Consider the following 106,335-nt stretch of genomic DNA (forward strand, 5'->3'; position numbering starts at 1 on the left):
CGGGCGGCGTTGTGCTGGCGCCGGCCGCGGGCGCCGACGAGTCAGGGGCACTGGAGGTGGAGACGGTGACCGAACCGCCCGGGTCGCACGCGGTCAGGGCCAGCCCCGCGCTGACGAGCACGGCCGACAGGCCCCAACGGGCTGTTCTGGTACGCACGGTGTCCTACTTTCACTTTGATGTCGTCGCCTCGATCCGGTGACGACGGGTGTGGTCCTCTCGGACACACACGATCACCAGCGGCAGGAGTGATCTTGGCATGCGCATTCCCCTGGATCGGCTCCTGTTACAACCTCGTGGCACAACGCCATAGACCTCACAACATTCGACGCCGGAGTGCGGGCTCGTGCACCCAGCCCGGGGGGCATGTGCCGGCGGATTGCCGGTTCGTTTCGCCCGGCATGGGGAGGGGGAAGCCGACGCATGCCGAGTGCGTCCTGTTGGATCGCACATGCCCGTGCCGGGCTAGCCTGACGGCCGCTCAAGTGATGATCACGGAGTGATCAACTAGGTCAACTGGTGCGCATCGGGGGCCATATGTCGTGGCAGCGCGCGAAGAGACCGATGGCTGAAGAAGGGGCAACCAGTGCTGGCCGTACGGGAGACGGGAGTCACTGACGTACAGAATCAGTTCATACTGCTGCGCGACGTCAACGACTCGACCCAGGCGCTGCCGGATCTGTGCTTCGCGCTGAGCGACGAGGCATCGATCACGCCCTACTACTTCTACATGTGCGACAGGATCAAGCACGCTGAACACTGGCGGCTCTCCTTGCACAAGGCCCAGGACCTCCAGACGAGCCTGCTGGGCCGGCTCCCCGGCTTCGCCACCCCGCGCATCGTCTGCGACGTCCCGTTGGTCGGCAGGCAATGGGTGCACCAGGTCAAGGAGTACGACCGTGAACGCGGCGTCAGCTACTGGGACAAGAACTCCCGCCCCCTGCTCGACTCCAGCCACCCGCGGAACGGTTCCTACGTGTACTACGACCCCATCCACACGCTGCCCCAGGAAGGCCGCGCGTGGTGGGAGACATTCCGCTCCCACCACGACGAGTCCCTCGACACCGGCGACCTGGCCCAGACCACCACCCGCCGGCCGATTGGGCGGGTAACGGTACCCGGGTACGTACCGGTAGGGGCCTGGGGGTCCCCCGTCGAACAGCGACTCGCTACTCGCCCTTTTCCACCGGGGCGGGAGCCAGCTCGTCCGGGGGATACACCTCGGCCCCCGCAAGGGGAAACTGCACCATCACGCCACCGTTTGCGGTGATCATGACGACTTCCCCAACAACGTCTTCGGGATGATCGGTCGGCACGACCGGAGTCACCTTGTCGCCTTCAACCCACTTAAGCACTGATGTTCACCTTCCTGATTCCCCAAACCGGCCGAAGTCCCACGGTCGACTCATGCTTCGTAGGCGAGCGCCCTCCGCAGATGGAAGTCCGCGACGTCGAGCATCCACTTCCGGTTCGGGAAGTCGCCCTCGGCGATGCGAAGCGGGCCGCCGACCAGGTCCAGGTGCATGACGTACTGGTAATACTCGACGCGCCGTGGGTCGAGGCCTGGGCTGCGGAGCGCCTCGTAGTGCGGGCCGAAGCGCATCCGCATCCAGCAGTGCTCCACTTCGATGTCGGTGTACATCAACCCCTCGATGTCGATGATGACGGGCTCCCCCTCCGGCCCGACGAGCGTGTGTTCCGCGCAGAGCTCGCCATGGACCACGCCGAACTCTGTGCGCGGTTCGAGCGCGGCGTGCAGGGTGCGGAGCTTCTCCTCCAGCATCGCCTCGCCCTCGGCGGCGCGGGCGTCGCGGGGCACGGCGGTGGCGATGTTCACCAGCGCGTGCTCCAGATAGGCCTGCTCGCAGGTCGTGTCCGGCGGCGCGCCGCCGCCGTCGATCCATGCCACCCGCCCGAACGCCGGCGCGCGGTACGCGTGCATGCGCCGAAGCATGTCGGAGAGCCGCGCGAGCGTGTGCCGGCCGGCGTCCGGATCGCGTTCCAACAGCGCCTCGAGCGTTCCGCCGCGGACGTCCTCCGCGACGGCGATGTCGGCCGGGTACAGATCCTTGCTGCGATCGGCGAGCAACAGCCGCGGCGAACGAGCTCCGACCGCTTCCAGTCGACGGGTGGCGCCCTCGAAGAAGTCGATGCCGGAGGCGTGCGCGAACGGGTTCGACGGGTCGTCGTGGCCGGCGGGAAGCAGCCCGTCCCAGTAGTCCTCGTCGGCGTTCCAGACGTAGACGATCGTGCTCGCGCCGTCATCCAGGGTGACGCGGTAGACGCCCTTCTTGGTGCCGTTCAGCAGGCGGTCGACGGCGGCGACGCGGCGGTCGGTGCCGAAAACCTCCCGTATCACCGGGGTCAGTGTTTCGGCGTCGGCGAATTTACGTTCAGCGGTCATTCCCGGTCCCCCTTGAAGCGCCCGAGCCGATCCCTGGACAGCGGTTGCCAGGCTCCGCAGACGCGGACGCACCAGCATAGATGCCGGCCTGATGTCGCAATCAGGGCAAGCGGTAGGGGGCCCTCCCGGCGGCGCCGGGTCACTCCCAGCGCCTCCCGACAGCAGCCGGCCCCCGCCTTCGCACTGCTGCTGGGCCGCACATCGAGGACATGGTGAACAGTCTGAAGGACAACAAGCCCTTCAGGGATGCTCACGAAGCGGGGCCGGACAATCGACGGGTCCGCCTTGCCGGCGTGCGTACCCGAAGGAGTGAACATGGAACTGGAGCTGCTGCCGCACGCCGGCGTCGCGCTGGGTCGCGTGCGGCGAGCGGGTTAGGGCCTGTTGCGACAGTGCTGGTAGGGACCGTCTCATCGACGGTCCGAAGGAAAGTCGGTGAGGTGCGGTCCGGTTCCGTGGCAGTCGGCGGTCACTGACCTGAGAAAAGACGGTTTTCCAGCGCCCGGGGCAGTGGGTAGGGGCGCTCTGCGGGGAACAGTCGTTGGGCTTTCGCGGCATGCCCAGTCTGTATCAGGGAAGCAGCCTTGCGGATCTGTGGGGTGAGGTCGGTGAGACTGACAATCCAGTCGTAGGTGAACGTGTGAATCAGATGGCGGCCAATGCCGACCTGGATGCTGTAGTGGTTCAGCGCCGCCCCGCGCGGCGAGCGCTCCGGGTCCCATTGGACATGCACGGCAGCCTGGGCCACGGCCGCTGGGTCTGCGGTCGTGAGTGCGGCCCGGGACAGGGCCTCCTCCCAGCCCTCCCGCGTTATCCGCACCGCGAGAACACGCTCCTGACCGGGTTTGCGGGCCCAGTTGCTGCGGTGCATCAGCCACATGAACGACGGCTTGATCCACGTCATTCTGTGGAATGAGAACGGCGTAACGAAGTGGCCTGCCCGCAGTGCCGCGTCGGCGATGGCAGGCACGTACGCCTGGTAGACCACGATCGTGCGGGCGTCGTAGTCGGCACGAATCTGATATTGGGGTGCCATGCGCCGCACCCTGCCATCCGTCTCATCGGCCTCGCGAGTCGTTTTCTCACAGTGGCCGCGCAGCCGGTCGCGAAAGTGCTGTTCACAGCCACTCGTTGACAGCCGCGACGAGGACGATCGCTTCATGGCGCACTCGTACGCCTGCCTTAAGCGAGTCCCCCATAGGTCACTGTCCTTCCCGGACCGGTCTCCTGGGAGACGCGTTCGGCCAACTCCCGTCCCCAGCAGTCCAGTTCCCGCCGCCGCGCGTCATCACTGTCCTCGTCGCGGTCCCGCAGGTACAGATTCATTCCCGCGTCGAAATCCGTCGACCACTGGTACAGATCGTCCACCAGCCCGTCGGAGAGGTGGAGAGCCGCGGCCGGATCATCCGGTGCGAAGTCCCCGAATCCCTCCGCCCTGAGCGGATACCACTTGAACTCCGCTTCGACGGTGATGCGGACCGGGTGCGGAGGGGTGCCGTGTTCGTCAAGGATCCAGTGCAGCCGTCGGCACCCCCAGCACACGACTTTCAGCGTGCCGTGAGCCTCGTCCCAGTAGTGCACCACCCACTGGGGACCGAGATGCGTCGCAAGGGACTGGGCGACGGCCAGACCGTCGCGCGCATGCCGACGCCGCTCCGGCCCGGGCACGGACCCACCCTGCGGACGCGCACGGGACCATACCTCCACCTCGCCGGCCAGCGCGTCGGAAAGCCCCAGGAAAGGGTCGTCCGCAGGAAGGTTGCGAGTGAAGGCTCCCAGGTCATCACGACCTGCCTCGTCTGTCGTGTACAGAGCGGATGCCCCCGCCTGCGCGCGGAGGAGCAGGTGGCGTGGTCCATCGGTGTGATTCATGCCGTGTTCGCTCCCAATAATGAATCCGTTGTCCCCGACACTGATAACAACTCGATGGGTCGAACGGGCCGTGGACAAGGCGCTGTTGGCGGTCGACCGGCGAGTGGCGATCCGCGTCGCCCGGCCCGGATCCGGACAGGGGGACGACCGATGACTGAGCAGGACACACCGCCCGGCCCACCCGCCTGGATCATGCCGTCCTTCCCCGAGGCTGACGAGGCGCGGAAGTGGTAGGAGACCGTGCGGGTCGTGATGACCAGCGCTGCCCTCTGAGTGGCCGACAGTTCGGCATCCTGGACAACACATTCCTCCGTGTGGTCCGGCCGTGAGAGTAACCGGCTGGGGGATGGGACTCCCGGCTGGGCAGGCTCGGGTCATGAGTGGACCGGTCAGCCTCGTAGTTCACCACGCTCGCCCACGCGCCGCGGAAGAGACCTCCGCTGTCAGGCAGTTCGGCCCAGCGAGCTGATCATGAAGGTGCACGAGTCCGCCATGTGGTGCAGGACGCCCTCGTCGTCCCGGTAGGTGTAGCGGTCGACATACGAGGTGAAGGGCCGGTACCCCAGCCGCCGGTACAGCGCCGCGGCACGGATGTTGTCTGTTCTCACACCCATGCCCAGCCGTCGCATCCCGCGTTCCCGTGCCCGGTCCTCGGCCGTGCGGATGAAAGCCGTGCCGATACCCTGCGAACGCAGCGACGCCGGCCACACGAAGAGCCCGTTGATCTCCGGGCAGTTCACCACGGCTCCCCGCACTTCGGAAGCGGCGCACCCGTCCCAGCGCACCTCGCACGTACCGACCGGTCGCCCGTCCTGCCACGCGATCAGGTATGTACCGACCCCCGTGCGCTGCCTCGCGTACCGCTGGGCATGATTCGCCGTCACCGATTCGGACGGCAGGACCACGTCGAGCACTGCCACGTCCTGCTCCCGGCAGTCGGCGATACGCGTCATCTCGCCCACCTCCCCTGGGTACCTGACAACCGCAGGCAATGATCGTACGCACTCACCTTGGACACTTCACCCCCTTATGGCCCCCGAGGCTCTGTAGGTCAGTCCCCCGGCGCGGGCCAGGGGACATGGCTTCGGTTTGCGGCGGACGGATCAGGTCGCCCAGGTCGCGGGCGCACCGTGGTCCGGATGGGGAACGGCGCCGAATCGCGGTGATCGTGACGGCACCGAGCTCGCTGGCCGATGCCCAGACCACGCGCCGGGCGTGAGGCCGGTGGCGCCAGTCACGGGGGAACATTCCTAGAAGACGCCCGGGAGTTGAGCTTGTGACACTGCGTCTATGCAAAAAGACCAGGATGAGTCCCCACTGACGCTCCTTCACTGGCCGAGGTACGGCGTTGACGCTCCAGCGTTCCCGGCGGTACGCGGCGCCGTCGGCACGGTCTGCTACCTGGCCGCCGCCAAGTGGCGGCCAGGACGGAACGCGGTGGTGACCGCGGGAACGGTACTGCTTGCCCACACCGGCATTTACCTGCACACCACACTGCACGGCAAACTGCGCATTGGGAGGCGGGAGCTGGACAAGGCCGGCTTGAAGGTAACGAGCTGCTCCTGGACCTGGGCTGCGGTCGCGGCGCGGTGCTGATCGAGGCGGCCAGACGGCTGCCGACGGGACACGCCGTGGGCGTGGACCTGTGGTCCGGAACGGACCAGAGCGGCAACCGGCCCGAAGTCACCCTCGCCAACGCCGCTGCGGCAGGGGTCGCCGACCGGGTGGAAGTGCGTACGGCCGACATGGCCGCGTTGCCTTGCGCGGACGGCTCCTTCGACGTCGTGACGAGCGCGCTGGCGATCCACAACATCCCGTCGCCCGAAGGGCGATACCGCGCGGTGGACGAAGCCATGCGGGTGCTGCGCCCGGGCGGGCAGTTGCTCGTGGCCGACTTCTGGCCCATGGCCAGGAAGTACGCCGCGCACATCGGCCAGGGCACGTTACGCGGACTCGGCCCCGGGTACTGGTACGGCGGCCCGTGGCTCGGCATCACACTGCTGCACGCCGTCAAAGGTCGCTACACGGACGGCCCTTCTAGCGCTCGTGGCGACTCTGGACTTCGTACTGGTCGCCCCAGCGCGGGCGGTGTCGGCAGCCCCGAAGTCGGGGTCGACTGAGGGGTTCCCCTCCTGGGCCGCACGGCCCCTGGGGCTCACGTACGACGCACCAGCTCGTCAGTCGTCCTCCGGTTCGAGCTCGAACCGGAAGTAGATGCTCAGCACGTAGGGCGCGTCTTCGTCGTGCTGGTAATCCCACGAGACGTCCACCAGGAAGACTTCATGCGCGCCCACCCACTCCTGAGCCGTCTTGAAGGCGTCAGCGGCGGTTGTGGCGGGGAAGAACTTCCTGGCCACGGGATGCACCTGGGTATCGGCATCCGAGTCGTCGAAACCCTCCGGAACGTCCAGGCAGAGACCGGGATCGAACTCCATGGAAGCGCCCTTTCCAATCGGTCAGCGGTACTACCCGTCGGCAGAGGCCGATCCTCTGCACACGCCACCCGGTAGGACTGCCGCAACCCCCGGAACGGTTGCCTCGGGCGGACGCCGGCAAGGTGTCGCGGCCCTTGATGATCCGGCGGTGCGGAAAGGTGGAGAAAGCACGCATGCCCACAGGGGAAAAGGGTGGGGCGTCGGTAACTGTCTCTTCTTCTCTGCCAGATCGACAGTCACCGACATCTCCGGATTTCCCGGCGTCCGCTCCGCCGCCGGCTCGCCAGGACGGCTCGCGCTCCTGGGTCGCTCTGCGGACACACATTTGCCAGGCGCATGCCAGGAATGGCTGCTCGTAGCATGGCGATCGGACTGAGCGCCTCTTGTGTCACGCCGCTTCGCCTCGACGGTGGGCTGCCTCGTCCGGCTCACCGATCGGCCTTGTGATCGTGTCGTCCCCGACGGACGCCCGCTCCTCAATGAGCCCGTCTGCGAGCACGCTTTCGTGGCATGCCTCGCATTGGTAGTGCTCGTCGTCGACTTCGACCAGCGCATCGGCCGCCGCCCGTTCCCCGCAGCTCGCGCATACCCGCTCTCCACCAATGTCGCCCATGCATTTAACGGTCCGTCAACGTCTGGGTGTGCGAAAGGGTGCCGGGATGGGCGCACGAGCGCTCGGCCCCGGCTCACCGCCCGTACAGTCTCACCGGTCACGCTCGGCTCACCAGCAGTTTGCCCTTCGTGGCACCGCGGGACGGGCGCACTTCCCCGGGGCGAGGCTGTGGCCACAACATCAGAGGCAACAAGTGACCGTCCTCGCCGACTGCCACACGGTGGCGTGACCAGCCACGCTGCGCGAATGCGCGAATGACCGATAACACCGCCGCCTCTTCCCTGGCAGATCCGTCCCTCTGCACTGCCGCCGCCCGTTGGCGGCGGCGTTACGGAGAGCGGCACGGACACAGACCACCACCTCGCGGACGAAGCTGCGTCAGCAGCTCGGCTCCGCGCTGCCCCCGGATCGGCGCCGCTGATCAGGTCCAGGTCCTGATCCTCGTCGTACGCTCGGCACCATCGGATGAACCGTACTGCCCACGCCCCTGCCCGCCGGCAGCCCCATCACCTTGTCGGCCTTCCGCAGCCGCGGCCGCGAAACTTGGCCTGGAACTGCCCGACGACAGTACCGATCTACGCAACGTCCTGAACACGGACGCCCAGCAACCGCACAACCCGTGGCTCCGCCGATGACCATGCGTGGTGGCCGATCCTGATCCAGCCATCGCCACACCACCCCGCTCGCTCCAGCCCGTTGACGACCACGGGCATCGCCCGGTGATAGCCGACGGCCGTGATACCTCGTCCCGGAATCTTGATGCCATCAGACGTTCAGGCGCGCTGTGGGCTCGCGTCAACTGGCATCGGCATCGACGGTTGCCCTGACCTGCTGTGCCTGATCGGTCCGGGCCGACTTGAGCAGGAGGGCCAGGGCAGCGGTGCCTACGCTGCCCCCCGGCCACGACGTAGAAGGCGGGGCGGTAGCCGTCGACAACGGCTAAGCCACCGTCGGCCCGGCTGTGGCTGGTGCCCCCGGCTGAAATGGTAATGAGGGCGGCGAGGCCCAGCACGGCGCCGAGGTGCCGGCACATGTTGATCAGGCCGGAGGCGAGACCCGCGTTGCGTGGGGCGACACCCGTGGGGGGGATGGTCAGGAGACGAGCCAGGCCTGGTTCTGCTTGCCGTTGCACGGGGCGGTGTGGACGGTGGCGGTACCGCTCGCGTTGGCCAGGCAGTAGCCCGTCGCGTAGCCGAGCTTGATCGTGGCGTTGCGGTTGCCCGCCGCGGAGACGAGCCAGGCCTGGTTCTGCTTGCCGTTGCACGGGGCGGTGTGGACCTTGTCGGTGCCGGTGTCGTTGGTCAGGCAGTAGGCCTGCGCGTAGCCGAGGCGGATGGTGGCGTTCTTCTGGCCGGTGCCGCTCACAAGCCAGGCCTGGTTCTGCTTGCGGTTGCAGGTGGCGGTGTGGACTCTGTCCGTACTGGTGTCGTTCTGGAGGCAGTTGGCCTGGGCGTAGCCGAGCTTGATGGTTCCGTTGGGGTCGCCGGTCGCGGAAGCGGAGCCGCTCAGCGAGACGACGAGGGCCCCTGCGGCCAGGGTGGCTACGGCGGCGCTGCTGCCGAACGTACGGGCGGCAACAGTGGTGCGGGCGAAGGTGGTGAGGCAGTGGACGTGACGCATGGGGGGCCTGCGCTTCCTTCTCGGGGGGGGCGCTTTCTGGACCCGTCCGGTCCGGGCGGCGCGCCCTCGGGGGCGATGTCGCCGGTCCGGGATACGGCGTCGCAGCCGGCCAGTGACAGTGGATACGCACCATAAGCCGGGATGATCATGCTTGAAGGGTGCCATGCCAGCCCGGTAACCCGGATGCTGAGCTTGATCTTCTCCGTCCCACGTCCTCCGCGATAGCGCCGGTCGTCCGGTGTTCCATGGAAACCGTCCGCCGGGAGCCCGCGTGCGGCGGGAGAAGAACTTCTCCATCACTTTCGCCGATCGTGCGACCGGTGCCCAGGTGGCAGCCGACCCCTGATTCGTGGAGGCGTTGCTGTTTCGAACATGGTCGAGGCGATCTGCTCGGCGCACGCTGCTCCGGACACCGTGCGAGTTCGGCTATGAGATCACGTTCTACTGACTGAACCCGCCCATGAACGCGCTCCGGCTCGGGCCCAGTTCTGCGCGGATCGACCACGACGGCGAACTCCGCGTCATCAAGGGCACGTTGATCCGTACGCAGGTCCGCTTCCCACCTGTCGACCCGGATACCCGCCGCCTTCTCAGCGCGCCGGGAGCGAGACGGTGAACTCGATGTCGACCGCGTCGCGGAGTTTGAGGGCGCCGAGGAAGCCGGAGTACGGCTTTATGCCCCACCGGGACTGGACCACGCTCGTCGTGCCGGCGAGGGTGGCCTCGTCTCGCTGCTGAATCTCCAGGCGCTGCGGATGGGTCCGCCCGGCCAGGGTCAGATCACCCTCGACGGTTGCAGTGTCGTCATGGATCTCGACGGCGGTGGAGGTGAAAGCCGCGTGAGGGTGGCGATCCGTGCGCAGCATCTTGCGCATGGTTTGGTGGATCTGACGCAGGTCGCCATTACTGAGCGGTTTTACGCCACCCGTGCCCTCCAGGACCTTCAGCGCGCCCAGGTCTACCGTCACTGACACCGTCGGCGGGGTGGCGGAGTCCGCCGATACAACGACCTGGCCTTCCCATCGGGCGGCCTCGATGAGCAGATCGTGTCCGACCCTCGCGGCTACGCCTTGACGAAAGGTACGCACGAGAAGTCGCCCGGTCTCCGGTCCGATCTCGTATTCACCTGCTGCTAGAGGCACGGCTTCACCCTACGGCTCCCCTGGTGCGGTCGCAGCCCCGCGGAGCCTGCTGCGCTCCGGCTGCTGCCGACCCGTCTCCGGCAGTTCACCTCGGGCGCGGAGGACTCGGCCGGCTCAGCTTCTTCCTGCTCGGCCGTGCAGAGGGTCTCGCTGACATGACGGAGGACATGACTGAGCCGCGAAAAGTCCTCTCCGTGTTTTTTTCTGGCTTTGTCGGCGTTAGGCTGATATTAGGCCTGCGGGACGAGCGGGGGAGTTTGACCGGAGTAGCCGACTTCGGCGGAGTGCTTTGGCCTTCCGCCGGGGCCGACGTCGACGGTCGACTGAGAGGCTGGAAGGCCGAAAGACCGGAAGGCGACCCTTGGAACCTGATCCGGGTAATGCCGGCGCAGGGAGCCTCGTCTCGTCAGGTCGTTATGGGCCGCCCCACTGGGGCGGCCTTCGTGCGTCATCCGGCGACGTCGACGCGCCGCCCGTCACCGGGGCCGCTTGACCGACGGGCGACGGTCCGACCGGCCGACGGGCGGGCAGCGGCCCGAAGTGTAAGGATCTGACCTGTCAGCGGACGATACCTGGAGGTACGGGTCATGTCGGGCAGCACATCAGAACACGGCCAGCCTCACTTGGCCGACCAAACGGTCCTGGTGATCGGTGCCAGCTCCGGCATCGGGCTCGAAACCGCACGTCAGGTACGTGCCGAGGGCGGCCGGGTAATCCTGGTCGGCCGCGACCCCGAACGGCTGCGGCAAGCCGCGCTCGATCTTCAGCCCGTCGGCACAGCCGCGTTCGATGCCAACGACACCGACCGCCTGAAGCAGTTCTTCGACGAGCTGCCGGGGCCAATCGACCATGTGCTCGTCACAGCCGGCAACCCCTCGTACATGCCCTTGGCAACCATGGACGTCGCCGCGGCCCGCCAGGCCTTCGGCCAGCGACTCGCCATGACGCTCGCCGTGGCCCTCTACAGCCGTGACAAGGTACGCGCCGGAGGAACGCTCCTGTTCGTCGGCGGCACCGGCGGCCGGCGGCCCGGCGTCGGCATGTCCATCGTCTCCGCCACCACCGCGGCCATGCCCGCTCTGACCGCCAATCTTGCGCTGGAACTGGCACCGATCCGGGTGAACCTCATCGCGCCCGGATTCGTGGATACGCCTCTCTCCGCCTCGCTCCTGGGTGATCAACTCGAAGCCCGGCGTGAGGAGTTGCGTTCCACGCTTCCCATCCGGCGGGTCGTCGGTCCGGCTGACGTCGCGGCTCTGGCCGTACACATCATGCGCAACGAGGCACTCACCGGTGGGACGTACGACGTGGACGGCGGCCAGCAGCTCCTCTCCTCCTGACGACCGGCCGGAGAGGGGAACCTCTCGCCACGCCCACACACACCGCCGCACCCGGCACCCGGCACCCGGCACCCGGCACCCGGCACCCGGCACCCGGCACCCGGCACCCGATGTGATCGAACCCGTCCCCGCACCCTTGCCGGAAGACGATGTTGCGAACGCCCTCCGGTGGGGCAGGAACCGCCCCATGACACTGAGCCGTCGCTCCCTCATACGCTCCGCCGCCCTCACCACCACCGCCCTGGTGACCGGCGCCGGCATCGCCCCCGCACGCGCCGCGACCGCCCCGCGCTCCGCCGCGGCCACCGGCAGTGAGATTCCCGCCGACTGGATGGGCGCGCTGCCCGACGCGCTGTCCCTGCTGCGGATGACCATTCCCGGCACCCACGACTCCTGCTGCACCGACCCGAACAACGGCACCGAGTGGTCTCACACCCAGAACTGGGGGATCACCGAGCAACTCCAGCGCGGCGTACGGTTCCTGGACATCCGGGCCAACGGCCTCGAGGGCCACCCCGACGACTCGTTCGGGATCTACCACGCCTCGTACTACCAGGGCATCACCTTCGACGGGGTGCTCGCGGAGTGCCGCGACTTCCTGCAGCAACATCCGAGCGAGACGATTGTGATGCGGTTGAAGAAGGAGGACGGCACCAACAACGATGTCGGCGCCCGCTTCAAGGACATCCTGAACGTCTACCTCGACACCAAGGGCTGGCGCCCCTGGTTCCTCCTCACCGACCGGATGCCGTCGCTCGGCGAGGCACGCAAGCGGATCGTGCTGATCGCCCAGTTCGACAACGACTTGCCCGTCCTGCAATGGCCGGGCGGCGACAACGATTTCCTGTCCAACCAGTGGTTCTCGCTCCAGGACATCTACCAAGGGCTGTCCTGGCCGTCCGACAAGACCGCGAAAGTCACCCAACAGTTCGACAACGTCACCGGGGACCAGAACTCGGCGCTGATGTACATCAACTTCGCCAGCTACGCCGGCGGTGGCTGGCCCAAGGTCAACGCCGACGCCATCATGCCCGGGGTCCAGAGCTATCTGAACGGCCGGCTCTCGGACCGTACACACCTCGGCGTCGTCCCCATGGACTTCCCTGACTTCCACTCGGACACGCTGCGCACCCTCATCGACTGGAACTGGCACTGACACCGCGCACCCGTTCCCGGAGCCCGGGCCCCGACACCGCCGTACTACCGGCACCGGGGCCCGGGCCCGGACCCGCGGCCCGTCAGGAACAGCTCCGCGGTCAACACCGTTGCCACTGCCTCGATCTGCCCAGCCCAGCAGGCAGCTCTCCGCGTCACTTCCCACCCCTGATTCGAGATCGGGACCGGTCCCGGCCCACCCCTGGTGGAATGCTCGCATGTCAGGAGCGCCCACCTGGTCATCGACCGGGGGCAGCTCACAGGTCACGGATTGCGGAGAGTCAGATGAGAAGTCCGGTACGTGGAGGTGTCATCGCTCTGGCCTCGGCGGCCCTGGTGGCCTCATGCACCGCGGGCCCGACGGGGGAACGCGGCAGTCAGGGGGCCACCGGCTCGCCCCGGGCCAAGCCCACCCGGAACGCCCTCGACCTCAGCGGCGATCCCCGGGCCGCGGCGCCCTTGGCGTTCGACAGCAAGGCGGCCCATGTCCTGCCGACCGGCCCTGGGGGTATCCCCTCCCTTGCTTTGTACGGGCATGGGGCCTGGCTCTCGCACGCGTCCGGCATGACGCTGTACAACCTGGCCACGGGTAAGGCCGTCACCGACATCACGACCAAGAACTCACCCACGTACGACCTGCCGGCACCACGCGATCTGTCCAAGAAGCAGGCCGAGTTGGCCCGGGACCGCCTGCCGGCTCCTGAGCCGGTGCAGATCGGCGGTGAACCGGCCATGCTCACCGTCGTGCCGGTCCAGCTCGCCAAGCAAGGCAGCGGTTCGGCGCAAGCCGGGTTCGAGGTGATCGCGGCGCGGGCGGACAACGGCAAGCTGATCTGGCGGCTTCCCGTGGACATCTACGGTGACCCGGCCGGCAAGCTCGGCACGTTCCCCCCTTCGACCGGAAACGGTGTGGCGACGGTCAGTTGGACGGAGGACGGCGACCTGACTGGCACCTTCGCGGTCTCCTTGGACAAGCCTCGCCTGCTGTGGCAACGTGCGAGCTTCTTGAAGATCGGCGGATCCGGCGACGCTCTCATCGGTTTTCGCGAGGAGGCGGACGAGGGCCACACGTTGGCCGGTGTCTCCGCGACCACCAGCCGTGACCTCTGGGTCAAGGAGATTCCGGACGGCACCACTTGGTCGATGAGCTCGATCGGCGCGGGACCATTGGCCGAACTCAGTGACGACAGCGAGCAGGCGCGGTTGATCGACATCACGACCGGCAACTTCGTGCTGTCCAAGGGAGGCGGCCTGACCAAGCGCATGGACTGCGATCACGGCGAGGGCGGCACCGTCCTGCTGTGTACCTCGAAGCGGGACGGTGCGTTGGCGCTGGACGATGCCGGCAGGATCTTGTGGCGCCGGGCGGCGGGTGACGGCCCGGAGAAGTGGAGCGCCACCGTAGAAGCCTCGTTCAAGAATCTGTTCTACGCCAAGGGCAAAGAGGGGGCGTTCGTCGTCGACGGGCGTACCGGACGAACGGTCAGCGCCGACGCGGGGGTTGTCCCCGATAAGGTCAACTCCTACGCCGCGCTGGTCTACACCGACACCGGCACAGAGGTCCACAACGCAAAACGCTGACTGAAACCGCCCGTCACTTCGGCGGCGCGTCCGACAGCGCGCACCCATCACTGAGGACGAGCCGCGTGCGATCAGGGTCCCCGGCGTTGGGCGAATGTCAGCCGCTCGGCGCCCGGCTGAGGTCGACGACGCAGAAGATATTGCCGTCCGGATCGGCGAGTACGACGAAGCGTGGGGGAATCTTAGGATCCTTCGGGCTCGGATGACCAGGGAGCACGCTCCGTCGCTGTGCGACCCCGAGAGCCGATGCTCGGCGGGACACAGATCCGAGTGGCTTGCGGCGCGCTGCGTCCCGGGACCTGAGAACCGATGACCGCATCGGTTCCGGGCGAAGTACGGCGTGCCTTGAAGGCAACGCGATAGTTCGCTCCGTACTGTACTCGGCATGGCTGAGCAAATGAGTGAGGATGTGTGGAAGGCCTTCATCAGAGAAGGCACTCGTACCGGAAAACTGTCCACCGTCCGGGCGGACGGCAGCCCGCACATCGCGCCCATGTGGTTCCTGCTGGATGGTGACGATCTCGTTTTCACCACGGAGAATACGACGGTGAAGAGCCACAATCTTCTGCGGGACGAACGTGCGGCGCTGTGTGTCGACGACGAGCGGCCGCCCTATTCCTTCGTGGTGCTGCGGGGACGCGTCGAGATCTCGGAAGATCCCAGCCAGTTGCTCACCTGGGCGACCAGTATTGCCGCGCGGTACATGGGCGAGAACCGTGCGCGGGATTTCGGCGAACGCAACAGCGTTCCGGGCATACTGCTGGGGCGAATGCGGATCGAGCACGTCACCGCCTACGCGGCCATCGCCTGATCGCTGTCATTGCGAGACCTGCCCCACGCCCTCTGCGCCGGGCCTGAAAACGTGCCGAACCTTCGTAGGGCTCAGTGTGCCGGACGGCAGTTCGGTCGCCGTATCAGGAATCAGCCAGGCCACGGCGGCCTCGTCCCGGTGGAGTGCGACGCAAAAGCCGCCGCTGGTCCAATCTCTCTGAATTCTCTTCGAGTTTCGTTTTCCGGAAGGCCTCAGCATGGGCGCGGATGTATCGCGTGAAACCGCGGTTCCCGAAGTATGGGAGCCTGTCACGAAACTGACGGTGAATGGGCGCCCGTCCGTCCTGAGTCTCGACACCCGCGTCACGCTCCTGGACGCGTTGCGAGACCATCTGGGTCTGGTGGGGACGAAGAAAGGGTGCGACCAGGGAGCCTGCGGTGCCTGCACCGTGCATGTGAACGGGAAGCGCGTGCTCTCGTGTCTCACCCTCGCGGCACAGTGCGAGGGCCACGCCGTGACGACGATCGAGGGTCTCGCGCGCCCCGGTAAGACGCATCCCATGCAGGAAGCCTTCGTCGCACGGGACGGCTTCCAGTGCGGATTCTGCACGCCAGGACAGATCATGTCGGCAGTTTCCCTGATCGACGAGGGCCGGGCCGGTACGGATGACGAGATCCGCGAGTTCATGAGCGGAAATCTCTGCCGCTGCGGTGCTTATCCGAACATGGTGGCGGCTATCCGCGAAGTGGCGTCCACGGGGAGCGGCGATGCGGCCGTTTGAGTACGTCCGGGCAACGGAGCTTCGCGAGGCGGTGCGACTGGTCTCGGCCCATCCGGGCGGCGCGTATCTGGCCGGGGGGACGACGCAGCTCGATCTGATGAAGGACGGGGTGCTCGCCCCGGGCCTGCTGGTCGACATCACGCGTCTTCCGCTTGCCGGTACCGAGCGGCAGGGTGAGGTGCTTCACGTCGGCGCTCTGACGACGATGGAGGAGCTGGCAGCCGATCCGACAGTCGCCGAGCGGCTGCCCCTGGTCCGCGAAGCACTGCTGAAAGGCGCCTCCACCCAACTGCGGAACATGGCGACGATCGGCGGAAACCTGTTGCAGCGGACGCGCTGCCGGTACTTCCGCGACCCCGACGTCCCGAAGTGCAACAAGCGCCTCCCGGAGTCCGGTTGTGCGGCCGTCGAGGGCGTCCCCCGTATGCACGCCATTCTCGGCGTGAACGAGCGGTGCGTCGCCCTGCACGCCTCGGACCTCGCCGTCCCTCTGGTAGCGCTCGACGCGGTGGTACGCGTCCAGGGACCGACGGGCGAACGACAGATTCCGCTGACCGACTTCTACCTCCCGTCGTCGGACAGTCCCGACGTGGAGAACCGCCTCGAACACGGCGAACTGATCACCGCGGTCGAGATCCCGCTGCTTCCCCCCGAGGCCGTCTCAGGCTACCTGAAGGTACGCGACCGGATGTCCTACGAGTTCGCACTCACCTCGGCCGCGGTGGCCCTGGTGGTCTCCGGCGGAATCATCCGTGAGGCCAGGATCGGGCTCGGCGGGGTGGGCAGCAGGCCCTGGCGCGCGTGGGACGCCGAGCGGGTGCTCGTCGGCTCACCTGCCGATACATCGACCTTTCGACGAGCGGCTCGGGTGGCCGTACAGGACGCCTGGACCGTGCCGGGCACGGCGTTCAAGGTAGAACTCGCTCAGCGCTGCCTGATCCGCGAACTGCGCGTCGTGTCAGGGGCGGCGGCATGAGCGAGGCAGTCGTCGGGGCCGGGATCAACCGGGTGGACGGTCCCCGCAAGGTGGCGGGCGCCGCTCCCTATCCGTCGGACTTCAACGCCCACCATCAGGCGCACGCGGCGCTCGTCGGAAGCACGGTGGCTGCCGGCCGCATCGTCCGCATCGACACCGCCGCGGCCGAAGCCTCTCCCGGCGTGATCACCGTGCTCACCCATCTCAACACTCCTCGGATGGAGCGCGGGCCCATGACACCGCTCGGCATCTCGCCGCCGGCGCCGATGCAGGACGGCCACATCCGGCATTACGGGCAGCACGTCGCCTTCGTCGTGGCCGACAGGCCCGAGCAGGCAGCGTACGCGGCGCGGCTCGTGTCGGTCGAGTACGAGCGCACGGAGCCGTTGCTCGACGTACAGGACCCGCGGGCCCCCCAGGTGATCGACCCGTGGGGGACGGACAGCGATCGCGGAGACACCGCCGGGGCCCTGGTCTCGGCAGAGGTGAAGGTCACGCGGACATACACCACTCCGGACAACACCAACAGTCCGCTCGGCCTCTTCGCCACCCTCGCCGTCTGGGACCAGGACCGGCTCACTGTCCACGACACCACCCAGTGGCCGTCCATGGTCAAGGCCACGCTGGCCGGGGTCTTCAAGATCCCGGAGAGCTCGGTTCGCGTCCTCGCGCCGTATGTGGGCGGTGCGTTCGGCGCCGGCCTACGGGCCTGGCCGCACGTGATCCTCACTGTCCTCGCCGCCCGTCAGATCGGTCGGCCGGTCAAGCTGGTACTGACCCGGCCCCAGATGTTCAGTTCCGTGGGACATCGGCCCGACACGGTGCAGTGGGTGTCACTCGGCGCGACCCGGAGTGGGGAGCTGACGGCGATCGACCATCGCACCGTCTCGTCGCTGGCGATGGAGGACGACGACTACGAGGCGGTGTCCGCCGGTTCGGCGTTCGCGTACCGGTGCCCGAACGTGGTGACCCGGGACGTCCAGGCACGCCTGAACCGTCCGGCCCCCTGCTCGATGCGCGCCCCGGCAGCCGGTCAGGGCAACTTCGCCCTGGAGTCGGCGATGGACGAGTTGGCCTACGCCCTGGAAATGGACCCGCTACAGCTTCGTATGAGCAATCACACCGAAGTCCACCCGCAGTTGGGCCTGCCGTGGTCGAGCGAGGCGTTGCGGGAGTGCTACCAGGTGGGGGCGGAGCGGTTCGGGTGGTCGTCCCGGAACCCCGGGCCGCGTTCCATGCGGGACGGCGACTGGCTCATCGGATACGGGATGGCCGGCTGCAGTTACGCGTGGTACTCGGTGCCCTGCTCCGCTCGGGCCACCGTCAGCCGGGACGGCAGCGCGCTGGTCCGCAGCGCCGCCACCGACATCGGGACCGGCACCTACACGGTGATGACCCAGGTCTCGGCGGAGTACCTCGGACTCCCCCTCGACCTGGTCCGCTTCGACCTCGGCGACTCCGACATGCCGGCCGCTCCCCAAGCGGGCGGATCCGGACTCACCGGAGCTCTGGGGGGCGCCGTTCTCGACGCCTGCGGCCGGCTCGTCCGCCGATTCGCCGAACTCGCCGCGAAGGACGTCGAGTCACCGCTGCACGGCGTCTCGCCGGACGCGGTGACCGTCGGAGGCGGACGCGTCCACGTGAAAGGCGACCCCTCCCGAGGTGAGTCCTACACCGACATCCTCAGCCGTCACGAGCTGGCGGAACTGTCGGCCGACGGTTCGAGCGCGCCCGCGTCCCCGCAGGAACTCGGCATGGCGCCGTCCGGCGCTTTCGGGGCCAAGTTCGTCGAGGTGCGGGTCGACCGCGACCTGGGACTGGTACGGATCGCCCGGGTGGTGTCCGCCATCGACGGAGGCCGCATCCTCAACGAGAAGACCGGCCGGAGCCAGATCATCGGCGCGACGATCGGCGGCATCGGCCAGGCGCTGTTCGAGGACACCGCCACCGACCCGCGTACCGGCCGGATCGCCAATGGCACGTTCGGTGACTACCTCATCCCCGTCAACGCCGACATCCCCGACCTGGACGTCGTCTTCGTCGGCGGACCGGACCGCTTCTCGCCGGTCGGCACCAAAGGCATCGGCGAGATCGGCCTGGTGGGCATCGCCGCCGCCGTGGCCAACGCCGTCCACCACGCCACCGGTAAACGCGTCCGCTCGCTGCCCATCACCATCGACGACATGCTGTAGCGGACGCACACGGCAGCCAGGGCGGCTCAGGACCGGGTGAGCTGTCGCTTCAGGTCGGCGTTGTCGTACAGGTACCACGACTCGACGATTCTGCCGGCAGCGATGCGGTAGTGCGCGAGCTCCGATGTGCGGAATTTCCGGTTCGTGGGCTCGATGCCCTCGTACACCCCGCGGTGTGTTCCTGTGATGGTGTAGAGCACGCAGGCGAGGTCGCCCTCCACGACGACGTGCTCAATTTTCCAGTGCCAGTCGGGGAATGCGCCGATCAGATTGATGTTCTGGGCGTGGAAGGAAGCGATGTCCCGTCGCACTCCGTTGTGAACGAACGGTTCGGCGTAGAACTCTCCGGCCCTCTCGAACCTGTGGCTGTTCCAGGCACTGTTGAATTCGAGGATGAAAGATCTAAGTTCGGCGCTATCGGGTGTGGGGCCGGTGTTCAGGTCATTCATGGTGCGCGCCCTTCCGATGGAGTGTGGCCTGTTGGTTCGTGGTGTCCTGACATGAAGGGACCTGGGCCGTTGAGGCGTCTCCAGGGGTCCGTTCAGCCTTCGGGGTAGCTGTCCCAACTGGCGTTGCCCGCGAACTCTCCGCCGTCGGCGCTGTAGTCGGCTCCGGAGATCCAGCGGGACTCGTCGCCGGCGAGGAACAGGACGACTTGGGCTACGTCCTCGGGCTCGCCCAGGCGCTTGAGGGCAACGTGGTCGGTCTTGAACGTGGCGTTCGCGGTGGCGGGAGTGTTGATCTGCCCGGGGTGGACGGCGTTGACCCGGATGCCGTGCTTTCCGAGTTCGACTGCGGCGGTCTTGGTGAGGCCGCGGACGGCCCACTTCGAACTGACGTAGCCGACGGCGGCGGGATAGCCGATCAGTCCGGCACTGGAGCCGATGTTGATGATCGAGCCGCCGCCGGCCTGCTTCAGGAAGGGTATGACGGCGGTGACACCGTTGAAGACTCCGAACAGGTTGATGTTCAGGCTGCGTTGGAAGCGGGCGGCGTCCCATTCCTCCAGTGGTGCGGAGTCGAGGAGCCCGACGTTGTTGACGAGAATATCGACGCCGCCGAAGGTCTCCTGTGCGGCGGTGAGGGCTTGATTCCAGGAGTCGGGGCTGGTGACGTCCAGACGCACGAAAACCGCCTTCGACCCGAGTTCGCCCGCGAGCGTGTTTCCCGCTTCGGTGTTGATGTCGCCGATGACGACATCAGCTCCCTCGGCTGCCAGAGTCCTGGCGGTGGCGGCTCCGATGCCGCTGGCCCCACCGGTGACGATCGCGGTCTTGCCTTGCACTCGGTTCATGATCATTACCTGCTTCGCGTGTTGGTGCTCCGTGGTGTGTTGTGGTGTGTTGTGGTGTCGGCAATCAGCCGGCCTCTGCTCCACCCGTACTCCGGAGAGCGTCGAAGGCCCCCGGGGCACCCCGGCTCAGGCCTGGGACTCAGGGCTGGGTGAGTTGCCGCTTCAGGTCTGCTTCGTCGAACAGGTACCACGACTCGACGATTCTGCCGTCGGCAACGCGGTAGTGCGCGATCTCCGATGTGCGGAACTTGCGGCCGGTGGGCTGGATCTCGTCGTACGCCCCCTGGTGTGTGCCGGTGATGGTGTACAGCGCGCAGATCAGGTCTCCCTGCACGACCACGTGCTCGACCTGCCAGTCCCGGTCCGGGAATGTGGCGATCAGGTCCGCGATCTGGGCGCGGAAGGACGGGATGTCCCGTCGCGCCCCGTTGAGGAGGAATGATTCGGCGTAGAACTCTCCCGCGCGCTCGAATTGGTGCTCGTTCCAGGCGGAGTTGTATTCGAGGAAGAGTGTCCGAAGTCCGGCGGCATCCGCCTCAGGGGTCGCTTTCGGATTCATGATGCGTTCCTCTGGGAGTGGGTGTGATGGGCAGGAGGTCGCCGCGGCGGGAAACCCCACTGCAGGCGTGCCTGGAGACGCGGCGGCTCCCGGGTTCGTGCGGGCGGACGTCGCTATTTCTCGCCCGCCACCGTCGGCAGTCCGTCGATTTGGATGATGACGGAGAGGAGGTTGCCGACGCCCCAGTGCTCGACGATCTGGCCGTTCTTGACCCGCATGGCGTCAACGACCTCGAAGTGGACCTCGCGGCCGGTCGGAGCGATGCCGAAGAAGTCCCCTGTGTGGGTGCCGTGGTAGATCTTGTACGTCGTGACGAGGTCGCCGTCGGCCACCTGCCAGTGGATCACCGGATTGAAGTCGGAGAAGGTGGACCGCAGGGTGCGGTACAAGTCCCGTACCCCGGCCTTGTCCGAGCCGAAGCCCTGCTGGGGGGTGTGGTCGACGAAGCCGTCGGCGTAGAGCTGTTCGTACACGTCGAAGTCGCCGCGTCCCTGCACTTCTTCGACCGCGCGCCGGACGACCGCGATGGCGGCCTTGCTCTCATCGCTGCGTGCCATGATCATTTCTCCTTGGTGTGTGAGGTGTGTGATGAAGGTGCCGCGTCGTGGCGGGGTGCCGCGTCCGAGGGGGCGCCGCGTCGTGGCGGGACGGCCTTGCCGAGCGTCAGGACGATCTTTCCGCGGGTGTGGCGTTCGCCGAGTTCGGTGTAGGCGGCGCGCACCTCGTCCAGCGGATACACCGCCTGGATCGGGAAGGCGATGGCGTTCCTGACAGCCAGGTCCGCCAGCGACTCCCAGATCTCGGGGGTGTCCGCTTCGGCCTGGCCGACGGAGCGGACACCGTGGCGGGCGACGGCTGCCCCGTCCGCGATCGTGTTGATCCGGAGCGGCGCGATGCCCAGCTCCAGGGCCGCGAGTACGTTGCCCCGGCCGAAGTGGTCGAGGTACGCCGTGACCGGCTGGGGTGCGGCTCGCAGGATGCGGCCGACGAGCCCCGGGCCGTATTCGACGGGGATGGCGCCGAGGGATTCCAGGAACGGGAAGCTGTTCCTGCTGCCGGTGGCGAGCACGGTGGCGCCGCGGAGCCGGGCGAGCTGGACGGCAACGGATCCAACGCCTCCGGCCCCGGCCGACACGACCACGGTGTCCGCGCCGGACAGCCCCAGAGCTTCGACCTCGGCATGAGCGGTTGACCCGACACCGGGGATGACCGCCGCCTGTTCCCAGGGCAGCAGCCTCGGCTTCCGGGCCAGTCTCCCGGGCCGGGCCAGGACGAACTCGGCTTGCGCGGCGCGCGGCTGGAAGCCCATCACCTCGTCACCCGGCTGGAAATCCGTCACGCCGGAGCCGACGGTGTGAACGACGCCGGCGTAGTCGTTGCCCTGCCCTTCGGGGAAGTGCGCGGGCCACGTGTCCGCGAAGGCACCTTCGCGAATGCCGATCTCTCCGGGGTTGACCGCCGCTGTCTCCACGGCCACGACCACTTCTCCAGGCCCGGGTTCCGGCCGGTCGACGTCCACGACCTCCAGTACGTCGGGGCCCCCGTAACGGCTGAAGCGCACCGCCTTGGGCATCAGGATCACCTCTCCACGATTTCGTGTGGGACGCCGGAAACACTTCCGACGCGCTTGACGCATGTGGTCGGGTTCGGCTTTCGCGCCGCGACCCGGAACCGGAGGCCGTCGGGCAACTCAGTTCTCCTTCAGGAGACTGAGGGTGGGCAGCGGGCCGCCGGGGAACTGCTGGAGACGGCCACCGGCGGTCAGCGGGCCGAGGTCGACCGTGGCCCATCCCGCGCTCGCGGCCAGGCTCGCCACACGGTCGTTGGCGGGTACGTCGTCGCCGGACAGGAAGATCACGCGCCGCCCGGCCGGGGTACGGGGATCCGCCCCCAGGAGGTGCGGCGGGAGCGTATTGAACGCCTTGACCAGCCGGGCGCCCGGTACCAGGCCGGCCACCACCTCGCTGGAGGTGAGGCCCCCGAGGTCGGCGACCTTGAAGTCGGGCGGGCCGAGCGGAGTGCTGGTGTCGACGACGATGCGGCCGCTCCAGTCGGTGATACCCGTCGCGGCCACCGCGTCCTCCAGACAGCGCCACGGAACAGCGAGTACGACGATCTCCTCGGCGGCGGCCTCCTTGACGCTGACCGGCCTGATGCCGGCGCCGGCCTTGGCCGCCCAGTCCCGCAGGGTCTCGGGTCCGCGGCTGTTGCTGACGAGGATCTGTTCGCCGGTGGCGGCAAGCCGTACCGCCAGCGGCCTTCCGATGGCTCCCGCTCCGATGATCCCGATGGGCATGACCCGCTCCTGAGCTGAATGGGTACGGTGGAGGAGGTGGTGGACCGGGCAGGCTGTCCATCGACTGCCGGCGCGGGAATCCCTCGCACTTCCGAACCGTTCGGTTACAAAGTAGAGCATGAGTCGCCACGGGTCTATTCCGAGGCTGCGAACCTTTTTGGGGGAGTTTTTATGGCCAGGACGGGACGGCCCCGCTCCTTCGACACCGACGATGCGCTGGACGCCGCGATGCACCTGTTCTGGGCCGCGGGCTACGAGGGCGCCTCGCTCACCGAGCTGACCGAGGTGATGGGCATAAACCGGCGCAGCATCTACGCCACCTACGGCAACAAGGAGTCCCTGTTCCGCAAGGCGGTCGACCGGTATCTGGACGGCCCGGGAGCATTCGTGGCGAAGGCGCTGGAGCAGGACACCGCCCGGCATGTCGCCGGGGCGGTACTGCACGGGTGCGCCGACGCCTACACCACGCCCGGCTTCCCGAGCGGCTGTCTGCTGGTCCAGTCGGCGCTGGCCTGCGGGCCCGAGGGCGAACCGGCCCGCCGCGACCTCGCCGCCCGCCGGGAGGCGGGGATCGGCGTACTGCGCAAGCGGTTCGAACGCGCCCAGGCCGACGGCGATCTCGCGCCCGAGGCGGACCCGGACGGCCTGGCCCGGTATCTGACGGCGATCGGTCAGGGCATCTCGGTGCAGGCCACCGGGGGCGCCAGCCGCGAGGATCTGCACCGAGTGGCCGACCAGGCGCTCAGCACCTGGCCGAGCGCCTGACATCTGCGAGTCGCCCGGACCGTTCGCACCGTCTTCAGCTCATGGTCGCCGGTGTGCCCGATGCCCCGCGGGAGCGTTGAGAGCGCTCCTCGTCGCTCGCCCCCCTGAAAAGAGGACCGGCCATTTCGCGCACCACGCGTCCGGCGCGGGCTTCGGGCAGCCTCGGTGTCAGACACCGGCTCTATGGTTCTCGGATGACCCCGGAGATGTCGGACAGACTGAAACCGTTCCGTGAAGAGGCACTTGTACGGAACATCCCATCCGCCGATGTGGAGCGGTGGACAGAGACAGCTCGCCCCTGCGCGACACTGGCGCCGGAAGGGGACGGGCCGGTTGTGGGCCGATTCGGTGGGCCGTTGATGCTACCCGTCGATGCCCCGGAGCCGCAGTTCCCCTTTGTCGCCTCCATCGACTGTGCGGCCCTGCCGGAGGATGCGACGGATCTCCCACTGCCGGCCGACGGCCACTTGTTGTTGTTCGGCTATCCCGACATCGAGAGCTTCGCCTCCATGGGCGAAGTGGTCCATGTCCCCGCCGGGACGGCCGTGGAGGAGCGGGAGAGGCATCCTCACTCCTACACCGAGATCCCGGAGTACCGGGACATCTGCCAGGCTTTTCCTCAGGGCCAACTGCGTCTGACGACCAATGTCTCCCTGCCCTACCACTGTTGGACAGAGATTCCCGAACCCCCCTGGTCCACACCGCTCCCCGGGCACCCTCGCTCCGAGGAGCTGCGTGACGTGTGGTTGGACACGCACGGTGACATCACCACCGACGGGCCGCTCCAGATAGGCGGATACGCCTCGGAGGAGTGCCCCGAGGTGGACCCCGTCGCGGGGGTCGCGTACTTCGCGGCGGAGGCGGAGCGGGCGGGCGAACGGGCAGGCAGCGAGGTGGAGTTGAAGGCCCCCGAGGACTGGGTACTGCTTGCCGACTGGCACCCCGGCATCACGGGCAGGGAAGGCGCCACCCTCCACTGGGCGATCCGGCGGGAGGATCTGGCCGCGCGACGCTTCGACCAGGCGCATGTCACCGTGTTCTGGAATCCCTGACAGCCGGCAACAACCCGGCAAGCGCGACAAGTTGATCTGACGGGAGGCGATCAGGGAGCTCAGCGCCGCAGTACCGCCTTCAGCGCGCCCAGCAGTTCGTCGTGCGCCGCCGCGTCGGTGTCCGGCGCGGCGGGGGAACGCCAGGCTATGTGTCCGTCCGGCCTGACCAGCAGGCAGCCGTCCTCGGCCATCTCCGATGTCCTGCGCCACTCGCCATAGGCGTCCCTGGTGCCCTCCGCCCCAACGCGTACGCAGTTCAGCGGAATCCCCAGTGTGTCCCGGCAGGCCGCTGCGGCGCTCTCCCAGGTGCCTCCCGACATCCCGGTCAGGACGGTGAACTCCCCGCCGCCCACGACATCCAGTGTGGACAGCCGGTGGCCTCCGGGTCCGACGAGCCAGGCGTGCGGCAGTTTGGCCCCCGGGCGGGTCGTGGGCCGCGCGAACAGTTCGGGGTCACGCGGCCACTCCTCGGCCGGGGCGGCGTCCTGGAGGACGGCGGAGGATACGTAGCGCTGGTTCATCTCGATGCCGTGGGCGTTGAACTCGTAGTTCTTCAACTGGATGGCGTCCTCCAGCGCCTGTCGCCGCTTGCTGCCCTCGGCGCTCTCGCTGCGGCAGGCGGCGAGGCCCTCGACGATGCTGTCCTCGTCGCTGTCCTCGTCGAGGCCGAGCACCTGGAAGATCGGGGCGAACTGGTCGCGGCTGAGATTGGCCCGGTCCACGATCTGCCTGCCGATCGGCGCCCGCTCGGCGGTGTACGTGTCGAGGAGCGCCGGCCCCGCCTCGCCGCGTATCACCATGGCCAGCTTCCAGGCGAGGTTGTAGGAGTCCTGGATCGAGGTGTTGGACCCGAGACCGTTCGACGGCGGATGACGGTGCACCGCGTCTCCGGCGCAGAAGACGCGCCCGGCCGAATACGTCGTGGCATAGCTGTGGTTGACGGTCCACAGGGAGCTCGACGTGATCTCTACGGGGACGTCGAGGTCGCCGATGAGGTCGCGGACGATGTCCTCGGCGGCCGCGTCGTCCAGCTCGGGCGGGGGCTGGTTGATGTCGTACCCCCAGACCAGCATCCACTCCTTCCAGGGGCGCACCATGCGCACCAGGCCCATGCCGATGCCTCCCAGGTGCGCTCCGGGCCTCATCACCCAGTAGAGGACACTCGGGCGGTGGGCGACGAGCGGGGAGAGGTCCGCCGTGAAGGTGATGTTCATGCTGCCGGCTTTGCCGGAGGCCCCCGCGATGGGGAGTCCGATCTGCTCGGCCACACTGCTTCTGCCACCGTCCGCCCCGATGAGATAGCGGGCCCGTACGGTGAACTCGTCGCCGCGCAGCCGGTCCCTGAGGCGGGCGGTGACTCCGTCCTCGTCCTGTTCCAGGCTGAGGAACTCGGTGTCGAAGCGGATCTTGGCCCCGCGCGCCGCGGCGTTCTTCACCAGGATCGGTTCGAGGTAGGTCTGCGGCAGATCGATCATCCCGCAGGGGCTGTGGGCCCCGTACTCCGTGGCCGCGTGCGGCCCGGTCCCCCAACTGCGTATCCGGCCGATCTCCTCGCCTGCCAGCGCGGTGCACAGGACCGTGTCGCCCATGACGTCGGCGGGGCTGCCGGCAGCGGCGGCCTCGGCCTCCACGCCGAGGTCGCGAAGCACTTCCATGGTGCGCTGGTTGGTGATGTGCGCGCGCGGAGTGTTGGCGAGCCAGCCGTACTTGGTCACCAGCAGAGTCCGGATGCCGTAACTGGCGAGGAGAAGAGCCGCGGATCCGCCTGCGGGACCGCTGCCGATCACCAGGACATCGGTGTCGTAGGCGTCGGTGGGTGTCAAGAAAATACTCCTGCTGAAGAGAGGAAGGCCGGTTCACCGTACGGACGGGGCCGGTTCACCGTGCCCCGGCGGCGATACGGAAGGTGTACGTCAGGATGTGCCACGGTCCTTCGACACTCCGGCCGTCCGGAGTGGGACCCGACATCGGTGTGAAGTCGACGATCAGGGCGTCCTTGACACCGAACACACTGTCCGAGTCCAGATAGGACCCGCCCTTCACGAACAACTGGGTGGTGAGGCGCCGGTAGCCGTCGCCGGAGATCATGAAATGTACGTGGGGTGCCCGGTAGGGATGACGGCCGACCGCGTCGAGCATGTGACCCACGGGGCCGTCCGCCGGGATCGGGTACTCCGAGGGGACGATGGTCCAGAAGGTGAGCCGTCCCTGCTCGTCGGTGCGCAGCCGTCCGCGGAGCACCGGCCCTTCCTGCTCGGGCAGTTGGACGTCGTAGAACCCGTCCTTGTTGGCCTGCCACACGTCCACGACCGCGCCGGGTACGGGCCGGTCCGCCGTATCGGTGATCGTGATGTCGGCCCACAGTGGTGTGCCGGGCAGGCCTCGGGAGATGTCACCGCCGTGTTCGGTCTCCGGCGGGCCCGGAGTGTAGAACGGGCCGAGCACGGCGGAGGGAGTCGTGTCGGGCGTACGGGAGTTGGTGAGCAGGTCGACCACGCTGGAGATGCCCAGGGTGTCGGACAGCAGGATGAACTCCTGGCGCGTGGGGGTGCAGATCTGTCCGGTGCGGGTCAGGAAGTCGATCGCGTACTGCCATTCGGATTCGCGCACGTCGTTGCTCGTCACGAAGTGGTGCAGGTGCCGCACGAGATCCCCGAGCAGGTCCTTGAGCCGCGGATCGGGGGCGGCGGCGAAGCTGGCGACGACCTGCTCGGTCAGCCGGTCCAGCTCCGAGCCGGGACCCTGGGTCGGCGCGGCGGATCGGGGCGACGCGGGCCTGCGTCCGTGCCAGGCGTCGCGCAGCAGGTCCTCGATCCCTTCGGCGGTCAGCTCGCGGGGGTTGGGGTACGGGGTGGAAGCGGCGAGCCGCGCCGCCCGGGGCAGGTCCGCCTCCGCCATGCCAAGCGATTCGAGCGAGGTGGGGCCGTCCAGGGAGGCGATGAGGTCGAAGACCCCGCTCGGGGCGTCGGGCACCCCCAGCGCCTCCGCGATGCGGTCCATGACCTCGCTCGCGGCCGGTGCGTTGTACGCCATGGCGTGCGGCAGGATCACCGTGTGCGTCCGGGCGTGCGGCAGGTCGAACGTGCCGCCCAGGGTGTGGCACAGCTTGTGGTGCAGCCCCATGCCGACGGAGGCCAGGCACATCCCCGCCAGCCACGCGGCCTGCGACAGGTCACCGCGCGCTTCGGTGTCGTGCGGGTCCGCCGCGAGGTCCGGCAGCGCGCGGGCGATCCGGGAGATGGCGTCGAGGGCCATGGCGTCGACGACCGGGTTCGCCCCTGGCGAGTACAGGGCCTCCACGGCGTGGGCGAGTGCGTTGATCCCGCTGGTGACCGAGATCCCCGGCGGCAGGTCGAGGGTGAGGTCGACGTCGTAGATCACCGTCTCGGGGAGGATCGCGGGCGAGGACTGCGTGGTCTTCCGCCCGTCCCTGGTCTCTCCCAGCACCGGTGTGACCTCGGAGCCCGCGTAGGTCGTGGGCAGGATCACCTGCGGCAGGTCGGTGCGCAGGGCCAGCGCCTTGGCGAGTCCGGTGGTCGAGCCGCCGCCGATGGCCACCAGAGCGTCGGCGGACGCGCTCCGGAGCACGGCGAGAGCCCGCTCCGTCACCTCGACCGGTGTGTGCATCGCGGCGCCGTCGAACACCTCCACCAGGAGGTCCCCCAGTACGGCGGCCACCCGCTCGGCGGCCTCGGCGACCGACGGGCTCGACAGGAGGAGGACCCGTGAGCAGCCGAGCCGCTCCACCTCAGCCCGTACCTGGTCGGCTGTTCCGGCACCGAAGATGACCCGCGAGGAGCTGGAGGAGTAGACGAAATTCCGCATCGCGTCCGACTTTCATATCGCGTTTTTCGCATCGCTTGGGATCTTTGGAGCCTGGGACCTGTGGAGCCCGGGATCTCTGGAGCCCGGCCCCGGAACTCCGCCCCAGTGTCGCGGGTGGAGGCACACCGGTTCCTGCACGTTCGACGCGGGTTTCTGCACGATCGGTGCGTGGCCGGGCAGGCCGGTACGGCAAGGCGACGGCTCGGGTAGGTCCCGGGTACGGCCCGTACGGGTGTCAGCTCGACCGGCGCACGGCTGCCGGGGTCGTCCCCAGCTTGGCGCGCATCACCCGTGTCAGATGTTCCTGGTGGGAGAAGCCGCACAGCACAGCCACCTCGGCGATGGGCTGCGCCCCGGTGCGCAGCAGTCGGCGCGCGCGGTCCAGTCGCAGCCGCAGGAGGAACTGGTGGGGCGACTCCCCCGTGCTCGCTCTGAACCGTCTGCTGAACTGACTGGGACTCAGGCCCGTCACCGCCGCCAGGTCTCCGACGGGCAGCGGTTCGGCGATCCTTAGCTCCATCAGCCCTCGTACGGAGTCCATTTGACGTCGAGTCAGGCCGCCGGTCGACCGCTCGCCGTCGTTGTTCCCGCCGCCGCTGTGCGCCCGGGCGAGCTGAGCGGCCAGCATGCCGACCAGGTGGTCGACGTACGTACGCGAGGAGAACTCACCGCGCCGTACGACACCGTCGAGAGCCAGCACGAGCTGTTCGATCAGCGGGTCCGAGCTGCCGAGCTCCTCGGCGAGCCGCACCGGGCGGGGCTCGTCGTGCGCCCCCTGCAACGCATCGTCGGTGAGGTAGAGATGGACGGTCCCGAGCCCGCCGAGCAGTTCGACGTCCAGCTCCCGGTCAGCGGGGTGGAGGAAGAGGCCCCCGGCCGGGATCCGCCGGGTCGCGGCCGAGCGGCCCGACCTGCGGCGGACCGCGACCGGCCCGTCCAGGTGGAGGATCAGCAGATGAGTGGGGGCGGGGTCGAACGCCGCGCGGTACGGCTTCTCCCGCTGGGTGGAGACATAGAGCTGGTCCCAGCCGAATCCTGAGCTCGTCCGCTCAGGACTCACCCACGGCTGTCGCAGGATTCCTGCCGTGTCATGGATGCCCAGCTCCTGCATGCCCTGTGCCTCCTTGCCCAGTGTGCCCACCCTTCCTACCTGCCCTGTTCGACAAAGGCCACCTCACGCGCCATGTTCCTGAACCGGCGACCGCCGTCCTGGGTGACGGCGCGACCCGTCAGCGTCACCGTCGGGCGTCGAGGTCGGCGTTGAGGCGGGCGGCCTGGCGCGTCAGATGGTCGCGTTCGGCGAGGTTGGCGGCCTTCGCTGCCGCCTCGGCGTACAAGCGTGCCGCCGCGGCCAGGTCGCCGTCGCGCTCGTGGAGGTACGCCGCCACCGCGGTGTGGCGGGGCAGTGAACCGTCCAGTACCGCGAGGGCCGCCAGACCGGCGCGCGGCCCGTCGGCCTCGCCGACGGCCACCGCGCGGTTGAGCCGGACGACCGGGCTGTCGGTCAGCCGCGCGAGCTCGTCGTACCACTCGACGATCTGCACCCAGTCCGTCTCCGCGGCGGCGGGCGCGTCGGCGTGGAGTGCCGCGATGGCGGCCTGCGCCTGGAACTCGCCCAACCGGTCGCGGGCGAGGGCCGCTTGCAGGATCTCGACGCCCTCGGCGATCGCCCCGGTGTCCCACCGGCCGCGGTCCTGTTCGGCGAGCGGCACCAGGCTCCCGTCGGGCGCGGTCCGGGCGGCGCGCCGGGCATGGTGGAGCAGCATCAGGGCGAGCAGCCCCGCCACCTCGGGGTGGTCGATCGCGGCCGCGAGCTGCCGGGTGAGCCGGATCGCCTCGGCGGCGAGGTCGACATCGCCGGAGTAGCCCTCGTTGAAGACCAGGTAGAGGACGCGCAGCACGGTGGCGACGTCGCCGGGCTGGTCGAACCGCACGCCGGAGACGGTGCGCTTGGCACGGCTGATGCGCTGCGCCATGGTCGCCTCAGGCACCAGGTAGGCCTGGGCGATCTGGCGGGTGGTCAGCCCGCCGACGGCGCGCAGCGTCAGCGCGACCGCGGACGACGGCGTCAGCGACGGATGCGCGCACAAGAAGTAGAGCTGGAGCGTGTCGTCCAGCGCGGGCGGCGTGCCGGGCGCCGGCTCCTCCTCGACGAGATCCTCACGCCGGCGGCGGGCGGTGTCCGCCCGAGTCGCGTCGAGGAACTTGCGCCAGGCCACGGTCACCAGCCAGCCCTTGGGGTCCCGCGGCGGGTCGGCAGGCCAGACGCGGACCGCCTCGACCAGCGCCTCTTGTACGGCGTCCTCGGCCGCCGTGAAGTCAGCTCCACGGCGGACGAGGATCCCCAGCACTCCGGGCGTGAGACTCCTGAGCAGAACCTCGTTCACCTGAGAGCTCACTCCGTGACGGTGGGCGGCGCTCCGAGGAACGGGCGCAGTTCGAGCCATTCGTGGATCGGATTCCCGCCCGCCCCGGGGGCGGCCGACAGCTCCCCGGCCAGCTCGACGGCCCGCTCGTAGCTGTCGACGTCGATCACCATCCAGCCGGCGATGAGGTCCTTGGTCTCGGCGAACGGGCCGTCGGTGACCGGCGGGCGCCCCTCACCGTCGTACCGGACGAAGGTCCCCTCGGGGGCGAGCGCCTGGCCGTCGACGAACTCGCCGGTCCCCTCGAGCCGGGCCGCGAAGTCGTTCATGTACCGCATGTGCGCCGAGACCTCCTCCGGCGTCCACCGGTCCATGGGTACGTTGTTGACCGCGTCCGGAGCGCCTCGGTAGTGCTTGAGCAGCAGGTACTTGGCCATCGTGTCTCTCCTCGATGCTGGTGCGACCCATTGTGGCCGCCTTCGCCCCAGGGACGGAGCCGGCCACGGGTTCTCGACATCGCCGGCCCAATTCGGCAGATCTGATGCGCCGCGTGTCCCGCGATCGCCCTGAGACCGGGCGAATGTGCGGCACACACCGCTGGTCTCGAACAGGACGCAAGGCGGAGGATCGCCGGCAGCGACGACGCGGCTCACCTGAACGCTCTCGGCCCTTCCGCCCATGCTCGGCCGGCTGCCCGGTTGTCTCCGGCGGCGTGCGTCCGGGCGACGAGGAGTGCCACGTCGTCCTCCGACGGGCTGTCTGCCGTCATTCGTGTGATGACGCGGGCGCACAGGCCGTCGAGGTCGGCCGTGGGGTTCCGGAGCGCGGCGATCAGCCGGTCGAGTCCGGCATCGATGTCGGCGACCCGGGTTTCGACCAGTCCGTCGGTGTACAGGGCGACCAGTGTGCCCTCGGGGAGTTCCAGGTCGATGGACTCGTACGGACTGGTGCCGGTCCCGATGAGCGGGCCCACCGGTGTGTCGGGGATCGTGGCGCGTCCTTCGGGCGTCACCAGGATCGGCGGCGGGTGACCGGCGCGTGCCAGAGTGCACACGCGGTTGGCCGGGTCGTAGACGGCGTACAGGCAGCTCGCCCCTGTGATCGAGGGATAGCCGGTGGTCGTCCGGTTGCTCGACTGCGCGAGCTGGGCGGTGACCTTGTTGAGGTTGTCGAGCAGTTCGGCCGGGTGCTGGTCCAGGACGGCGAGTGTGTGGACCGCCGTGCGGAGGCGCCCCATGGTGGCGGCGGCGTGGATGCCGTGTCCGACGACATCCCCGATGACCAGGGCGATCCGGCCCCCTGGCAGCTCAATGGCGTCCATCCAGTCGCCGCCGACCCCCTCGTGCCGGTCGGACGGCAGATAGCGGGTGGCCAGGTCCACCGCGGCCCCGCCCGACAGCTTCTCCGGCAGGAGACTGCGCTGCAGGGTGAGGGCGGCAGTGCGCTCGCGCGTGTAACGGCGGGCGTTGTCCAGGCTCAGCGACGCCTGGACGGCGAGCTCCTCGGCCAGCAGCAGGTCGTCCTGGGAGAAGGGGACGACGTTCTCGTTCCTCGCGAACGTGACGAGGCCGAGGACGGTGCCGCGCGCCCTGAGCGGGATCATCATCAGCGAGTGCAGGCCCGTCTCCTGGACGCGCTGCTTACGGATGACGTCGCGGTCCAGCCATGTTCCCGGGCCGGATTCCAGGACCGGGCTGAGATGGGACCGGCCCTCGCGCAGCACGGCGAGGTACGGCGAATCGGGGGGTACGTACACCACCCCGCCCACCGGGAAGGGGGCCTCGGGCACTCCTTCGTGGATGGAGGCCATGCCCGCGCGGCGGAAGACCGGAATACCGAATTCGCCCTCGGGCATGCGTTCAAGCGGCTCCTGGCCCAGAGGCACCGCCTCGGCCAGATCCACCGCGACGTAGTCCGCGAGGGCGGGGACGGCCATGTCGGCGAGCTCCTGCGCGGTGGTCATCACGTCGAGAGTGGTGCCGATGCGCTGGGCCGCCCTGCTGAGCAGGGCCAGTCGCTCACGCTCCCAGCTATGGGTGATGTCCAGGGAGATGGAACAGACACCCAGTGTGACGCCGTTCCGCGCCGCGAGCGGGAACAGGGAGGAGGAGAAGACGACCTCCCGGCCCTCCTCCGGCGACACCCACCGCACGACGTGGTCGCCGACCGGCTCCCCCGATGCCAGCACCCGCCGCATCACCGGCTCGGTGGTGGTCCTGTCGAAGCCGCGCAGGACCCGGAGCACCGACGCTCCGGGGTTCTCCACGGCGGAGAGCCCCACCACCTCCCCGGAGGCCCTGTTCAGCCACAGCAGTCGCATGTCGGAGTCCCACACCGCCACCGCCAGCGGCGACCGGTCGAGGAGCCCCGCCTGCTCCTCCCCTGCTCCCTCACCGTCCGGCGTTCCGGTGGCGGCGACGAACCAGCAGCGCTCACCGTCCGCTCCGCTCACGGCGACGATCTCCACGGTCAGCCGGAGGGTCCCGCCGTCACGGTGCTTGGCCTCGACCACCGCGCCGGCGGCCTGTCGGCTTCCCCGCTTCCCGATGGCGCCCGGAGCCGGGGACCACGGCACCCCCTCGACCGCCCCCTCCATGAGCCGTTCCACTGATCGCCCGACGACGTCCTCCGCGCGGTGGCCGAGCAGGCGCCGGCAGCCTTCGCCCCATGCGAGGACGGTCCGGTCCGAGCCGACCAGGGCGAGGGCGGGAGCGGGGACGTCGAAGGCGCTCTGCGCGAAGTCGACGGGCGCCTGCCCCGTACCGGTACCGGCCCCAAGCCTGCGCGCCATCCCATACCCTCCGTGGCCGCCTCTCGCCAGTGGCCGGCCTCTTCGGGGCCGGACACCCGATGCCCTTCCAGCTTACGAGAGCAGTGCGCTCACCGGACGCCCGGCGACTGTCCGACCAGCCACCCCTGGTGCTCCTTGAATTCCATGGTCGGACTTACACCGTTGCATATACCATGCGCAATGCAATCCTTCAGGAGGAAAACCTTGGACGCACTCACCGAAACCGTCGAAGCAATGGCTTCAGCCCGGACCGGCCTCGCAGTTCAGCGCTCACAGACGCTCTTCCGTATGAAGATGGTCGAGAAATGGAGAATACCCACCGGTGCGACCGTGTTGGAGATCGGTTGCGGACAGGGTGACATGACCGCCGTTCTGGCGCAGGCTGTCGGCAGGAACGGCCGGGTGGTCGCGTTGGACGTCGCCGGACCCGATTACGGAAGCCCTGTCACGCTGGGCGAATCGGCGGATTTCCTGATGTCCTCGTCGCTGGGGAAGCGCATTGAGATGCGGTTCGAAACCGACGTCCTCGACAGCAGGACCACTTTCCCCTCCGATTCATTTGACTATGTCGTGCTGTCTCAAAGCTCCTGGTATTTCGCTTCGGCTGACCAGTTCGCCGACACATTGGCACGGGTTCGCCCCTGGGCCCATCGGCTGTGCTTCTCGGAATGGGACCTGCGGCCCACGGACTCGGCACAGATCCCCCATCTCCTCGCCGTCCTGGCCCAAGGCCAGATCGAGGCCGGCGGCGCCCGCGGGAACGGCAATGTCCGCACTCCGACCTCGCGCGAGGCGGCCCTTCGAATTCTCGCCCGTACGGGCTGGCAGGTGCGGGACGAGCACCACGTTGCCACGACGGACCTTCAGGACGCCGACTGGGAGATCGACGCCTGCCTCCGCATGGTGGACGACGCCGAAAGGATGGGCCGACTGAACGCGGCCACAAGGGAATTCGTCACCAGCCAGGCCGATGTTCTGCGTACTCTGGCCAAGGAACGTGGTAACTCTCCGCTGGGTACCTACGCACTCGTGGCTGAGCGCATGCGGGATTAGACGCGTCGTCCGCGGTCACTTCTGTACGACGTAGGGGAATTGCTCGGACCGCTGGTGCTTGGCCACGGAAGGATTGAGGCCGGAGGGTATGGCCGTGTTGGTGACCAGGGAGAGCATCGCCTCGGGCGCGTTGTCGGCGTGGGTGCGGCCGTTGCGGGTGGCGAAGCCGAAGCTGGCGGGCGTCCCGACCACATACGGCAGCACATCGGGGAACAACTGCCCGGCCACCGTGTGGCCGTAGCCCTTGGGGTCGGCCGAGGTCCCGGTGGCCCCGACGACGGCCGCGACCTGCTCGGCGATGAGCCCGCCGGCGGCGGCCAGATCCTCGGAGGGGTGCCGGGTGTTGGCGGGGTTGGAGAAGTCGGTGTCGCCGGGCCAGAAGATCGGCCACATCATCGGGTGCCCGGCGCGGTTGATCTGCCGCCATCCGCCGGAGTCGGTGGCCAGCTTGGTCGCGCACCACACTCCGGTACGGGCGCCGGGACGCAACTGGGCGTGCTCGTAAGGGACTTCGAGCACGATCGTTTCGACGGAGGTGTCGGCGAAAGTGTTCTTCGCCTCCTGCGGGCGCCAGGCCGACAGGTCCACCGCTGCGCCCTTCCCGACCGCCCCGTTGACGATCGCCAGCAGCGACAGGTCGATGTAGAACGGGTCGGCGATACGCCCGGCCCAGACACGGGTGCCGGCCGCGGCCGCCGTCTCGCCGGTACGGCCTTCCAGCACCGGCTCACCGTCGGCGGAGTCCTCCCGCGCCTCCGCACCGTTCAGGACGTGCAGGCGCAGGCCCTGGCGGCCGTCCGTATCGGGCTCGCCGAAGGAGAACCGGTAGGTCAAGGTCTCGTACTCGGCACCGTCGAAGTGCACCTTGAACTCGTAGCGGGCCTCGTGGTGGAAACCCGGCTCGGCATACACACCGGTGATGTCGGAGTTGACGTCCATGACGAACACCGTGCTGCCCTCGCCGGGGAAGACGTACAGGTCGTCGAGGTAAAGCTGGCCGTTCTGGGCCGCCAGAGGGGTGTCGAGATGGTGTGACATGAGGTTTCCCTTCGTGTCGCGGTCTCGGTTTTCGGGGCGCGCCGAGCAGCTCACCCGCCGCCTCTACGACCGGTTCGGGGATGCCGGCGGCGCGTGGTCAGCCTGTCCGGACCGCGGGCGCCCCGCCCCCGGCGCTCTCGCGCGTCGTCCCGCATGCGAGCTGCGGGCACTCGTACCTTCCACTGTGCCTCACATGCCGCATGGTCGCGATATGTCGGACATACCCGGTCGCGAAGCACCGTCACCGCAAGAAGCACCGTCACCGCGCCTGGAGCCGATCTGACGCGAACGCCCGTCGGTGCCGGCCGGATCACGGCCGGCACCGACGGGCTTTTTCATGTGCCGCGCGATGACAGGGTCAGCTCGCGGGGCACAGATCCACGGGAAGCACGTCGGGACCGCTGGTCTCGGTCCTGACGCTGTGTACCGTCACGGGTGCGTCCGAGGCGATACGGAAGTCACTGGCTCCGTTCTCCCGGTTCGCGAAGTTGGAGTCCTTCACGGTGACGGTCGCCGTCTTCCAGGTGTCGGAATCCGTGTTCGTGACGCTCAGCGCCTTGGTGTACGCGCCGCTGTCGCCCGCCGCGTCGTACTGCAGGCTCCAGGTGCCGGTGCCCGAGTCGTAGTACGAGATGGTGAAGGTGGTCGAGCTCGCCACGCCGAACGCCAGCCGCTTGTCGAGCTGGAAGTACATGTTCACACTGCCCGTGACAACCGGGACCGTGGTCCGCGCCGACTGCCCGCCGACCGTCTGCGCCACGGTGGAACCGTCCCCGCCCACCTCGTGCTGGAGAAGTCCCCGCGTGGTGTTGGGATCACCGAGCGTGGTGCACGCCGTGGCGGTGTCTCCCGTACCGGTCACCGAGACCGGGAAGGAGAGCGTGGGCAGCGCGTGGTCCGCGTCCGCCGACGACAGCGCGACCGGCACGGTCAAGAAGCCCTGCGGCGCGTCGGCCGACGCCGATACGGCGACCTTGACCTGCGCCTTTCCGTCGGACCCCACGGTCGCGGTGCCGGCTGCCGGGGAAATCGTGACGCCCTCCGGTGGCTTCGCGCTCCAGGTGACCGTACGGATCGGCTTCGACGGTGTGACCTCGGAGCCGGCACCCACCGTCAGCGCCATGGTGGTGTCGGTGCTCGCACCGGTCGCCACGGTCACGGCCGCGGGGGTCGTCGTCATGTCGACCGGGGTGAGACCCGCGGGGAACGTGGCGCGCCCCGCGGGGTAGGACGGCGGACGATCGGCTTCACGGACTCCCCATGAGGTGTCCGGAGTTGAGCCGACCCGGTAGTCCAGGGAGAGCGTACGGCCGTGGCCGAGCAGGTCGGTGGCCGGCAGCCAGTCCTTCGACGTGGGGCGGCCGTTCACGGCGAGTCCCTGGACGTAGTAGGCGTTCGCCGAGGTGCCGGGCGCCGTGACGTCGACCTTGCGTCCGTCCAGGTTGAGCTGGACGCGGGGGAAGAGCGGGGTGCCGAGAGCGAGGACCGGTGTGCCCGGCGTCTGCGGGTACATGCCCATCGCCGACCAGACGTACCAGGAACTCATCGCGCCCAGGTCGTCGTTGCCCGGCTCGCCGCCGGGGGTGTCGGAGTAGACGGCGTCGATCAGCTTGTGCACGGTGGACTGTGTCTTGTACGGCTCGCCCGTGTAGTCGTACACCCAGGGCGCGAGCAGGTCGATCTCGTTGCCCGCCCAGTATGTCGGGTCGTTGGGGCCCGAGTTGAAGGACGTGAAGAAGGAGTCGAGCCGGCGGTTGGCGCCGGCGTCGCCGCCCATGGCCTTGATCAGGCCGCCGAGGTCCTGCGGCACGGCCCAGGCGTACTGCGCGGCGTTGCCCTCCTGGAAGCCGGACTGGCCGAAGTCGGTCATGCCCGCCGTGACCGGGTCGCCCGAGGGGAAGTTCCCCTTCGCATCGCGCGGTTGGAGGAAGCCGGAGCCCACGTTGAAGAGTTTCGTCCAGTTCTGCGAACGGTCGAGGAAGGTCCGGTAGGTCGAGCGCGCTCCGGTCTGCTGGGCGAACTGCGCGATGGAGAAGTCGTCGAGCGCGTACTCCAGTGTCTCCGAGACGCCGTTCGTCACCGTCGAGTCGGTGGGCACGTAGCCGAGCTTCTGGTAGTCCGCCGACTGCGGGCGTTCCTCGTACCAGCCCTGTCCGAGCTGGTCCTTCGTCGGAACCACGGTCGCGCCCTTGACCATGGCCTTCAGCGCGGCCCCGGTGTCGAAGTCACGCGCACCGAAGGTGTACGCCTCCGCGATGATGGGGTCGGCGGCGTCACCGTTCATGACGCCTGTCTCCGTGTTCCCGTTGGGCCATTTCGGCAGCCAGCCGCCCTGTTCCTGGTCGTTGAGCAGCGACTGCACCATGTCGCTGGTCTGCTTCGGAAGCAGCGTCGCGAGCAGCGGGATCTCCGAGCGGTAGATGTCCCATCCGGAGAAGTTGGTGTACTGGGTCCTGCCCCGTGGCAGCTTGTGGGTCTTCAGGTCGAAGCCCTGGTACCGCCCGTCGGCGTCACTGAACGTGGTGGGCACGAGGAGTGCGTGGTACAACGCCGTGTAGAACTGGACCTGGTGGTCGTGTGTGCCACCGCCGATCTGGATCTTCGACAGGAGCTTCTTCCAGGCGTCGTGCGCGCTGTTCGCGACCTTCGGCTCGCTCCAACCCTGGTTCTCGGCAGCGAGGTTGGCCTTGGCGCCGGCCTCGCTGACGTAGCTGATCCCCACCTTCATGTGGACGTCGCGGGCATCGGTGGTGTCGAAGGTGACCCAGCCGCCGGATCCCTTGCCGCCGGCGTCCGTGCGCGAACCCGGGGTCTTGCCCTTGGAGTTCCAGGTGCCGTACGAGGCGAAGGGCCGGTCGAACGAGACCGCGTAGAAGACCGGCTCAGGCAGTTGCTGGTCCCCGCAGAAATGGCCGCTCGTGATGGATCCGCTGACCTCGCGGTCGCCGTCGATGCTCACCTCGGCGGCTGTGTCGCCGTTCTGCGAGTCACCGGCCTTGAAAAGGAAGTTGGCCTGCTTCGTGGCGGGGAACCCGAAGTCGCCGAGCCCGGTGCGGGTGGTGGCGGCGACCTTGGCGCTCATCTCGCCGTTCTGGCCGAGCTTCATCTCGTAACTGCCGGGCGCGGCCTTCTCGTCGTCGTGACTGAACGGCTCGGTGGCACCGGTGGGGTCCGCGGGAATCGCCCCGGTCGTGGGCAGGATCGGCAGATTGCCCTCAATGTTGCAACCGGCGCCCGACACATGGGTGACGGTCAGCCCGATGGTGGACCCGGAGTCGTACGAGTAGCCACCGCTCGCGGGCCGTTTCGGCGAGGTGTCGGGGCTCCAGGCCACCATGCCGAACGGCATCGAGGCGCCGGGGAACATGTCGACGTCGCCCACATTCGCGCCGCCGCTGCCGGTGCCGAGGAAGGTGTCGACCAGGCTGGTCGGGTCCGCCACCATGGGCGCCTCGGCGTCGGCGCTGCCGGCGGTGATCCCCAGCGTCCCTGCTACCAGCACGGCCGTAATGCCCGCGCCGAGCAATCGGAATCTACGTGTCCTCACTGCGAGCACTCATCCTCTCTCCAGACAGGCAAGCCCGCCTGACAACGTTGTCAGCACCGCGGCGCGCGCCTTCGCACACACCCTCCGCCCCACCCCCGGACAGAAACCGCTTACTCACGTGCCGGAACGACTTCTATGCCCTCGCGAACGGTCCGTCAAGATCCCGCGCACAGACCGGCGTCCCCGACCTCGACGTCGGGATGCTCCCCGCCCGCGTCCGCAACGAACTCCGGGCCTCCTCGGTGGCGGCCGGCCATCGCCCCCGTGGCGGCGTTTTTCGCGGAACTCCAGGCGTGCGGCGTGCCGGCGTCCGGCGATGACGATCCGTCCGTAGGGGGACGGACCTGCCGCGTGGACCGGCCGGGGCCGGCGCTGTCCCTACGAGGATTCCCGTCGACCGGTGTCCGCCGAGTCCGGAGTGGCACTCAGCGGCAGGAGCTCCGGGCGTTTCGCGGCGCGGTTGTCCCCGGAGGACCGACCGCGCAGTCGGCGTCCGAGCCAGGGGCCGAGGAATGCGGCCGCCCAGCGCAGTTCGGCTGCTGCGGCTTGCCTGCCCGTGGGCACCCTCCGCGGTGGCAGCGGAAGCGTCCAGGCGTCGTCGCTTCCGGGCAGGTGGATGGCCTGGGCGACGGCTGCGGCGATCCGCTCGTGGCCGAGGGGGCCGGCGTGGAGTCGGTCCGCACTCCACAGCCGTGGATCCGTGGCGACGGCCTGTCGGCCGGTTTCGGCGACCGCGACCCCGTGACGGGCGGCCGCGGCGCGGATGCGGGTATTGAGGTCGAACACGCGGGACCTGATCGGCCGGGCAAGGGGCGCGATCTTCCCGATGTCGGGGAAGGTCACCGTCACCACGTGGGCCCCGGCCGCCGTCAGCGCGGCGAACATCTCTTCCAGGTGCCCGGCCACCTCCGCGGCGTCGAACCGGGGCCGGAGCAGGTCGTTGACCCCGGTGACGACGGTGGCCAGGTCGGGCCGCAAGGCCAGGGCGGGCCCGAGTTGTTCAGCGCGTACCTGGCCGGCGACACGGCCTCGTACGGCGAGGTTGGCGTACCGGAGCGCCGGGTTGACGGCCGCGAGATGCTCGGCGAGCCGGTCGGCGAACCCCCGTAGGCCGACGGCGTCGTCCCCGTCGCCGAGCCCTTCGGTCTGGCTGTCGCCCAGGGCGACGTAACGCAGGTATTCACCGTTCGGCACGGGTCGGCTGCCTTTCCTTGAGGACGGCTGCGATCCGCAGGCACCAGTCCCGGTGCTCCTGCTCGAAGGCCAGCCCGCGCAGGCAGGTCAGGTACGGTCCGATCCGCGCGCCCCGGCGGAGGAACTCCTCCTCGTCGGCGTCGCCGCGCAGTTGCCGCAGCAGCTTGCCGAGAAGCTCGATCTTGGCCTCGGCCGCGGACGCTCGCTCTTCGAGCTGTTCGATCACCGGCGCCGTGCCGATACGGTCGGCGACCTGGACCTTGACGAGCAGGTCGTCGCGGATGAACGAGGGCTTCGACAGGGCTGCGGCGAACTTCTCCAGCTCGGCGCGACCGGCGTCCGTGACCCGGAACAGGCGTTTGTTGGGCCGGGTCTCCTGGACCACCTGCCGACCCGCGACCAGCCCTTCCTTCTCCAGCTTGGTCAGCTCGGCGTAGAGCTGTTGCGGCAGGGCGTGCCAGAAGTTCGCGACGCCGATGTCGAACGCCTTCGCCAGTTGGTATCCGCTGTACTCGCCGTCCAGCAGCGCCGCCAGCACGGCATGTCGCAAGGCCATCGAGGCAACCCCTTCCCTTTCCTCGTCCGCCTCTGCATCATACTCAAGAAAATGACTAATCATATCCTTGAGTACTGGAGAGGTCATGGAGACTGCTGAACGCTTCCGCGCCGCTGTGGAGAAGGGTGAACTGGCCGCACTGGACGCCCTGTTCACCGACGACATCCGCCTCTACAGCCCCGTGAAGTTCACGCCCTTCGAGGGCAAGCCCATGGTGCTGGGACTCTTCGGCGTCCTGCTGCGCACCTTCGAGGACTTCCGCTACGTCGGACACTTGGAGGGCACGGCCGAGACCGGTACCGACGGCGAAGAAGCTCCGTCGGCGATCCTGCTCTTCCGGGCCACCGTCGACGGCAAGCAGATCCACGGCATGGACCTGCTCCAGTTCGACGCGGCGGGCCGGGTCAAGGAGTTCACCGTGATGGTCCGCCCCCAGTCCGCTGTGCAGGCCCTGGGACAGGCGGTACTTGCGGGCCTGGTCGCGGACGGCCTCGTCCCCGGGGCTGTCGACCGCTAGCCGTCGACAGCGTCCGGGTCCCGCAGCGTCCGGGTCCCGCAGGGGCCGACGGCCGTCGCGGGTCAGGTGGCGGAGAGTGCCACCAATGCGGGCACGAGCACGCTGATTCCGTTGTTGACAGCGTGGACGCATATGCCGGGCCACACCGATCCGGTCTTGCGGAGCAGGAGTGCGGAGGTGGCCCCGACGACAAAGGCGATGGGCAGAATGATGTTCATGCCGTGCACGAGGGCGAAGATCGCGGAACTGGTGATGACGGCGACCCAGGGGCCGTAGCGTCCGAGTGCGTTGGCCAGTACACCTCGGAAGACGAGTTCCTCCCCGATCGGAGTGGCGATCGCGCCGAAGAGGATCGTGAGGGCGAACGAGAGTGCTCCGCCGCCGGCGGCAGCACGGTAGTCACCCTGCGGGTTGCTGGTATCGCCGGAGATGTGGACATAGGCGTACGCCACCACGATGTTCAGAAGGTATGCGCAGACCCCGAGTCCCGCCCCGAGCAGGAGCCACTTCCAGGCCACCCGTCGCAGCCCGAACGTCGCGAGGTCTCGGCGGCGGATGACCACGGCGGCCCCGAACGCACCGATGCCGGCCAGCGCTGATACCGCGTAGCTCACGATCCCCCGGGCGACCGCATGCTCGTCGGACATCGAGACGATCAGGGCGATACCCGCGCCGAGGAGTACGGCGTACGTCACCGCGGCGAGGGCCATCTCGGGCCATCCGGGCCGCTGCATGGTGCGCGCCGACGGTACGTCAGTCGGTGGTGCGTCAGCGGGTAGTGGGCCAACAAGTGGTACGTCAGCCGGTGCGGGCGCGGGGGCAGGGGCAGGGCTCAGGTGATCGTTCGGCATGGTGCTTCCCGTTCGTCGTCGGGCGGTGAACTGTGAGGGTGCGGGTGTCGGAGTCAGTGCGCGAGCGCGCTCTCGCCGACGGTCGCGAGGGTGGCGACGATCGCTCCCCAGAGCGTGATCGACACGCACTGCCAAGCGATGACGGCCCGGCGAGGCGCCCCGAAGCCGATCATGGCCGCGGACGAGATCTGGGTCGGGTGCCCGAAGAGCGAGACACCCGGCACACCGAACCGCTCGAAGAGCTGCCTGACGCGCGCCCGCTTCGGTGACGGCACCGAGCCATCGCCGCGGCGGCCGGCCCGCTTGCGGACGGCACCGACGACGAGGACGACCGCGAGCATCGAGGCGATGTTCCCGGCGATGGCGGCGATCGTCGCGACCACCGGATTCACCCCGATCACGATGCCGATCACGCTCCCCAGGTACGACTCCACGAAGGGGACCGCGGATATCAACACGATCGCCACCCACTGGAGCCAGTCGGGGAACGCGGCGACGAACTGTTGAAAATTCGCGATCATGATCTCTCTCCACGGAATTAGTACGGTGTACCGGCACAGCGTACCAGTACACCGTACCTAGCACGGCGTACTACCATGCGCGTATGTCCAGACGGGATGAGATCATCGAAGCGGCCCTACGGCTGGCGACAACCGAAGGCATCGGCATGCTGAGCGTGCGGGCGGTCGCGAACGCGGCAGGCATCGGGCCGACGACGTTGCGCCACTACTTCCCCTCCCAGGCCGAGCTGCTCCAAGCGGTCGCGGTCACACTCGTCAGCGGCTCTCTCGACGACCTGGGCATCGCGGACGACACACACGACCCGGCCCAACGGCTGTACGACTGCCTCCTGCAGTTCCTGCCTCCGTCCGAGCATCAGGGGGCGGTACTGGGCGGCTGGTTCGAGTTGTACCGGCTCGCCCTGGGCCCCGAACCCCTCCCGGCGGTAAGCGAGTTGCTGAAGAGCGGGCACCGCTCGTCCGCGCAGGCACTCCAACGGTGGCTCGAAACGCTCGCCGGCCAGGGACACGTGGCGCCCGACGACGTCGAGGCGCAGGCCACCCGCGCTCTCGCGCTGATCGACGGGCTTCACCTGAATCTTCTGATCGGCATCGAGCGCTTCGACCTCGAGATGGCGAGGGAGACCCTCCGATGGTTCGCCGAACAGGTGGTCACGCGAAGGGCGTCCGGTACCTGACCTTCAGGTCGTCGCGTGGGACGCCGGCGGGAACCGGCGTGCGGCTCAACCCACGGTCAGAGGATCTTCGCGAGGATCCGTGCGTTGCGCCGGGGATCCAGGGACTCGACCCAGGACGGAGGTGCCAACCGCGCGGTCGTGGGCGCGAATCCGTACCGGAGGAACAGGCCGCCACCGCCGGTCGTCGCCGTGAACAGGGCGCCGAGCGACCGGGCGCGGGCCACGGACATCGCAGTACGCAGGAGCGCGGCGCCCACGCCGTGCCCCTGCCTGTGTCCGGCCACGCAGAAGTTGTACAGAACGCCCACGGATCCGCGCCCCTCTCCCGAGCCGGCCGGGTGCACACGCAGACCCATGCAGCCCTCAAGGGCGCCTCCCGGGACCTCTGCCACAAGGAAGTCCGCGACACGGGTGACGTATACGGACGCGGGCCGCTCCCGCAGCGCTCCCGAGCGTACGAAGGGCTGACAGAGTTCGGAGAGCGCCGCGGCGTCCCCCTCACGGGCCGGGCGTACGGAGGACGTCGGCGCGAGGAGCGCCTGCGCCGGCAGGGCGGAGTGCGGGGTGGCCGTGATCAAGGCTTTCCTTCCTCAGTCTCACGATCGAAGGACGGCTCGTCGCCGCCCACTTCGCGTGGAAGTTAGGTTAGCCTTACCTTACACGCACGGATAAGTCCGTGGAACGCCGCCTGCCCGGCCCCGGGGCGGGTCACTCTCTCGACGACCGCCACCTTCCCCCCGGCTCGCTACGGCCTTTCGGTCTCGCTGCCGCCGACGTAGGTCGCCACCACCTCGATGTCCCCGATGCGCGAGGTGTCGACCCGCCGAGGGTCGTCGCCGAGCACGAGCAGGTCGGCCAGCTTGCCCGGGGTGAGGCTTCCCAGGTTGCTCTCCCAGTGGCAGGCGAAGGCGCCGGTGGCCGTGTAGGCGCGCAGGGCCTCGTGCACGGTGATGCCCTCGTCCGGGCCGATCAACTGGCCGGAGCTGGAGGCGCGTTCGACCATGAACTGGATGGCACGCAGTGGGGATCCATCCGTGACGGGGCGGTCGGAGCTGCCGACGAGGGGGATGCCGTGGTCCAGGAAGGACCTGCCGCGGTAGAGCCACGGGGCCCGCTCCTTGCCCATGATCGCCGCGTAGTCGTCGCCGAAGTAGCGCAGGAAATTGGGCTGGACGACCGCGCTGACGCCGAGCCGTGCGAAGCGTGGGAGCTGGTCGGGGCGGATCAGGCCGGCGTGCTCGACGCGGTGCCGGGCGCCGGGACGCGGGCGGAGGCGGTGGGCCCGTTCCAGGGCGTCGAGCGCGAGGTCCGCCGCGCGGTCGCCGATCGCGTGGACGGCGAGCTGCCATCCGGCGAGGTGGCCGGCCACGATCGTGTCGGCGAGCACGTCCGGGTCGTCCTGCAACTGGCCCGCGTGGTCCAGCCCTTCGTACGGGCTGCTGAGTGCGGCGGTCCTGGCCATCATGCCGCCGTCGGTGAAAATCTTCAGCGCGCCCACGGAGAGACGGTCGTCGCCGAACCCGGTGCGCATACCGAGTCCGAAAGCCCGCCCGATGCGGTCGGCCTCGTGCGCGGCGACCGGTCGCAGTTGGTCCGCGGAGACCATGAGCTGCGTACGCAGCGGCAACAGGCCTTCTTCGAGGGCGAGTTGGTAGGCGCCCAGCTCGACCGGGCTGTGACCGAGCAGGCGGCCGCCGATGCCCGCCTCCGCGCAGGCGGTGACGCCCTCGGCCAGACAGGTCCGGGCGGCGCGCCCGATCGCCTCGGCCAACTCCCTTTGGGAGTACGGCGGTCGCAGCGCGCGAGCCGCGCCCATGGCGCCCTCGGCGAGGAAGCCGTTCCCGTGCCGGAGGCCGGCGGGCAGCAGATCGAGAACGGCGGAGTTGACGACGCAGCCGTGCCCGGACTCGTGCAGTATGAACACCTTGTGACCGTGGCTGACCCGGTCCAGTTCGGCGGCGGTCAGGTGACGGCCCAGGGCCCGCTGGTCGTAGCCGACCATGTTCACCCATGTGCCGGGCGAGGCCTCCTGGTTGACGGCTTCCTCCACGACGGCGAGCACGTCGTCGATCCGGGTCCGGCCCGCGATGCTCACGGTGTTCTCCTTGAACCCCGTCCAGGCCAGGTGCACATGGGGGTCGATGAACCCGGGCAGTACGGTGGCGCCCTGGAGGTCGATCACCTCGCGTGCGGGCAAGGTCGTCACGGCCTCGTCAAGACCGACGATCCGGCCCCGCCAGATGCCCAGGTCGTGGGCGACGGGGTGGTCCGGGTCCATGGTGAGGAAGCGCGCGTTCGTCAGTCTGGTGGAGAGCATCAGGGGGTGTCCCTCCGCAGGGGGTCAGGCGTCGGTGGGCGCCGCCAGGGATCGGGGGCGCAGATCGGTCCAGTGGGTCTCGATGAAGTCCAGGCATGCCTCCCGGGTGTTCTCGGCGAGGGCAATCGTCCACCCACCCGGCACCTCGGCGAAAGACGGCCAGAGCGAGTGCTGCCCCTCGTCGTTCACCAGGACCAGGAAACGGCCTTCGGGGTCGTCGAAGGGGTTGGTGCTCATGTCGGTGCCTCCTCGGGGCCGACGGGGCCGGTGACGGCCGCGCCGGGAGTGTGCGTCAGGTCGTCGGTGTGAGGCCGGTCCAGGCCGGCTTCGAGGGTCCTCTCACTGCCGACGGGATCGGGAACATCAAGAGAAGATACATTAGGTTAGCCTTGCCTAAGGCGAATTGAGCTTAGCCTCCCCCCTTCCCTCTCACAAGGAGACGTTCATGCAACTGGTGCCGGACCATGGGCGGTCGCCTCACCAGCCGGTCATGGCTGATCCCGTCACCGACCTCGCGGCCGGCGGGGAGAACGACTTCGCCGCGTTCGGGCTTCCCGGGGAACCTGGCACCGACGCGTTCTGGGCGGCGGCGCGTACGCCCGTGTCGGTACCCGCCGACGACGGCGGCTGGCTGACCTTGTTCCTGTGGCGCGGGTCTCCGGCGACCATCGACTTCGAGAGCTGGTCGGGGCCCGTACCCCTGCGCCGGTGGGGTGACACGGACTGCTGGTACGCCGAGGTGCGCATGCCCCGGCGCCTGCGGGTGACCTACCAACTCCTCGCGGACGGCGCCGCGTACGCCGACCCGTTCAACCCGGTCGGTGCGGGCGGTGACCGGTCCGTCGCCGCCACACCGGACACACCGGCTCAGCCGCACTGGCCCGTCATCGGCGCTGACGACGTCCTGCCCCTCCCCCGTACCCGGCTCCGCTGGATCAGCGAGCGGCTCGGCGGACGACGCACCGTCCGAGTCCATCCGGCGGGCGGCGGCGGGCCGGTGGTCCTGCTGCTCGACGGCGACGACTGGCTGTATCTGCACCCGGCCATGGCCGCGTTCGACTCGGCTGTCGCCAGTGGCGAGATGCCCGCCGTCACCCTCGTCTTCGTTCCGGCCAGGGACAGGGAGGCCGAGTTCGGGTGCGGGCGCGAACTGTGGGAAGCGGTCGAGGACGAACTGCTGCCGCTGGTCGCGGAATCCGGCGTACCCGCCGACCTGGACCGGTTGGTGGTCGCGGGTCAGAGTCTCGGCGGGCTGAGCGCGATGTACGCCGCGCTGGAGTTCCCGCACCTCGTCTCGCGCATCGCCTGCCAGTCGCCGTCGTTCTGGTGGACGCCCGGAGCCCTGGACCTGGCGGATCCCCTGAGCGGCCCGGTCGGCGGCGCGACCGCCGCGCGCCTGCGGGAGGCTCCCGACCTGTCCGGGCTGCGGTGCGCCTTCGACGTGGGGGAACACGAGACGCCGATGCTGCCGCACTGCGAGCAGGTCGAGACGCTGGCCGAACAGGCCGGTGCGACCGTACGTATCTCACGGTCGGCATCGGGCCACGACCGGGCGGGCTGGCGGGGCGCCCTGCTCCGGGATGTCGCCTGGGCGCTCGCCTGAGCACACAGCCAGGTCACCGCGCCACTGCCGGCCGGCGGGTCACCGCGCCACCGCCCGGCAGTAGTCCTCGTCCGAGGCCAGGAGGTTACGGTGGGTGTCCTCGGCGGTGATGACACCGTCGTCCAGGACGAGAACACGGTCGGCGGCGTCCAGGAGAGCCGGGCTGCTGGTGATCACCAGGGTGGTACGCCCCCGGCGCAGCTTCGCGACATTGCGCGCGATGAGCTGTTCGGTGACCGCGTCGACCGCCGTCGTGGGGTCGCGAAGGACCAGCACGTCGCTGTCGACGGCCAACGCACGTGCCAGGGACAGCCGTTGGCGCTGCCCTCCGGAAAGGTTGGCGCCCCGGTCGCGCACGCCGTAGTCGAGTCCTTCGCGGTGAAGGGCGACCACGTCGGTCAGCATGGACGCCTCGACAGCCTCGGGGACCAGTCGGCTGGTGCCCGACGGGTCGATGTTCGTACGGAGGGTGCCGGCGAAGATCTCCCCGTCGTACGGGTTGACCAGCATGTGCTCGCGGACCGCCTCGATCGACAGGTCCGTGATCGCCTCCCCGCTGACACGCACCGTTCCCTCGAACGCGCCGGGTGGCACATTGACGGCCAGGATCGAGGCGAGGTCGGCCGCCGCGCGCGGCTGGTAGACGGCGATCGCCACGAACTCACCGGCGCCCACCTCGAACTTGAGCTCGCGCAGGGCCCCGTACCGTACGCAGTCCACCTCGAGGTCTCCGCCGGCGGCCGGGCGCTCCTCCCCCAGCGTTGTCAGCGGCGGCGCGGTCAGTACGAGTGCCATCCGCTCGGCCGAAGCGCGCGCGATCATCACGTACTTGGGCATCTCCGAGAACATCTTGAGCGGTTCCATGATGAACTGCGCGAGGCCCACGGCCATCACAAGCTCTCCGACATTGATCCGGCCGCCGAACGCCAGCCAGCCGGCTGTCAGGGTCACGGCGGCGGCGAGGACCGCGTTGAGGGCGAGCGCGGTGCCCGCGTACGCGCCGTTCACCTTGGCGACCGTGACGGCCTGGTGCTTCGCCTCCGCGCTGACCTTCCGGTACGACAGGAACGCCGCGCTGTTGCCGCCGAAGCCGTGCAGCGGGCGCAGGCCGGTGATCAGGTCGGCGACCTTCGCGCCCGCCCGCGCCACCCGCGCCTGCTGTTCGCGGGTACTGGCGCCGATCCGCCTGGACATGACGGCCAGGACCGACAGGATCGCGACGGTTCCCACGATCACCAGTAGGCCGAGCCGGACGTCGGCCAGGCCCAGCGCGACAGCGGCGACCAGCACCGCGACCAGCGAGCTGATCAGCAGCGGCACCACCTCGATGATGTCGGCGGTCTGATCGGCGTCCTCGGTGGCGATGGTCAGCACTTCGCCGGACTTCAGGTCGACGTCCCTGGCCACCGGCTGGAGTCCGCAGGCCGCCACCCGCACCCGCCACCGGTGCGCCTCGGTCGTGTTGGCCTTCTGCAGGACCCGCATCCCGAACCGCCACGACAGCGACACCGTCGTGATGATCACGGCCAGAGCGGCGATCGACAGGGCGAGCGCGCCGAGGCTTCGGTGCTGCATCGTGTGTTCGACGATCAGGCCGAGCGCGATGGGGAAGGCGGTCTCGGCCGCCTGGTACATGCCCATGAGTACGGTGCCCGCCGTCATCGCGCCGACGTTGCGGCGCAGAGCGGTCCGGAGGATGTCGGACCCCGGGCGGGGCCGCTGCGTGTCAGGAGTGGTCATCAAGGTGACGGGCAATCGCTTCCGGGGTTCGCAGGGTGAACAGATCACGGATCGTGATCACAGGACCGTACGCGCGGCGGAGCAGCCCGATCAGCCGCACCGCCACCATGGAGTGCCCGCCGAGGGACACGAAGTCACTCACCGCGCTCAGTTCGTCGTCGTCCAGGTCCAGTGCCTCGGCGAAGAACTCGCAGACCGCGGTCTCGGTCCCGGTCTCCGGGCCGCGCTCGCCCGCCGTGGTCAGCGCGCCCAGCGGCTTGGCCGCCGGCAACGCCTTGGTGTCGGCCTTCCCGTTCACCGTCAACGGGATGCTGTCGACCTGGGCGTAGTGCGTCGGACGCAGAAAGTCCGGCAGCCCGGCGCCCACTTCGGCGGCGACCACCGCCAAGTCTGCGCCGTCCAGCACGAGATAGGCGGCCAGCCGGTACGCGCCGTCGACCCCCGGGTCGGGCTGGGCGACCGCGGCGACGAACCGTACGGCAGGGTGAGCCGCGAACACGGCCTCGACCTCGCCGAGTTCGACCCGGTGCCCCCGGATCTTGACCTGTTGGTCGGTGCGGCCCAGGTACGTCAGGTTCCCGTCGGGCCGCCGGACCACCAGGTCGCCCGTGCGGTACATGCGTTCACCGGATGCGCCGAACGGGCAGGCGACGAAGCGGTGCGCGGTGTGGGCGGGCTGCCCGAGATAGCCGCGCGCGATGCCGATGCCCGACACGTACAGCTCGCCGGGTACGCCGTCCGGCAGCGGCCGCAGCCACGGGTCCAGCACGTACACATCGGTGTTGTCGATCGCCACGCCCACCACGGGGTCCTGGCAGTCGAAGGTGCCGACGCCAAGGGTGTTGATGGTGCACTCGGTGGGCCCGTACAGGTTGTAGCCGACCGTCCCCTTACTCTCGGCGAGGCGCCGCCACAACGCCGGTGTGACGGCCTCGCCACCCAGCAGGACCAGCGCCGGCCGCCGCCCCGGATCGTCGAGCAGTCCCTCGGCCACCAACTGCTGCGCGTAGGTCGGCGTCACGTTGATGACGTCGATCCCGTGCTCAAGGCAGTACTCGACCAACCGGGGCGCGTCGCGGCGCAGTTCCTCGTCGCAGATGTGCACTTCGTGGCCGTCGGCCAGCCACAGCAGCTCCTCCCACGACATGTCGAACGCGAACGACACGGTGTGCGCTATCCGGAGGACCCGGTGGCCGTGCTCGGCGAGGACCGGCTCGAAGATCCGGCGCTGATGGTTGATGAGCATGTTGGTGAGCCCGGCGTACTCGGTCACCACGCCCTTGGGCTTCCCGGTCGATCCGGAGGTGTAGATCGTGTACGCGGGGTGCCGCAGGCGGTCCGGGTCGTCCGGCGCGAACGTCGCACACGGCTCGGCCTCGGGCAGCGGCCGGTCCAGCTCGATCAGCTCGCCGGTCAGCCGGTGCGACACGGCGCTCACGGTGAGGATCAGCTCCGGGCGGGCGTCAGCGACGATCGCGGCGATCCGCTCGTCCGGGTGGTCCAGCTCCAGTGGCACATACGCTGCGCCGACGCGCAGTACGGCGAACAGCGCCACGATCGAGTCGAGGGAGCGCGGGATCGCGAGACCCACGGTCGTCTCGGGTCCGATGCCCCGCAGGGCGAGCACCCCCGCCACCGCCCTGCTGCGGTCGCGGAGTTGGGCGAAGGTCATGGTCGCGCCGTGGGCGACGAGCGCGACCCGCCCGGGGTCCCGGTCCGCCGCCCGGTCGAACCGGTCGACGACGGTGTCCGTGCCGATGTCCGTACGTCCGGCGGGCTCGGGTTCCGGTCCCAACCCCCGTAGCGCGCCCACCGGTCCGGCCGACCGGGTCAGCTCGTCGAGGACCCGCAGGTAGTCGTCGAGGAGACGACGGGCGTTCCCGGTGTTCTCGTCCCGGTGCTCCAGCTTGACCGTGAGCCGCTCGCCGGGCGTGACGACCCAGGTGAAGGGGTAGTGCGTGGAGTCGTCGGCGCGCACCGACTCGATGCCGTGCTGGGCGTTCATCTCGGCGAACGCGTCCATGTCCAGGAAGTTCTGGAGCACGAACAGGTTGTCGAAGAGGGTGTTGTGCCCACTGGCCCGCTGGATCTCGCCGAGCCCCAGGTGCTCGTGCTCCATCGCCTCGACCCTGGCCGCCTGTACGGCCGACAGGTACGCGCCGACCGTGTCGCCCGGCCGTGGCCGCGTCCACATGGGCACGGTGTTGAGCAGAACACCGACGATGCCGGACAGCCCCTCGCCCTCGCGGCCCGAGACGGTCACACCGAACACGGCGTCACTCCGGCCGGTGTGTGCGCCGAGGAGGAGGCCGAAAGCGCCGGTCAGTACGGAGTTCAGTGTGACGCCGTGCACCCTGGCCGCTTCCCGCAGCCGTTCCGACAGGTCGGCGGAGAGTGTGTGCGTCAACGCGCGCGGCAGGTCGTCCGAGAAGGACGGCTCCGGTCCGGCGAGCAGCGTCGGGCCCGGCAGGCCGGCCAGGTGCTCCGCCCAGAAGCGTTCCGATACGGCCGGGTCCTTGGCGTCGAGCGTCCGGGCGTAGTCCTCGAAGCTCGGCGTGGCCGGGGCCGCGTCGAGCGGCTCGCCGGCGACGACGGCCTGGTAGGCGCCGAACAGGTCCCGGAGCAGGATCTCGCGGGACCAGCCGTCCCACAGCAGCAGGTGGTAGCTCAGCAGCAGGCCGTCCCGGTCGTCGGGCAGCCGTACGACGGTCAACCGGATCAGCGGCGGCTCACCCGGGTCGAATCCCGTGTCGCGGTCCTGGTCGCGCAGGGCCTCGATCTCCGTCTCCGCCGACAGACGGACCGTACGGACACCGACCCGCCGGCCCGCCTTCAGCACCTGGACCGGGTTTCCGTCGTCGTCGGTGGTGAAGCCGGCGCCGACGACCGGGTGGCGCCCGATCACGTAGGCCATCGCCTCGGCCAGCGCGTCGGTGTCCAGACACCGGTCGAAGGTGAAGTAGCTCTGCGCGACGTAGTGTCCGGCCGAGCCCGCCATCTGGGCCTGGAAGAACAGGCCGCGCTGGAGCGGGGTGACGGGCGCCGTACGCTCGGCCGTCGCCGAGGCGTCCGCGACGCGCTCCAGGGCGTCGCGCCAGTGCTCGGTGATCTCGTCGGGGATGCCCTCGGTGAGGGTGAACGCCGCGTTCAGGCTCCCGGTGGCGTCGTCGGTCCACGCGTTGACCTCGACGGCGTACGGGCCGGTCTGATCGCCGGCGGTGAGCTGCGGCGCCTGGGACTCGCCGCCCCGGCCGAGGTAGTTGAAGAGGACCTGCGGGCGGGCTGTCAGCAGCGGGGCCGTCTGCGGGTTGAGGTACCTGAGCCGGCCGTAGGCGACGTGCCCGCCTTCGTCCGGCTGGCGTGCGGCGATCTCGTGCGCCGCGGCGACAGGGTCGGTGTGTGCGGTGAGCCGTACGGGCGCGATGGAGGTGAACCAGCCGACCGTACGGGTGTAGTCGTGGTGTTCCAGGGCGGGGACCCGGCCGTGCCGCTCCAGCTCGATCGCGAGATCGGTGGGTGACGGCTGTACGCACGTCAGCGCGGTGCGCAGTGCGCCGCACAGCAACTCGGTGAGACCCACGCCGAGTACGGCGGGCGCGGTACGCGTCACGCGGTCGCTCACGTCGGGCGCGAGCACAACCGTTCGCTCGCGGGATCCTTCCACTGTGCTCAGCAGCGCGGGCGCCTGGAGCGTGGTGACCCAGTGCCCGAGGTCGTCGAGCACCTGGGTGGACCGCGCCACCAGGGCTTCGGCGTATTCGGCGTAGGACGAGGTAGGCGGCGGCAGGGCCGCCCCGCTCATGGCGGTGGCCAGGTCGTCGAGGAGGATCAGCCAGGACACCGAGTCGACGGCGAGGTGGTGCACGGTGACCACCAGGGTTCGGCTCGCCTCGAGCCAGGCGAACGCGATGACTTCGCCGGACTCGGGATCGAGCCGGCCTGCGGCCTCGTTCGCCGCGGTCGTCGCATCCGTCCCTTCTTTCCGTACGACGGGGACCTCGCGGGCGGGTTCGGTACGCAGTGCCCAGGCGCCGTGCTCGACGCGCAGCCGCAGCCGGAGCACCGGGTGGGCGGCCACAACGGCGTTCGCGGCGCGCTCGGCGTCGGCGAATCCGCTGCCCTCGGGCGCCACCAGCGTCCTGGCCTGAGCGAACCGGGCGAGCGATCCGCCCAGTTCCCGCTGGCGCAGGATGATCGGCGTCGGTGGCAGCGGGCCGTCCTCGCGGTGGGAGGAGACGGACGGCCCGGCCCCCGGTGTACGCGTCCCCAGGTGCTCGGCGAGCGCGCGCGGTGTCCGGAACAGGAACACGTCGCGGGGCGCGACGGGCAGGCCGAGCGCCCTGGCACGGTTGATCAGGGTGATGGCGACGATGCTGTCGCCCCCGGCCATGAAGAAGTCGGTGTCGCCGTCCGCTGCGGAGCCGGGCAGCGTCTCGGCGAAGATGCCGACGAGTGTGGCGAGTGCGGAACCACTCGCGGCCACCGGGGTGTTGTCCTGTGCGGCGGCACGCTCGGTCAGGGCCTTGCGGTCCAACTTGCCGTTGACCGTGAGCGGCAGGGCATCGACCGGCAGCACCCGGCCCGGCACCATGTGCGGGGGCAGCTTCGTGGTCAGCAGGTCGGTGAAATCACCGGGCACCCGGCCCACGACGTGTGCGACGAGGTGGTCTCCGCTGTCCGCCACGGTGACCGCCACATCGGTCACACCGTCGAACTCCCTGACGGCTGACTCCACTTCACCGAGTTCGATACGGAAGCCCTTGAGCTGCACCTGGTCGTCGGCACGGCCGGCGAACTCCAGCTCGCCGTCGAGCGTACGGCGAGCGAGATCGCCCGTGTGGTACATGCGGGAGCCGTCGCGGGCGAACGGGTTCGCGACGAACCGGCCGGCGGTGAGCCCCGGCCTGCCCAGGTAACCGAGCGCCACCTGGTCGCCTGCGACATAGATGGCGCCCACGCGGCCCGGCGGCACCGGCCGGAGCCGGTCGTCGAGCACATAGGTGACCAGGCCGGGAATCGGACCGCCGATCGGGCTGATGTCGTCGCCGAGGCCGAAGTCCTCGTCGGTCAGCACCCGGTGGGTGACGTGGACGGTGGTCTCGGTGATGCCGTACATGTTGACCAGCTCGGGTGACCCGGTGCCGTGCCGCTCGACCCAGCCGCGCAGCCGCCCGAGATCCAGCGCCTCGCCTCCGAAGATGACCCGGCGCAGTGCCGTGACCGGTTCGCCGGCATGCCGGTCGGCCTCGATGAACTGGTAGAACGCCGACGGGGTCTGGTTGAGCACCGTCACTCCGCGCTCACGGACCAGCCGGTGGAAGTCCACCGGGGAGCGGGTCAGCCCGTACTCCGGCACGAGCAGCTCGCCGCCGTGCGCCAGCGCGCCCCACAGCTCCCAGACCGCGAAGTCGAAGGAGAAGGAGTGGAATTGGACCCACACGTCGTGCGGGCCGAAGTCCATGCCGGGCCGGGTGTTCGCGAGCAGCGTCACCACACTGGAGTGCGGGACGACAACGCCCTTGGGCCTGCCGGTCGATCCGGACGTGTAGATCACGTACGCGGGGTCGTGCCAGGCCGCCTCGGCACTGGTTGTCCCGGACTCGACAGTGTCGAACTCGGCGGTTTCCAAAGGCAGTTCGTCCCCCTGCACGAGCACGCGGGCCGACACGCCGGCTCGGGCCAGCAGTTCGGTGAAGCGCTCGCGCTGTTCACGGCCCACGAGAACGACCTGCGGAGCGGCGTCGGCGAGGATGTACTCCAGCCGTTCGTCCGGATACGCCACGTCCAGCGGTACGTACGCGCCGCCCGCGGTGACGACCGCGACCAGGGCGACGACCTGCTCCACGGAGCGCGGGACGGCCACGGCGACCCGCTTGCCCGGCCCGACACCGGCCGCGCGCAGGGCCGAGGCCAACGCGCCCTTGGCCTCCGCCAGTTCTCCGTAACTCAGCGACCTGGTACCACCGTCGAGACCGCACTGGGTGACGGCGGTGGCCGCCGGGTCACGGGTCACGGCCGCGTCGAACAGCCCGCCCAGGGTGGTCGGGGCGATGCGCGCGGGACACCGGCCGGCCTCGGGTGCCAGGTCGTGGACCAGGGCCTCCGGCCGGCTGAGCAGGCCGGTGAGGGTCCGGGTGAACGTACGCAGGATCGCCTGGGCGCTCGACTCCCGCAGCAGTGCGCCGTCGTAGATCAGGTTGAAGCGCGGACGGGCGTCGCGTGTGCGCTCCACCACCAGCGTCAACGGGTAGTGCGGGGCGCCCTCGTTCACGATGTCGGTGATGACGAGCGTGTCGCCGGGCCGCCGCAGACCGTCCACGTCGGTGGCGACATCGAACACCACCAGAGTGTCGAACAGCGGGCCGGCGCCTGCCTGGCGGCCGATCCGTGCCAGCGAGACATGCTGGTGCGGCAGTACCGCGCTCTGGTGTTCGCGCACCGCGGCGAGCAGGTCGCGCGCCGTGGTGCTGTCGGCCCAACGAGCCCGTACGGGAATCGTGTTGATGAACAGGCCCACCATGTCCCCGATGCCGGGCAGGTCCGCGTCGCGCCCGGACACCGTGGACCCGAACACCACGTCCTCGCTGTGCAGGATGCCGCCCAACGTCAGGGCCCAAGCGCTGTGTACGGCCACGCTCAGGGGCACGCCCGCCGACCGGACGGCCGCGTCGAAGTCCTGACCGTCGACACCGTCCGCGGTGTCGACGCCGTCGGCGCTTTCGGCGCGGTCGTCACCGAGTTCGACCGCGGTGTCGGCGAACCGGTCGGACGGGGTGTGCCCCTCGGCGACCAGCGAGGGGCCGGGCAGCTCGGCGAGTTCGCCGCCCCACACCCGGTCGCTCTCCTCGTCGTCGCGTTCGGCGAGCCACCTCACGTAGTCGCCGAAGCCGCCGAGCGGATACACGGTCCGCGGCGCGTGGTACTCGGCCAGCAGAGCGCGGAGCATCGGTGGCACCGACCAGCCGTCGGCGATGAGGTGGTGCACGGTCTGCACCAGGACGTTCCGTCCCGCGCCGGCGCGGATGAGTGTGTACCGCGTCAGCGGTCCCACTGCCAGATCGAACCCGGTGCGACGGTCCCGCTCGGCGAGGTCGCGGATTTCGTCGTCGGTGATGCCGGGGCGGTCCAGCGTGCTGAAGGGGGCGTCCACACCACGCTCGTGTACGGAGACCACGCGCCCGTCGGCCAGGGCGATGAACCGCGCGGCCAGGTTCGGGAACAGCGTGAGCAGCCGGGTGGCGGCCGCCGCCAGCCGGTCGGCGTCCACCTCGCCCTCCAGCGTGAGCAGTTGCTGCTCGACATAGCTGCCGGTCGCGTCGTCGTCGAAGACCGAGTGGAAGTACAGCCCCTCCTGCAAGGGGGTCAACGGCAGGACGTCCCGTAGCGCCGGGCCGTCGAGGCCGTCGACATCGGCCTGCGTGAGCGGCACCAGGCCGAAGTCGCTGGGAGAGTGACCGCCCTGGTCGAGTGCGGCCAGCCCTGCCAGCCCGGCCAGGGCCATCCGGAAGTACTCGCCGAGAGTGGCGATGTCCTCGTCGGTGAACATCCCGGCGGGCCAGGAGAGGGTGGTGACCAGCTCGTACGCACCGGTCGTGGCGGGCTCGGCGATCGCGTTGAACTCCAGGGCGCGCGGCAGCCGCATCCTCGGGTCGCGCTTCTCCCCCAACTGCCCAGTGGTCCGTGCGAGTTGCCAGTCACCGGACGCGCCCGCCTCGAAGCGGCCAAGGTAGTTGAACAACACCTGCGGTGCGGATGCGTCGAACTCGGCCTGGGCCAGGTACCGCAGGGCGCCGTAGGAAACCCCGTTGTCCGGCACCCGGGCGAGGTCTTCCTTGACCGCCTTGAGCGCGGCGGCCAGATACTCGGGTGCGGTGAAATCGGCCGCCGTGCCGGGGTCCACGATCACCGGGAACAGCGTGGTGAACCAGCCCACGGTGCGGGAGAGTTCCGGCTCGAAGCCGGCGGTCCCCGCCACGAACCCTCCCTCGCGGCCGTGGCCTTCCAGCTCGATGTGCGCGAAGGTCTGATCCTGCCCGAGGTCGCGGCGCCACCGGGCAAGGGTGACGGCGAGCGAGGTCAGCAGTACGTCGTTGACGCGGGCGTGGAACTTCGCCGGAATGTCGCCCAGGAGCGCGGCCGTAACCTCCGGACCGACCGAGACGGTCCGTGTCCGCTCCCCCGCGACGGTGTCGGCCTCGGACAGCGCGCGCCTGCCGACCGGTCCGTCCGCTCCCGGCAGGGGACGCCGGAAGTAGGCGTCGTCCGCGTCGAAGGCCGCGCGCTCCAGCAACTGTGTCCAGCGCCGGAACGACGTGCCCACCGGGGGCAGTTCGATCGGTGCGCGCGAGGCGAACTGCCGCCACGCCGTGGCCAGGTCCTCCATCAGGATCCGCCAGGACACACCGTCGATCACCACATGATGGACGACCACGACCAGGTGCCGTGCCTCGCGGCGCCACACCGCGCGCAGCATCACGCCGTTGTCCGGGTCGAGCCCGTCAGCGGCGAGCGCGACGCACTCGTCGAGCGGACGGTCACTCTCCTGCCACCGCGTGAGGGCCTGGTCCGCCTGGTCCGCCTGGTCCGCCTCCGGGATGTCGAAGCTCCAGCGCTCGCCGCGTACCAGCCGGGCACGCAGCATGGCGTGCCGCCCGACCACGGCGGCGAGGATCTCGTCGAGGGCGTCGGCGGTCAGGTCCGCCGGGGTGTTCAGCACCACCGACTGCACGAACCCGTCGATCGCGTCCGTGGTCTCGCCGAGCCACCGTACGACGGGCGATCCCACGAAGGAACCGGTCGCGACATCACGGTGGTCCACGGTGGAGACGTCCTCCCGGCTCGCCACCGCTGCCAGCGCCCCCACCACGCTGTTGCCGAAGATCTGCCGTGCCGTGACGTGGAGACCCGCGTCCCGCAACGCGCTCAGCAGCGAGATCGCCAGGATGCTGTCTCCGCCGAGCTGGAAGAAGTCCTGGTCGACACCGACCTCGTCAAGCCGCAGCACCGCCCCGACCGCCGCGCACACCAGGTGCTCGTTCTCGGTGGCGGGCGGGACGATCGAGCCCGCTCCGAGGGCGGGCTCCGGCAGCGCCCCCCGGTCGAGCTTGCCGTTGGCGGTGAGCGGGAACTCCTTCATCACGACGAAGTGGGCGGGCACCATGTACTCGACCATGTGCTCGGCGGCCCACGCCTTGACCTCGTCCGCCCGCAGGTCCCCGCTCCCGGACGCCGGGATCACGTACCCCACGAGGTACGTGCCGCCCGCCGTGTTCTTCTTCGCGACGACGCAGGTGTGCCGTACCCCGGGGTGTTCCGCGAGACCGGCCTCGACGTCCTCGATCTCCAGCCGCATGCCACGGATCTTGATCTGGTTGTCGGCCCGGCCGAGGAAGTCCAGCGACCCGTCCGGGGCGAACCGCGCGAGGTCACCGGTCCGGTAGAGCCGGGAACCGTCCCCGGCGAACGGGTTCGCCACGAACCGGGACGCGGTCAGGCCCGGCGCGTTGACGTACCCGCGCCCGAGCAGGAACCCGCCCGCGTACAGCTCGCCGCCGACCCCGACCGGGACCGGGCGCAGTTCGTCGTCCAGTACGTACAACTGCGTGTTGGGGTTGGCCTTGCCGATCGATGTGGACAGGCGTTCCGCCGCGCCCCGGTAGATGACGTGCGAGACGCCGATCGTCGTCTCGGCCGGCCCGTAGCCGTGGTAGAGGGGGATGTCGAGCCGGGTACGGAACCGCTCGTACAGCTCCGGGGTCAGCACCTCGCCGCCGCACCACACGTGCCGCAGGCTGTCGAGGCGCCCGGAGTCGCCGGCCATTTCCAGCAGTACGTCCAGCATGGAGGAGACCAGGTATGTGAAGGTGACGCGCTGCTCGGCGATCACGCTGAGCAGGTGGTGCGGGTCGCGTTCGCCGCCGGGCCGCAGGATCACCAACCTGCCGCCGGATACCAGCGGCAGGAAGATTTCGTTGATGGAGATGTCGAACGACAACGGCGCCTTGAACAGCGAAGCGTCGTCGTGGCCGAAGCCCAGGATCTCGTCAACCTGCCACAGCAGGCGCTCGCTGATCGCTTCGTGCCGGATCATCGCGCCCTTGGGCCGCCCGGTCGAACCGGACGTGAAGATCACGTACGCCAGAGCCGCGCCCGGGACACGCACCTCGGGTCCCTCGACGGGGCAGGAACCGAATTTCCAGTCGCCGAGGTCGACGGCAACGGCTTCCGGTTCACCGGAGTCGCTCTCACCCGAGTCGTTGAGCTGGAGCACGATCCGGGCGTCCTCGATGACGACGGCCCGGCGCGCTGCGGGCCACTGCGGATCGAGCGGTACGAAGGCGCACCCCGCCCGGAGCACGGCGAGGAGCCCGATCACCATCTCGGCCGAGCGGCCCAGCGAGATGCCGACGACTTGTTCGGCGGTGAAACCAAGCTCGCTCAGATGGTGGGCCAACTGGCCGGAGAGGTCAGCCACTTGGCGATACGTCAGCGAGCGGTGCTCGTCGACGACAGCGACGGCGTCCGGCCTGTTCCGTGCCTGCTCGCGGAACATCTCCACGACGGTCGGGCGGACCCGGTCGGTCCCGGTGTCGTTCCACCCGGCCAGGGCCTCGATCCTCGCCGCGGCGCTGGACGGACCGATGGTGCCGAGGGTCCGGTCGGGGAAGTCTGCCAGGTCGTCCAGGGCGAGTTGCGCCTCGGCCGGGTCGACACCTTCGGGGACGGCGATGCTCCGGCCCTCGTCCGGGCCGCACGTACCGGCTTCCCAACTGCCGTACCCGCCGCCGCCGTTGTCGACCCATCCGAGGACGTCGGTGAACAGCGTGCCCGGGGCGAGGTCCATGCCGTCGGGACTCCGGCCGGTCGCCCAGTACGACAGCCCGATGGCGCACGCTGCGGCGATGGTCCGGTCGGAGTAGTCACCGGTCCGCCGGCGTATGTCGGCCAGACGCGCGGGAGAAAGCAGCACGAGACGAGCGCTCGGTTCCATCATCGAAGACTCAGCATCCCTTCCAAGGCATGAAAGTTAGCCTAACCTAACTTAGGATTACCTAACTACCCTCACGCCAGGCCCGCCACAATCGCGCGTACCGGCCGCCCAGAGCCACCAACTCCTCGTGTGTCCCCCGCTCCACCACGCGCCCCTCCTCCAGCACGGCGATCCGGTCCGCCGCCATCGCCTGGGTCAGCCGGTGTGCCACGAACAGCGTGGTCCGGCCCGCGCACGCGGCCAGCACGGCCCGCTCCAGCTCGGCGGCGCCCTCGCTGCCCGCCTCAGCCGTCGACTCGTCGAGCACCACCACCGGCGACCGGCTCAACACCAGCCTGGCCAGCGCGACTTGGGCCACCTTGGTGCCGTCCAGGCGCTCGCCGCCCTCGCCGACCAGGGTGTTCAGGCCCTCAGGCAGCGCGTCGACCCACCGGTCGGCGCCGACCGTACGCAGAGCGTCCATCAGCCGGGCGTCGGTCGCTTCCGGCGCGGCGAGCCGCAGGTCGTCGGCGAGCGCGCCGGAGAAGATGTGCGTCTCCTGCGTCAGAATGCTCACCAGGGCGCGCGCCCCCGCCTCGTCCAGATCGGCGAGGTCGTTCGGGCCGACGCGTACCGAGCCGGCCCCCGGGGTCCCGATGCCGGCGATCAGGGCGGCCAGGGTCGACTTGCCCGCACCCGTCGCCCCCACCAGGGCGAGCGAACCACCCGCCGGAATGGTCAAGTCGACGTCCCGGAGGACCGGTTCCTCGGTGTCGGGATAGCTGAACGTCAGCCCCTCCACGGTCACCGGGTACGGCGCGGTGTCCGCCGCCGTAACGGACCTGTCGCCCACCAACCGGTCCTCGGCAGGTTCCCCCAGTACCCCGACGAGGCGGACCAGGCTCGCGCCCGACTTCTGCGCCTCGTCGAAGGTGAACATGATGGCGCCCAGCGGGGTGAACAGCCGGTGGAACATCAGCGGCGCCGCCGACACCTCGCCCAGACTGGCGGAACCGGTCTCCAACAGGGCGTACCCCACCACGAGGATCAGGACGAGCCCGATGAACTCCGCGCGGTTCTCCCTGCCGACGAACCGGCCGAAGAACCGGAACACCTCGATGCCGAGATCGCGCACCCGCCACGACTCACGGGTGACCGTCTCGCGGACGGCGCCCTCAAGGCGGTACGCCCGGACCGTGTCGATTCCGTTCAGACCGCTGATCAACGCCTGTGCGCGGTCCGCCTGAGCGGCGCGTTGCTTGCGGTAGAGCGGGGCGGACCGGGGGAGGTACCAGCGCAGGGCCAGGGCGTACGCGGGCAGCGCGCCGGCGCCCGCCAGGCCGAGCCGCCAGTCCAGCCCGAACATGCCGGCCGTCGCTATGACGACCAGCAGCCCGGCCGAGAACACCGTGGGGATGGCCGTCCGGATACCGTTGGACAGCACTGCCACATCGTCCCCGACCCGGGACAGCACATCGCCCCTGCCGACCTGCTCGATCCGGGCGCTCGGCATCCCGAGCACCGCCCGGACTGCGCCTTCCCGCAGCCGCGCGAGCAGTTCGGCGCCCAGCCGTCCGATCAGGTACGTCGACGCCGCGGTGGCCGCGGCGCCGAGCAGCGCGGCGGCCCCCAGCAACACCCCGATCGTGACCAGGACCGAGCGCGATCCGCCCTCGGCCACCCCGTCGACCACCCGGCCGAGCAGGAGCACCGGGACCACCTGGAGCGCCGCGCCCGCCACCGTACTGAGTACGGTGGCGGCCGTCAGCCGCGGCGCCGCCCGGCAGTGCGCCACCACCCACCGGGTGGCCTCACCCCCGGTCGCCGCGCGCAAGGTCGCCGGCGGGACGCGCGTGTCGGTGGCGCTCATACGCGGGCCATGTCGAGCCGGGGGCGCGACAGGTTGACCGTCATCTCCAGTCGACCGGCCATCTCTAGTCGACCGACTTGACGAGTTCGTCGATCGCGTACGGCAAGGACAGCAGGGTGCTCTGGGACATGGCAGCGCCGACCGCCGGGCCCTCGCTGTCCAGCAGATACGTCACCTTCCCGTCCTTGACCGCCGACAGGTTGGTGAACAGCGCGAACTTCTTCAACGCCTCTTGGTCCGCCTTGTCGTTGATGACGAAGATGTGGTCGACGTCGACCAGGTCCATGCGCTCGGGGGACAGCACGGTGGAGAACTCGCCACCCGCGATCTTGTCGATCCCCGTCGCCCCCTTGTAGCCGATGCCTGTCAACAGCCGTCCACGCACATCGGTTGTGGTGAAGGGCGCGACCGAATCCTTGTACCAGGACAGCGCGACGGCGGTCTGCTTCGCGAACTCCGGGTGCGCCTTACGAGCCGCGTCGAGCTTGTCCTGGATGCCCTGGACCAGCTTGGCACCCTCGTCCGCCTTGCCGAGCGCCTTGGCGATGTGGACCGCGTTCTGCTGCCACGGCGCGCTGAACGGTTCCTTCTCGCCCTTGGTACGGCCCACCGTCGGGGCGATCTTGGAGAGTTTGTCGTAGGCGTCCTGGTCGATCTCCGAGTAGACCGCGATGATGAGGTCCGGCCGAAGGGCGGCGATCTTCTCGTAGTTGGGGCCCGAGTCGCCGTTGTTCATGATGACCTCGGGACGCGCCCCGCCCCACTTGTCCTTCACCCACGGCCACTGGGTGTTGATGTCGGGGGTCTTGCCCGCCGGGTTCGGGTACTGGTCGACCATGCCGACCGGCTTGACGCCGAGCGCCAGGACGTCCTGGTCGTCCGTGTAGCCGACGGTGACGACCCGCTGGGGAGCCTTGGGGATCGTCGTGGATCCGAACGCGTGCTCCACGGTGACCGGGAACGCGCCGGTGGCGACACCCGGGGTGTTGTCGCTCGGCTTCTCCGCCGGGTCGGAACCACATGCCGTCAGCAGGCCGACACCGAGGGCCGCGGCGGACAGTATCGCCGCCACCCGCCGCCACGGCTTCACCAGCGTCGTTCGAAGGAGGAGCATCCGGAATCCCTTGCTTTCGCGCTGCCCGCCACCCCCTGTTAAGGGCAGCCAAACCTTACTTTGAATGAGTAAGGCTAGCCTAGCCTTACTTGGAGGTTTTCGTGCCAGGTTCCGGCCCGTACGGCGCTCAGACGTGCGTACGGCCGATCGGTACGATCAGCGGCCCGCCGCCCACCGGGGTGTCGATCACCTCGGCGCGCAGCCCGAACGCCCGGTGCAGCAGCTCAGGGGTGATCACGTCACGCGGATGTCCCTGCTCCAGGATCGACCCGTCCCTCATCACAATGAGGTTGTCGCTGTAACGCGCCGCCAGATTGAGGTCGTGCAGCACCATGACCACGGTGCATCCCGCCTCGTGCAGGTCGTCCACCAGGTCGAGTACGTCGATCGCGTGCGCCAGGTCCAGGTAGGTGGTCGGCTCGTCCAGCAGCAGCAGGTCGGTGCCCTGAGCCAGGGTCATCGAGATCCAGACGCGCTGTCGCTGCCCGCCGGACAGCGAGTCCACCGGCCGGTCGGCCAGTTCGGACACCCCGGTCATGGCCAGCGCGCGCTCCACGACGTCGGCGTCGTCCGACGACCACTGCCGTAGCCAACTCTGGTGCGGATGGCGCCCCCTGGCGACCAGGTCGGCCACCGTCAGCCCCTCCGGGGCGACCGGGGCCTGCGGCAGCAGTCCGAGCTTCTTCGCCACGTCCCTGGTCCTGAGCTTGACGATGTCCTCGCCGTCCAGCACGACCGACCCCTTGGCCGGTTTGAGCAGCCGCGTCAGGGTGCGCAACAGGGTTGATTTCCCGCACCCGTTGGGGCCGATGATCGTGGTGATCACCCCTGGCGGGATCGCCACGTCGAGATCGTCGATGACGGTCCGGCCGCCGTACCCGACCGTGACGCCCTTGGCCACGAGGCGGGAGACGCCATCGGTCCCATCGACCCGGGACACGGTCTCGGTGGTGTGTTGAGCGACCACAAGCACCCCTCTATTGGATTTGCCTAACTTCGCGTCATCTGGCGGACGTTCGCCCGTACCAGCAGATAAATGAGGAACGGGCCGCCGATCGCCGCGGTGACCACGCCGACCGGAAGGGTGATGGGCAGCGCCGTACGCGCGACCAGATCCGCACCGGTCAACAGCAACGCTCCCACCAGGCCCGAGGCCACCATCGGCGGCGTCGGGCACCTCGCCAGACGCATCGCCACCTGCGGCGCCACCAGCGCGACGAACGGCACAGGGCCGGCCGCGCTCACCGCCACGGCGGCCAGCAGGACCGCGCACAGCAGCAGGACCGCCCGCACCCGCGTGTACCGGACGCCCAGGCCCGCGGCGACCTCGTCGCCGAGGTGCATCGGCCTGAACTGGAAGGCGGCACCCGCCACGACGGCCAGGAGGACGAGCGTGCACCAGAACGCCACCCTGACCTCGTCCGACGGCCGGTTCTCCAGCGAGCCGACCAGCCACGCCTGGGCCCGGGCCACGTCCTTGATGTCGGCCTTGACCAGCAGCCAGGTCGTGATCGCCTCCATCACGGCGCTCACCGAGATGCCGATGAGGATGAGCCGGAAACCGTCGATCCCGCGCCGCCACGCCAGGAAGTACACCAGCAGACCCGTGCCGAGACCGCCGGCGAGCGCCGCCGCCGACAGTCCGACGGAGCTGACGACAGCGGCGGCGGTCCCGCCCGACACCGTCACCAGGAACACCGCGACCGCGCCGGCTCCCCCGGTGATCCCCAGAATGTCGGGGCTGGCCAGCGGATTGCGTGCGACGGACTGCGTGATCGCCCCGGACACACCCAGCGCGATCCCCACGACCAGACCGGCCAGGGCACGCGGCATCCGCAGATCCATGATGATGAACTCGTCGACCTGCCGGCCGCGGCCGAGGATCGTGGCGATCACCCGGGACAGACCGATGGGGAAGTCCCCGACGCCGATGGACAGGCAGAACACCAGGAAGGTCGCCGTCATCAGCAGCAGCGTGACCAGTACGATCCAGGGCCGCCATACGAACGACACCTGGCCGACCCGGACGCCCGGCGCCACCGATCGCTTCAACTCGGTCCCGTTCATGCGCTCCTGAACTTTCCACGCCACACCAGGACCGCGAAGAACGGGGCACCGAGGAGGGCGACGACAACACCCGCGTCCAGCTCACCCGGCCGTACCACCAGTCGCCCCACCATGTCGGAGACCAGCAGGACGACGGCGCCGAGCAGACCCGCGTACGGCACCAGCCAGCGATAGTCCGGCCCGGTCAGATACCGGGCCACATGGGCAACCATCAGCCCGAGGAACGCGATGGGGCCGCACGCCGCCGTCGCCGCGCCCGCCAGCAGTGTGATGGCGACGATGCCGACGGTCCGGCTCAGCGCGATGTTCACCCCGAGCCCCCGCGCCACGTCGTCCCCCAGGTTGAGCAGGTTGAGGGTGGGCAGCGTGGTCAGTGCCAGCACCAGCCCGACCGCGACGAGGGCGGTCACCGGCCAGATGACGTCGAATCCGACACCGGCCACGGAGCCCGCGTTCCAGAACCGCAGCGCGTTCAGCGACTTCTGGTCCGACAGGGCGATCGCCGTGGTCATTGCCGCCAGAAACACCGTGAGCCCTTGCCCGGCCAGTGCGAGCGTCAGCGGATTGCCGGCCCCCCGGCCGATGCTCGCGAGGCCGAACACGACGACGCCCGCGACCCCGGCCCCCAGGAAGGCGAACCAGACGTACTGGTACGGGTTGGTGAACCCGAACAGGGCGATCACCGTCACCACGGCGAACGAGGCGCCGGAGTTGACCCCCAGCAGGCCCGTGTCCGCGATCGGGTTACGCGTGTACCCCTGGATCAGCGCCCCGCCGACCCCCAGCGCGGCGCCCGCCACGATCGCGAGCACCGTCCGGGGCACCCGTACGGTCCGCACGATGAGCCTGATCTCGGTGAGCCGCTGGTCGGAGTCGGGCACGGCGAACAGCCCGTGCCACACCTCGCCGGGACTCAGCGCCCGCGCGCCGACCGCCAGCGACGCCGCCCCCGCGATCACCAGGATCACCAGGAGCGTGCCCAGACCCACAACCCGCCGCCGGCGGGCTTGTGTTCTGGCTCCGGCCTGTGTTCCGGCTCCGGGAGGAGGGTGCTCAACTGCGGTCGTGCGCATGTCGACGTACGTATCCCTTTGGTTCAGCGGGGAGGTATGGACGGCCGACCCGATCAGCCGCGTTCGACAACGGACTCGGCGCTCCGGTCGAGCAGCGAATCGAGAATCTCGCCGACCCGGATCGCGGTGTTGGAGAGCAGGGACGACGTGATGCCGTGGGTGTGCTCCGTACCGCCTTGCAGGTAGATGCCGCAGCGCAGGTCGAGGTCTGTCGCGACGCGGTAGTCGCGCCCGACGCGGACGCGGCCCTCCTCGTCGCGCAGGCAGCGCTCAGCGACCTGTCCGAGGAGGCCGAGCGGGTCGGAGGGGCTGTAGCCGGTGGCGAACACGACGACGTCCGCGTCCAGGGAGGTCTCCTCGCCCGTCACCAGGGACCTCACCGTGGTGTGGACCGTGTCCGGCGTCTCCTTGGCGTCGACGAGCCGGGACACGTTGAGGAAGCGCAGCCGCTCGGTGCCGAGGACCTTCTCCTGGTACATCTGCCGGTACAGGTCGTCGATCAAGTCGATGTCGACCACGGAGTAGTTGGTGTTTCCGTGGTAGTCCATCAGCCGGTTCTTCACGTCCTCGGGCGCGGCGAAGTAATCGTCGACCGCCGTGGGGTCGAAGATCCGGTTGGCGAAACCGCTGTCGTCGGCGGGGCTGTAGCCGTAGCGGGAGAAGACCGCGCAGATCTCGGCCTCCGGGAAGCAGCGGTGCAGGTAGGCGACGTTCTCCGCGGCGCTCTGCCCGGCACCGACGACAACGAACCGGGAGGGCGAGGTGCCCTCCAACTCCTTGACCCGCGAAAGCAGTTCGGAGGTGTGCCAGACGCGGTCGCCGCGCTCCACGCCCTCGGGCATACGGGGACGCAGCCCGGTCCCGATGACGAGGTTGCGGGCCCGGTGGACCGCGAGCCCCTCCCCCGACCGGACCGTCACGTCCAGGTACTCCACGGCTCCGTCCCGGACGACGGGTGTGACGCCGACGACCTCGTAACCGTAGGAGACCATGTCGTCGACCTTGGCCGCTGCCCACTCGAAGTAGTCGTGGAACTCCACCCGCAGCGGGAACAGGCTCTTGTGGTTGATGAAGTCGGTCAGCCGCCCCTTGCTCTTCAGGTAGCAGAGGAAGCTGAACTCACTGGTCGGATTCCGGAGCGTCACCAGGTCCTTGAGGAAGGACACCTGCATGGTCGCGTCGTCGATCAACATGCCACGGTGCCAGCCGAAGCGCGGCTGCTGCTCGAAGAAGTGAGCGGTGACCGTCTCCTGCCTGCCGACGCGTGCGTTGTGTTCGCTGAGCGCGATCGCCATGGCCACATTGGACGGGCCGAAGCCGATGCCTATGACGTCATGGACCGGTGCTGCGTCGCCAGGAAGAACCTGTGACATGTCACTCCCATCGTGCGGGGAAGCCGCCTGTCGGGCGTCGGGAAAGTACGGAACGCGAAAGGTGAGCGCGCCGACGAAGCGGCCCATCCAGACTTAGGTGAGCCTAAGCTAACCTCACTCGACTGTCGATGACAAGACGGCCTGACGCGTACCGGCGACGGACAACTGGGGCACCGAATGCGCCAGTTGCAAAGTAAGGTAAGCCTTGCTTTACTGCGTCGGTCAACCCCTGCCCTGAGGAGGAACCCCATGCGGGTCGTCATGTTCGGTTACCAAACCTGGGGGCACCGCACCCTGCAAGCCCTGCTGGACTCCGAGCACGACGTCGTACTGGTGGTCACACACCCCAAGAGCGAGCACGCGTACGAGAAGATCTGGAGCGACTCCGTCGCCGACCTCGCCGAGGAGCACGGCGTCCCGGTACTGATCCGCAACCGCCCGGACGACGACGAGCTGTTCGAGCGCCTCAAGCAGGCCGACCCGGACATCATCGTGGCCAACAACTGGCGGACCTGGATTCCCCCGCGGATCTTCGGCCTCCCGCGCCACGGCACCCTGAACGTCCACGATTCGCTGCTGCCGAAGTACGCCGGCTTCTCGCCGCTGATCTGGGCCCTGATCAACGGCGAGCCCGAAGTCGGCGTCACCGCGCACATGATGGACGACGAACTCGACGCCGGAGACATCGTGCGGCAGGAGGCGGTCCCGGTCGGCCCGGCGGACACCGCCACCGACCTCTTCCACAAGACCGTCGACCTCATCGCCCCGGTCACCGTCGGCGCACTCGGCCTCATCGCCGCCGGGCAGACGGAGTTCACCAAGCAGGACCGCTCGCAGGCGAGCTTCTTCCACAAGCGGTCCACCGAGGACATCCGCATCGACTGGACCTGGCCGGCGGCAGACCTCGAACGCCTGGTCCGCGCCCAGTCCGAGCCGTACCCCAGCGCCTTCACCTTCCACCGCGGCAAGCGACTTGAGGTCCTCGCAGCGGTGGTGTCCGAGGGCCGCTACGGCGGTACGCCAGGACGGATCTTCTACCGCGAGGGCGAGGGCGTGGTGATCGTCGCCGGAGCCGACGCCCGCACCGGCCGCAACCACGGACTGGCCATCACGCGCGTACGGACCGAGGAGGGCCGGGAACTGCCGGCGACGGAGTACTTCACCACCATGGGCGGCTACCTGACCAGCCGCCCCTGACACACCGACGGCAGCCGTCGCGTAGCTCTCGGGTTCGCCCCGACTCCGCCGGCCCCCCTTTGGAATCAATCATCTCCGGACGGGGCACAACCACACGGTGCATGTACTGAGTAGCAGGATCCTGCTCCGGCCCACCGATCCCGAGCGCTCACGGCTCTTCTACGGCGAGAAGCTCGGCCTGGAGGTCTACCGGGAGTTCGGCACCGGACCCGAGCGCGGCACCGTCTATTTCCTCGGCGGCGGCTTCCTCGAGGTCTCGGACCGCTCCGACGCGCCGCCCTCCCCCGGCCTGGAGCTCTGGCTACAGGTCGCGGACGTGCGGGCCACCCACGAGCAGCTCACACGGCAGGGGGTCGAGGTCCTGCGGCCACCCAGGAAAGAACCCTGGGGGCTGGTCGAGATGTGGGCCACCGACCCGGACGGCGTAAGGATCTGCGTCGTCGAAGTGCCGCAGGACCACCCGCTGCGCCACCGGCCGGGCACCTGAGCGGTCGGAGAAGGCCGACGGGCCACTCAGGCGCATGCGCATCCCTCAAAAGAGGGCTTCAAAGCCCAGAATGGTTTACGCTGGCTCCATGGCCACCACGATGACGTCCGGACAGAGCCTCACCCCCAAGGGGCTGGCGACACGGGAGCGGATCATCGAGGCCGCCGCCAAGCTGATCTACGAGCGCGGTGTCCATCTGACGAGCAACGAGAACGTGCGCCAGGAGGCGGGTGTCAGCGGTTCTCAGCTCACCCGTCACTTCCCCACCAAGGAAGCCCTCGTCCACGCCGTCATCGAGTGGCGGGCCGAAAAAGTGATCGAGGGCCACCAGGTCCCGCCGTTCGGTCGCCTGGACAGCATCACGGCGCTGCGCCGTTGGGCGCGGACGTACACCGACCGGGACGACATGGTGTGCGGCGGGTGCTCGTTCGGCTCCCTGGCCGCCGAGGTGATCAAGACCGGCCCGGCCGTCCGGAGCGAGGTGGCCGAGGGTTTCGCCCGCTGGTCCGAGCTGTTCCGGTCGGGACTGCAGTCGATGCGGGACCGGGGCGAGCTGAACTCCGCCGCCGACCCCCAGCAGTTGGCGACCATGCTGATGGCCGCCTTCCAGGGCGGCATGCTCCTGGACCAGGCCGCGGGTGACACCACCGCCCTCCGTCAGTCGCTCGCAGGTGTCATCTCCTACATCGAGACGTTCGCCGCCGCCCCCGCCGGCACACAGGACTGACACCTGCGACGCACCTGCGAGGCACCGGCAGGGCAGGACCGCAGGCAGGACCGTCCTCACACCACGAAGAGGAGGAGAGGCCCCCGTGTCCGAACGTAATCGGGTGACACCGCTGGGAGACATCGAAGCGTTTCCCCTGCGAGGCGCGTGGACGGGCAACCGCGGAATTCTGCACCGTGACCGGAAGATCGTCCGGCAGTACGCCAGCAAGCTGTGGCTCACATGTGCCCTGGAATACAAAGACAGTTACCGCGAACTGTGGCAGCCGGGCCGGGCAACCTTCCTGTACTTCTTCGACGAGGCGGTTTCCATGGCCGCCGGGCACCGGCCGTGCGCTCTGTGCCGGCGCACCAGCTACAACGCCTACCGCGAAGCCTGGGTACGAGGCCTGGGCGGCCCGTCGCCGACAGCGCAGCAGCTCGACAGCCGTCTGCACGCGGACCGGCTCCTGCCGGGAACGCACACCCGGCGCCTCAGTTCGCTGCCCTGGCGGTCCCTGCCGGACGGTGCGTTCGTCCTCGACGGCGACGCGCCGGAACTCGTACTGCGGGACCGGCTCGTCACGTGGACGCGTGAGGGCTACGCCGGAAGCCGGTCCCGGCCGGTGCGTGGTGACGTACGAGTCATCACGCCGGCGTCCACCGTCGCGGTGCTCCGCTCCGGGTATCCCGTACAGATCGACCGGAGCGCGTCCGAATGACCACCCCTCCATGCTGGTCAGGGGGTGACCGCTACTCGTCCGGACTCATCTTCGGGACGTGCCCGCGTACCTCAGAATCGACAGGAGGCTCTCGTGTCGAGTGACCATGCGACGCAAGTACCGTCGGGCACCGGCCAGAGGGAATGGACGGGAGTCGAACCCTCCGTGTTGGTGTTCGACGTGAACGAAACCCTGATTGATTTCGAGTCGATGAGTCCCCTCTTCGAGAGGCTCTTCGGCGACAAGCGCGTCCTGCGGGAATGGTTCGGGCACCTGGTCATGTACTCCATGACCGTCACCCTCTCCGGCCTCTACGAACCGTATTTCTCGCTGGGGCGAGGGCTCCTGAAGATGGTCGGGGACATCCACGGAGTGAAGGTCACCGAGTCGGACGTGGACGAACTGGAGACCGGCATGCGCGGCATGCCCGCACACCGGGACGTCGAGGAGGGCCTGACACTGCTGAAGGACGCGGGCTTCCGCATGGTGACGCTGACCAATTCACCGCATATCGCCGGCGAGCCCGGCCCCTTGGAGAGGGCCGGCATCGACGGTTACTTCGAGCGGCAGTTCACCATTGACACGATCCGTGCGTACAAGCCGTCACACCACGCTTACCACATGGTCGCCCAGGACCTCGGTGTGCCGGCGGCATCGTGTCTCATGGTCGCCACCCACGTGTGGGACACCGTGGGAGCGGAGAGCGCCGGATTCAGCGGAGGCCTCGTCACCCGGCCTGGCAATGCCCTTCTGCCGTTGCCAGGACTGCCGCAGCCCCATGTCGTCGCGGGAGATCTGCCCGGCCTGGCCCAGAAGCTCATCGAGCGCCGGCGCTCCTGACAGCGTCAGGCAGGGACGCCGTCCGCGGCGACCGCGAGCAGACAGCGACGCCGGCTTGATCAGCTCGCACCCCTTCCGGCCCGGCGGCTATCCGCACGGCATGGGGTCAGTCCGCCACGTCGAACGACTCGACCACTCGGTCGGCCAGACGAGGGACGATCTGCCCGAGCACCAGCTCCTTGAAATGCGGCGTCTCGCGATGCGCGTCGAAGGCGTCCCTGGAGGCGTAACGCTCGTAGATCATGACGCGGCGCGGGTCACCCACTTGCTGGTACACCTCGAAGGCCACATTCCCGGGCTCCGCCCGACTCGCTTCGGCCAGCATCGGATAGAGGGCGAGCGTCTCGTTCTCCTTGCCCTCGGCAATGGTGTGGCGCGCGATAACTTGCAGTTCAGCCATGACAAACCCCTCGTGGTGATGTTCGGCCGCCGGGAGCCGGCGGAGCGCGTGGCTCCGGTCGCTCTCGCTCTTCTTCCACCGGCCCCTTCAGCTCTTTCCAGCGTAGACCATAATGGGCTTGACAGCCCATTCGTATCGGAGTTGAGTGTGAGGAGAGGGCGGCAGGGATGACCGTCAGTGAGAATTGAGGAGTGTGCGGCCCTCGCATCGGATCCCGCGTCGAAATCCCGCATCGGATCCTGTTGGAGCCGGGCCGGCACACCCCCGACACGAGCGGCGGGCCGAAGGCGCTCCGCTCACTGCCCATGACCACCGGTGAGACCCGTGAAAGGCAGCAGCACTCATGACCTTCCGTGAACTGCATGACCAAGGTCCCCGTCCGCTCCTGCTGCCCAACGCGTGGGACGTCTCCTCGGCGCTCGCCTTCGTCGAGGCGGGATTCCCCGCTGTCGGCACCACCAGTTTCGGCGTCGGCGCGGCCGCGGGTTTCCCCGATGGCGGACGGGCCACGCAGGAGGCGACTCGCGCGCTCGTGCAGCGTCTCGCGTCCCTGCCCGTCTACGTGACCGCGGACATCGAGGACGGGTACAGCGACGATCCGGAACAGGTCGCCGACTTCACCGAACTCCTCGGTGCCGACGGGATCAACCTCGAGGACAGCACCGCGGGGAAACTGGTGAGCCCGGACACCCACGCGGCCAAGGTGCGTGCGGTCAAGCGACGCAGCCCCGATGTGTTTCTCAACGCGAGGGTGGACACCTACTGGCTCGGGCAGCAGGCCACCTTGGCCGAGACGCTCCGCCGCGCCACCGCGTACGTGGACGCCGGTGCCGACGGGATCTTCGCCCCTGGAGTCACCGAGCCCCAGGACCTGCGAGAGCTGGCCGCGCGGCTGCCCGTACCGGTCAACGTACTGGTCGTCCCCGGGCTGTCCCTCGACGAGTTGGGCCGGCTCGGCATACGCCGCGTCAGCACCGGCTCGCTGCCGTACCGCAGGGCGATCGACGCCGCCGTGAGCGCCGCGGAAGCGGTACGTGCGGGAAACCCGGCCCCCGACGCCACCCCCTATCCGCGCATGCAGCGGCGCCTGGTCGACTTCGAAGAATCCGTCCGCCGCTGACAACGTCGTCGGCGGGCCACGCTCCCACCAATTGCGATACCAAGGACGGGATTGCCGAGCCATGAACGCCGCCTCCGCCTCCGCCCACACGCATCTGGCCAAGCGGGAACGCGTCTTCCGCGACCTGATCACGGACTACGGGCCACAAGACCCTTTCGCGTGGCACGACGGCGGCCGCTCCGGGTCGAGCCTCTTCGCCGCACTGCTGATCCACATCACCGGACAGCGGATCTCCGCCGCGAGTGGGTTCACACTGTTCGACCGGGTCGCCGACGCCCTCGGAGGCGTTCCCACTCCCGAAGGCGTCATCGAGTTGGGTGCGGAGCGCCTGCGCGGCTTCGGGCTCACGCGGATGAAGGTCGACTGCACGCTCGACCTCGCTCGTTCGATCACCGCGGGACACCTCGACCTGGTGGGCATGCCAGCGCGGGACGACCGTACCGTGACCGACGCGCTTACAGGCATCCGCGGCATCGGCCTGTGGTCCGCGCAGGCGTTCTTGATGCGCCAGCTCCAGCGCCCCGACGTCATGCCGTTCGAGGACATGGGCATTCGTGAAGCCGTGGGCAGCCAATGGAACATGGCACGACGTCCCACGCCCGGCGAGATCCGCGCCAAGGCCACGCACTGGTCGCCGTACCGCAGCTACGCCGCCGCCCTGCTGTGGCGTTCGCTCAAGCCGGTGGGTGAGATCTCCGACCCGAAGGCCCGGGCTCTGGCCCGCGGGCACGCACCGTCGGCCGAACGGACGCCCGGCAGTTAGCACACTGTTCATCGGCGACCTCGACGCGGTCATGGACGCGATGTCCCCCCCTGAACACACTCCCGGATAGGCCGACAAGCGGACCGGCGGCAGCATGGCGCGCCGTCCGCACAGTCACGCACGACAGCCCCCGAGGCGGTGCTCGCGGATGTCACACATCGCGGGTTCTGACGCACTAGGAACATGTAAAGGGCGTGCGGGTGGCGCCAGTTCGGGTTTGGACAGGAGGATTCGGTGGATCCGGTATTGATCGGGGCAGGGGTGACCGTGCTCATGGGCGCTGCGGGCAGCGCGGCGCGGATGGCGCGGCGGTGGGCGGCATCCGAGGTGGCTCGCCTGGTGGCAGAGGCTCTCGACGAGCAGTACCGGCCCCTGGGTCCGCGGCCCCTGCTGCCGCGACCCGGATCCCGCGTCGATCGCCTCACCGGGATGGAGGGGTTCCGTCGTGGACGACGCGCCGACCGCTGAACCGCACATGGCGGGCTCACTCGAGACCACCGCCCCACCCCGGCAGGGCCGTGAGCTGGCGGAGGAGCTTCATCACGCGGAGTATCCGGGCCTGGTGCGCTTCCTTCTCCTGAACGGAGCGTCCTGGAACGAAGCGCAGGATGCCGCTCAAGACGCCTTCACACAGATGTGCCGCCCCGGCACGGACATCACCTTTCCCAAAGCCTGGCTGCGGAAGGTGGCTTGGCGTTCCTGGCTGCGTCAGCAGGTGCGGCAGGAGGAGCTGTGTGCCGAGGTACCGCACGCTCCGGCACCGCACTGGCAGAGCCCGGCGAACGCGATGGAACTTGGAGTCCAGGAACGGTATGTCATCGAACTGCTGTTGAGGCTGCCGGCCAAGCAACGAGCCGCCCTGGCATGGAATCTGGACGGTTTCACCTCGCAGGAGAGCGCGGACGCCATGGGCATCAGTCCGGACGCGGTACGTCAGAACCTCGCCCGGGGACGCGCCACCCTCAAGGCACAACTCGGCCTAGAGGAACCGAACGGCGAAACGCAGGAGGAGGAGCGATGAGCCACCGTCGGGGAGTTGAACGCCTGGACGGGCTGCTGGCTTCCGCGTACGAGCAGTTGGGAGTCGTCGTCTACGACACGTTGATGGGCCAGGGTGGGCCGCCGGAGCTGCATGACCCTGACCTCGCGCTGGGCCGTCTCCTGGTGTCGGCACACCGGCAGAGCGGAGCATCCGTCGTCAAGCGTGTGGCGGAGCAGCGGGAAGCACTGCGTTCGGGGAGCCGACGGGCGGAGTCGGCGGCCGAGGAGCCGACGGAGGAGGAAGGCAGTCTGCTGACGCGGCGGCCGGCGCCCGTCAGGCTGAAGTACCGCAAGCAGGCGCTGCGGCTCGCTCAGGCTTATTGGCCGCAGGACATGGCGGCGCTGACTCTCGACTCCCTGGAGCGTGTCCGGGAGCTGATTGTGAGCCTCGAAGAGAGGGAGAGGCCGCTGGGTGACGATCGCCGGATGCTTGAGCGGACGAGCGCCCGGCTGGGCGTCGTACTCCGGCTGCCGACACGGCAGTTGCCCCTTCCCGTCGTGGGATACGACTATCCGGTGGCGGTGGAGGACTACCTCTCCGGCCACGCGACCCGCGTCATGCGCGCGGCGCTCAGCGCGCAGCGACTCGTCGACGCGGAACTCGTCGACTATCTCTCGGATCCGGAGACGTTCTGGCTTGCCGCCCTGGAGGTGGCGCACGATCTTGCCGACGACCTGGATCTGGTGCACCGGGAAGCCACAGCGCTCTGGGCGGCGGTGACAGCGGTCAGGAGGGCGAGTACCGACTTCCGTGGGGCAGATCTGCGTTCGGTGGAGTTGGACGGCGTCGTGCTCCAGGGAATCACGTGGGATGCCGCCACCGCCTGGCCCGCGGAGTGGGAGGAACGCATCCGCTGGGCCTCACAAGCGGTGGACGACGATCAGCGGGTGCTTGTCGTCGGCATTGAGCCGCATGACAGCACCGTGTCGGCCGACATCTGAGAGGCGGGGGGTGCTCCGGGCCGTGCGGCCGTCTCGCCTTCTCGCTCTTTCGCCGTCTCGCCGACAGAGGGTCGAATAATCCGGCCATGCGTGTTACTGACTGGGGCAGACCGGACGGCTCGGACGCGCGTCCCCTGGTCGTGCCGCTCGGCCGACCCGGTCAGAGACCTACGGTGTCCGCGAGACCGTCGGTGTGGGCGCGGAGGAACTCTTCGGGATCGCTCAGAGTATCCGCCGCGTACTGACCGAAGACGTCGAACAGAATGGCGCCGATGACCGCGGACCACAAACCGTAGGCCCGGGAGACGTTGCCCACCGGCATCTCGAAACCGAACACTCCCCGCAATCGCTCCATATCCGCGCGGACGGTCGGGTTGAGCGGCGCCTCCACCGTTCTCAACTCGCCGGCTCGCCAGGCGTCCTCGACCAGTCCGGCGAGAGCGAGGGCAAATCGTGTGCCGGGCTCCACGGTCTGGTCGCCGGGGGCCGCGTAGCCGGGCACCGGAGTGCCGTAGAGCATGGCGAACCTGGACGGTTCACGAACGGCCCAGGCGCGCGCCGCGAGTGCTGCCACCTCAAGCCGCTTGCGGTACGACAGGCTCGTCGCCGCCGCGAGGGCCGCGTCGACCTCGTCGGCGAGTTCGTTGTACGCGTCGACGATCAGCAGGGTGATGAGCGCTTCGCGGTCGCGGACGTAGCGGTAGAGCGCCGACGGGACGACTCCGATGTCCCGGGCCACGGCCCGCAGGGACAGGTCGGCCGGACGCACCGTCGCCAGGTGTTCGCGTCCCACACGCACGATGTCACGCATCATCTGCTCGCGTGCTACTTGCCGTGGAGTGACCATGCATCCACCCTATAAGCCGACGGTGTGCCCTCTCGGACCACCAGTGCTCCCCGCTCAGAAGCGGGGGCGGAGGCGGAGGCGCAGCGTGGGGCCGGCCGGGCCGGCCCTACGGACAGGACAGCTCACAGCGCGTTCGTCGGGGCATCGTCACGCTTGATGACCCGCCACGACTCCCATCCACGGCAGACGACGTACGCGAAGATCGTGAGCGCCGCGACCGAGGAGTCGGTGATCGAGGACTGCGCACCCTCGGTGGTGTCCAGGATGGTGAAGGCGAGCACCGTTGCCGCGACCTTGTGAAAGATCACCATTTCCCAGATCGCCGGAACCTGACGCGGCCGGTACGCGAGCATCGCCCACATCGCGCTGAACACGAGGTATCCGAAGGTTCGCCACCCCTCCACCATCAAGCGGTCGTCGCTCGCGTCCGCCATCAGGAAGAACCCGTTGATGAACACCACGAAGGTCACAACGGAGTTGAGGGCCATCAGGCCGCGGCCGATGCGGTCCCAACGCCGGGACGGGGTGCTGCGGACCGTGATGGTCGCTGTGGTCACGACGGACATCCTTTTGGTGAGGGAGCAAGAAGCGAGAACACTGTTCTCCATTGAGGGAAACGATGCCCCACCCCCCGGCCTAAGTCAAGAACAGTGTTCTCGCTTGCCGTGTGCGGCTGAGCCCGTTGGCCCGCTCCGCAGGGCGGCCCCGTCCCGTACGGGCGTGGGCGCCGCCGTACGGTCTGCCTGGCCGGCCGCACAACCATTCGGGGGCGGCCCCGGTCCAACTCCCCATGAGGAAACGCCTTGTCACCACTCTGGCCCTGACCGCGGCAGCCGGCTGCGGGACCCCCGGGGCCGTACCCCACTCCACCGTCTCACCGGGCATGACGCAGAGCGCCCCGGCCGCGAAGCGACCCGCGGCCGCCCCCGACACCGCCGGGGCGCACGCCGACTTCGACGGCGACGGGAAGGAGGATCTCCTCATCACCGACGCCTCGGCCACGGTCAACGGTAAGTACGCCGCCGGCTACGCGGCCGTCGTGTACGGCTCCGGGGGCGGAGCCGACGTCCGGCGCCACCAGGTGATCACCCAGGACAGCCTCGGCCTCGGCAAGGCGGGCACCGGCGGCCTCTTCGGCAGCCAGGCCATCTCGGCCGACCTCGACGGCGACGGCCGCAGCGATCTCATCACGCAGGCCGGAACCAATACGGTCTTCGTGGTCTGGGGTGGAAAGAAGAAACTCTCCGGGGCGGCCAAGCTGACCGGCGCCACGCCGGTCGCCGGCGACTTCGACGGTGACGGCCACGCCGATCTCGTCACGAGCGGAAGCACGGGCTCCATGGCGACGGTACGGTTCGGCCCGTTCACCCGGGCGGGCAAGCCCGCTCGTACGAAGACGCTCGACCTCACGCCCGACAAGTCGTCGTACTACACCCCCCGGCCCACCGGCGTCGGCGACGTGAACGGCGACGGCAAGGACGATCTGGTGGTCACCTGGTCACACGTGTTCGCGGACGAGATGCCGACCCCCCGCGCCACCGTCGTCTACCTCGGAGCGGCCAACGGCGCACTGAAGAAGGGCCCGCGCCTCAAGGACGCGCGCGGCAAGGACATGTACGGCTCGGTCACCCTCACGTCCGACGTGAACAAGGACGGCTTCGCCGATGTGGTCGTCAGCCTCACCTGCGAGATCAACGGCGACGTAGCCGTACCCGAGGGCGGCAGCCGGCTGATGGTCGCGTACGGCGGAGGGAGCGGGCAGAGCACCAGCCTGAAGCCCACGACGATCAACGAGAAGACAGCGGGGCTGCCCGGCAGGCCGATCTCCTCCCGCTGCGACTTCGGATACGCGCCGGCGACGGGTGATGTGAACGGCGACGGTTACGGTGACGTCGCGTTCAGCGTTCCGGTCAAGGTCGACAGGGGCAACAAGATGGAGACCCTGGTGCTGAGCGGCGGGCCGAAGGGCCTGACCGGCGAGAACGTGAAAAGCATGTCCGGCCTGCCGATGCGTCCCACGCTGGCGATCCAGGACCTGAACGGCGACGGCGCGGGCGAACTGGCGGTCGGTACCTGGTACGTGAACGGGGCCGAGGACACGATACGGATCCTGCGCGGCGGCCCGTCCGGCATCAGCACCGCAAGGCCGACGCTCTTCGGGCCCGCGGATCTGGGGCTGAAGCCGGAGCAGGGGGACACCTCGGACTTCGGCCACTGAAACAGCCGGCCGCCCGTTGCACGACCCTGCGCAAGGTCGAGGCTCCTCGGCCAGGGCTGCCGCCATTCCTCGTCACCCGTGCGGTGACAGACGCGGCGCGGGCCACGCCGGGTTCCAGCGCCAGGCGGCCCATCGGTCGGCGTCCGCGAACGGCCCGGACCGGTCGGCGAGCATCGCGACGACCTCGGCGCGGGCGAGCTCCACCGCCCGGTGCTCGGTGTCCGATACGACGCCCAGGCGCCGGACATGGGCGTACTCGTCTTCGTCCTTCCAGGTGAGGGTGGTCAGGTCCGGGTCGATGACGAGGTCGACGGTCAGGTCGAAGGTGTCGAACCCGTTCTCGGTACGGCGGGTCGGGTGCTCGAAGTTGACGTACCAGTTCCTCAGCCCGGCTGAGGTGTAGAAGGCGTTGATGCTGAACCATGCCGCCGGCGGCTTCCACAGGAGCAGTTCGGTGTCCTGCCACACGCCAGGCGCGAGTTCCCACTCCCCGGTGGCCAACGCGTCGAACGCCTCGGTGCGCACCGAACGGTCCTCGTCGGCGCGGGCCTTGGCGTACAGCGACGGCCACCGTGTCTGTGCTCCGGGTGCGCAGGCGGTCACCAGTGCGTCGGGAGTGTCGGCGATGACGCGCAGTGCGTGCTCGCTCCACACCCGGCCGCGGTACATGTCCCGCCGTAAAGTCGTCTCGCCGACGTCGAACGCCCTCATCCGGTACCCCTCGGTTCGTCATTCCCTTGTGCCGGTAGGCGCGTGGGACGCGCCCTGACGACCGTACGCACGGTGGCGGACGCTGATGACACCGTGATCACTGGGCGTGGCTCAGGCCTTTCCCGATCCAGTGTGAAAGCCGCCCCCTGCCCGACACGTTCTCCGAGTCGACCACAACCCAGCCGGACATTCCCGCAGCGAAAATTACGGTCCGTTCGGCCGTCCGCACCGCGGCTAACGCTCGAAGCGCCAGCGGGTCGCGCCGTTCGGCTCCCTGGTCGCGACGCCGACCACCGTGTGGAACGTGAATCGGTACAGGTGCCACGGCGGCGGCCCCGCGCTGGGAGCGCTGAACGGTGCCGTGAACCCGTCTCCCTCGACCACCGCCGGCCAGCCGCCCGCGCGGTAACCCGCGGCGGCCTGCTCAAGCGTCGGCGGGTCGGTCACCCTGGTCGCGGTGCCGTCGAGTACGAGGTCGATGCCCGGCAGCCGGACGGAGATGGTGCAGCGCGGGTTGACGGCCAGGTCGCGGGCCTTGCGGGCGGCCGGGCCGCTGGTGAAGTAGACGTCGCCGTCGAGCCACTGCGCGCCGACGCCGGCGGCGTGCGGTGTGCCGTCCGGGCGGCACGTTCCGAGGAAGTACGTGAGGTCGGGGCTCGGCACGGCGGCGAGTGCGTCGCGGGCGCGGCTCCACTCCAGCGCGGCGTCTCCGTAGCGGTCGAGATTCGTGGTGTCGGTCGGTGCCAGTTCAGTCATACCCGGTAGACCGACCACACAGCGCGAATTCATCGGTGACGGGAACGTGGCCTCTCCCGACGTAGCCGCGGACCCGCCCCGGGCCGGGTGTTTGACCTGGTGTGCGCACCAGGGTGCAAGGTGGGGGCATGAGCGAGTTGATCCTTCCGGACATCACCGCCTCGGTCCCCGACGGAGGCCTCCCGATCGGCGAGGCCGCCGCCGCCTGCGGTCTCACCGTTGACGCGTTGCGGTACTACGAGCGTGAGGGGCTGACGCTGTCGCCGACGCCCAGGAATGCCGCCGGACAGCGGCGCTACGGCGTGGGCGACGTGCGGTGGCTCGCGGGGCTGGCGATGTTGCGGGGGACCGGCATGCATATCGGCGAGATCCGGCGCTACGCCGAGCTGGCGCGAAGGCCGGGTACCGAGGCCGAGCGCATGGCCCTGCTTGAAGAACACCGGAAGCGCGTGCTCGCCCGTATGGCCGAGACACGTCGGCACCTCGCCGCCATCGACCTGAAGATCAACGCCTACCGCGACGTCGCTGCCTCGGGCAGCAAAGGAGTAACCACATGAAGACCATGGAAACCACGGCGCTGGGCAGTCAGGGCCTGACCGTATCCGCACAAGGGTTCGGCGCCATGGGAATGAGCGCGTACTACGGATACGCGGACCAGTCGGAGGCTGTCGCCACCCTCAACCGTGCCGTGGATCTGGGTATCACACTGATCGACACGGCCGAGGCGTACGGGCCGTTCAAGAACGAGCGACTCGTCGCCCAGGCGCTCTCCGAGCGCCGGGACGAGATCGTGCTGGCGACGAAGTTCGCCACCGAATTCGACGACGACGGTGTTCCGCACGGCATCAACGGCAGGCCCGCCTACGTACACCGCGCCGCCGACCGGTCCCTGCGCCACCTGAAGACCGACACCATCGACCTGTACTACCTCCACCGGGTGGATCCTGACGTCCCGATCGAGGAGACGGTCGGCGCGATGGCCGAGCTGGTCGCGGCCGGAAAGGTCCGGTACATCGGTCTGTCCGAGGCGTCGGCCGCCACGATCCGCCGCGCGCACGCCGTACATCCCCTCACAGCGGTGCAGTCGGAGCTCTCGCTGTTCTCTCCGGATCTGCTCTCGAACGGGGTGAAGTCGACGCTCGACGAGCTGGGTATCGGCCTGGTCGCCTTCTCACCCATGGGCCGGGGCTTCCTCAGCGGTGCGATCCGCAGCGTCGACGACCTCGCGCCGGACGACGCCCGCAGGGGCCTGCCGCGCTTCTCTCCCGAAAACATCAGCGCGAACCTCCGTCTGGTCGACGCGATCCGCGAGCTGGCTGCCGCGCGCGGCGCGACCTCCGGACAGGTGGCCCTGGCGTGGGTGGAGGCGCAGGGGGCCGTCCCGATCCCCGGCACCAAACGACGCACCTACCTGGAGGAGAACGCGGCGGCCGCCGGTCTTGAGCTGTCCCCCGCCGAATTGCTGGCTCTCGACGACGCCATGAGCAGCGGTCAGGTCCAGGGCGCACGGGACACCCCGGGCGGTCTCGCCGCGACCAACCGCTGAACCCGGGCCCCCGCCCGGCCGGGCCGTATCGGTTCAGGGGACGTGGAGGGCGAGCAGGGCGATGTCGTCGCGGTAACGGTCCGCGGTCGGCGGGACGCCCAGTTCGTCGCACAGTACGTCCAGTGGCCCGCCGGCCAGGGCGGACGCCCGGCGGGCGAGGTCGTCGAGTGCCTCGGTCAGCGTTCTGTCGTGGGCCTCGATCAGACCGTCGGTGTAGAGGAGGAGGGTGCTCCCGGGCCGCAGGACCTGTACGTGTTCGGTCTGCGGCTGGGTGTGGTCGACACCGATCATGATGCCGTGGACGGTCTCGGGGTCGAGATAGACCGCGTCCCCGTCCGGGGTGAGCAGCAGCGGCGGTGGGTGCCCGGCATTGGTCCAGCTCAGCCGCCAGGAGCCGCCGGGAGCGGGTTGGAGGGTGGCCACGACAAGGGTCGCCATGGTCTCGGAGCCGGTACGGTGCAGGGCCTGGTCCAGGCCCTCGACGATCCGGGCGGGGCTGTGCGGAGGGTCGAGCGCCAGGACGTACAGCATGCTGGTCATCTGGTGCATGGTCAGGGCCGAGCCGGTGTCGTGGCCCATCACGTCGCCGACGACGATGCACCAGGTCCCGTCGGGCAGCTCCACCGCCTGGTACCAGTCACCGCCCACCCGTGGTGTGTTGTGGGCGGGGCTGTAGCGGGCCTCGACCTTGAGGGATCCGATGTCGGGCAGCTCGGGCAGCAGCCGGCGCTGCATTTCTTGTGCCGCCTGCTCCAGACGCACATGGTGGCGGGCGTTCTCGATGGCGCCGCCGGCGACGTTGGCGAGGGCGGCCGCCAGAGCCTGGTCGCCGGAGCTGAAGGGCTCCCCGTCGTAGCGTTCGCTGAGATAGAGATTGCCGTAGACGGTGTCGTGGATCCGGATCGGTCCGGCGAGCAGCGTGCGCATGTCGGGGTGCCCGGGCGGGAAGCCCACCGCGTCCGGCTCGGCCGCGATGTCCGTCAGCCGGATCGGCGCGTCCTCGTGCAGGACCCTGCCCAGGATGCCCCGGCCGGTGGGCAGATACCCCACAGCCCGGTAGACATCGGGGCCGGCACCGGTCGTGATCAGGTCCGAGAACTCGCCGTTCTCGTCGAGCACCCCCAGGGCGCAGTAGCGGACACCCACTGCCCGCGCGGCGGCGTCCACGATCCGCTGGAGCACCGACGCCAGATCCAGATCGGCCGCGATCCCCAGCACGTCCTCCATCAGCCGGCGGATCCGCCGCTCCTGATCCGGATCCTCCTGGAACCTGCGCTCCATTTGTTCGACCAGAGCCCGGTGTGCTGCCTCTTTGTCAGTGGACATGATCCAGTTCTCTCACCCGCGCGCTCCGGGGCGAGGATGCCGCGAGCTGGCACCTCGGAGCCCCGCCCGGACAGCGGAGCGTACCGGGCCGGGCCCGGGGACCGTCGGTCCGGGTGCGTGGGAGGAGCCGGCGGCGGACCGCGTACGCGTCGCACTGCCGGCACGCCTGCGCGGCGCTCTCGCCCGCGTACGCGACCGGCTACTCGGGCAGGACCTTGTCGAACACCTCGTTCAGGGCCTCGGTGGAGCTCGGGTGGGTGTAGATGGAATCGCGCAGTTCCGTCGCCGTCACCTGGTGGCGGATGGCGAGCGCGACGGTGTTGATGATTTCCTGTGCGTCGATTGTCAGGAGTGCGGCGCCGAGGATGAGATCGGTGTCGGCGTCGACGATGAACTTCATCACGCCGCGTGTCTCTTCCACGGTGTACGCACGGGGCATCGCGACGATGTCGGCGACCTTCTCGCGGGAGACCTTGATGCTACGGCCCTCGGCGCGCGCCTGTGTTTCGGTGAGGCCGACGGTCGCGAGGGGTGGCGTGATGAACAGTGTGTGCGGCACCGCCACCCGGTCGGACGTGCTGCGCTTGCCCTCGCCCAGGAGCTGGTCGAGCACGATCCGGGAGTCGTCGAGGGAGATGTACGTGAACTGTCCGCCGCCGTTGACGTCCCCGAGCGCGAAGATGTGGGGCCGGCTCGTACGCAGGTGCTCGTCAACTTCGACGGCGCCGCGCGGAGTTGTGCGGACACCGGCCGCTTCGAGGCTGAGCTTCGACGTCGCCGCGCGCCTGCCCGTGGCGGGCAGCAGGGCCTCCGCGTCGATGGACAGGTTCCGCCCGTCCTTCTGGTAGCTGACAGTTGCGGTGTTCTGGTTGTCACGGACCTCGGTGACCTTGACCCCGGTGATGATCTGAACGCCGTCTCCGGTGAGGATCTCGCTGACGGTCCGGGCGATGTCCGCGTCCTCGCGGGGCAACAGCCGGTCGGATGCCTCGAGTACGGTGACCTGCGCGCCGAAGCGCCGGTAGATCGAGGCGAATTCGAGGCCGAGGTAACCGCCGCCGACGACGACAAGGCGGTTCGGCAGTTGATCCTTCTGGATCAGGTCGGTGCTGCTGACCAGGTGCCTGCTGTCCGCCAGTCCAGGTATCGCGGGGACGATCGGCTCTGAGCCGGTGTTGATCAGGATGGTCGGCGCGGTAACGGTGATGCGGTCCTCTCCCCCGCCGACGGCCACCGTGTGGGCGTCGATGAAGCTCGCGAGGCCCGTGATGACGGTCGCGGTGTCCTTGCCGTCGAGGGCGTCGAAATTGCCGGCGCGGAACGCGCTGGTCAGTTCGCGCACTCCGGCGACGGAGTGCGCGAAGAACTCCTGGGCGTCGTCCTCGAAACGCTTGGCGTTGGAATAGTGGACCAGCATCTTGGTCGGAACACAGCCCACATTGGGGCAGGTTCCGCCGTACATGTTCTCGGACTGCTCAATGAGGATGACGCGTTTCCCGGCGTCGGTGAGCACATGAGCGGCGGCCTTTCCTCCTTTGCCGAAGCCGATGACAAGAACGTCGGCGGAGAGAGCCGTGGTGGTTGTTTCCATGGTCTGAATTTCCTTTGACACGGTTGACTCGCATAAGCATCCGCGCGTGCCAGAAGCACGTCAGAAATAATGGAGTCGCGCCTTTTTGGCCCAATTTGGAGACCCTCGGAAGATTCAAACATCTACGGAGGGTGACGTGTAGGTCAGAGCCTAGGCAGGCAATGACCGGGAACGTGCGTTCGAGCAACGGCCTCGACGGTCAGTCCCGCCCAGGCCCGGCCTCCCGGCCGAGACCCGCGAGTACGAGCGCGATGGCCGCGTCGACCTCCGCGGTGAACCGGCCCTGCTCCGGCGCCTGTTGCCGCATCCACCGGAGCAGCGCGCCCTGGAAGACGTCGTAGAGCACTTCAGCGATCAGCGCCGGATCGGCCGACTCCCCCAACCGCGGCTCGTTCGGTTCGCTCGGTTCGTTCGACTCGTTCGACTGGTTCGCCGGCCGGTCGCGGAGCCACTCGTGCAGCCAGTCCCGCAGCTCCCCGGACAGCAAGGAGCGGTGGTGCGCCGAGCCGTACCCGCGCAGCCAGCCGAAAACGAACTGCCGCGTCTCGTCCCAGCTCCGCTCGGTCAGCACCGCGAGCTCGTGAAAGTACGTACGTACCCGATCGGGCACCGACTCCCCGGGGCGCCTGGCCCCTCGGGCCACCGCCGCCGCCTCGTCGCCGCGCCTGACCGCCCACTCGACCGCGATGTCGGCTTTGGCCGGGAAGTGGTTGAACGCGGTACGCCGAGCGACCCCGGCCGCCACCGCGATGTCATCCATGGTCGTGGTGTCGTAGCCGCGCGTCACAAAGAGCTCCACCGCCGCCCGGAACAGCCGCTCCCTGGTGGCCAGCCTGCGGCGCGTCTTCCCGTCCGGCTCCCCCGTCATCTCCTGATCCATCTGGACATTGTTGCACTGCGGTGCAACACTCGCATTAGTGCACTCAAGTGCACTTACCTTCGACGAAGGAGTCATCCCATGACCAGGGTCAACGGATGGGTGGACATCCACGCGCACTACACCCCGCCGACCACCGCGGCCGGCCGCGAGGCCCAGTGGCGCGGGCTGCGGGAGGCGTGTTTCCTCGCGCCGGAGCCGTACCACTGGAGGCCGGAAGACGCGCTCGCGACCATGGACCGGCTCGGCATCGCCATGCAGATGCTCAGCCCGATACCGGTACCGCCCACGCTGCCGGAACTGCGGGCGTGGAACGACTACGGCGCACAGCTCGTCACGAGCCACCCTGACCGCTTCGGCCTGCTGGCCGGGCTGCCCACCGACGACCCGGACGCCTGTCTGGCCGAGATCGAGCGGGGCGACGCGCAGACCCACCCCGACGGCTACCTCGTGACCACCCGGCGGGCCGGCGTCCCTCTCGGCGACGAGCGCCTCAACCCGGTATGGGCCGAGCTGAACCGGCGGCACGCCGTGGTCTTCGTCCACCCGGCCACCGACATGACACCGCCGCTCGGACAGCCCGTCGCGCTGGTCGAGATCGCCTTCGAAACCGCACGCGCCGCCGTGCACCTTCTCTACACCGGGTTCTTCCGGCGTTACCCCGACATCACCATGGTGCTGGCACACTGCGGCGGCTCACTGCCGGCGCTCTCCGGGCGCCTCGGCCTGCTCGGCGCCGAGCCGTGGGTCCCCAACCCGGAAGGCCTGACGGCGGAGGACATCCGCGCGGATCTGGCCAGGCTCTATCTCGACACCGCGGCGACCGGTACGGACGCCAACCTCGCCGCGGCGGTCACGATGGTGCCGCGCGACCACTTCGTCTACGGCGCCGATGCCGGGGTCCCCTGCTCGGACGACGCCAGCATGAGCCGGAACCTGGACGCGCTGCTCGGGTCGGCCGTGCTCACGCCGGAGGAAGTCGACGGCCTCGGCCACCGTGCGTTCCACCTGTTCCCTGAGGCGTCCCGCCGTCACGCTGCCGGAACCTCGCTTCGAATTCCTCCTGCTGCGACGGGATCATCACACACAGAACCTGACCGGGAGCGCTTTCCATCCTGATGAACTCACTGTGGAATTCAAGTTCTCCACTCTCGTGGTGCAGGGTTTTCTTCTCACGCTCCCATGTGGATACCTGGTAGGTGTCCCACAACTGACGAAAAAGTGGGCTCCGCCGGGTCAGATCGCCCACAATCCGCTGAAGCCGTGGCGCGTCCGGTCGCCGTCCGGCGTCCATGCGCAGCAGTCCCACCATGTCGCCGGCGGCTTCTTCCCAGGATTCGCCGTAGAGTTCCCTCGCCCGCGGAGAGAGCAGCATCCAGGTCACCGCGTTCCTCTCGTCCGCCGGCATGGCATTGAAGTCGGTGAACACGAAGCAGGCGGCCGCATTGGCGAAGATGACGTCGACGTACAGGCCGTAGACGATGGCCGGAGTGTCTCCCAAGCGGTCAAGAACCCGCCGGATCCTCGTGTCGACGCCGTTCGCGGATGTCTCCTTCTCCACGGCCTCCGGGACTTTCACCCGCGCGAGTGTGTAGACGTGACTGCGTTCGTCCGGAGTCAGACGCAGCGCGCCGGCGATCGAGTCGAGTACCGCGATCGACGCCGTGCTCTGCCGTCCTTGCTCCAGGCGCGCGTAGTAGTCCGGGCTGACGCCCGCCAACCGCGCGAGTTCCTCTCGTCGCAGACCCGGCACACGACGATGTCCGGAGGCCTCAAGACCCGCCTGGGACGGGTCCATGCGGGCACGCCTCGACCGCAGGAAATTTCCCAGCTCGGCATTGCGCTGCTTGGTCACCGTCTCACCCCTCGCCTGATAGCCATCATGCTCGAACGAAAAGCTACCAAGCCGATTATGCGGGGTACGTACAGCACGTACCTGTTCCCGGGCCGGACCCGTGCCCGGCCACCGGCGAGTACGTCAGAGTTCGAGCCTCGCCGCGGCGAGCAGTTCGCGGGTGTAGGGGTGGGTCGCGTGGTCCAGGAGCCGGTCGGCGGGGCCCTGCTCGACGATGGCGCCTTCGTGCATGACGGCCACGATGTCACTGACGTAACGGACCACAGCCATGTTGTGGGAGATGAAGAGCATGCTCAGTCCGAGGCTTCTCTGCAGTTCTCTGAGGAGGTTGAGCACGGCGCCCTGTATCGAGGCGTCGAGCGCCGAGGTGATCTCGTCCGCGATGATCACGTCGGGTTTCGAGGCGAGGGCCCGTGCGATGCCGACGCGTTGCAACTGTCCGCCCGACATCTGGGAAGGCAGCACACCGGAGAGTTCCGGATCGATGCCGACCAGCTCCAGGAGGCGTTCCACCTCGCCGCGGCGAGCCGCTGCTCCGGTTCCCGGTTCCTTGGGGATGGCCTCGGAGATGCTCCGGCCGATGCGCATCCGGGGGTCCAGCGACCCGAACGGATCCTGGAAGACCATCTGCAGCGATCCGAAGCGTTTCCGTTTGCGGGTCTCGACACCGTCCAGGAAGATGCTTCCGCCGGCGAGCGGCACCATGCCGACAGCGGCTTGGGCGAGGCTGGACTTGCCGGAGCCGGACTCGCCGACCAGGCCGACGATCTTTCCGTGGGGTACGACGAGGTCGATCGAGTCGACGACGACGGCGTCGCCGTACCGTACCGAGACGGAGCGGAATTCCAGAGCGCTCATTCTCCGCTCACCCCTCTGCCGGCGTCGGCGGTGGTCACGGGTCCGCCGTGCATCGGCTGCTCCTCGCTCCGGGGTGGGTACGTTGTGCCGTCGCCGGGCGCCGGGTGCCAGCAGGCGGCCCGGTGGCCCTCGGTCAGCGGAAGCAGTGGGGGTTCCTCGCTGTGACATCGGCCGGTAGCCGATCCGCAGCGGGCGGCGAAGGGACAGCCGGCCGTGACTTCGCCCGGCCTGGGGGCACGGCCCGGGATGACCGTCAACGGCTCGTCGCGGTCGGTGTCGAGAGTGGGTACGGCGGACAGCAGCGCGAGTGTGTACGGGTGGCGTGCCCCGCGTTCGATGCCGGTGGTGGGGAGTTCTTCGACCACGCGGCCCGCGTACATCACCAGGACACGTTCACAACTGTTCTTGATCACCGTGATGTCGTGCGAGATGAGCAGGAGTGACGCCCGGTCGTCGTCGACGATGCCCTTGAGAAGGCGCAGGACTCGGCTCTGAGTCGTCGCGTCGAGCGCGGTGGTCGGCTCATCAGCGATGATCAGGCTCGGCGTACCCATGACCCCCATCGCGATCATGGCGCGCTGCCGCATACCGCCGGAGAACTGGTGCGGGTACTGGTGTGCTTTGCGGTGTGCGTCGGGGATGCCCACGGTGGTCAGCCGGTCCTTCGCCCGGCCGAAGGCCTCCTCGCGCCCCAGATGGTGGTGGTGACGGGCGCCGTCCGCGAGTTGCCAGCCGAGCCGGCGGATGGGATTGAACGAGGACATGGTGTTCTGGAAGACGACGGAGAGCGACGTTCCCAGCAGGGTCCGTCTGTCGCGCTCGTCCATGGAGCCCAGGTCCTGGCCCTGGAATTCCAGTCGGCCGGCCATGACGCGGCCGGGTTCCTCTATGAGCTGCGCCACCGCGAGGGCGGTCAGCGACTTGCCCGATCCGGATTCGCCGACGACACCGACCTTGTCGCCCTTGTTCATGCGGAGGCTGACACCGCGTACGGGGGTCAGAGCGCCGCCTCCGCGGCCGAACGAGACTTCCAGGTCGTCCACGGAGAGCACGGACCCCGGGGCGTACGGCGCCACCGCGCCCGCGCTGTCGACGGGCACCGCCGAGGTGACCGGCGCCCTGTCGACCGCCACATCCGTGCTCCGGCCGCTCACCGAGTAGGTGGCTGCCTCGCCGAGAAGGCTGAAGCCGAGGCCGGCCACCACCACCGCGAGCGCGGGCCCGAGGACGGCCAGCGGGTTGGTGTAGAACTGCGCCATGCCGTCGTTGAGCAGGCGGCCGAAGTCGTAGGACGGGGGCTGGATGCCGATGCCCAGGAAGGACAGTCCGCCGAAGGTGAGGAGTGCCGAACCGGCGGACATCGTCGCATTGAGGATCATGGGTTCGGCGACGTTCGGCAGGATGTGCCGCACCAGGATCTTGATCCGGCCGGCTCCCGATATACGGGCGGCCGAGACGTAGTCCTGACGCTCGACCGAGGCGGTGAGTGTGCGGGTCAGCCGCGCGAAGGTCGGCGCCGAGGAGAGCGCGAGGGCGAACACCGCGCCGCTGGTGGTCACACCGAAAACGGCCGCGAAGAAGAGGATCATCAGCAGGCTGGGGAACGCGTTGGCCACGTTCACCACGGTGTCGGAGATCCGTCCGACGTAGGTGCCGAACAGGATGCGGGCGGTCCCGAGGACCACACCGAGCGCGAACCCGATGGCCGTTGCGAGCAGGGCGAGTTCGAGGGAGAGCCTGGTCGCGACGAGGACGCGCAGCAGGATGTCGCGGCCGAGAGCGTCGGTGCCCAGCGGGTGGTGCCAGGTGGCTGTCTCGTTGAGCGCGTCGACGTCGATACGTCCGGCGGCGTCGCCCCAGACGAGCGGGCCGATCAGGGCGACGATCACAACGAGTGCGATGAGGGCGAGCGCCGCGATGCCGACGGGAGTACGTGCGGCCCGCGTCCAGGCAGGCGATTGCGGGTGAGTCATTTCGATGCTCCGCTGCTCAGCGTGGATCGTGGATCGATCGCCCCCAGGACGAGGTCGACCAGCAGATTGATGACGACGACTCCCGTGCCGTAGACGATGATGATGCCCTGGACGAGCGGGTAGTCCTTCTGGCGGATCGAGGTGACCATGTCCGTGCCGAGACCGGGCCAGGAGAAGACGTTCTCCACCAGGACGGTTCCGGCGACCAGACCGGTGAGCATCAGGCCGGCCACGGTCAGGGTGGCGGTCAGCGCGTTGGGCAGGGCCTCGCGCAGGTAGATACGCCAGAGCGGTAGCCGCTTCGAGCGCGCCGTACGTATGTAGTCGCGGTCCAGCACGGCGAGCATCTCGACGCGTACCACCCGGGTGAGGATGGCGGCGGGTCCGGCCGCCAGGGAGATGACCGGCAGGATGTACGAGGCCGGGCCGCTCCTGCCCGCGATGGGGAACCAGCCCAGGTGGACGGAGAACACGTAGGTGAGCACCTCGGCGAGGATGAACGAGGGCAGTGTGGCGACGATGATCCCTGTCGAGGTGAAGCCGAGTTCGACCCGGCGGCGGCGTCCGCCGCGGGTCAGGGCCGCCGCCACCACACCCACCGGGACGGCGACGACCACGACAACCAGGAAGGACCACAGGGCGAGCGACAGGGACACCTTTATCTGCGATCCGATGGCGTCCGCCACCGGTTGGCCGGTGAAGAGGGAGGTGCCCATGTGGCCGCGGGGAAGGTTCGCCAGATAGTGCAGGTACTGGGTGAACGTCGACTGGTCGAGGCCGAGTTGATGGCGTCGTTCTTCGACCATGGCGGCGGGCGCGTTCCTGCCGAGCGCCTGTCGGACCGGGTCGCCGGGGACGAGATGGATCATGAAGAATCCGGCGGTGATCAGAATCCAGAGAGAGCCGATCAGCCAGGCGATACGCCGTCCGGCCATCCGCAGCCACCTGTTGTGCAGGAGCTCCGACAACAGCGTGGGCCGGGTCGCGTCCGCCGGCGTCAGAGGATCTGTGATGCTCGCGCTCACTTGTACAACCTCAGGCTGGTGGGGATGGGGATACGGAAGCTGTTGATCTCGGCCTTGGCGTCGCTGCTGGTGAACAACCGCGTCTTGGCGTTCGACAGCGGCACGAAGTCCGCCCGGTTCATGAGGGATTGCTCGGCCTTGGCCCAGAGTGCGCAGGACGCGTCACCCGCCGTCCGCGACGCCTGCTTCTCGAACCGGTCGTAGTCGGGGTTCTCGATGTGCGCGAAGTTCAGTCCCGCCGGGGGCGCCGCCCCGGAGATGTAGGGAGCCAGGGCGATGGGGAGAGGGAGGACGTAACCGCCGTAGGAGATGTCGAAGTTGCCGGTACCCTGGCTGTACATGGCTTCGGCCTCCTGCGCCGTCGCCACGTGCAGTGTGGTCTCCACACCGATGTTCTTCCAGAACGCCTGGATCAGTTCGACGCCCGGATCCTCGGTGGGGTAGTAGACGGTCACGTTGAGCGGCTTGCCGTCGCGCCGCCGGATGCCGTCGGAGCCCTTGATCCAGCCCGCGCTGTCGAGCAGTTCGCCGGCCTTCTTGGGGCTGTACGGCGGGAACGCGGCCTTGGCGTTCGCTCCGTCGCAGGTGAGTGGGGTTCCGGCGCGCAGACCGCGGGGCCTGTCGGTGACCGATCCGCCCACCACTTTCGCGATCGAGTCGAAGTTCAGTGCCTGGACGAGGGCTTTGCGTACCCGTACGTCGGAGGTGACGCGGTTGGAACGTTCGTTGAAGGTGAGGGCGCTCTTCTGGTACGGAACGTCCGCGTGTGCGACGCCGGCGGCCTTGAGCCGTTGGGCGTCGGAGCCGGTGACCTGGGCCGCGTCGAGCTGGCCGGCGAGCACCTGCGAGGCCGCGGTGGTGAAGTTGGGTACCTCGTTGACCACGAGGGTGGCCGGGGTGCCGGGTGCGGAGGTTGATGCGCCCTTCGGGCCCCAGGAGTAGCCCTCGCGGACCTTGAGTGTGTAGCTCGTCTGGTCCGCGTGATCGACCACGAAAGGTCCGGTGCCGTCGCTGCCCGAGGTCAGGAGCCCCCGGTGTGCCATGCCCTTGCCGCACACGATCGGGATGTTGCCGAGTGTTTCCAGTGTGAAGGCGAAGGGTGTCCTGGTGGTGACCGTCACCGTGTTCGCCGTGTCGTTCCCGGTGGCGGTGTAGGGGACATTGGGGGTGTACTGCCCGTAGTAGGGGGTGAGGTTCTTGGGGTTGCCGACGTAGTTGAGGTCGTACGCCACCTGGCGTGCGGTCAGTTTCGTACCGTCCGAGCAGGTGACCCCCTGGTGGAGGGTGAAAGTGGTACGCGTGGGCGCGGTGTGCCAGGTGTCGGCGAGGCCGGACTGGAACGATCCGTCGTCGGCCTGGCTGACCAGCGAGTCGTAGGCGAGGTAGGCGAGGAACAGCATGCGGGTGGAGCCCGCGTTGCTCGCGTACGGGTCGAAGGAAGGCACGTCGGAGGGGACCGCGAGCTGGAAAGTCCCGCCCTCCGCGTAGGCGCGGGAGGCGGAGGGGGCGCCGGTCCGCGCTGCGCAGCCGGCGAGCAGGAGCGCGGAGGCCGTGGCCGCTGCGACGGCTGTACGCGTGTGCCTCGCGCGTTTGAGTGTGTGGGCGGCTTTCACCATGCCATCGGTCCTTACTACCGGGAGAGGTCGGCCAGAGGCCCCCGCTCCGGGGGAGGATGCGGCCGTCGCCTGTCACGGCCGTCATCGGTGGTTACGCCTGCCGGCCGGTGTTCCGGGCTCGGTGCTCGCGCACCGTCCTCACGAGGGGACGGCGCGGAGATTACGCGGCGGCGTCCATCTGCCGGGCCCGCTGTACGAGTTCGGTCAGGAATGCCGCGACATCGGCCGGTGCGATGTCTGAGGAGGCCTCCGTGATCGAGATCTCGAAGGCACAGGTGTCGGGTTCGTCGCGGGTACGCAGGGTCCGGAACACTTCCAGACCGGTTTCCTCGCACAGTTCGGTGTGAGCGGACGCCGCCGATTCGGGCCCGACGGGCAGCTCCACCTGGAAGTAGGGCGTCCGCGGCACGTCAGGGACGGTACGGGCCGACTCCGTCGCGTTGATGGCCTCAGCCATGCGCAGCGCGTGGTCACGGTAGGTGCTCATCCGGGGCACGATGTCGTCGAGCGCCAGCAGTCCGGCGGCGCCGAGTGGCCAGTTGCCCGCCGACTCGCCGCCGAGCCGGACGGCCCACCGGGACGCCTCGGTGACGAACGACCGGTCGCCGAGCAGCACAGCGCCCCTGGGGGCCTCCAGTGTTTTGTAGAGGGAGACATACACACTGTCGAAGACACCGGCGATGTCGGCCGCCGACTGGTCGTAGCCGGTCTGGGCCTCCCACAGGCGCGCGCCGTCCAGATGGGTCCTGGCGCCGAGGTCGCGTGCGGTGCGGAGCTGCTCGGCGAGGGTGTCCCAGTCGGGCAGCAGTCCGCCGATCTCCCGTTGCGGCAGCTCCCATACGACGGTGCTCACCGGTACCGGGACGGCGCGGATGTGTGCCGCGGTGAAGAGTTCGCGGTCGTTGCCCAGCGGCTGGAAGTCCAGGTTGTGGACGTGCGCGTAGCCGTCGAGTTCCCAGTTGACGAGGTGGCAGGTGGGGTGGGCCGCGAAGGTCCGGATCCCGCTTCGGTCGGCGTTGATCCGGAGAGCGATCTGCTGGGCCATCTTCCCGGTGGGCAGCAGCAGTGCCGCCTCTTTGCCGAGGAGGGCCGCGACGCGTTGTTGGAGTGTGTCGACCGGATCGCCCGCGCCCATCGGGGGCATGTCCTCGGGCAGGGCGTCGAGCATGCGGCGCAGTACCGCGTGGGGCTTGCGGCGTTCGGAGCTCCCGAGGTACAGCGAGCGCCGTATGCCGTCGGGAGGTTCGACCCAGATCATCGGCTACGGCGCCCCCATCCTTTGTCGAGGAGGTTCAGGGCGTGTTCGGTGGCGTCCGCCCAGGCGCCCGGGCCGGTGAGGACCGAGTCGTCGTCGGAGAGGTGGTCGATCGCTCCCTGGTAGGCGAAACACAGCAGTTCCAGGTCGCTCGCCGGCATGCCGACGGCCTCGGCCCGGGGCAGCAGCGCGTCGATGAGTGTACGGATGTAGTGGGTCTGGTTCTGCCGGTAGGCGCCCCGGAGGACCGGGTCACCGTTGATCAGGCGGAGGATCTTCACCTGCCGGGCGAACTCGGCTTTGCTGAGGTCGCGTTGGTACTCTCCGATACCGCGGAGCGCTTCGACGGGCCCTTCGTCCGCCGGCCGCTCGGCGAGTGCTGTCACCGTCCGCTCCATGCTGGCGTGGCGTGACATCAGTGTGTCGATGAGCTGTGCCCGGGTGTTGAAGTAGCTGTAGAGGGTGACGTCGGAGACCTCGGCGAGCTCGGCGACGCTGCGGATCGATGTGTTGGACACGCCGTCCCGGGTGAACAGCAGCCAGGCCGCGTCCAGGATCGCTTGCCGTGTCCTCTCCCGCTTGCGCTCCCGCAGTCCCGGAGCGGTACCACTACTCTTTCCCGCATCCTGCGGGACCGCCGGAAGCACCACGTTTTCCTCCTTGGCCACCGTCACGTACTTGGGTTCCCAAGAGAATGTAGTGGCACAAGACTCTTGTCAAGACTTAAGTCTTTTGGTTTTCCCCGGTGATGGGCACACCGGACCGGGAGCACCGCACCGCGGGCCCGGCGCGGTGTGCGCCGTAGCGCTGCACGAAGCCGCACAACGCCCTGACGGTTCGGTTCAGTTCGGACAGCAGTACCCGCTCGTTGGGTGCGTGCGCGTTGGCCAGTGCGTCCTGGGCACCGAACAGCAGCACCTCGGCGTCGGGTGCGGCCCGGGAGAGCGCGTGCACGACGGGGACCGTCCCTCCGGTGGCCACGGACGAGACGTCCGCGCCCCATGCCTCCCCGAGCGCTGCCCGGGCCGCGCGATGGGCGGGTCCCCCGGTGGCGGCCAGGTAGCCGGGGCTGGTGTTGCCCGGGGTGACCGTCAGCGGGACGCCGAACGGACGCTGTCCTCGCAGGTGTTCGGCCAGAGCGGCCTGCGCTTCGACAGGGTCCTGCTCCGGGTGGAAGCGCAGGGCGATACGGGCCCGGGCGTGGGGCACGACGGCGGACGCCCCGTGGTCGACACTGGGGGCGTCCAGTCCGACGACGGTGATCGCCGGGCCGCTCCAGAGCCGCTCCCCGAGCGTGCCGGTGCCCATCAGCGGTGTGCCGGCGCGGACACCGGCCAGCCCCCGGAACTCGTCGGTGTGCTGTTGGGCGCCGGTCCAGGGCTCCCGGCGCAGCCCCCGGACCGCTACGTCGCCCTCCGCGGTGTGCAGCGTGGACAGCGCCCCGAGCAGGACGAGGAGCGCGTCGGGAGCGGCGCCGCCGAACACGCCGCTGTGCACGGGGCCGTCGAGTGTGCGTACGTCGACGACCACGTCCGCGGCCCCGCGCAGGCCGGTGGTGAGGGTCGGTGCCCCCGGCCGTACGTTGCCGACGTCGGCGACGACCAAGGCGTCGCACGCGAACTCCTCGGGGAACCGGGCCGGATGGTTCTCGAACTCGCCGCCGTACTCCTCCTGGCCCTCGAAGACGACCTTCACCCCGACCGGGGGCCGTCCGCCGTAGGCCCGGAGCATCCCGATGACAGCGATGATGTTGGCCTTGTCGTCGGCGATTCCCCGCGCCCTGAGGGCCTCGCCGTGTTCCGTCATGTACGACACGGGCTCGAAGGGCGGCGAGTCCCACCGTTCGGTGTCACCCGGCGGCTGCACGTCGTAGTGGGCGTAGAACAGTACCGTCGGCGCGCCCGGCACGGGTGGCGGCACATCGGCGAGAAGGACGGGCGGCGCGCCGGGGACCTCCAGCCGTCGCACCGGCCCGGCCCCCGCGTCCTCCAGCAGGCCGGCGACCATGTCGCAGGCCTCCAGGACCGGTTCGGCGGGGAAGCCGGGGAACGCCACGGAGGGGATCGCGGCCAGCCGTACGAGGTCGGCCCGCAGCCCGTCCATGAGACTCGCCGCGTCCCGGGGTGCCCCGCGGGGTGCTCCGCCGGGGGCCGGGACCGCGGGACCCCTCATCGCCTGTTCAGCAGGGCCGGCAGACCGTCGACGAAGGCCGAGCGCCAGCCCGCGCGGTCGTGGCCGCCGTGGAACTCGTGGTAGCGCACCTCGTAGTCGCGGGCCAGCAGCACCGATCGCAGATTGCGGTTGGCGGACAGCAGTGTGATCCCGCCGGGCAGGTGCTGGTTCTCCAGCGTTCCCACGCCGATCCAGAACCTGACGGGCTTGCGGGGGGCGGTGGAGAACTGGCGGGTGAGCCACTCGGGTTCGTCGTCCCGCCCGTACACCGTGGAGTCCTCGGCGGCGCCGAAGGAGGTCCGCATCCCCCACCAGTGGGAGCCCGACAGGGACAGCACGTTGCCGAACAGGTCCGGCCGGTTGTAGGCGAGCCAGGCCGATCCGAGACCGCCGTAACTGCCGCCGCCGACCACCGTACGGGCCGGGTCGTCGCTGACCTGGTAGCGCTCGCGCAGCCAGGGCAGTATCTCGTCGGCGTACTGGTCGACGAGCTTGGGATTGCAGATCATCTCTTCGGAGCGCGACCAGGAGTTCTTGTTGTGGACGAACGCCGCCACGGTCGGTGGGATGTCGCCCTGGGCGATGAGCCGGGTCAGGAGCGCGGGCAGTCCTGTCGAGATGGCTCCGGGACCGTCCAGGACAACGAGCAGGGAGGCGCGCTCTCCGGCGGGGATGCCGCCGGGCGGCGCGTAGACGGTGATCTCCCGTTCGTCGCCGAACACGGCGGACTTGATGGTGCAGGTCTCCAGGCACTCCTCTGCCGTGTCCGTCGGCGCGAACAGCGGGGAAACCGGCCGGGATCCGGGCAGGGTGAGTACGGACTCCCAGCGCAGCAGGTCGTCCGGGTCGTCCACGCGTGCCAGCACGTCGGGGTCGTGGGCGAAGCTGACCCGTCCGTCGAGCACGATCCGGTCCGGGTTGAACTCGTCGGGCCGCGACGACAGATGACGGTCGACAGCGAACCGCGTGTGCCCTTCCCGTGTCTGCGCGATCTCCTCGATCTCCGTCACGCTCAGCAGCGCCATGGAGCTGTCGACGAGGAACCTGTACGTGACGGAGAGCTGGTCGTCCTTGACGTACAGGGTCTGGAACCACACGTCGGTGCCGGGGACCCGTTCCATCCCCTGCCGCTCGCCCGCCTCGTTCATCATGAGGTGCGAGTCCACCGCGACGGTTCGGGCGTCCGCGACGCACACGAAGGTGACCAGCAGTCCCCCGCGCTCCGCCTGCTCGATCAGTGGGCCCCCCGACGCCACGAGATCGGCCCTGAGCCCGTCGACGGCGCCGGCTTCGCCGTGCGAGACGGCGTCGATGAAACGTCGCAGCCGTGGGCTCTCGGGATCCGTCAGCGTGGAAGCTGTCATGTCGTCACCTTCGTCGAAGAGGTTCAGCGGCTCCCCGAAGGCGCCGCAGGCATCACAAAAGAGTGAAGTTCCCTAAGACTCTTGTCAATGCTTAAGTTTTTTTCGAAGCCCGCTTTCGCGACAAACCGGACGGAAGATGCCCACGAAAAAACTTGGGCCTGGCCAAAAACTTGGCGATCGTACAGAATCTGGGAGGAGTGAACCACCGACACGGACCGGGGAAGAGGCAGCATGACTACCGAGATCAAAGAGAACAGCGCACCGGCGATCATCTTCAACGGACTGACGGCCGACTCCTCAGGTGAGGTCGTCCAGATGATTCCCGGCGGTGCGAACGGGGACGGCGCCGGGATCGAATGCGGCACCACCGTGCTCTCCGAGAGCGAGGACGGGAGGACGGTGACCGGGGTCTGGCGCTGCGAACCGTGTGACTGGGCGCCGATGGAGATCGGGGAACGTGCCGAGTTCTTCCAGGTACTGGAGGGCTCCATCGTGCTGTGCCAGGACGGCGGCGAACCCGTCGAGGCGGGTGTCGGCACCAGTGTGTACACGCCGCCCGGCTGGGTCGGCACCTGGCGGGTACCCACCCGGCTGCGGAAGAGCTTCGTGACGTTCTATCCCTCGGCCTGACGCGACAGTCCTCGCGCGACATTCCTTACACGACAGTCCTTACACGACAGCGACACGGCCCGGTGCCCGGACCGCCCGGCAGGGAAATCCCCTACCAGGCGGCCCGGCCACCGGTCTTGTCGTTCCACGGGGGTCAGAAGCCCACTCCGGTGTCCTGCGCGCTGAGCACACCGTGCGCGTCCAGAGCGATCGCTCCGCCGGGGTGGACCAGCAGTGGATTGACTTCGAGTTCGGTGAGTTCCGGGTGTTCGGCGGCGGCCAGCGCCACCGCGCAGACCGCCGCGGCGGCGGCCTCGGTGTGGATGCCCGGCGCTCCACGCCATCCGCCGAGCAGGGCCGCATGGCGAAGCTCACGGAGCAGTTCCCCGGCGTGCTCGGTGGTCAGTGGCGCGAACGCGACCACCGTGTCCGGTACGAGTTCGGCGGTCACACCCCCCATGCCGACCATGACCACCGGGCCGAACGAGACGTCGCGGCGTACGCCGACGATGAGTTCGTGTGCGTGCTGGGGTGTCGCCATCGCTTCGACGGTGAAGGACACCGCGCCGGTCGCCTTCTCCATCCGGGCGAAAGCGGCGCGCAGGGCGGTCTCCTCCGCCACCCCGAGCGCGACACCGCCGGCCTCGGTCTTGTGTGCGAGGCCCATCGCCTTCAGCGCCAGCGGGTAGCCCACCAACTCGGCGGCGGCCACCGCCTCTTCCGCCGTGGAGACGAACTCCGCCACCGGGAAGGTCACCCCGTACGAGGCGAGGAGTTCCCGGGCGCTCGCGTAGTGGGCGTCGACCAGCGGCCGGCCCGCAGGCGCGGGTACGGGTGTCAGAGGCTCGGGCGGGCGCAGCAGGCGCGCCGCGTGGGCCAGTGCGCCGGCCGCCTGCTCGACGCGCTCGTACACCGGGATCCCGCGCCGTCTGAGCACGGCGAGCGCGGGCGTGTCACGAGCCATGGTGTGGACCACGAGAGGTCTTCCCGACTCGGCGGACGCGTCCGCCAGGGCGTGCGCCACCTCGCTCTCCTCGACGAGCTGGGCGGGGTTGGCCCGCGTGTAGTCACCGAAGTACCCCGTCAGCAGCACCGCGTCCACATCACCGGAGCGGAGCAGTTCCCCCGAGACGCGGGCGTACGTGGAGAGGTCGGCCTCGCCCGATCCCGCCAGGTCGACCGGGTTGCCGCAGTCGGCGGCGGCGTTCAGGTGAGCTCCGACCGCCCGCTCCGTCGGCGCGGACAGGGACGGCACCTCCAGTCCCGCTGCCGTCAGGGTGTCGGCGGCCAGTCCTCCCTGTCCACCGCTGTCGCCCACCACGGCGATCCGGTGGAGCCGCCCGGCCGCCGCCGGAGCGGTGGTACGCCGGGTGTGACCGGCCAGCAAGTAGGTGGCGACGTCGACGAGTTCGCCCGCCGTGTCGAGCAGCAGCGCCCCCGTGTCCCGGCACATCGCAGCGACGGTGGCGTGCTCGCTGACCAGAGCGCCGGTGTGGGAAGCCGCCGCCCGGCCTGATGCGGGGCTGCGCCCCACCGTGAGAAGCAGGACGGGTTTGCCGGCGGCCCGAGCGGCGGCGAGCGCGCCGGCGAGGCGCCGGCCGTCCTTGAAATCCTCGACGTACGCGCCGATCACACGCGTCTGCTCGTGTCTGACGAGCGCCCCCAGCGCGTCGGCCGCGTCGATGTCGCGCTGGTTGCCGAGCGAGACGACACGGGAGAAGCCCTCCCCCGCCCGGTCGAGCATCCGGCCGATCTCCAGGGCGAGACTGCCGCTCTGCGAAACCAGGCCCATCCCGCCCGTCGGGAAGTCTCCCCAGCTCAGGCGCAGTTCAGTGGTCGTGTCGACCACGCCCATGCAGTTGGGTCCGAGCAGCCGGCCGCCACGCGAGGTGATCTCGCGGGCCAGCGCGCGTTCGTCGTCCGCGTCGGTACCGCCCGCCGTGATGACGGTGAAGAAGCGGCTTCCCAGCTCCAGTCCCTCACGCACCACCTGCCGGACATATTCGGGCGGTACGGCGACCACGACGTGCTCCGGTACGGCCGGCAGCGCGCCGAGAGCGGGCAGGAAGGGCTCGCCCAACAGGGCGCCGCCGCGTCGGTTGACCAGATGCACGGTGCGTCGCCCCGCTCCGGCCAGTGCGCCCGAGGCGAGCCAGTAACCCCATTTCGCGGGGTTCTCCGAGGCTCCGACCACCGCTATCGACACCGGGTCGAACAGCGGCCCCAGGCCGTCGTCCGCCGGCCGGCGCACTGTGCCCGTACCGGCCCGGAATGACGTCACCGGTACCACCCGAACCGTTCAGCGATGACCGGGAGCCGTTCGGTGACGAGGGCGTGTGCCGCGTCGCGAGGTGTCGTGCCGTCCGCCTCGGCACGTACGAGCATCTGCTCGACGAGGGTGCGCATGGAGCGCCGGACATGGGCGAAGGCGGCGTCCGCGTCCGCCTCGACGTCGCCGAACAGCGTCCACCACCACCAGGCGTTCGTACCGGAGTTGACGACGACGTCCGGCAGTACGGTGATGCCCCGGCTCACCAGCCGCTCCTCGGCCACCGGCAGCACCGGCATGTTGGCGGCCTCCACGATCCAACGCGCCGTGACGCGCTCCTGGTTGGTGACGTCGATGACATAGGAGACGGCGGCCGGGATGAGGACCTCCACGTCGGCGTACAGCCAGGCGTCGCCGGGGAGTTCCTCGTCGCCGGGCCCAAGTGCCGTACGGTCGACCGTCCCGTAGGCGTCCCTGGCCCGCAGCAGGCGCTCGATGTCCAGGCCCTCCGCGTTGCTGATCGTCCCCTTGACGTCGGCGACCGCGACGATCCGCAGGCCGGCCTCCGTCAGGAAGCGCGCTGTCGCGCCGCCCATCGTGCCGAGGCCCTGGAGGGAGACCCTGGCTCCCTCGGGGGCCACACCGGCCCGGTCGAGAGCGACGAGCACCGACTCCGCGACGCCGCAGCCGCCCACGAGTGCGTCAAGTCCGATGCCGCCCACCTCGATGGCGAAGGCGTCGGCGAGCCGCCGCCGGGCGGCCGTCTCGTCGTCCAGCAAGGGGTAGACGGCCTGGATGGAGGAGACGAGGCCCGCTTCGGCCGCCGCCCTGTCCACCACGTCCTGCGTCAGGCCGAGGTCCTCCCCCATCGTCCAGAACGATTCGATGTACGGCCGCACGGCCCGCAGATAACGCACCAGAACGGCGTACGCCTCCGGGTCGGCGGGGTCGCAGTCGATGCCGCCCTTCGCTCCGCCCAGCGGGATGTACCGGCTCACCGGGTTGTAGTGCAGGGCCTCCTTCATCGTCATGCCCCGTGCCAGCTCGGCCACTTCGTCCAGCGTGCAGCCGGAGCGCATGCGCAGGCCGCCGCTGGAGATACCGCGCACCAGGCGGTCCACGACGAGATGGCCCTGTCGGCCGGTGACGTGGTCGGTCCAGGTCAGGGTGATCAACGGCGGGTTGCTGATGGTCATGCGCCCTCCTCGGCGATGGTGATGACAGTGACGGCCGGTGTGTCCAGGGCCCGGACGAGCACGGAGGCGAGCTCGTCCACGCGGGAGACCCTGACGCCGTTCCCGCCGTAGGCGCGGGCCAGCGCGGGCAGGTCGACCGGTGCGTGGTCGACGGCGAGAGGTGTGTCGCCGCGCGCGATCATCTCGTCGCGGATCTCGCCGTAACCGCCGTTGTCGAACACCACGACGGGCAGCGGTAGTCCCAACTGGGCGGCGGTGGCGAGTTCCTGTACGGAGAACTGGAGTCCTCCGTCGCCGCTCAGCGCGACGACCTGACGGGCGGGGAACGCCACCTTCGCCCCGACGGCGGCGGGCAACGCGTATCCGAGGGTGCCGAATCCGGTGGGGTGCAGGAACCGGCCCCGGGCGCCGGTGCGCAGATGCGGCAGGGCGCCGTAGTAGCAGCACTGGGCGCTGTCGGAGGTGAGAATCGCGTCGTCGGCCAGCACTCGGCCGATCACGTCGAGCCAGGGCGTCCAGCGGAGGTCGCGGGTACGGGTCTCCGCGTCGCGCTTCGCCCTCAGGTCCGTGACCGCGCGGGCGCTCTCCTCCGTCCGCCCGGACGGGGCCCCCGGCAGCGCTCCCACCAGCAGGGGCAGGGTGGCGCGGGCGTCACCCACCAGGGAGACGTCCGCGGGTATCCCGGTGTACATCTGCGCCGGGTCGATGTCGAGCCGTACGAGCCGGCCGCGCGGCGCGGGCGGAGCGCTCCAGAAGTCCGACTCGGCCAGTTCCGTACCGACGGCGAACAGCACGTCCCGGTCGGCCAGCCACTCCTGGACGGCGGGGCTGTGCAGGGAGACCCCGAGCGACAGCGGGTGATGTTCGTCAACGACGCCTTTGCCGTTGGCCGTTGTCACCACCGGCGCGGCCAGCCGTTCGGCCAGGGCGAGGCAGTCGCCGGAGGCGGCGAGCGCTCCGCCGCCCAGGACGATCCCGGGCCGCTCGGCGGCGGCGAGCGCGCGTACCGCCCGTTCGATCGCGGAGCTGTCTGCCGCATGCGGCGCGACGGTGGGTGCTCGGCGCGGTGCGCCGGGACGGTACGCGGCTTCCAGCAGGTCGAGGGGGACCTCGATGTGGGCGGGGCGGGGCCGGCCCGTCCGGAAGTACGTGAACGCGCGGGCGACGGCGATCTCGATCTCCTCGACGGAGGAGACCCGGTGGCTGAAGCCGGCGACATGGGAGAGCGCGCCGGTCTGACTCCGCGTCTCGTGCAGCAGACCGGTGGACTGGACGGGATGGTTCGACGGCATGCCCGGCGAGAGCACCAGCAGGGGCACGCTGTCGGAGTACGCCTGGCCCACGGCGGCCGCGATGTTCAGCAGCCCGGGTCCTGTCGTGGTGAGGGCGACGCCGGGGGTGCCACTGGCGCGTGAGTAGGCGTCAGCCGCGTAACCCGCTCCCTGTTCGTGGCGCGGGGCGGTGTGGTCGATGCCGTGGGCGCCAAGGTGCCGGTAGATCTCGAGGTTGTGGGTGCCGGGGATGCCGAAGACATGGGTCACACCGTGCGCCGCCAGCGCGCGTACGAGCGACTCCCCGCCGGTGATCGGCCCCGGGACGTGCTGCGGGGCGTACTGCGAGGCCTGGTCCGGAACGTGCTGCCGGACCTGCTCCTGGACGTGCTCCGCGCCCGGCCGTGCGCCGGTCACAGGGACCTCGAGATGACCAGGCGCATGATGTCGGAGGTGCCTTCCTCGATCTCTTCGAGCCTGGCGTCACGCGTCCACTGTTCGACCGGATGCTCGCGCGAATAACCCCACCCGCCCAGCGTCTGTACGGCGGCCCAGGTGCAGTAGGCGGCGGTTTCGGATGCGGTGAGCTTGGCCATGGCGGCCTCGGCCCGGGCGTCGAGTCCCAGGTCGAGGCGGCGGGCGGCCCGCCATGTCATGAGGCGTGCCTGCTCGATGCGGGTGCGCATGTCGGCGAGGCGGAAGGCCACAGCCTGGTGCTCGATGATCGGCTTGCCGAACTGCTCGCGGTCACGGGCGTAGTCACGCGCGTACTCGTACGCGGCGCGCGCCACCCCGGTGGCCGCGGCGCCCAGGACCGTACGGGAGATGTCGAACGTCCGCATGAGGCCGGTGAATCCCTGGCCTTCGTCGCCGAGCCGCTGTGTCTCGGGGACGAGGACGTCGGAGAGGAAGACCTCGCGGCACACGATGGCGCGCTGGCCCATCTTCCGCATGGGCTCGCCGAAGGCGACACCTTCGGTGTCCTTGCGGAGCAGAAACGCTGTGACGCCGCGTGAGCGCTGTTCCGGGTCCGTCTTGGCGAACACGACGTACTGCCGCGCCTCACCGGCGTTCGAGATCCACGCCTTCTGCCCGTTCAGGACGTAACCGTCCTTCGTGCGGCGCGCGGTCGTGGTGATCGAGGCCGCGTCCGAGCCGGCGCCGGGTTCGGTGGTGGCCAGCGCCGTCATGGGCGAGTCGGGGCCCGCGAGCGGGGCGAGCCAGTCGTGCTTCTGCTGTTCGGTGCCGAGTTCAAGGACGGGGTCGGCGAAGAAGCCGTTGGAGCACAGGAGGTTGCCGATGCCGAGGTCGCCGACGCACAACTCCTCCTGGACCAGGCACTGGGTGAAGACGTCGGTGCAGCCACCACCGCCGTACTCCTCGGGCAGCATGAATCCTGTGATGCCGACCTGTGCGGCCTTGCGCCACAGATCCCACGGCGTGTGTACGTCGGCCTCGTCGACCTCGCGGGCCCGCGGGCGGATCTCGTCCCGGGCGAACGCCGCGGCGAGGTCGATGATGTCGCGCTGCTCGGTCGTGAGCGCGACGAGCTCGGTGGGCAGGTCTGACACGAGGCCTCCAGAAAGGGACGGGAGCGGCAAAGCCCGGGACGGATGTGTGGGTGGCGGACCGGTAGGCCGAGGGACGGGCCGGCGGATCACTACTGACTCGCGGTTCAGTATGAGAAGCGGCGCGGATCCGTGTCAATGGATGTCTTACTGATCGATTGGTCAGTTACGGTGTCGCCCGGCAGGCGCTCGGCCGCAGACGCCCCTCAGGGCGCCGGACACCACGACCCATGTGGGAGTGTGCTGCGCCTCACCACAATGTTCCACGGCCCCCGCCGTACTACGGGAATGGAGACCCGTCATGGATTTCAGGACGCTCGACCAGCAATTGATCGACGGCACCTGGCGCGCCGGCTCCCTGGGCAAGGAGCTGGTCGACCGGAATCCGTACGACGGCTCGCAGGTCGCCGTCTTCGCGCTGGCGGACAAGAACGACGTGGACGCCGCCTACCGCGCGGCCGAGCGGGCGCAGGCGGAGTGGGAAGCGGTCAACCCGTTCGCCAAACGGGCGATATTCGAGGCCGCGGCCCGCTACGTCGAGTCTCACACCGAGGACATCACGGAGATCATCCTCGACGAGCTCGGCGGCACCAGGCTGAAGGCGGCCTTCGAGATCGGGCTCGTCCTCGACATCATCAGGGAGGCAGGCACCTTCCCGCTGCGCATGGACGGGCAGATCCTGCCCTCCACCATCCCCGACACCGAGAACCGGCTCTACCGAAGGCCGGTCGGCGTGGTCGGGGTCATCAGCCCCTTCAACTTCCCGTTCTTCCTCTCCGCCAAGTCGGTCGCGCCGGCGCTGGGCGCCGGCAACGGCGTCGTACTGAAACCGCATGAGGATTCGCCCATCACCGGCGGCACCCTGCTCGGAAAGATCTTCGAGGAAGCAGGAGTTCCGCCCGGTCTGATCAATGTCGTCGTGGCGGAGATCCCCGCCATCGGGGACGCGTTCGTCGAGCACCCGGTGCCCTCGGTCATCTCCTTCACCGGCTCGACCGAGGTCGGCCGGCACATCGCCGAGGTCGCGGGGCGCAACCTGAAGAAGCCGATCCTCGAACTCGGCGGCAACAGCGCGTTCATCGTGCTCGCCGACGCCGATCTTGACCTCGCCGTGGACGCCGCGGTCTTCAGCCGGTTCACCCACCAGGGCCAGATCTGTATGTCGGCGAACCGCGTGCTGGTCCACGGGGACGTGTACGCGGAGTTCACCGAACGGTACGTCGCGAAGGTCCGCTCACTGCCCGTCGGCGACCCCCACGACGCCACCACCGTCATCGGCCCGCTCATCAACCAGCGGCAGGCCGAC

Annotated in this window: 88 protein-coding genes, 2 pseudogenes and 1 riboswitch; of the genes and pseudogenes, 31 read left to right on the forward strand and 59 right to left on the reverse strand. The window is 69.1% G+C overall.

Going from position 1 to position 106,335, the window contains the following annotated elements:
* Positions 1-584: 584 nt before the first annotated feature.
* Positions 585-1,268: a hypothetical protein gene (locus tag QR77_RS00340; RefSeq protein WP_040019125.1), complete on the forward strand. Its 684-nt coding sequence runs from the start codon at positions 585-587 to the stop codon at positions 1,266-1,268.
* Between the two features lie 135 nt (positions 1,269-1,403).
* Here QR77_RS00340 and QR77_RS00345 read toward each other — a convergent pair whose 3' ends face one another.
* The 4 genes from QR77_RS00345 to QR77_RS00360 form a co-directional block, all read right to left on the reverse strand.
* Positions 1,404-2,480 (reverse strand): phosphotransferase, encoded by a 1,077-nt coding sequence (locus tag QR77_RS00345; protein WP_236710479.1) that lies wholly within the window; start codon positions 2,478-2,480, stop codon positions 1,404-1,406.
* Positions 2,481-2,871: 391 nt separating this feature from the next.
* Entirely contained in the window at positions 2,872-3,438 is a 567-nt protein-coding gene (locus tag QR77_RS00350) for a DUF4291 domain-containing protein (protein ID WP_040019127.1), read from the reverse strand.
* Between the two features lie 146 nt (positions 3,439-3,584).
* Entirely contained in the window at positions 3,585-4,070 is a 486-nt protein-coding gene (locus QR77_RS00355; RefSeq protein WP_236710480.1) for a hypothetical protein, read from the reverse strand.
* Between the two features lie 647 nt (positions 4,071-4,717).
* Positions 4,718-5,227, reverse strand: coding sequence for a GNAT family N-acetyltransferase (locus QR77_RS00360; RefSeq protein ID WP_040027003.1), 510 nt, complete (start codon positions 5,225-5,227; stop codon positions 4,718-4,720).
* A gap of 337 nt (positions 5,228-5,564) precedes the next feature.
* Between QR77_RS00360 and QR77_RS47660 the strand changes: the two genes are divergently transcribed.
* Together QR77_RS47660 and QR77_RS47665 are read left to right on the forward strand one after the other, a co-directional pair.
* On the forward strand, positions 5,565-5,870 hold the full coding sequence (locus QR77_RS47660; RefSeq protein ID WP_201778776.1) for a hypothetical protein: 306 nt from the start codon (positions 5,565-5,567) through the stop codon (positions 5,868-5,870).
* Positions 5,864-6,394 (forward strand): class I SAM-dependent methyltransferase, encoded by a 531-nt coding sequence (locus tag QR77_RS47665; protein ID WP_201778777.1) that lies wholly within the window; start codon positions 5,864-5,866, stop codon positions 6,392-6,394. The genes QR77_RS47660 and QR77_RS47665 overlap by 7 nt, the downstream gene beginning before the upstream one ends.
* Positions 6,395-6,451: 57 nt before the next feature.
* Here the strand turns inward: QR77_RS47665 and QR77_RS00370 are convergent, their stop codons facing one another.
* The 4 genes from QR77_RS00370 to QR77_RS00385 all read right to left on the reverse strand — a co-directional run bounded on the left by QR77_RS00370 (position 6,452) and on the right by QR77_RS00385 (position 10,084).
* A complete protein-coding gene (locus QR77_RS00370) occupies positions 6,452-6,709 on the reverse strand; it encodes a hypothetical protein (RefSeq protein WP_040019128.1) in 258 nt (85 codons plus the stop codon).
* A gap of 388 nt (positions 6,710-7,097) precedes the next feature.
* Positions 7,098-7,322: a hypothetical protein gene (locus QR77_RS00375; RefSeq protein WP_040019129.1), complete on the reverse strand. Its 225-nt coding sequence runs from the start codon at positions 7,320-7,322 to the stop codon at positions 7,098-7,100.
* 1,092 nt (positions 7,323-8,414) lie between these two features.
* Complete coding sequence (locus tag QR77_RS00380) at positions 8,415-8,942, reverse strand: RICIN domain-containing protein (protein WP_040019130.1); 528 nt, start codon at positions 8,940-8,942, stop codon at positions 8,415-8,417.
* Positions 8,943-9,532: 590 nt separating this feature from the next.
* A complete protein-coding gene (locus QR77_RS00385; protein WP_040019131.1) occupies positions 9,533-10,084 on the reverse strand; it encodes a YceI family protein in 552 nt (183 codons plus the stop codon).
* 239 nt (positions 10,085-10,323) lie between these two features.
* Positions 10,324-10,497: riboswitch (TPP riboswitch) on the forward strand.
* A gap of 174 nt (positions 10,498-10,671) precedes the next feature.
* Between QR77_RS00385 and QR77_RS00390 the strand changes: the two genes are divergently transcribed.
* The 3 genes from QR77_RS00390 (at position 10,672) to QR77_RS00400 (ending at position 14,160) form a co-directional block, all read left to right on the forward strand.
* Positions 10,672-11,424: an SDR family oxidoreductase gene (locus QR77_RS00390; protein ID WP_040019132.1), complete on the forward strand. Its 753-nt coding sequence runs from the start codon at positions 10,672-10,674 to the stop codon at positions 11,422-11,424.
* Between the two features lie 187 nt (positions 11,425-11,611).
* A complete protein-coding gene (locus QR77_RS00395; RefSeq protein WP_052488410.1) occupies positions 11,612-12,580 on the forward strand; it encodes a phosphatidylinositol-specific phospholipase C in 969 nt (322 codons plus the stop codon).
* Positions 12,581-12,864: 284 nt separating this feature from the next.
* Positions 12,865-14,160 carry a hypothetical protein gene (locus QR77_RS00400; protein WP_040019133.1) on the forward strand — a complete coding sequence of 432 codons (1,296 nt, stop codon included), beginning with the start codon at positions 12,865-12,867 and terminating at the stop codon, positions 14,158-14,160.
* Positions 14,161-14,257: 97 nt separating this feature from the next.
* Here the strand turns inward: QR77_RS00400 and QR77_RS48045 are convergent.
* Positions 14,258-14,335: pseudogene (locus QR77_RS48045) on the reverse strand (VOC family protein); the annotation flags it as partial.
* Between the two features lie 210 nt (positions 14,336-14,545).
* On the opposite strand from QR77_RS48045, the gene QR77_RS00405 reads away from it, so the two are divergent.
* From QR77_RS00405 to QR77_RS00420, 4 genes are all read left to right on the forward strand, one after another.
* Positions 14,546-14,971, forward strand: coding sequence for a PPOX class F420-dependent oxidoreductase (locus QR77_RS00405; protein WP_040019134.1), 426 nt, complete (start codon positions 14,546-14,548; stop codon positions 14,969-14,971).
* A 217-nt stretch (positions 14,972-15,188) separates the two neighbouring features.
* Positions 15,189-15,713 carry a (2Fe-2S)-binding protein gene (locus QR77_RS00410; protein WP_052488411.1) on the forward strand — a complete coding sequence of 175 codons (525 nt, stop codon included), beginning with the start codon at positions 15,189-15,191 and terminating at the stop codon, positions 15,711-15,713.
* A complete protein-coding gene (locus tag QR77_RS00415; protein WP_040019135.1) occupies positions 15,700-16,689 on the forward strand; it encodes a xanthine dehydrogenase family protein subunit M in 990 nt (329 codons plus the stop codon). The genes QR77_RS00410 and QR77_RS00415 overlap by 14 nt, the downstream gene beginning before the upstream one ends.
* The gene (locus tag QR77_RS00420; RefSeq protein WP_040019136.1) at positions 16,686-18,881 is read left to right on the forward strand and encodes a xanthine dehydrogenase family protein molybdopterin-binding subunit; all 2,196 of its coding nucleotides are present in this window, start codon (positions 16,686-16,688) and stop codon (positions 18,879-18,881) included. Before QR77_RS00415 ends, QR77_RS00420 begins: the two co-directional genes overlap by 4 nt.
* A gap of 26 nt (positions 18,882-18,907) precedes the next feature.
* Here QR77_RS00420 and QR77_RS00425 read toward each other — a convergent pair whose 3' ends face one another.
* The 6 genes from QR77_RS00425 to QR77_RS00450 form a co-directional block, all read right to left on the reverse strand.
* Complete coding sequence (locus QR77_RS00425; RefSeq protein WP_040019137.1) at positions 18,908-19,330, reverse strand: ester cyclase; 423 nt, start codon at positions 19,328-19,330, stop codon at positions 18,908-18,910.
* A 92-nt stretch (positions 19,331-19,422) separates the two neighbouring features.
* Positions 19,423-20,175 carry a glucose 1-dehydrogenase gene (locus QR77_RS00430; RefSeq protein ID WP_040027006.1) on the reverse strand — a complete coding sequence of 251 codons (753 nt, stop codon included), beginning with the start codon at positions 20,173-20,175 and terminating at the stop codon, positions 19,423-19,425.
* 139 nt (positions 20,176-20,314) lie between these two features.
* Complete coding sequence (locus tag QR77_RS00435; RefSeq protein ID WP_052488412.1) at positions 20,315-20,734, reverse strand: ester cyclase; 420 nt, start codon at positions 20,732-20,734, stop codon at positions 20,315-20,317.
* 113 nt (positions 20,735-20,847) lie between these two features.
* Complete coding sequence (locus QR77_RS00440) at positions 20,848-21,291, reverse strand: ester cyclase (RefSeq protein WP_040019138.1); 444 nt, start codon at positions 21,289-21,291, stop codon at positions 20,848-20,850.
* A 2-nt stretch (positions 21,292-21,293) separates the two neighbouring features.
* Positions 21,294-22,307: an NADP-dependent oxidoreductase gene (locus QR77_RS00445; RefSeq protein WP_063798146.1), complete on the reverse strand. Its 1,014-nt coding sequence runs from the start codon at positions 22,305-22,307 to the stop codon at positions 21,294-21,296.
* Positions 22,308-22,424: 117 nt separating this feature from the next.
* The gene (locus QR77_RS00450; RefSeq protein WP_040019139.1) at positions 22,425-23,030 is read right to left on the reverse strand and encodes an NAD(P)-binding domain-containing protein; all 606 of its coding nucleotides are present in this window, start codon (positions 23,028-23,030) and stop codon (positions 22,425-22,427) included.
* A 171-nt stretch (positions 23,031-23,201) separates the two neighbouring features.
* Here QR77_RS00450 and QR77_RS00455 point away from each other — a divergent pair, with 171 nt between their 5' ends.
* Positions 23,202-23,795 (forward strand): TetR/AcrR family transcriptional regulator, encoded by a 594-nt coding sequence (locus tag QR77_RS00455; RefSeq protein WP_040019140.1) that lies wholly within the window; start codon positions 23,202-23,204, stop codon positions 23,793-23,795.
* Positions 23,796-24,154: 359 nt separating this feature from the next.
* The gene (locus QR77_RS00460; RefSeq protein WP_160310867.1) at positions 24,155-24,847 is read left to right on the forward strand and encodes a DUF1963 domain-containing protein; all 693 of its coding nucleotides are present in this window, start codon (positions 24,155-24,157) and stop codon (positions 24,845-24,847) included.
* A 59-nt stretch (positions 24,848-24,906) separates the two neighbouring features.
* Here the strand turns inward: QR77_RS00460 and QR77_RS00465 are convergent, their stop codons facing one another.
* The 6 genes from QR77_RS00465 to QR77_RS00490 all read right to left on the reverse strand — a co-directional run bounded on the left by QR77_RS00465 (position 24,907) and on the right by QR77_RS00490 (position 33,829).
* Positions 24,907-26,670, reverse strand: coding sequence for an FAD-dependent monooxygenase (locus QR77_RS00465; protein WP_040019141.1), 1,764 nt, complete (start codon positions 26,668-26,670; stop codon positions 24,907-24,909).
* A 55-nt stretch (positions 26,671-26,725) separates the two neighbouring features.
* Positions 26,726-28,672, reverse strand: coding sequence for a maleylacetate reductase and hydroxyquinol 1,2-dioxygenase domain-containing protein (locus QR77_RS00470; protein WP_040019142.1), 1,947 nt, complete (start codon positions 28,670-28,672; stop codon positions 26,726-26,728).
* A gap of 235 nt (positions 28,673-28,907) precedes the next feature.
* Positions 28,908-29,813 carry an AraC family transcriptional regulator gene (locus QR77_RS00475; protein WP_236710483.1) on the reverse strand — a complete coding sequence of 302 codons (906 nt, stop codon included), beginning with the start codon at positions 29,811-29,813 and terminating at the stop codon, positions 28,908-28,910.
* Between the two features lie 94 nt (positions 29,814-29,907).
* Complete coding sequence (locus tag QR77_RS00480; RefSeq protein ID WP_040019143.1) at positions 29,908-31,059, reverse strand: DUF6596 domain-containing protein; 1,152 nt, start codon at positions 31,057-31,059, stop codon at positions 29,908-29,910.
* A gap of 8 nt (positions 31,060-31,067) precedes the next feature.
* On the reverse strand, positions 31,068-31,475 hold the full coding sequence (locus tag QR77_RS00485; RefSeq protein ID WP_040019144.1) for a YciI family protein: 408 nt from the start codon (positions 31,473-31,475) through the stop codon (positions 31,068-31,070).
* Positions 31,476-31,687: 212 nt separating this feature from the next.
* Positions 31,688-33,829: a SpoIIE family protein phosphatase gene (locus QR77_RS00490; protein ID WP_052488415.1), complete on the reverse strand. Its 2,142-nt coding sequence runs from the start codon at positions 33,827-33,829 to the stop codon at positions 31,688-31,690.
* A gap of 204 nt (positions 33,830-34,033) precedes the next feature.
* On the opposite strand from QR77_RS00490, the gene QR77_RS00495 reads away from it, so the two are divergent.
* Complete coding sequence (locus QR77_RS00495) at positions 34,034-34,882, forward strand: class I SAM-dependent methyltransferase (RefSeq protein ID WP_040019145.1); 849 nt, start codon at positions 34,034-34,036, stop codon at positions 34,880-34,882.
* 15 nt (positions 34,883-34,897) lie between these two features.
* On the opposite strand, the gene QR77_RS00500 is transcribed toward QR77_RS00495, so the two are convergent.
* The 4 genes from QR77_RS00500 to QR77_RS00515 all read right to left on the reverse strand — a co-directional run bounded on the left by QR77_RS00500 (position 34,898) and on the right by QR77_RS00515 (position 41,217).
* Positions 34,898-35,920 (reverse strand): DUF4331 family protein, encoded by a 1,023-nt coding sequence (locus tag QR77_RS00500; RefSeq protein ID WP_040019146.1) that lies wholly within the window; start codon positions 35,918-35,920, stop codon positions 34,898-34,900.
* A gap of 358 nt (positions 35,921-36,278) precedes the next feature.
* A complete protein-coding gene (locus QR77_RS00505; protein ID WP_150130329.1) occupies positions 36,279-39,467 on the reverse strand; it encodes a GH92 family glycosyl hydrolase in 3,189 nt (1,062 codons plus the stop codon).
* A gap of 378 nt (positions 39,468-39,845) precedes the next feature.
* Positions 39,846-40,661, reverse strand: a complete 816-nt coding sequence (locus tag QR77_RS00510) for an SGNH/GDSL hydrolase family protein (protein WP_040019147.1) — start codon at positions 40,659-40,661, stop codon at positions 39,846-39,848.
* Positions 40,648-41,217 (reverse strand): PadR family transcriptional regulator, encoded by a 570-nt coding sequence (locus QR77_RS00515; protein ID WP_040019148.1) that lies wholly within the window; start codon positions 41,215-41,217, stop codon positions 40,648-40,650. The genes QR77_RS00510 and QR77_RS00515 overlap by 14 nt, the downstream gene beginning before the upstream one ends.
* Positions 41,218-41,302: 85 nt before the next feature.
* On the opposite strand from QR77_RS00515, the gene QR77_RS00520 reads away from it, so the two are divergent.
* Positions 41,303-41,734, forward strand: a complete 432-nt coding sequence (locus tag QR77_RS00520) for a nuclear transport factor 2 family protein (RefSeq protein ID WP_040019149.1) — start codon at positions 41,303-41,305, stop codon at positions 41,732-41,734.
* Between the two features lie 62 nt (positions 41,735-41,796).
* Here QR77_RS00520 and QR77_RS00525 read toward each other — a convergent pair whose 3' ends face one another.
* Together QR77_RS00525 and QR77_RS00530 are read right to left on the reverse strand one after the other, a co-directional pair.
* Positions 41,797-42,468 carry a type II CAAX endopeptidase family protein gene (locus QR77_RS00525; RefSeq protein WP_040019150.1) on the reverse strand — a complete coding sequence of 224 codons (672 nt, stop codon included), beginning with the start codon at positions 42,466-42,468 and terminating at the stop codon, positions 41,797-41,799.
* Between the two features lie 170 nt (positions 42,469-42,638).
* Positions 42,639-43,106 (reverse strand): hypothetical protein, encoded by a 468-nt coding sequence (locus tag QR77_RS00530; RefSeq protein WP_040019151.1) that lies wholly within the window; start codon positions 43,104-43,106, stop codon positions 42,639-42,641.
* Between the two features lie 83 nt (positions 43,107-43,189).
* On the opposite strand from QR77_RS00530, the gene QR77_RS00535 reads away from it, so the two are divergent.
* Positions 43,190-43,783 carry a TetR/AcrR family transcriptional regulator gene (locus QR77_RS00535; protein ID WP_040019152.1) on the forward strand — a complete coding sequence of 198 codons (594 nt, stop codon included), beginning with the start codon at positions 43,190-43,192 and terminating at the stop codon, positions 43,781-43,783.
* Positions 43,784-43,839: 56 nt separating this feature from the next.
* Here QR77_RS00535 and QR77_RS00540 read toward each other — a convergent pair whose 3' ends face one another.
* The 3 genes from QR77_RS00540 to QR77_RS00550 form a co-directional block, all read right to left on the reverse strand.
* Positions 43,840-44,358, reverse strand: a complete 519-nt coding sequence (locus QR77_RS00540; protein ID WP_107069043.1) for a GNAT family N-acetyltransferase — start codon at positions 44,356-44,358, stop codon at positions 43,840-43,842.
* Between the two features lie 170 nt (positions 44,359-44,528).
* Positions 44,529-46,100 carry an amidohydrolase gene (locus tag QR77_RS00545; RefSeq protein ID WP_040019154.1) on the reverse strand — a complete coding sequence of 524 codons (1,572 nt, stop codon included), beginning with the start codon at positions 46,098-46,100 and terminating at the stop codon, positions 44,529-44,531.
* Between the two features lie 24 nt (positions 46,101-46,124).
* Entirely contained in the window at positions 46,125-46,337 is a 213-nt protein-coding gene (locus QR77_RS00550) for an MbtH family protein (protein ID WP_040019155.1), read from the reverse strand.
* Positions 46,338-46,590: 253 nt separating this feature from the next.
* Here QR77_RS00550 and QR77_RS00555 point away from each other — a divergent pair, with 253 nt between their 5' ends.
* Positions 46,591-47,703, forward strand: a complete 1,113-nt coding sequence (locus QR77_RS00555) for an alpha/beta hydrolase-fold protein (RefSeq protein WP_040027016.1) — start codon at positions 46,591-46,593, stop codon at positions 47,701-47,703.
* Positions 47,704-47,742: 39 nt separating this feature from the next.
* Here QR77_RS00555 and QR77_RS00560 read toward each other — a convergent pair whose 3' ends face one another.
* The 8 genes from QR77_RS00560 to QR77_RS00595 form a co-directional block, all read right to left on the reverse strand.
* Positions 47,743-49,443 (reverse strand): ABC transporter ATP-binding protein, encoded by a 1,701-nt coding sequence (locus tag QR77_RS00560; RefSeq protein WP_040019156.1) that lies wholly within the window; start codon positions 49,441-49,443, stop codon positions 47,743-47,745.
* Positions 49,430-60,436 carry a non-ribosomal peptide synthetase gene (locus QR77_RS00565; RefSeq protein WP_040019157.1) on the reverse strand — a complete coding sequence of 3,669 codons (11,007 nt, stop codon included), beginning with the start codon at positions 60,434-60,436 and terminating at the stop codon, positions 49,430-49,432. The genes QR77_RS00560 and QR77_RS00565 overlap by 14 nt, the downstream gene beginning before the upstream one ends.
* A 58-nt stretch (positions 60,437-60,494) precedes the next feature.
* Entirely contained in the window at positions 60,495-62,282 is a 1,788-nt protein-coding gene (locus QR77_RS00570; RefSeq protein ID WP_040019158.1) for an ABC transporter ATP-binding protein, read from the reverse strand.
* 64 nt (positions 62,283-62,346) lie between these two features.
* Entirely contained in the window at positions 62,347-63,396 is a 1,050-nt protein-coding gene (locus QR77_RS00575) for an iron-siderophore ABC transporter substrate-binding protein (RefSeq protein ID WP_040019159.1), read from the reverse strand.
* A 127-nt stretch (positions 63,397-63,523) separates the two neighbouring features.
* On the reverse strand, positions 63,524-64,363 hold the full coding sequence (locus QR77_RS00580) for an ABC transporter ATP-binding protein (RefSeq protein WP_040019160.1): 840 nt from the start codon (positions 64,361-64,363) through the stop codon (positions 63,524-63,526).
* A 23-nt stretch (positions 64,364-64,386) separates the two neighbouring features.
* A complete protein-coding gene (locus tag QR77_RS00585) occupies positions 64,387-65,463 on the reverse strand; it encodes an iron chelate uptake ABC transporter family permease subunit (protein ID WP_040019161.1) in 1,077 nt (358 codons plus the stop codon).
* Positions 65,460-66,536 carry an iron ABC transporter permease gene (locus QR77_RS00590; RefSeq protein ID WP_040019162.1) on the reverse strand — a complete coding sequence of 359 codons (1,077 nt, stop codon included), beginning with the start codon at positions 66,534-66,536 and terminating at the stop codon, positions 65,460-65,462. The genes QR77_RS00585 and QR77_RS00590 overlap by 4 nt, the downstream gene beginning before the upstream one ends.
* 53 nt (positions 66,537-66,589) lie before the next feature.
* Complete coding sequence (locus QR77_RS00595; RefSeq protein ID WP_078876400.1) at positions 66,590-67,909, reverse strand: lysine N(6)-hydroxylase/L-ornithine N(5)-oxygenase family protein; 1,320 nt, start codon at positions 67,907-67,909, stop codon at positions 66,590-66,592.
* Between the two features lie 249 nt (positions 67,910-68,158).
* Between QR77_RS00595 and QR77_RS00600 the strand changes: the two genes are divergently transcribed.
* The 5 genes from QR77_RS00600 to QR77_RS00620 all read left to right on the forward strand — a co-directional run bounded on the left by QR77_RS00600 (position 68,159) and on the right by QR77_RS00620 (position 71,860).
* Positions 68,159-69,106, forward strand: a complete 948-nt coding sequence (locus QR77_RS00600; RefSeq protein ID WP_040019164.1) for a methionyl-tRNA formyltransferase — start codon at positions 68,159-68,161, stop codon at positions 69,104-69,106.
* 97 nt (positions 69,107-69,203) lie between these two features.
* Positions 69,204-69,593, forward strand: coding sequence for a VOC family protein (locus tag QR77_RS00605; RefSeq protein ID WP_040019165.1), 390 nt, complete (start codon positions 69,204-69,206; stop codon positions 69,591-69,593).
* 88 nt (positions 69,594-69,681) lie between these two features.
* A complete protein-coding gene (locus tag QR77_RS00610; RefSeq protein ID WP_040019166.1) occupies positions 69,682-70,320 on the forward strand; it encodes a TetR/AcrR family transcriptional regulator in 639 nt (212 codons plus the stop codon).
* Between the two features lie 85 nt (positions 70,321-70,405).
* Positions 70,406-71,020 carry a hypothetical protein gene (locus QR77_RS00615; protein WP_040019167.1) on the forward strand — a complete coding sequence of 205 codons (615 nt, stop codon included), beginning with the start codon at positions 70,406-70,408 and terminating at the stop codon, positions 71,018-71,020.
* A gap of 171 nt (positions 71,021-71,191) precedes the next feature.
* The gene (locus QR77_RS00620; RefSeq protein ID WP_078877725.1) at positions 71,192-71,860 is read left to right on the forward strand and encodes a haloacid dehalogenase type II; all 669 of its coding nucleotides are present in this window, start codon (positions 71,192-71,194) and stop codon (positions 71,858-71,860) included.
* A gap of 106 nt (positions 71,861-71,966) precedes the next feature.
* On the opposite strand, the gene QR77_RS00625 is transcribed toward QR77_RS00620, so the two are convergent.
* Positions 71,967-72,260: a putative quinol monooxygenase gene (locus QR77_RS00625; RefSeq protein WP_040019168.1), complete on the reverse strand. Its 294-nt coding sequence runs from the start codon at positions 72,258-72,260 to the stop codon at positions 71,967-71,969.
* A 343-nt stretch (positions 72,261-72,603) separates the two neighbouring features.
* Here QR77_RS00625 and QR77_RS00630 point away from each other — a divergent pair, with 343 nt between their 5' ends.
* The 4 genes from QR77_RS00630 (at position 72,604) to QR77_RS00650 (ending at position 76,126) form a co-directional block, all read left to right on the forward strand.
* Positions 72,604-73,380 carry an isocitrate lyase/phosphoenolpyruvate mutase family protein gene (locus QR77_RS00630; RefSeq protein ID WP_040019169.1) on the forward strand — a complete coding sequence of 259 codons (777 nt, stop codon included), beginning with the start codon at positions 72,604-72,606 and terminating at the stop codon, positions 73,378-73,380.
* 61 nt (positions 73,381-73,441) lie between these two features.
* Positions 73,442-74,143 carry a DNA-3-methyladenine glycosylase gene (locus QR77_RS00635; RefSeq protein ID WP_040019170.1) on the forward strand — a complete coding sequence of 234 codons (702 nt, stop codon included), beginning with the start codon at positions 73,442-73,444 and terminating at the stop codon, positions 74,141-74,143.
* A gap of 445 nt (positions 74,144-74,588) precedes the next feature.
* Positions 74,589-75,164 carry an RNA polymerase sigma factor gene (locus tag QR77_RS00645; protein ID WP_040019172.1) on the forward strand — a complete coding sequence of 192 codons (576 nt, stop codon included), beginning with the start codon at positions 74,589-74,591 and terminating at the stop codon, positions 75,162-75,164.
* Complete coding sequence (locus QR77_RS00650) at positions 75,161-76,126, forward strand: hypothetical protein (protein WP_040019173.1); 966 nt, start codon at positions 75,161-75,163, stop codon at positions 76,124-76,126. Before QR77_RS00645 ends, QR77_RS00650 begins: the two co-directional genes overlap by 4 nt.
* A 160-nt stretch (positions 76,127-76,286) precedes the next feature.
* Here the strand turns inward: QR77_RS00650 and QR77_RS00655 are convergent, their stop codons facing one another.
* The gene (locus QR77_RS00655) at positions 76,287-76,973 is read right to left on the reverse strand and encodes a TetR/AcrR family transcriptional regulator (RefSeq protein WP_040019174.1); all 687 of its coding nucleotides are present in this window, start codon (positions 76,971-76,973) and stop codon (positions 76,287-76,289) included.
* Positions 76,974-77,095: 122 nt separating this feature from the next.
* Positions 77,096-77,530, reverse strand: a complete 435-nt coding sequence (locus QR77_RS00660) for a hypothetical protein (protein WP_052488419.1) — start codon at positions 77,528-77,530, stop codon at positions 77,096-77,098.
* 233 nt (positions 77,531-77,763) lie between these two features.
* Between QR77_RS00660 and QR77_RS00665 the strand changes: the two genes are divergently transcribed.
* Entirely contained in the window at positions 77,764-79,191 is a 1,428-nt protein-coding gene (locus tag QR77_RS00665; RefSeq protein WP_040019175.1) for an FG-GAP and VCBS repeat-containing protein, read from the forward strand.
* A 72-nt stretch (positions 79,192-79,263) separates the two neighbouring features.
* Here the strand turns inward: QR77_RS00665 and QR77_RS00670 are convergent, their stop codons facing one another.
* Both QR77_RS00670 and QR77_RS00675 read right to left on the reverse strand, forming a co-directional pair.
* Positions 79,264-79,902, reverse strand: coding sequence for a DUF402 domain-containing protein (locus QR77_RS00670; RefSeq protein ID WP_040019176.1), 639 nt, complete (start codon positions 79,900-79,902; stop codon positions 79,264-79,266).
* 234 nt (positions 79,903-80,136) lie between these two features.
* On the reverse strand, positions 80,137-80,658 hold the full coding sequence (locus QR77_RS00675; RefSeq protein WP_040019177.1) for a pyridoxamine 5'-phosphate oxidase family protein: 522 nt from the start codon (positions 80,656-80,658) through the stop codon (positions 80,137-80,139).
* Positions 80,659-80,786: 128 nt separating this feature from the next.
* Between QR77_RS00675 and QR77_RS00680 the strand changes: the two genes are divergently transcribed.
* Together QR77_RS00680 and QR77_RS00685 are read left to right on the forward strand one after the other, a co-directional pair.
* Complete coding sequence (locus tag QR77_RS00680) at positions 80,787-81,215, forward strand: MerR family transcriptional regulator (RefSeq protein WP_040019178.1); 429 nt, start codon at positions 80,787-80,789, stop codon at positions 81,213-81,215.
* Positions 81,212-82,204, forward strand: a complete 993-nt coding sequence (locus tag QR77_RS00685) for an aldo/keto reductase (protein ID WP_347359761.1) — start codon at positions 81,212-81,214, stop codon at positions 82,202-82,204. The genes QR77_RS00680 and QR77_RS00685 overlap by 4 nt, the downstream gene beginning before the upstream one ends.
* A 33-nt stretch (positions 82,205-82,237) precedes the next feature.
* On the opposite strand, the gene QR77_RS00690 is transcribed toward QR77_RS00685, so the two are convergent.
* The 3 genes from QR77_RS00690 to QR77_RS41965 form a co-directional block, all read right to left on the reverse strand.
* Positions 82,238-83,530, reverse strand: a complete 1,293-nt coding sequence (locus tag QR77_RS00690; protein ID WP_063797975.1) for a GAF domain-containing SpoIIE family protein phosphatase — start codon at positions 83,528-83,530, stop codon at positions 82,238-82,240.
* Between the two features lie 199 nt (positions 83,531-83,729).
* A complete protein-coding gene (locus tag QR77_RS00695; RefSeq protein WP_040019181.1) occupies positions 83,730-85,121 on the reverse strand; it encodes an FAD-dependent oxidoreductase in 1,392 nt (463 codons plus the stop codon).
* Between the two features lie 199 nt (positions 85,122-85,320).
* Positions 85,321-86,001: a TetR/AcrR family transcriptional regulator gene (locus QR77_RS41965; protein ID WP_160310868.1), complete on the reverse strand. Its 681-nt coding sequence runs from the start codon at positions 85,999-86,001 to the stop codon at positions 85,321-85,323.
* Positions 86,002-86,079: 78 nt separating this feature from the next.
* Between QR77_RS41965 and QR77_RS48050 the strand changes: the two genes are divergently transcribed.
* Positions 86,080-87,117 (forward strand): amidohydrolase family protein, encoded by a 1,038-nt coding sequence (locus QR77_RS48050; protein ID WP_078876402.1) that lies wholly within the window; start codon positions 86,080-86,082, stop codon positions 87,115-87,117.
* Here QR77_RS48050 and QR77_RS43025 read toward each other — a convergent pair.
* From QR77_RS43025 to QR77_RS00745, 9 genes and pseudogenes are all read right to left on the reverse strand, one after another.
* Positions 87,101-87,853, reverse strand: a pseudogene (locus tag QR77_RS43025) (helix-turn-helix transcriptional regulator); the annotation flags it as partial. The gene QR77_RS48050 and the pseudogene QR77_RS43025 sit on opposite strands and share 17 nt — an antisense overlap.
* A 123-nt stretch (positions 87,854-87,976) precedes the next feature.
* The gene (locus tag QR77_RS00710; protein ID WP_040019183.1) at positions 87,977-88,711 is read right to left on the reverse strand and encodes an ABC transporter ATP-binding protein; all 735 of its coding nucleotides are present in this window, start codon (positions 88,709-88,711) and stop codon (positions 87,977-87,979) included.
* Positions 88,708-90,684: a dipeptide/oligopeptide/nickel ABC transporter permease/ATP-binding protein gene (locus QR77_RS00715; protein WP_063797976.1), complete on the reverse strand. Its 1,977-nt coding sequence runs from the start codon at positions 90,682-90,684 to the stop codon at positions 88,708-88,710. The genes QR77_RS00710 and QR77_RS00715 overlap by 4 nt, the downstream gene beginning before the upstream one ends.
* Positions 90,681-91,709 (reverse strand): ABC transporter permease, encoded by a 1,029-nt coding sequence (locus tag QR77_RS00720; protein ID WP_236710484.1) that lies wholly within the window; start codon positions 91,707-91,709, stop codon positions 90,681-90,683. Before QR77_RS00720 ends, QR77_RS00715 begins: the two co-directional genes overlap by 4 nt.
* Complete coding sequence (locus tag QR77_RS00725) at positions 91,706-93,325, reverse strand: ABC transporter substrate-binding protein (RefSeq protein WP_040019184.1); 1,620 nt, start codon at positions 93,323-93,325, stop codon at positions 91,706-91,708. The genes QR77_RS00720 and QR77_RS00725 overlap by 4 nt, the downstream gene beginning before the upstream one ends.
* Before the next feature lie 160 nt (positions 93,326-93,485).
* Positions 93,486-94,583 (reverse strand): beta-eliminating lyase-related protein, encoded by a 1,098-nt coding sequence (locus QR77_RS00730; RefSeq protein WP_040019185.1) that lies wholly within the window; start codon positions 94,581-94,583, stop codon positions 93,486-93,488.
* Positions 94,580-95,230, reverse strand: coding sequence for a TetR/AcrR family transcriptional regulator (locus QR77_RS41970; RefSeq protein ID WP_052488422.1), 651 nt, complete (start codon positions 95,228-95,230; stop codon positions 94,580-94,582). The genes QR77_RS00730 and QR77_RS41970 overlap by 4 nt, the downstream gene beginning before the upstream one ends.
* Positions 95,231-95,303: 73 nt before the next feature.
* Positions 95,304-96,683 carry a M20/M25/M40 family metallo-hydrolase gene (locus QR77_RS00740; protein WP_052488423.1) on the reverse strand — a complete coding sequence of 460 codons (1,380 nt, stop codon included), beginning with the start codon at positions 96,681-96,683 and terminating at the stop codon, positions 95,304-95,306.
* A gap of 65 nt (positions 96,684-96,748) precedes the next feature.
* The gene (locus QR77_RS00745) at positions 96,749-98,116 is read right to left on the reverse strand and encodes an alpha/beta hydrolase-fold protein (protein ID WP_040019186.1); all 1,368 of its coding nucleotides are present in this window, start codon (positions 98,114-98,116) and stop codon (positions 96,749-96,751) included.
* Between the two features lie 231 nt (positions 98,117-98,347).
* Between QR77_RS00745 and QR77_RS41975 the strand changes: the two genes are divergently transcribed.
* On the forward strand, positions 98,348-98,746 hold the full coding sequence (locus QR77_RS41975; protein ID WP_052488424.1) for a cupin domain-containing protein: 399 nt from the start codon (positions 98,348-98,350) through the stop codon (positions 98,744-98,746).
* 133 nt (positions 98,747-98,879) lie between these two features.
* Here the strand turns inward: QR77_RS41975 and QR77_RS00755 are convergent, their stop codons facing one another.
* Genes QR77_RS00755 through QR77_RS00770 form a run of 4 tightly spaced genes read right to left on the reverse strand, consistent with a single transcriptional unit; the run spans position 98,880 to position 105,032 of the window.
* Positions 98,880-101,006 carry an acetate--CoA ligase family protein gene (locus tag QR77_RS00755; protein WP_236710486.1) on the reverse strand — a complete coding sequence of 709 codons (2,127 nt, stop codon included), beginning with the start codon at positions 101,004-101,006 and terminating at the stop codon, positions 98,880-98,882.
* Positions 101,003-102,190: a glutamate dehydrogenase gene (locus QR77_RS00760; protein ID WP_040019188.1), complete on the reverse strand. Its 1,188-nt coding sequence runs from the start codon at positions 102,188-102,190 to the stop codon at positions 101,003-101,005. Before QR77_RS00760 ends, QR77_RS00755 begins: the two co-directional genes overlap by 4 nt.
* Entirely contained in the window at positions 102,187-103,878 is a 1,692-nt protein-coding gene (locus QR77_RS00765) for a 5-guanidino-2-oxopentanoate decarboxylase (protein ID WP_078876406.1), read from the reverse strand. Before QR77_RS00765 ends, QR77_RS00760 begins: the two co-directional genes overlap by 4 nt.
* On the reverse strand, positions 103,875-105,032 hold the full coding sequence (locus QR77_RS00770; RefSeq protein ID WP_107068875.1) for an acyl-CoA dehydrogenase family protein: 1,158 nt from the start codon (positions 105,030-105,032) through the stop codon (positions 103,875-103,877). The genes QR77_RS00765 and QR77_RS00770 overlap by 4 nt, the downstream gene beginning before the upstream one ends.
* A gap of 298 nt (positions 105,033-105,330) precedes the next feature.
* Here QR77_RS00770 and QR77_RS43030 point away from each other — a divergent pair.
* On the forward strand, positions 105,331-106,335 hold a 1,005-nt coding region (locus QR77_RS43030; protein ID WP_040027033.1), incomplete at its 3' end, for an aldehyde dehydrogenase family protein.

The organism is Streptomyces sp. 150FB (assembly GCF_000818195.1).
Lineage (GTDB): Bacteria > Actinomycetota > Actinomycetes > Streptomycetales > Streptomycetaceae > Streptomyces.

What these genes read in the sequence shown, in the direction of transcription:
- QR77_RS00545 (WP_040019154.1), bottom strand. Translation starts at nt 46,100, where the DNA reads ATGCTCTCCACCAGACTGACGAACGCGCGCTTCCTCACCATGGACCCG.
- QR77_RS00680 (WP_040019178.1), top strand. Translation starts at nt 80,787, where the DNA reads ATGAGCGAGTTGATCCTTCCGGACATCACCGCCTCGGTCCCCGACGGA.
- QR77_RS00425 (WP_040019137.1), bottom strand. Translation starts at nt 19,330, where the DNA reads ATGAATGACCTGAACACCGGCCCCACACCCGATAGCGCCGAACTTAGA.
- QR77_RS00350 (WP_040019127.1), bottom strand. Translation starts at nt 3,438, where the DNA reads ATGGCACCCCAATATCAGATTCGTGCCGACTACGACGCCCGCACGATC.
- QR77_RS00635 (WP_040019170.1), top strand. Translation starts at nt 73,442, where the DNA reads ATGAACGCCGCCTCCGCCTCCGCCCACACGCATCTGGCCAAGCGGGAA.
- QR77_RS00390 (WP_040019132.1), top strand. Translation starts at nt 10,672, where the DNA reads ATGTCGGGCAGCACATCAGAACACGGCCAGCCTCACTTGGCCGACCAA.
- QR77_RS00420 (WP_040019136.1), top strand. Translation starts at nt 16,686, where the DNA reads ATGAGCGAGGCAGTCGTCGGGGCCGGGATCAACCGGGTGGACGGTCCC.
- QR77_RS00690 (WP_063797975.1), bottom strand. Translation starts at nt 83,530, where the DNA reads ATGTCCACTGACAAAGAGGCAGCACACCGGGCTCTGGTCGAACAAATG.
- QR77_RS00410 (WP_052488411.1), top strand. Translation starts at nt 15,189, where the DNA reads ATGGGCGCGGATGTATCGCGTGAAACCGCGGTTCCCGAAGTATGGGAG.
- QR77_RS00585 (WP_040019161.1), bottom strand. Translation starts at nt 65,463, where the DNA reads ATGAACGGGACCGAGTTGAAGCGATCGGTGGCGCCGGGCGTCCGGGTC.
- QR77_RS00405 (WP_040019134.1), top strand. Translation starts at nt 14,546, where the DNA reads ATGGCTGAGCAAATGAGTGAGGATGTGTGGAAGGCCTTCATCAGAGAA.
- QR77_RS00380 (WP_040019130.1), bottom strand. Translation starts at nt 8,942, where the DNA reads ATGCGTCACGTCCACTGCCTCACCACCTTCGCCCGCACCACTGTTGCC.
- QR77_RS00595 (WP_078876400.1), bottom strand. Translation starts at nt 67,909, where the DNA reads ATGTCACAGGTTCTTCCTGGCGACGCAGCACCGGTCCATGACGTCATA.
- QR77_RS00415 (WP_040019135.1), top strand. Translation starts at nt 15,700, where the DNA reads ATGCGGCCGTTTGAGTACGTCCGGGCAACGGAGCTTCGCGAGGCGGTG.
- QR77_RS00630 (WP_040019169.1), top strand. Translation starts at nt 72,604, where the DNA reads ATGACCTTCCGTGAACTGCATGACCAAGGTCCCCGTCCGCTCCTGCTG.
- QR77_RS00565 (WP_040019157.1), bottom strand. Translation starts at nt 60,436, where the DNA reads ATGATGGAACCGAGCGCTCGTCTCGTGCTGCTTTCTCCCGCGCGTCTG.
- QR77_RS00535 (WP_040019152.1), top strand. Translation starts at nt 43,190, where the DNA reads ATGTCCAGACGGGATGAGATCATCGAAGCGGCCCTACGGCTGGCGACA.
- QR77_RS00655 (WP_040019174.1), bottom strand. Translation starts at nt 76,973, where the DNA reads ATGGTCACTCCACGGCAAGTAGCACGCGAGCAGATGATGCGTGACATC.
- QR77_RS00525 (WP_040019150.1), bottom strand. Translation starts at nt 42,468, where the DNA reads ATGCAGCGGCCCGGATGGCCCGAGATGGCCCTCGCCGCGGTGACGTAC.
- QR77_RS00360 (WP_040027003.1), bottom strand. Translation starts at nt 5,227, where the DNA reads ATGACGCGTATCGCCGACTGCCGGGAGCAGGACGTGGCAGTGCTCGAC.
- QR77_RS00500 (WP_040019146.1), bottom strand. Translation starts at nt 35,920, where the DNA reads ATGTCACACCATCTCGACACCCCTCTGGCGGCCCAGAACGGCCAGCTT.
- QR77_RS00590 (WP_040019162.1), bottom strand. Translation starts at nt 66,536, where the DNA reads ATGCGCACGACCGCAGTTGAGCACCCTCCTCCCGGAGCCGGAACACAG.
- QR77_RS00670 (WP_040019176.1), bottom strand. Translation starts at nt 79,902, where the DNA reads ATGAGGGCGTTCGACGTCGGCGAGACGACTTTACGGCGGGACATGTAC.
- QR77_RS00625 (WP_040019168.1), bottom strand. Translation starts at nt 72,260, where the DNA reads ATGGCTGAACTGCAAGTTATCGCGCGCCACACCATTGCCGAGGGCAAG.
- QR77_RS00455 (WP_040019140.1), top strand. Translation starts at nt 23,202, where the DNA reads ATGGCCAGGACGGGACGGCCCCGCTCCTTCGACACCGACGATGCGCTG.
- QR77_RS00460 (WP_160310867.1), top strand. Translation starts at nt 24,155, where the DNA reads ATGCTACCCGTCGATGCCCCGGAGCCGCAGTTCCCCTTTGTCGCCTCC.
- QR77_RS00760 (WP_040019188.1), bottom strand. Translation starts at nt 102,190, where the DNA reads ATGACCATCAGCAACCCGCCGTTGATCACCCTGACCTGGACCGACCAC.
- QR77_RS00520 (WP_040019149.1), top strand. Translation starts at nt 41,303, where the DNA reads ATGGAGACTGCTGAACGCTTCCGCGCCGCTGTGGAGAAGGGTGAACTG.
- QR77_RS00470 (WP_040019142.1), bottom strand. Translation starts at nt 28,672, where the DNA reads ATGCGGAATTTCGTCTACTCCTCCAGCTCCTCGCGGGTCATCTTCGGT.
- QR77_RS00740 (WP_052488423.1), bottom strand. Translation starts at nt 96,683, where the DNA reads ATGGACGGGCTGCGGGCCGACCTCGTACGGCTGGCCGCGATCCCCTCC.
- QR77_RS00665 (WP_040019175.1), top strand. Translation starts at nt 77,764, where the DNA reads ATGAGGAAACGCCTTGTCACCACTCTGGCCCTGACCGCGGCAGCCGGC.
- QR77_RS00730 (WP_040019185.1), bottom strand. Translation starts at nt 94,583, where the DNA reads ATGATCTGGGTCGAACCTCCCGACGGCATACGGCGCTCGCTGTACCTC.
- QR77_RS00515 (WP_040019148.1), bottom strand. Translation starts at nt 41,217, where the DNA reads ATGGCCTTGCGACATGCCGTGCTGGCGGCGCTGCTGGACGGCGAGTAC.
- QR77_RS00550 (WP_040019155.1), bottom strand. Translation starts at nt 46,337, where the DNA reads ATGAGCACCAACCCCTTCGACGACCCCGAAGGCCGTTTCCTGGTCCTG.
- QR77_RS00610 (WP_040019166.1), top strand. Translation starts at nt 69,682, where the DNA reads ATGGCCACCACGATGACGTCCGGACAGAGCCTCACCCCCAAGGGGCTG.
- QR77_RS00555 (WP_040027016.1), top strand. Translation starts at nt 46,591, where the DNA reads ATGGCTGATCCCGTCACCGACCTCGCGGCCGGCGGGGAGAACGACTTC.
- QR77_RS00430 (WP_040027006.1), bottom strand. Translation starts at nt 20,175, where the DNA reads ATGAACCGAGTGCAAGGCAAGACCGCGATCGTCACCGGTGGGGCCAGC.
- QR77_RS00400 (WP_040019133.1), top strand. Translation starts at nt 12,865, where the DNA reads ATGAGAAGTCCGGTACGTGGAGGTGTCATCGCTCTGGCCTCGGCGGCC.
- QR77_RS00490 (WP_052488415.1), bottom strand. Translation starts at nt 33,829, where the DNA reads ATGGCGCGCAGGCTTGGGGCCGGTACCGGTACGGGGCAGGCGCCCGTC.
- QR77_RS00560 (WP_040019156.1), bottom strand. Translation starts at nt 49,443, where the DNA reads ATGACCACTCCTGACACGCAGCGGCCCCGCCCGGGGTCCGACATCCTC.
- QR77_RS00570 (WP_040019158.1), bottom strand. Translation starts at nt 62,282, where the DNA reads ATGAGCGCCACCGACACGCGCGTCCCGCCGGCGACCTTGCGCGCGGCG.
- QR77_RS00725 (WP_040019184.1), bottom strand. Translation starts at nt 93,325, where the DNA reads ATGGTGAAAGCCGCCCACACACTCAAACGCGCGAGGCACACGCGTACA.
- QR77_RS00600 (WP_040019164.1), top strand. Translation starts at nt 68,159, where the DNA reads ATGCGGGTCGTCATGTTCGGTTACCAAACCTGGGGGCACCGCACCCTG.
- QR77_RS00650 (WP_040019173.1), top strand. Translation starts at nt 75,161, where the DNA reads ATGAGCCACCGTCGGGGAGTTGAACGCCTGGACGGGCTGCTGGCTTCC.
- QR77_RS41965 (WP_160310868.1), bottom strand. Translation starts at nt 86,001, where the DNA reads ATGGATCAGGAGATGACGGGGGAGCCGGACGGGAAGACGCGCCGCAGG.
- QR77_RS00745 (WP_040019186.1), bottom strand. Translation starts at nt 98,116, where the DNA reads ATGACAGCTTCCACGCTGACGGATCCCGAGAGCCCACGGCTGCGACGT.
- QR77_RS00375 (WP_040019129.1), bottom strand. Translation starts at nt 7,322, where the DNA reads ATGGGCGACATTGGTGGAGAGCGGGTATGCGCGAGCTGCGGGGAACGG.
- QR77_RS48050 (WP_078876402.1), top strand. Translation starts at nt 86,080, where the DNA reads ATGACCAGGGTCAACGGATGGGTGGACATCCACGCGCACTACACCCCG.
- QR77_RS00445 (WP_063798146.1), bottom strand. Translation starts at nt 22,307, where the DNA reads ATGCCCAAGGCGGTGCGCTTCAGCCGTTACGGGGGCCCCGACGTACTG.
- QR77_RS00530 (WP_040019151.1), bottom strand. Translation starts at nt 43,106, where the DNA reads ATGATCGCGAATTTTCAACAGTTCGTCGCCGCGTTCCCCGACTGGCTC.
- QR77_RS00345 (WP_236710479.1), bottom strand. Translation starts at nt 2,480, where the DNA reads ATGCTGGTGCGTCCGCGTCTGCGGAGCCTGGCAACCGCTGTCCAGGGA.
- QR77_RS00575 (WP_040019159.1), bottom strand. Translation starts at nt 63,396, where the DNA reads ATGCTCCTCCTTCGAACGACGCTGGTGAAGCCGTGGCGGCGGGTGGCG.
- QR77_RS00685 (WP_347359761.1), top strand. Translation starts at nt 81,212, where the DNA reads ATGAAGACCATGGAAACCACGGCGCTGGGCAGTCAGGGCCTGACCGTA.
- QR77_RS00370 (WP_040019128.1), bottom strand. Translation starts at nt 6,709, where the DNA reads ATGGAGTTCGATCCCGGTCTCTGCCTGGACGTTCCGGAGGGTTTCGAC.
- QR77_RS00395 (WP_052488410.1), top strand. Translation starts at nt 11,612, where the DNA reads ATGACACTGAGCCGTCGCTCCCTCATACGCTCCGCCGCCCTCACCACC.
- QR77_RS00485 (WP_040019144.1), bottom strand. Translation starts at nt 31,475, where the DNA reads ATGGCCAAGTACCTGCTGCTCAAGCACTACCGAGGCGCTCCGGACGCG.
- QR77_RS41975 (WP_052488424.1), top strand. Translation starts at nt 98,348, where the DNA reads ATGACTACCGAGATCAAAGAGAACAGCGCACCGGCGATCATCTTCAAC.
- QR77_RS00695 (WP_040019181.1), bottom strand. Translation starts at nt 85,121, where the DNA reads ATGGAAACAACCACCACGGCTCTCTCCGCCGACGTTCTTGTCATCGGC.
- QR77_RS00435 (WP_052488412.1), bottom strand. Translation starts at nt 20,734, where the DNA reads ATGAATCCGAAAGCGACCCCTGAGGCGGATGCCGCCGGACTTCGGACA.
- QR77_RS00715 (WP_063797976.1), bottom strand. Translation starts at nt 90,684, where the DNA reads ATGACTCACCCGCAATCGCCTGCCTGGACGCGGGCCGCACGTACTCCC.
- QR77_RS47660 (WP_201778776.1), top strand. Translation starts at nt 5,565, where the DNA reads ATGCAAAAAGACCAGGATGAGTCCCCACTGACGCTCCTTCACTGGCCG.
- QR77_RS00675 (WP_040019177.1), bottom strand. Translation starts at nt 80,658, where the DNA reads ATGACTGAACTGGCACCGACCGACACCACGAATCTCGACCGCTACGGA.
- QR77_RS00450 (WP_040019139.1), bottom strand. Translation starts at nt 23,030, where the DNA reads ATGCCCATCGGGATCATCGGAGCGGGAGCCATCGGAAGGCCGCTGGCG.
- QR77_RS00440 (WP_040019138.1), bottom strand. Translation starts at nt 21,291, where the DNA reads ATGGCACGCAGCGATGAGAGCAAGGCCGCCATCGCGGTCGTCCGGCGC.
- QR77_RS00710 (WP_040019183.1), bottom strand. Translation starts at nt 88,711, where the DNA reads ATGAGCGCTCTGGAATTCCGCTCCGTCTCGGTACGGTACGGCGACGCC.